109 protein-coding genes and 1 pseudogene (2 of these 110 running past the window's edge) are annotated in these 112,812 nt (G+C 73.0%); 73 read left to right on the forward strand and 37 right to left on the reverse strand.

All coding sequences use genetic code 11. The features are described 5' to 3' along the window. From I4I82_RS01090 to I4I82_RS01130, 9 genes are all read right to left on the reverse strand, one after another. Positions 1 to 419 carry the beginning of an LLM class flavin-dependent oxidoreductase gene (locus tag I4I82_RS01090; RefSeq protein WP_218589682.1) on the reverse strand. 979 nt of this gene lie to the left of the window's left edge, so only the first 419 of its 1,398 coding nucleotides appear in the window; its start codon is at positions 417 to 419; its stop codon lies beyond the left edge, outside the window. Between the two features lie 77 nt (positions 420 to 496). Further along, the gene (locus tag I4I82_RS01095) at positions 497 to 1,249 is read right to left on the reverse strand and encodes an SDR family NAD(P)-dependent oxidoreductase (protein WP_218589681.1); all 753 of its coding nucleotides are present in this window, start codon (positions 1,247 to 1,249) and stop codon (positions 497 to 499) included. Between the two features lie 41 nt (positions 1,250 to 1,290). Beyond that, positions 1,291 to 1,731 carry a hypothetical protein gene (locus I4I82_RS01100; RefSeq protein WP_218589680.1) on the reverse strand — a complete coding sequence of 147 codons (441 nt, stop codon included), beginning with the start codon at positions 1,729 to 1,731 and terminating at the stop codon, positions 1,291 to 1,293. Further along, a complete protein-coding gene (locus tag I4I82_RS01105; protein ID WP_218589699.1) occupies positions 1,728 to 3,374 on the reverse strand; it encodes a long-chain fatty acid--CoA ligase in 1,647 nt (548 codons plus the stop codon). The genes I4I82_RS01100 and I4I82_RS01105 overlap by 4 nt, the downstream gene beginning before the upstream one ends. Before the next feature lie 451 nt (positions 3,375 to 3,825). Beyond that, positions 3,826 to 5,079, reverse strand: a complete 1,254-nt coding sequence (locus tag I4I82_RS01110; RefSeq protein ID WP_218589679.1) for a bifunctional 3,4-dihydroxy-2-butanone-4-phosphate synthase/GTP cyclohydrolase II — start codon at positions 5,077 to 5,079, stop codon at positions 3,826 to 3,828. Positions 5,080 to 5,179: 100 nt separating this feature from the next. Then, entirely contained in the window at positions 5,180 to 6,007 is an 828-nt protein-coding gene (locus I4I82_RS01115) for a citrate/2-methylcitrate synthase (protein WP_218589678.1), read from the reverse strand. Between the two features lie 43 nt (positions 6,008 to 6,050). Then, positions 6,051 to 6,911 (reverse strand): alpha/beta fold hydrolase, encoded by an 861-nt coding sequence (locus I4I82_RS01120; RefSeq protein ID WP_226369815.1) that lies wholly within the window; start codon positions 6,909 to 6,911, stop codon positions 6,051 to 6,053. Positions 6,912 to 7,044: 133 nt separating this feature from the next. Then, the gene (locus tag I4I82_RS01125) at positions 7,045 to 7,848 is read right to left on the reverse strand and encodes an enoyl-CoA hydratase/isomerase family protein (RefSeq protein ID WP_218589677.1); all 804 of its coding nucleotides are present in this window, start codon (positions 7,846 to 7,848) and stop codon (positions 7,045 to 7,047) included. Further along, entirely contained in the window at positions 7,845 to 8,771 is a 927-nt protein-coding gene (locus I4I82_RS01130; protein ID WP_218589676.1) for an alpha/beta fold hydrolase, read from the reverse strand. The genes I4I82_RS01125 and I4I82_RS01130 overlap by 4 nt, the downstream gene beginning before the upstream one ends. A 108-nt stretch (positions 8,772 to 8,879) precedes the next feature. On the opposite strand from I4I82_RS01130, the gene I4I82_RS01135 reads away from it, so the two are divergent. The 11 genes from I4I82_RS01135 to I4I82_RS01185 all read left to right on the forward strand — a co-directional run bounded on the left by I4I82_RS01135 (position 8,880) and on the right by I4I82_RS01185 (position 21,063). Further along, a complete protein-coding gene (locus I4I82_RS01135; protein ID WP_218589675.1) occupies positions 8,880 to 10,022 on the forward strand; it encodes an acyl-CoA dehydrogenase family protein in 1,143 nt (380 codons plus the stop codon). A 28-nt stretch (positions 10,023 to 10,050) separates the two neighbouring features. Then, the gene (locus I4I82_RS01140; protein ID WP_218589674.1) at positions 10,051 to 11,718 is read left to right on the forward strand and encodes a class I adenylate-forming enzyme family protein; all 1,668 of its coding nucleotides are present in this window, start codon (positions 10,051 to 10,053) and stop codon (positions 11,716 to 11,718) included. Positions 11,719 to 11,941: 223 nt separating this feature from the next. Then, positions 11,942 to 12,286, forward strand: coding sequence for a hypothetical protein (locus I4I82_RS01145; protein ID WP_218594998.1), 345 nt, complete (start codon positions 11,942 to 11,944; stop codon positions 12,284 to 12,286). A gap of 75 nt (positions 12,287 to 12,361) precedes the next feature. Beyond that, positions 12,362 to 13,546 carry an acyl-CoA dehydrogenase family protein gene (locus I4I82_RS01150; RefSeq protein WP_218593598.1) on the forward strand — a complete coding sequence of 395 codons (1,185 nt, stop codon included), beginning with the start codon at positions 12,362 to 12,364 and terminating at the stop codon, positions 13,544 to 13,546. Beyond that, on the forward strand, positions 13,546 to 14,685 hold the full coding sequence (locus I4I82_RS01155) for an acyl-CoA dehydrogenase family protein (protein WP_218593599.1): 1,140 nt from the start codon (positions 13,546 to 13,548) through the stop codon (positions 14,683 to 14,685). Before I4I82_RS01150 ends, I4I82_RS01155 begins: the two co-directional genes overlap by 1 nt. A gap of 16 nt (positions 14,686 to 14,701) precedes the next feature. Further along, positions 14,702 to 15,886 (forward strand): acyl-CoA dehydrogenase family protein, encoded by a 1,185-nt coding sequence (locus I4I82_RS01160; RefSeq protein WP_218593600.1) that lies wholly within the window; start codon positions 14,702 to 14,704, stop codon positions 15,884 to 15,886. Next, positions 15,883 to 16,686, forward strand: coding sequence for an enoyl-CoA hydratase/isomerase family protein (locus I4I82_RS01165; protein ID WP_218593601.1), 804 nt, complete (start codon positions 15,883 to 15,885; stop codon positions 16,684 to 16,686). The genes I4I82_RS01160 and I4I82_RS01165 overlap by 4 nt, the downstream gene beginning before the upstream one ends. A gap of 49 nt (positions 16,687 to 16,735) precedes the next feature. Then, positions 16,736 to 17,902, forward strand: a complete 1,167-nt coding sequence (locus I4I82_RS01170) for an acyl-CoA dehydrogenase family protein (protein ID WP_218593602.1) — start codon at positions 16,736 to 16,738, stop codon at positions 17,900 to 17,902. Between the two features lie 64 nt (positions 17,903 to 17,966). Beyond that, on the forward strand, positions 17,967 to 19,148 hold the full coding sequence (locus I4I82_RS01175) for an acyl-CoA dehydrogenase family protein (RefSeq protein WP_218593603.1): 1,182 nt from the start codon (positions 17,967 to 17,969) through the stop codon (positions 19,146 to 19,148). Between the two features lie 8 nt (positions 19,149 to 19,156). Next, positions 19,157 to 20,293, forward strand: a complete 1,137-nt coding sequence (locus tag I4I82_RS01180; protein WP_218594999.1) for an acyl-CoA dehydrogenase family protein — start codon at positions 19,157 to 19,159, stop codon at positions 20,291 to 20,293. Next, the gene (locus tag I4I82_RS01185; protein WP_218595000.1) at positions 20,293 to 21,063 is read left to right on the forward strand and encodes an SDR family oxidoreductase; all 771 of its coding nucleotides are present in this window, start codon (positions 20,293 to 20,295) and stop codon (positions 21,061 to 21,063) included. Before I4I82_RS01180 ends, I4I82_RS01185 begins: the two co-directional genes overlap by 1 nt. 19 nt (positions 21,064 to 21,082) lie before the next feature. On the opposite strand, the gene I4I82_RS01190 is transcribed toward I4I82_RS01185, so the two are convergent. Together I4I82_RS01190 and I4I82_RS01195 are read right to left on the reverse strand one after the other, a co-directional pair. Beyond that, positions 21,083 to 22,546, reverse strand: a complete 1,464-nt coding sequence (locus I4I82_RS01190; protein ID WP_218589342.1) for an aldehyde dehydrogenase family protein — start codon at positions 22,544 to 22,546, stop codon at positions 21,083 to 21,085. Beyond that, positions 22,543 to 23,676 carry a zinc-binding dehydrogenase gene (locus tag I4I82_RS01195; protein ID WP_218589343.1) on the reverse strand — a complete coding sequence of 378 codons (1,134 nt, stop codon included), beginning with the start codon at positions 23,674 to 23,676 and terminating at the stop codon, positions 22,543 to 22,545. Before I4I82_RS01195 ends, I4I82_RS01190 begins: the two co-directional genes overlap by 4 nt. Positions 23,677 to 24,037: 361 nt before the next feature. Between I4I82_RS01195 and I4I82_RS01200 the strand changes: the two genes are divergently transcribed. The 8 genes from I4I82_RS01200 (at position 24,038) to I4I82_RS01235 (ending at position 30,396) form a co-directional block, all read left to right on the forward strand. Beyond that, the gene (locus tag I4I82_RS01200) at positions 24,038 to 24,838 is read left to right on the forward strand and encodes an SDR family NAD(P)-dependent oxidoreductase (RefSeq protein WP_218589344.1); all 801 of its coding nucleotides are present in this window, start codon (positions 24,038 to 24,040) and stop codon (positions 24,836 to 24,838) included. Further along, positions 24,835 to 25,869, forward strand: a complete 1,035-nt coding sequence (locus I4I82_RS01205) for an LLM class flavin-dependent oxidoreductase (RefSeq protein WP_218589345.1) — start codon at positions 24,835 to 24,837, stop codon at positions 25,867 to 25,869. Before I4I82_RS01200 ends, I4I82_RS01205 begins: the two co-directional genes overlap by 4 nt. Next, on the forward strand, positions 25,862 to 26,311 hold the full coding sequence (locus I4I82_RS01210) for a MaoC family dehydratase N-terminal domain-containing protein (RefSeq protein WP_218589346.1): 450 nt from the start codon (positions 25,862 to 25,864) through the stop codon (positions 26,309 to 26,311). The genes I4I82_RS01205 and I4I82_RS01210 overlap by 8 nt, the downstream gene beginning before the upstream one ends. Before the next feature lie 4 nt (positions 26,312 to 26,315). Next, positions 26,316 to 26,756, forward strand: coding sequence for a MaoC/PaaZ C-terminal domain-containing protein (locus I4I82_RS01215; RefSeq protein WP_218589347.1), 441 nt, complete (start codon positions 26,316 to 26,318; stop codon positions 26,754 to 26,756). 70 nt (positions 26,757 to 26,826) lie between these two features. Next, a complete protein-coding gene (locus I4I82_RS01220; protein WP_218589348.1) occupies positions 26,827 to 27,366 on the forward strand; it encodes an FAS1-like dehydratase domain-containing protein in 540 nt (179 codons plus the stop codon). Beyond that, positions 27,363 to 27,806 carry a MaoC/PaaZ C-terminal domain-containing protein gene (locus I4I82_RS01225; RefSeq protein ID WP_218589349.1) on the forward strand — a complete coding sequence of 148 codons (444 nt, stop codon included), beginning with the start codon at positions 27,363 to 27,365 and terminating at the stop codon, positions 27,804 to 27,806. The genes I4I82_RS01220 and I4I82_RS01225 overlap by 4 nt, the downstream gene beginning before the upstream one ends. A 2-nt stretch (positions 27,807 to 27,808) precedes the next feature. Then, positions 27,809 to 29,206 carry an OB-fold domain-containing protein gene (locus I4I82_RS01230; protein ID WP_225920810.1) on the forward strand — a complete coding sequence of 466 codons (1,398 nt, stop codon included), beginning with the start codon at positions 27,809 to 27,811 and terminating at the stop codon, positions 29,204 to 29,206. Positions 29,207 to 29,208: 2 nt separating this feature from the next. Next, positions 29,209 to 30,396, forward strand: coding sequence for an acetyl-CoA acetyltransferase (locus I4I82_RS01235; RefSeq protein ID WP_218589351.1), 1,188 nt, complete (start codon positions 29,209 to 29,211; stop codon positions 30,394 to 30,396). 82 nt (positions 30,397 to 30,478) lie between these two features. Here the strand turns inward: I4I82_RS01235 and I4I82_RS01240 are convergent, their stop codons facing one another. The 4 genes from I4I82_RS01240 to I4I82_RS01255 all read right to left on the reverse strand — a co-directional run bounded on the left by I4I82_RS01240 (position 30,479) and on the right by I4I82_RS01255 (position 34,837). Continuing rightward, positions 30,479 to 32,098 carry a flavin-containing monooxygenase gene (locus I4I82_RS01240; RefSeq protein WP_218589352.1) on the reverse strand — a complete coding sequence of 540 codons (1,620 nt, stop codon included), beginning with the start codon at positions 32,096 to 32,098 and terminating at the stop codon, positions 30,479 to 30,481. A 135-nt stretch (positions 32,099 to 32,233) separates the two neighbouring features. Beyond that, positions 32,234 to 33,379, reverse strand: a complete 1,146-nt coding sequence (locus I4I82_RS01245) for an acyl-CoA dehydrogenase family protein (RefSeq protein ID WP_218589353.1) — start codon at positions 33,377 to 33,379, stop codon at positions 32,234 to 32,236. A gap of 4 nt (positions 33,380 to 33,383) precedes the next feature. After that, the gene (locus I4I82_RS01250) at positions 33,384 to 34,199 is read right to left on the reverse strand and encodes an enoyl-CoA hydratase/isomerase family protein (protein ID WP_218589354.1); all 816 of its coding nucleotides are present in this window, start codon (positions 34,197 to 34,199) and stop codon (positions 33,384 to 33,386) included. Next, positions 34,196 to 34,837, reverse strand: coding sequence for an acyl-CoA dehydrogenase family protein (locus I4I82_RS01255; RefSeq protein WP_218589355.1), 642 nt, complete (start codon positions 34,835 to 34,837; stop codon positions 34,196 to 34,198). Before I4I82_RS01255 ends, I4I82_RS01250 begins: the two co-directional genes overlap by 4 nt. Before the next feature lie 87 nt (positions 34,838 to 34,924). On the opposite strand from I4I82_RS01255, the gene I4I82_RS01260 reads away from it, so the two are divergent. Both I4I82_RS01260 and I4I82_RS01265 read left to right on the forward strand, forming a co-directional pair. Further along, positions 34,925 to 36,556 carry an acetate--CoA ligase gene (locus I4I82_RS01260; protein ID WP_218589356.1) on the forward strand — a complete coding sequence of 544 codons (1,632 nt, stop codon included), beginning with the start codon at positions 34,925 to 34,927 and terminating at the stop codon, positions 36,554 to 36,556. Positions 36,557 to 36,564: 8 nt separating this feature from the next. Further along, complete coding sequence (locus I4I82_RS01265) at positions 36,565 to 37,476, forward strand: alpha/beta hydrolase (RefSeq protein WP_218589357.1); 912 nt, start codon at positions 36,565 to 36,567, stop codon at positions 37,474 to 37,476. 66 nt (positions 37,477 to 37,542) lie between these two features. Here I4I82_RS01265 and I4I82_RS01270 read toward each other — a convergent pair whose 3' ends face one another. Continuing rightward, positions 37,543 to 38,766 (reverse strand): cytochrome P450, encoded by a 1,224-nt coding sequence (locus tag I4I82_RS01270; RefSeq protein WP_218589358.1) that lies wholly within the window; start codon positions 38,764 to 38,766, stop codon positions 37,543 to 37,545. Positions 38,767 to 38,839: 73 nt separating this feature from the next. After that, positions 38,840 to 39,703, reverse strand: a complete 864-nt coding sequence (locus I4I82_RS01275; protein WP_218589359.1) for a PaaX family transcriptional regulator — start codon at positions 39,701 to 39,703, stop codon at positions 38,840 to 38,842. 125 nt (positions 39,704 to 39,828) lie between these two features. Here I4I82_RS01275 and I4I82_RS01280 point away from each other — a divergent pair, with 125 nt between their 5' ends. The 11 genes from I4I82_RS01280 to panC all read left to right on the forward strand — a co-directional run bounded on the left by I4I82_RS01280 (position 39,829) and on the right by panC (position 51,046). Further along, on the forward strand, positions 39,829 to 41,367 hold the full coding sequence (locus I4I82_RS01280) for a class I adenylate-forming enzyme family protein (RefSeq protein WP_218589360.1): 1,539 nt from the start codon (positions 39,829 to 39,831) through the stop codon (positions 41,365 to 41,367). A gap of 23 nt (positions 41,368 to 41,390) precedes the next feature. Then, positions 41,391 to 42,143, forward strand: coding sequence for an SDR family NAD(P)-dependent oxidoreductase (locus tag I4I82_RS01285; protein ID WP_218589361.1), 753 nt, complete (start codon positions 41,391 to 41,393; stop codon positions 42,141 to 42,143). A gap of 91 nt (positions 42,144 to 42,234) precedes the next feature. Continuing rightward, the gene (locus tag I4I82_RS01290; protein ID WP_218589362.1) at positions 42,235 to 43,314 is read left to right on the forward strand and encodes a hypothetical protein; all 1,080 of its coding nucleotides are present in this window, start codon (positions 42,235 to 42,237) and stop codon (positions 43,312 to 43,314) included. Between the two features lie 50 nt (positions 43,315 to 43,364). After that, complete coding sequence (locus I4I82_RS01295) at positions 43,365 to 43,766, forward strand: Clp protease/crotonase-like domain-containing protein (RefSeq protein WP_218589363.1); 402 nt, start codon at positions 43,365 to 43,367, stop codon at positions 43,764 to 43,766. Next, complete coding sequence (locus I4I82_RS01300; protein WP_226369816.1) at positions 43,763 to 45,694, forward strand: flavin-containing monooxygenase; 1,932 nt, start codon at positions 43,763 to 43,765, stop codon at positions 45,692 to 45,694. Before I4I82_RS01295 ends, I4I82_RS01300 begins: the two co-directional genes overlap by 4 nt. Beyond that, a complete protein-coding gene (locus tag I4I82_RS01305) occupies positions 45,691 to 46,701 on the forward strand; it encodes a Rieske 2Fe-2S domain-containing protein (protein ID WP_218589364.1) in 1,011 nt (336 codons plus the stop codon). The genes I4I82_RS01300 and I4I82_RS01305 overlap by 4 nt, the downstream gene beginning before the upstream one ends. After that, positions 46,698 to 46,871 carry a hypothetical protein gene (locus I4I82_RS01310; RefSeq protein WP_218589365.1) on the forward strand — a complete coding sequence of 58 codons (174 nt, stop codon included), beginning with the start codon at positions 46,698 to 46,700 and terminating at the stop codon, positions 46,869 to 46,871. Before I4I82_RS01305 ends, I4I82_RS01310 begins: the two co-directional genes overlap by 4 nt. Further along, the gene (locus I4I82_RS01315) at positions 46,868 to 47,752 is read left to right on the forward strand and encodes an SDR family NAD(P)-dependent oxidoreductase (RefSeq protein WP_218589366.1); all 885 of its coding nucleotides are present in this window, start codon (positions 46,868 to 46,870) and stop codon (positions 47,750 to 47,752) included. Before I4I82_RS01310 ends, I4I82_RS01315 begins: the two co-directional genes overlap by 4 nt. A 41-nt stretch (positions 47,753 to 47,793) precedes the next feature. Continuing rightward, positions 47,794 to 48,420, forward strand: coding sequence for a TetR/AcrR family transcriptional regulator (locus I4I82_RS01320; RefSeq protein ID WP_218589367.1), 627 nt, complete (start codon positions 47,794 to 47,796; stop codon positions 48,418 to 48,420). A gap of 5 nt (positions 48,421 to 48,425) precedes the next feature. Beyond that, positions 48,426 to 50,042 (forward strand): flavin-containing monooxygenase, encoded by a 1,617-nt coding sequence (locus tag I4I82_RS01325; protein WP_226369817.1) that lies wholly within the window; start codon positions 48,426 to 48,428, stop codon positions 50,040 to 50,042. Positions 50,043 to 50,110: 68 nt separating this feature from the next. Further along, complete coding sequence (panC, locus tag I4I82_RS01330) at positions 50,111 to 51,046, forward strand: pantoate--beta-alanine ligase (RefSeq protein ID WP_218589368.1); 936 nt, start codon at positions 50,111 to 50,113, stop codon at positions 51,044 to 51,046. Positions 51,047 to 51,132: 86 nt separating this feature from the next. Here panC and I4I82_RS01335 read toward each other — a convergent pair whose 3' ends face one another. Continuing rightward, on the reverse strand, positions 51,133 to 51,903 hold the full coding sequence (locus I4I82_RS01335; RefSeq protein WP_218589369.1) for an SDR family NAD(P)-dependent oxidoreductase: 771 nt from the start codon (positions 51,901 to 51,903) through the stop codon (positions 51,133 to 51,135). A gap of 107 nt (positions 51,904 to 52,010) precedes the next feature. Between I4I82_RS01335 and I4I82_RS01340 the strand changes: the two genes are divergently transcribed. The 6 genes from I4I82_RS01340 (at position 52,011) to I4I82_RS01365 (ending at position 58,266) form a co-directional block, all read left to right on the forward strand. Beyond that, positions 52,011 to 52,820 carry an enoyl-CoA hydratase-related protein gene (locus I4I82_RS01340; RefSeq protein WP_218589370.1) on the forward strand — a complete coding sequence of 270 codons (810 nt, stop codon included), beginning with the start codon at positions 52,011 to 52,013 and terminating at the stop codon, positions 52,818 to 52,820. Beyond that, complete coding sequence (locus I4I82_RS01345) at positions 52,811 to 53,998, forward strand: acyl-CoA dehydrogenase family protein (protein ID WP_225920466.1); 1,188 nt, start codon at positions 52,811 to 52,813, stop codon at positions 53,996 to 53,998. Before I4I82_RS01340 ends, I4I82_RS01345 begins: the two co-directional genes overlap by 10 nt. Further along, positions 53,995 to 55,080 (forward strand): acyl-CoA dehydrogenase family protein, encoded by a 1,086-nt coding sequence (locus I4I82_RS01350; protein ID WP_218589371.1) that lies wholly within the window; start codon positions 53,995 to 53,997, stop codon positions 55,078 to 55,080. The genes I4I82_RS01345 and I4I82_RS01350 overlap by 4 nt, the downstream gene beginning before the upstream one ends. Before the next feature lie 150 nt (positions 55,081 to 55,230). After that, the gene (locus I4I82_RS01355; RefSeq protein ID WP_218589372.1) at positions 55,231 to 56,406 is read left to right on the forward strand and encodes a CaiB/BaiF CoA transferase family protein; all 1,176 of its coding nucleotides are present in this window, start codon (positions 55,231 to 55,233) and stop codon (positions 56,404 to 56,406) included. Positions 56,407 to 56,428: 22 nt separating this feature from the next. After that, a complete protein-coding gene (locus I4I82_RS01360; protein ID WP_218589373.1) occupies positions 56,429 to 57,169 on the forward strand; it encodes an enoyl-CoA hydratase-related protein in 741 nt (246 codons plus the stop codon). Further along, on the forward strand, positions 57,169 to 58,266 hold the full coding sequence (locus tag I4I82_RS01365; RefSeq protein WP_218589374.1) for a zinc-binding dehydrogenase: 1,098 nt from the start codon (positions 57,169 to 57,171) through the stop codon (positions 58,264 to 58,266). The genes I4I82_RS01360 and I4I82_RS01365 overlap by 1 nt, the downstream gene beginning before the upstream one ends. 33 nt (positions 58,267 to 58,299) lie before the next feature. Here the strand turns inward: I4I82_RS01365 and I4I82_RS01370 are convergent, their stop codons facing one another. Continuing rightward, positions 58,300 to 59,181, reverse strand: coding sequence for an SDR family NAD(P)-dependent oxidoreductase (locus I4I82_RS01370; RefSeq protein ID WP_218595001.1), 882 nt, complete (start codon positions 59,179 to 59,181; stop codon positions 58,300 to 58,302). A 281-nt stretch (positions 59,182 to 59,462) separates the two neighbouring features. Here I4I82_RS01370 and I4I82_RS01375 point away from each other — a divergent pair, with 281 nt between their 5' ends. Next, positions 59,463 to 61,037, forward strand: coding sequence for a long-chain-fatty-acid--CoA ligase (locus I4I82_RS01375; protein WP_218588752.1), 1,575 nt, complete (start codon positions 59,463 to 59,465; stop codon positions 61,035 to 61,037). 14 nt (positions 61,038 to 61,051) lie between these two features. Here the strand turns inward: I4I82_RS01375 and I4I82_RS01380 are convergent, their stop codons facing one another. Then, complete coding sequence (locus I4I82_RS01380) at positions 61,052 to 61,582, reverse strand: PaaI family thioesterase (RefSeq protein ID WP_218588751.1); 531 nt, start codon at positions 61,580 to 61,582, stop codon at positions 61,052 to 61,054. Positions 61,583 to 61,661: 79 nt separating this feature from the next. Here I4I82_RS01380 and I4I82_RS01385 point away from each other — a divergent pair, with 79 nt between their 5' ends. From I4I82_RS01385 to I4I82_RS01395, 3 genes are read left to right on the forward strand one after another with little or no spacing between them, the layout of a single operon-like run. After that, the gene (locus I4I82_RS01385) at positions 61,662 to 62,828 is read left to right on the forward strand and encodes a thiolase family protein (protein ID WP_218588750.1); all 1,167 of its coding nucleotides are present in this window, start codon (positions 61,662 to 61,664) and stop codon (positions 62,826 to 62,828) included. Further along, a complete protein-coding gene (locus I4I82_RS01390; RefSeq protein ID WP_218588749.1) occupies positions 62,825 to 63,250 on the forward strand; it encodes a Zn-ribbon domain-containing OB-fold protein in 426 nt (141 codons plus the stop codon). The genes I4I82_RS01385 and I4I82_RS01390 overlap by 4 nt, the downstream gene beginning before the upstream one ends. A gap of 41 nt (positions 63,251 to 63,291) precedes the next feature. Beyond that, the gene (locus tag I4I82_RS01395; protein WP_267461566.1) at positions 63,292 to 64,893 is read left to right on the forward strand and encodes a long-chain-fatty-acid--CoA ligase; all 1,602 of its coding nucleotides are present in this window, start codon (positions 63,292 to 63,294) and stop codon (positions 64,891 to 64,893) included. 85 nt (positions 64,894 to 64,978) lie between these two features. Here I4I82_RS01395 and I4I82_RS01400 read toward each other — a convergent pair whose 3' ends face one another. After that, complete coding sequence (locus tag I4I82_RS01400; protein ID WP_218588748.1) at positions 64,979 to 65,782, reverse strand: enoyl-CoA hydratase/isomerase family protein; 804 nt, start codon at positions 65,780 to 65,782, stop codon at positions 64,979 to 64,981. A gap of 48 nt (positions 65,783 to 65,830) precedes the next feature. Then, positions 65,831 to 67,009, reverse strand: coding sequence for an acyl-CoA dehydrogenase family protein (locus I4I82_RS01405; RefSeq protein ID WP_218588747.1), 1,179 nt, complete (start codon positions 67,007 to 67,009; stop codon positions 65,831 to 65,833). Positions 67,010 to 67,124: 115 nt separating this feature from the next. On the opposite strand from I4I82_RS01405, the gene I4I82_RS01410 reads away from it, so the two are divergent. From I4I82_RS01410 to I4I82_RS01425, 4 genes are all read left to right on the forward strand, one after another. Continuing rightward, positions 67,125 to 68,738 (forward strand): acyl-CoA carboxylase subunit beta, encoded by a 1,614-nt coding sequence (locus I4I82_RS01410; protein WP_218588746.1) that lies wholly within the window; start codon positions 67,125 to 67,127, stop codon positions 68,736 to 68,738. Continuing rightward, positions 68,738 to 70,753 (forward strand): acetyl/propionyl/methylcrotonyl-CoA carboxylase subunit alpha, encoded by a 2,016-nt coding sequence (locus tag I4I82_RS01415; protein ID WP_225920467.1) that lies wholly within the window; start codon positions 68,738 to 68,740, stop codon positions 70,751 to 70,753. Before I4I82_RS01410 ends, I4I82_RS01415 begins: the two co-directional genes overlap by 1 nt. Before the next feature lie 58 nt (positions 70,754 to 70,811). Next, entirely contained in the window at positions 70,812 to 71,966 is a 1,155-nt protein-coding gene (locus tag I4I82_RS01420) for an acyl-CoA dehydrogenase family protein (RefSeq protein ID WP_218588745.1), read from the forward strand. 126 nt (positions 71,967 to 72,092) lie between these two features. Then, a complete protein-coding gene (locus I4I82_RS01425) occupies positions 72,093 to 73,649 on the forward strand; it encodes an acyl-CoA synthetase (RefSeq protein WP_218588744.1) in 1,557 nt (518 codons plus the stop codon). A 94-nt stretch (positions 73,650 to 73,743) separates the two neighbouring features. On the opposite strand, the gene I4I82_RS01430 is transcribed toward I4I82_RS01425, so the two are convergent. Continuing rightward, entirely contained in the window at positions 73,744 to 74,409 is a 666-nt protein-coding gene (locus tag I4I82_RS01430; RefSeq protein WP_218588743.1) for a transglutaminase domain-containing protein, read from the reverse strand. Positions 74,410 to 74,615: 206 nt separating this feature from the next. Here I4I82_RS01430 and I4I82_RS01435 point away from each other — a divergent pair, with 206 nt between their 5' ends. Beyond that, entirely contained in the window at positions 74,616 to 75,206 is a 591-nt protein-coding gene (locus tag I4I82_RS01435; RefSeq protein ID WP_218588742.1) for a TetR/AcrR family transcriptional regulator, read from the forward strand. 375 nt (positions 75,207 to 75,581) lie between these two features. After that, positions 75,582 to 76,727, forward strand: a complete 1,146-nt coding sequence (locus tag I4I82_RS01440) for an acyl-CoA dehydrogenase family protein (protein WP_218588741.1) — start codon at positions 75,582 to 75,584, stop codon at positions 76,725 to 76,727. A 12-nt stretch (positions 76,728 to 76,739) separates the two neighbouring features. On the opposite strand, the gene I4I82_RS01445 is transcribed toward I4I82_RS01440, so the two are convergent. Beyond that, positions 76,740 to 77,678, reverse strand: a complete 939-nt coding sequence (locus I4I82_RS01445) for an LLM class flavin-dependent oxidoreductase (protein WP_218588740.1) — start codon at positions 77,676 to 77,678, stop codon at positions 76,740 to 76,742. A 190-nt stretch (positions 77,679 to 77,868) separates the two neighbouring features. On the opposite strand from I4I82_RS01445, the gene I4I82_RS01450 reads away from it, so the two are divergent. Then, positions 77,869 to 79,023 (forward strand): thiolase family protein, encoded by a 1,155-nt coding sequence (locus I4I82_RS01450; RefSeq protein ID WP_218588739.1) that lies wholly within the window; start codon positions 77,869 to 77,871, stop codon positions 79,021 to 79,023. A 403-nt stretch (positions 79,024 to 79,426) separates the two neighbouring features. Here the strand turns inward: I4I82_RS01450 and I4I82_RS01455 are convergent, their stop codons facing one another. The 4 genes from I4I82_RS01455 to I4I82_RS01470 all read right to left on the reverse strand — a co-directional run bounded on the left by I4I82_RS01455 (position 79,427) and on the right by I4I82_RS01470 (position 83,634). Continuing rightward, positions 79,427 to 80,257, reverse strand: a complete 831-nt coding sequence (locus tag I4I82_RS01455; RefSeq protein ID WP_218588738.1) for an SDR family NAD(P)-dependent oxidoreductase — start codon at positions 80,255 to 80,257, stop codon at positions 79,427 to 79,429. A gap of 61 nt (positions 80,258 to 80,318) precedes the next feature. After that, positions 80,319 to 82,055, reverse strand: a complete 1,737-nt coding sequence (locus I4I82_RS01460; protein ID WP_218595002.1) for an acyclic terpene utilization AtuA family protein — start codon at positions 82,053 to 82,055, stop codon at positions 80,319 to 80,321. Further along, entirely contained in the window at positions 82,052 to 82,864 is an 813-nt protein-coding gene (locus I4I82_RS01465) for a TIGR03084 family metal-binding protein (RefSeq protein ID WP_226369818.1), read from the reverse strand. The genes I4I82_RS01460 and I4I82_RS01465 overlap by 4 nt, the downstream gene beginning before the upstream one ends. Before the next feature lie 2 nt (positions 82,865 to 82,866). Then, complete coding sequence (locus I4I82_RS01470) at positions 82,867 to 83,634, reverse strand: enoyl-CoA hydratase/isomerase family protein (protein ID WP_226369819.1); 768 nt, start codon at positions 83,632 to 83,634, stop codon at positions 82,867 to 82,869. A gap of 89 nt (positions 83,635 to 83,723) precedes the next feature. On the opposite strand from I4I82_RS01470, the gene I4I82_RS01475 reads away from it, so the two are divergent. The 18 genes from I4I82_RS01475 to I4I82_RS01560 all read left to right on the forward strand — a co-directional run bounded on the left by I4I82_RS01475 (position 83,724) and on the right by I4I82_RS01560 (position 100,472). Then, entirely contained in the window at positions 83,724 to 84,359 is a 636-nt protein-coding gene (locus I4I82_RS01475; protein WP_218588735.1) for a TetR/AcrR family transcriptional regulator, read from the forward strand. Between the two features lie 217 nt (positions 84,360 to 84,576). Further along, the gene (locus tag I4I82_RS01480; RefSeq protein WP_218588734.1) at positions 84,577 to 84,903 is read left to right on the forward strand and encodes a hypothetical protein; all 327 of its coding nucleotides are present in this window, start codon (positions 84,577 to 84,579) and stop codon (positions 84,901 to 84,903) included. Next, positions 84,900 to 87,056 carry an acetate--CoA ligase family protein gene (locus I4I82_RS01485; RefSeq protein WP_218588733.1) on the forward strand — a complete coding sequence of 719 codons (2,157 nt, stop codon included), beginning with the start codon at positions 84,900 to 84,902 and terminating at the stop codon, positions 87,054 to 87,056. Before I4I82_RS01480 ends, I4I82_RS01485 begins: the two co-directional genes overlap by 4 nt. A gap of 6 nt (positions 87,057 to 87,062) precedes the next feature. Continuing rightward, positions 87,063 to 88,067, forward strand: coding sequence for an NAD(P)H-dependent flavin oxidoreductase (locus I4I82_RS01490; RefSeq protein ID WP_218588732.1), 1,005 nt, complete (start codon positions 87,063 to 87,065; stop codon positions 88,065 to 88,067). Then, on the forward strand, positions 88,064 to 89,206 hold the full coding sequence (locus tag I4I82_RS01495; protein ID WP_218588731.1) for a thiolase C-terminal domain-containing protein: 1,143 nt from the start codon (positions 88,064 to 88,066) through the stop codon (positions 89,204 to 89,206). Before I4I82_RS01490 ends, I4I82_RS01495 begins: the two co-directional genes overlap by 4 nt. Further along, a complete protein-coding gene (locus tag I4I82_RS01500) occupies positions 89,203 to 89,637 on the forward strand; it encodes a Zn-ribbon domain-containing OB-fold protein (RefSeq protein ID WP_218588730.1) in 435 nt (144 codons plus the stop codon). Before I4I82_RS01495 ends, I4I82_RS01500 begins: the two co-directional genes overlap by 4 nt. Continuing rightward, positions 89,634 to 90,128, forward strand: coding sequence for an FAS1-like dehydratase domain-containing protein (locus tag I4I82_RS01505; RefSeq protein WP_218588729.1), 495 nt, complete (start codon positions 89,634 to 89,636; stop codon positions 90,126 to 90,128). The genes I4I82_RS01500 and I4I82_RS01505 overlap by 4 nt, the downstream gene beginning before the upstream one ends. Positions 90,129 to 90,151: 23 nt before the next feature. Further along, positions 90,152 to 90,559, forward strand: coding sequence for an HTD2 family dehydratase (locus tag I4I82_RS01510; protein ID WP_218588728.1), 408 nt, complete (start codon positions 90,152 to 90,154; stop codon positions 90,557 to 90,559). Next, a complete protein-coding gene (locus I4I82_RS01515; RefSeq protein ID WP_218588727.1) occupies positions 90,550 to 92,973 on the forward strand; it encodes an acyl-CoA dehydrogenase family protein in 2,424 nt (807 codons plus the stop codon). The genes I4I82_RS01510 and I4I82_RS01515 overlap by 10 nt, the downstream gene beginning before the upstream one ends. Continuing rightward, entirely contained in the window at positions 92,970 to 93,743 is a 774-nt protein-coding gene (locus tag I4I82_RS01520) for an enoyl-CoA hydratase/isomerase family protein (RefSeq protein ID WP_218588726.1), read from the forward strand. Before I4I82_RS01515 ends, I4I82_RS01520 begins: the two co-directional genes overlap by 4 nt. Positions 93,744 to 93,850: 107 nt before the next feature. Next, a complete protein-coding gene (locus I4I82_RS01525) occupies positions 93,851 to 94,201 on the forward strand; it encodes a 2Fe-2S iron-sulfur cluster-binding protein (RefSeq protein ID WP_218588725.1) in 351 nt (116 codons plus the stop codon). Between the two features lie 34 nt (positions 94,202 to 94,235). Further along, on the forward strand, positions 94,236 to 95,150 hold the full coding sequence (locus tag I4I82_RS01530; protein WP_218588724.1) for a catechol 2,3-dioxygenase: 915 nt from the start codon (positions 94,236 to 94,238) through the stop codon (positions 95,148 to 95,150). Then, positions 95,147 to 96,442 (forward strand): aromatic ring-hydroxylating oxygenase subunit alpha, encoded by a 1,296-nt coding sequence (locus tag I4I82_RS01535; protein ID WP_226369820.1) that lies wholly within the window; start codon positions 95,147 to 95,149, stop codon positions 96,440 to 96,442. Before I4I82_RS01530 ends, I4I82_RS01535 begins: the two co-directional genes overlap by 4 nt. After that, the gene (locus I4I82_RS01540) at positions 96,439 to 96,669 is read left to right on the forward strand and encodes a hypothetical protein (RefSeq protein WP_218588723.1); all 231 of its coding nucleotides are present in this window, start codon (positions 96,439 to 96,441) and stop codon (positions 96,667 to 96,669) included. The genes I4I82_RS01535 and I4I82_RS01540 overlap by 4 nt, the downstream gene beginning before the upstream one ends. 5 nt (positions 96,670 to 96,674) lie before the next feature. Next, the gene (locus tag I4I82_RS01545) at positions 96,675 to 98,348 is read left to right on the forward strand and encodes a class I adenylate-forming enzyme family protein (protein WP_218588722.1); all 1,674 of its coding nucleotides are present in this window, start codon (positions 96,675 to 96,677) and stop codon (positions 98,346 to 98,348) included. Next, a complete protein-coding gene (locus I4I82_RS01550; RefSeq protein ID WP_218588721.1) occupies positions 98,345 to 98,842 on the forward strand; it encodes an aromatic-ring-hydroxylating dioxygenase subunit beta in 498 nt (165 codons plus the stop codon). Before I4I82_RS01545 ends, I4I82_RS01550 begins: the two co-directional genes overlap by 4 nt. 41 nt (positions 98,843 to 98,883) lie before the next feature. Then, positions 98,884 to 100,062, forward strand: coding sequence for a thiolase family protein (locus tag I4I82_RS01555; protein ID WP_218588720.1), 1,179 nt, complete (start codon positions 98,884 to 98,886; stop codon positions 100,060 to 100,062). Further along, on the forward strand, positions 100,062 to 100,472 hold the full coding sequence (locus I4I82_RS01560) for a Zn-ribbon domain-containing OB-fold protein (RefSeq protein ID WP_218588719.1): 411 nt from the start codon (positions 100,062 to 100,064) through the stop codon (positions 100,470 to 100,472). The genes I4I82_RS01555 and I4I82_RS01560 overlap by 1 nt, the downstream gene beginning before the upstream one ends. Before the next feature lie 5 nt (positions 100,473 to 100,477). Here the strand turns inward: I4I82_RS01560 and I4I82_RS01565 are convergent, their stop codons facing one another. The 3 genes and pseudogenes from I4I82_RS01565 to mhpB form a co-directional block, all read right to left on the reverse strand. Beyond that, positions 100,478 to 101,173 (reverse strand): alpha/beta fold hydrolase, encoded by a 696-nt coding sequence (locus tag I4I82_RS01565; protein WP_226369821.1) that lies wholly within the window; start codon positions 101,171 to 101,173, stop codon positions 100,478 to 100,480. 170 nt (positions 101,174 to 101,343) lie between these two features. Further along, complete coding sequence (locus I4I82_RS01570) at positions 101,344 to 102,093, reverse strand: 3-carboxyethylcatechol 2,3-dioxygenase (RefSeq protein WP_372451341.1); 750 nt, start codon at positions 102,091 to 102,093, stop codon at positions 101,344 to 101,346. A 32-nt stretch (positions 102,094 to 102,125) separates the two neighbouring features. Further along, positions 102,126 to 102,287 (reverse strand): annotated as a pseudogene (gene mhpB / locus I4I82_RS34825) (3-carboxyethylcatechol 2,3-dioxygenase); the annotation flags it as partial. A 135-nt stretch (positions 102,288 to 102,422) separates the two neighbouring features. Here mhpB and I4I82_RS01575 point away from each other — a divergent pair. Next, positions 102,423 to 103,178, forward strand: a complete 756-nt coding sequence (locus I4I82_RS01575; RefSeq protein ID WP_218588717.1) for a GntR family transcriptional regulator — start codon at positions 102,423 to 102,425, stop codon at positions 103,176 to 103,178. A gap of 62 nt (positions 103,179 to 103,240) precedes the next feature. On the opposite strand, the gene I4I82_RS01580 is transcribed toward I4I82_RS01575, so the two are convergent. Then, a complete protein-coding gene (locus I4I82_RS01580; protein ID WP_218588716.1) occupies positions 103,241 to 104,509 on the reverse strand; it encodes an LLM class flavin-dependent oxidoreductase in 1,269 nt (422 codons plus the stop codon). 163 nt (positions 104,510 to 104,672) lie between these two features. Here I4I82_RS01580 and hpaB point away from each other — a divergent pair, with 163 nt between their 5' ends. The 5 genes from hpaB (at position 104,673) to I4I82_RS01605 (ending at position 109,361) form a co-directional block, all read left to right on the forward strand. After that, the gene (gene hpaB / locus I4I82_RS01585) at positions 104,673 to 106,139 is read left to right on the forward strand and encodes a 4-hydroxyphenylacetate 3-monooxygenase, oxygenase component (protein ID WP_218588715.1); all 1,467 of its coding nucleotides are present in this window, start codon (positions 104,673 to 104,675) and stop codon (positions 106,137 to 106,139) included. Then, entirely contained in the window at positions 106,136 to 106,678 is a 543-nt protein-coding gene (locus tag I4I82_RS01590) for a flavin reductase family protein (protein ID WP_218588714.1), read from the forward strand. The genes hpaB and I4I82_RS01590 overlap by 4 nt, the downstream gene beginning before the upstream one ends. 166 nt (positions 106,679 to 106,844) lie before the next feature. After that, a complete protein-coding gene (hsaD, locus tag I4I82_RS01595) occupies positions 106,845 to 107,735 on the forward strand; it encodes a 4,5:9,10-diseco-3-hydroxy-5,9,17-trioxoandrosta-1(10),2-diene-4-oate hydrolase (RefSeq protein ID WP_218588713.1) in 891 nt (296 codons plus the stop codon). 25 nt (positions 107,736 to 107,760) lie between these two features. Beyond that, positions 107,761 to 108,120 carry a bifunctional 3-phenylpropionate/cinnamic acid dioxygenase ferredoxin subunit gene (locus I4I82_RS01600; RefSeq protein WP_218588712.1) on the forward strand — a complete coding sequence of 120 codons (360 nt, stop codon included), beginning with the start codon at positions 107,761 to 107,763 and terminating at the stop codon, positions 108,118 to 108,120. After that, a complete protein-coding gene (locus I4I82_RS01605) occupies positions 108,117 to 109,361 on the forward strand; it encodes an NAD(P)/FAD-dependent oxidoreductase (protein WP_218588711.1) in 1,245 nt (414 codons plus the stop codon). The genes I4I82_RS01600 and I4I82_RS01605 overlap by 4 nt, the downstream gene beginning before the upstream one ends. A 30-nt stretch (positions 109,362 to 109,391) precedes the next feature. On the opposite strand, the gene I4I82_RS01610 is transcribed toward I4I82_RS01605, so the two are convergent. The 5 genes in view from I4I82_RS01610 to I4I82_RS01630 are tightly spaced (at most 12 nt apart) and all read right to left on the reverse strand, a layout consistent with a single transcriptional unit that may run on beyond the window. Continuing rightward, positions 109,392 to 110,498, reverse strand: a complete 1,107-nt coding sequence (locus I4I82_RS01610) for a zinc-dependent alcohol dehydrogenase (RefSeq protein ID WP_218588710.1) — start codon at positions 110,496 to 110,498, stop codon at positions 109,392 to 109,394. A 12-nt stretch (positions 110,499 to 110,510) separates the two neighbouring features. Further along, positions 110,511 to 110,750 (reverse strand): hypothetical protein, encoded by a 240-nt coding sequence (locus tag I4I82_RS01615; RefSeq protein ID WP_218588709.1) that lies wholly within the window; start codon positions 110,748 to 110,750, stop codon positions 110,511 to 110,513. Further along, positions 110,750 to 111,247 carry an aromatic-ring-hydroxylating dioxygenase subunit beta gene (locus I4I82_RS01620; protein WP_218588708.1) on the reverse strand — a complete coding sequence of 166 codons (498 nt, stop codon included), beginning with the start codon at positions 111,245 to 111,247 and terminating at the stop codon, positions 110,750 to 110,752. Before I4I82_RS01620 ends, I4I82_RS01615 begins: the two co-directional genes overlap by 1 nt. Further along, a complete protein-coding gene (locus tag I4I82_RS01625) occupies positions 111,244 to 112,518 on the reverse strand; it encodes an aromatic ring-hydroxylating oxygenase subunit alpha (protein ID WP_218588707.1) in 1,275 nt (424 codons plus the stop codon). Before I4I82_RS01625 ends, I4I82_RS01620 begins: the two co-directional genes overlap by 4 nt. 7 nt (positions 112,519 to 112,525) lie before the next feature. Beyond that, positions 112,526 to 112,812 carry the end of a VOC family protein gene (locus I4I82_RS01630; RefSeq protein ID WP_218588706.1) on the reverse strand. The gene runs 628 nt beyond the window's last position, so only the last 287 of its 915 coding nucleotides appear in the window; the start codon falls outside the window, past its right edge; it ends in the stop codon at positions 112,526 to 112,528.

Genomic DNA, 112,812 nt, shown 5'->3' on the forward strand with positions numbered 1-112,812 from the left:
TTCTCGCGCGGCTGGTAGCCGCGGCCGATCCCGAACTCCAGCCGGCCGCCGCTGATCACATCCAGCATCGCGGCCTGCTCGGCGATCCGGATCGGGTGGTGCCAGGTGACGATGTTGGCGGCCTGGCCGAGCCGGATGTTCTTCGTCCGAGACGCGATGGCCGCCTCGCCCAGCAGCGGGTTCGGGCTCAGCTCGGCACCCTCGGGCTGGAAGTGGTGCTCGGTCTGGAACCAGTAGTCGAAGCCGAGCTGGTCGGCGAGGATGCCCTGGCGCACCTGGTTGACGATGGTGCGCTGGGCCGAGGTGTGCGTCGCGGGCAGGTCACCGTCGTTGACGGCCAACGTGTCCCCGTTGTACTCCACGTGCTTGACAGGGAGGTCCGAGGCTCCGTTGTGGAACACCCCGATCTCGATCGCCATCGCTGTCCTCCGTTCTCCGGCCGAAGCCGATAGTGGGTCGTGCACTGGTGGACCGCGCGCCTGAGCGCCCGGTCGGGTCACTGCGTCGAGTAGCCGCCGTCGATCACCAGCTCCGAACCGGTGACGTAGGACGCCTCGTCCGAGGCCAGGAAGAGCACCCCGTAGGAGATCTCCTCGGGCCGCGCCATGCGCTGCAGCGGCGTCGCCCCGACGATGATCGGGATGACCTCGGCCGGTACGTCGTCGGACACCATCGGGGTGTCGACGATCCCGGGGTGGACCGAGTTGACGCGGATGCCCCCACCGGCGAACTCGATGGCCGCGGTCTTGGTGAGCAGCCGGACGGCACCCTTGGTGGCCTGGTACGCGGTGGCCCCGCCGCTGCCGATGAGGCCGTAGATCGAGGAGGTGTTGATGATGGAACCGCCGCCCGCCCGGCGCATCGCCTCGGCCGCGGCCTTCATCCCCAGCCAGACACCGGTCTGGTTGGTCGCGATGATCCGGTCCCAGCTCTCGCGGGTGGTCGCCTCGACGCCGGCCATGTCGAGGACCCCGGCGTTGTTGACCAGGATGTCGAGGCGGCCGAAGCGCTCCTCGGCCAGTGCCACCGCGGCGTCCCAGCCGTCCTCGTCGCGGACGTCGAACACGTGCGCGACGACGTCGTGACCCTTCCCGGTCAGCGTCTCCGCCACGGCCGCGAGCTCGTCGGCGAGGATGTCGCCGATCACGAGTCGCGCGCCCTCGGAGGCGAGCAGCGCCGCGTGCGCGGCACCCTGGCCCCGTGCCGCGCCGCTGATCAGCGCCACCTTGCCGGCAAGCCTGTCACCCATGTCGTTCCCCTTCGGTCGTCGGTCCGATCGGCCGGCCGGGCTCACGCGGTGCCGGCGGCGCCCGCCGCGGCGGGCGCCGCGTGGGTGTGTCCGTGCCCTGTCCCGTGGGCGTGTCCGTGGTCGTGGGACACCGGGTCGGCCACGGGCCCGGCGGTCTCCTTCAGGGAGCGCTCCTGACGTTCGAGCTCCCGGTCGAGGCTGCGGTTGTCCCCCCTGGCCCTGGCGACCCACGTGCGCGCGGCGTCGGGCGTCATGTGGCAGAGCCCGGGCACGTCGCGGTTGTCCAGGCACAGCGCACGGTCGGACGCGGCCGGCCTGCGCTCGCTCGGCGGTGCCGCCCGACCGGAGAGCCCCACGGCGGCGAACCGGCGTCTGGCGGGTGCGCGGCAGGCCGGGCACCGCATCGTCGGCGGCGCCGGGTTGGACACGAAGTGCTCGCTGACGCCGTCGCAGGCCTCGCACCGGTAGTCGACGATGATCATCTGGACGCCTCCGCTCGGTAGCGCCTGCGGGCGTCGGCGTCGCCGAACCTGGCCCGCAGGACCTTCTTGTCGAACTTGCCCACGCCGGTCTTCGGGATGGCGTCGACGAACAGGAACTCCTCGGGGATCCACCAGCGGGCGAAGTGCTCCGACAGGTGGGCCGTGAGCTCCTCGGAGGTGACCGGTGCGCGGGTCACGACGCAGGCGAGCGGGCGCTCCAGCCACTTGTCGTGGGGCACGGCGACGACCGAGGCCTCGGCCACCGCCGGGTGCGCCATCAGGGAGTTCTCCAGCTCCACCGAGGAGATCCACTCCCCACCGCTCTTGATCAGGTCCTTGGACCGGTCGGTGAGCTGCACGTAGCCGTCCGGGTCGATCACGCCGACGTCACCGGTCTTGAACCAGCCCTGCGCGTCGTAGCTGGCCGGGCCGCGCGGGTCGTCGTAGTAGGCGTTGGCCATCCACGGCGACCGGAGGTGGTACTCGCCGACGGCCTTGCCGTCCCACGGCAGGTCCTCGCCGCCCTCGTCGACGAGCCTGACCTCGCACAGCGGCAAGGGCAGACCCTGCTTGCCGCGGACGTCGTAGACCTCGTCCTCGGCGACGTGGTCGTGCTTGCTCTTCAACGCCGTGAACGTGACCAGCGGCGAGGCCTCGGTCATCCCCCAGCCCTGCGGCACCACGATGCCGTGGGTGTCGGCGAACCACTTCATCAGGCCGCGCGGCGGGGCCTGACCGCCCAGCCAGAGGACCTCGAGCGAGGAGACGTCGTAATGCGGGTCGTCGCGCTCGAGCAGGTCGCGCATCATCACGCCGATGGTCACCGCGCCGACGGCATGGGTGACCTCGTGCCGGTCGATCAGCTCGAGGTAGTGCTTCGGCTCGGGGTGCGGACCGGGCAGCACCAGCGTCGCACCCTGCAGTGCGGCGGCGAAGGGTATGCCCCAGCTGTTGGCGTGGAACATCGGGCTGATGGCGAGGAAGATCGCCTCCTCGCGCACCCCGATCGAGCCGTGCAGGCACAGGGCCAGGGTGTGCAGCACCACGCTCCGGTGGCTGTAGAGGACGCCCTTGGGGTCCCCGGTCGTGCCCGACGTGTAGCACATCGCGGACGCGGTGGTCTCGGGGAAGTCGGGGAACTCCAGCTTCCCGTCCTGGGCGGCGAGCAGCTCCTCGTAGGAGTGGACCGGACTCAGCGTGGTCTCGGGCACCTCGTCGGCGAGCACCACGTAGGCCTGCACAGCGGGCAGGTCCGGGGCGAGCCGCTCGACCAGCGGGATCTGGTCGGGGTCGATCAGCAGCACCCGGTCGCCACCGTGGTTGATGATGTAGGCGATCTGCTCGTCGAACAGCCGCAGGTTCACGGTGTGCAGCACGGCACCCATGCACGGCACGCCGAAGTAGGCCTCGTAGTGCCGGTGGGTGTTCCACGCCAGCGTCCCGACCCGGTCGCCGGGCCGCACACCCAGCGCCGTCAACGCCTGGGCGAGCTTGCGCACCCGCACCGCGTACTCCGCGTAGGTGTAGCCGAAGTCCTCGCCGTCACCGGTCCGGGAGATGATGCGCTTGTCGCCGAACACCCGTTCCGCGCGCCAGAGCAGCTGCTTCATCAACAGCGGCCGATCCATGATCAGGCCGTCCATATCCACCTCCGTGCTCGGTCCTTCCACCGGTCGACGCTAGCCACTGGAGGAGGAAGTGGCGTGTGTCACATCGTGACACTCCCGCGGCTCGACGCACCGACCCGAGACCCCCGGCGTGGACGGGGTCCCGATTCGGCCTGTGGTGGACGTCGGCATGACCCGTTCTGCACCACTCCCCCTGCGAGCAGCCCACGGCTGTCGACGACCAGGGCGGCCGGACGAGCGGCCGCCCGACAGGGAGGTACCGCGACGTCGGCCACCGCGCCCGCGTGGGCCCCGGCCGAGCCGGGGTGGGCGCCGCAGGTGTACCTCACGCGTCTCCGAACCCGTCCGGAGGTTCTGGACGCGACCGCGATCGGGTGCCCGCCAGCGGGGTGTCGGTAGTGGACGGACGGCCGTGTCGTGGCGCCCGGGAGGAACAGGAGGATCCTCGCCGGAGGATCCTCCGCACTCACCGCAGTGCGGTCGCGTCCGGGTCGGGCACGGCCCCTAGCTCGTGGTCCATGCGGACCCGCTTGGTCGTCAGGTACGCGATGTTGTCGGCATTCGGCTCGATGATCAGCGGTTCGCGGGCGGCGATCGTCACCCCGTGCCCGGCGAGCCCGTGGTACTTCGCGGGATTGTTGGTCATGACGCACACCTGTCGAACGCCGAGGTCACGCAGGATCTGTGCGCCGAGCCCGTACTCCCGGCTGTCGACGGGCAGCCCCTGGGCGAGGTTCGCCTCGACGGTGTCCATGCCCGCGTCCTGCAGGGTGTAGGCGCGGAGCTTGTGGCTGAGTCCGATCCCCCGGCCCTCGTGGCCGCGCAGATAGACGACCGCACCGCGCCCGACCGTTCCGATGCGCTGCATCGCCGCCTGGAGCTGCTCGCCGCAGTCGCAGCGGCGTGATCCGAACACGTCCCCGGTGAGGCACTCGGAGTGCACGCGCACCAGCACGTCGTCGCCGGGGGCCGGCTCCTCGGCCTGGCTCACGTCGCCCATCACGAGCGCGACGTGTTCGCTGCCGTCGAGCTCCGAGCGGTATGTCGTGACCGTGAACTCGCCGTGCGGGCTGGGGACCCGGCCGGAGGCCTGGCGCACCACGAGGGTGTCCGTGCGCAGGCGGTACCGCACCAGGTCGGCCACGGTGATCGAGACCAGCCCGTGCCGTCGGGCGAACCGGGCCAGCTCGGGACGCCGCGCCATGGTGCCGTCGGGGTTGGTGACCTCGGCGAGCAGACCGGCGGGTGCGAGCCCGGCGAGCCGGCACAGGTCCACGGCGCTCTCGGTGTGCCCGGCCCGCCGCAGCACGCCGCCCTCGCGGGCCCGCAACGGGAAGATGTGTCCGGGCCTGGACAGGTCACCCGGCCGGGTGCCCGGGTCGGCGAGTGCCCGGATCGTCGCCGCGCGGTCCGTGGCCGACACCCCGGTGCTGGTGACGTTCCTGAGGTCGACCGAGACGGTGAAGGCCGTCGCCCTCGGGTCGTCGTTCTCCGCGACCATCGGAGGCAGCTCGAGCCGGTCGACGAGCGCGGCATCCATGCCGACGCAGACCAGGCCGCTGGTGTGGCGGATGACGAAAGCGAGCATCTCCGGCGTCGCCAGCTCGGCGGCGGCGATCAGGTCGCCCTCGTTCTCGCGGTCCTCGTCGTCGACGACGAGGACCATCCGGCCGCGGCGCAGCTCCGCCAGCGCCGCATCGACCTGGTGGTCCTGATCCATGCAGGCCACGGTAGAAGGCATGGGCGACGGCGACGTGTACGACATCGCGACACCTCATACCCGGGCGCCGCGTGCTGTGTCGCCTCGCCGGACGTCCGGATCAGCCCGGTCCGGGGGCCGCCCGAGGTGGGAGCGGGCGCCGCGCCGGACCGACGTAGTCCTCACGGTCGGGCGCCAGCATCCGGAACCGGTCGCCGCTCTCGATCTCCTCGAGCATGTGCGCCCCGATCCCGGGCAGGAACGAGATCAGGCTGGTCACATACATCTGCGGCGGCCCGAACCCGAGCTCGGTGAGCACCCTGGCCATGGCGCCGTCGATGTTGAGCGGGAGCGGCCGCCGGCCGGGCCGCAACGCGTTGTACGCGGCGAGGATCGCGTCGTGCAGCCTGCTCACGGTGCCCTCGACGCCGTGCCGGCGCGCGACCGCCAGCACCGCCACGGCCCGCGGGTCCTGGTCGGTGAACTCCGGGTGCCCGGCCCCCGGGAGCGGCTCGCCCGCGTCGCGGCGTTCGCGGGCCACCGCGGCGGCGGCGGCGGACAGGCCGGCGTCGGTCCGGTCGTCCCCGAGACGCTCCAGCGCGGCGGCCAGCATCTCCCCCGTGTGCTCCGGGGAGACGGTCCGGTGCCCCGCGCAGGACAGCGCCGCGAGGATCCCGACGGCGGGGTCGGGATGCACCGAGATCGCGATGCGCCCGGCGAGGATGTTCGGCCCGCGCGCGGCCGGGTAGGACATCAGCCCGCAGAGCACGGCCTCGAACACCGCGGCCTGCGCGGCGGTGGGCAGCTCGCCGCGCAGGGTCAGCCAGGTGCACTCGGCGTAGCTGCGACCGCGGATCAGGTCCGAGAGCGGGTAGCCCCGGACGTAGATCTTCTCGTCGTCCATCTCGGTGATCGCGGTACGGAACCGCAGACCGTCGCCGCTCGTCATCGCTGGACGCCTCGCTCCCGCTCCCGGCCCGCGGGCCGCCGGTTCAGATGTCGCTGTCGGCCAGGAACCGCAGCACCGTGGAGGTGAAGGCGTCGTTGTCGTCGCCCGCGACCATGTGCCCGGTGGCGGACACGTCCACGTGCCGCGATCCGGGGATGAGCTCGAGGAACTCCGCGACGCCCTCGTCGCTGACGATGTCGGACTGTTCCCCGCGCACCAGCAGCGTCGGCACGCTGATCCGCCGCGCCGCGGCGGCGGCCCGTTCGTGGCTGGTGGACCGGCGCGGCTCGGAGTCGATCCGCAGGAACGCCGGGTCCCAGTGCCAGTACCACCGGCCGTTCTCCCGCAGTCGCACGTTCTTGCGCAGACCCTCGGGCGTCGGCGCGCGCTTGCGGTGCGGGTTGTAGGCCCGCACGGCCTCCGCGACCTCGTCCAGCGAACCGAACCCGTCGGGGTTGGCGCCCATGAACGCCACGATCCGGGCCACGCCCGCGGGTTCCGCCCGCGGCACGATGTCGACGAGCACGAGCGCGCGGGCCACGTCCCCCAGCTCGCCCTGCGCGACGAGCGAGGTCATCCCGCCCATCGACGCGCCGATCAGCAGCGGGCGCTCCTCCAGGGCGCCCACCACGGACGCCAGGTCGGCCACCAGCCCGTCGATGCCGTAGTCGCCGTCGGGTGCCCAGTCGCTGTCGCCGTGGCCGCGGGCATCCAGCGCGAGCGAGGTCCAGCCGTTGTCGGCCAGCGCGGCGGCCGTGCGGAACCAGGAGTGCCGGGTCTGGCCGCCGCCGTGCAGCAACAGCACGGCTCCACGGTGCTCGCCCACCCCGTCCCAGCGGTCGCCGACGATCTTGCCGGCGGCGCCGTCGAACACGACCCGTTCACCCGGACGGACGCCGTTCACGAGCGGGAGCTGATCGTCGCCGTCGGGACGGCACCGGGAGGATGGGTATCGACCATGCCCGGACCATAGACGTCGGGCCGGGCTCGGGCGAGGTGTGCGTGGACGCGGCCGCGGCGCACCACCTCCCGACCCCTCAGTCCCGGTCCGTCCCCTGCCCGAAACGCGGCGGCCGCTTCTCGACGAACGCCGCGATCCCCTCCCTGGCGTCGGCGGTGCCGAAGAGCCGGTCGATCCCGGACGCCTCGGCGCGCATCCCGGCTCGCCGGCCGCCGTCGAGGTGGGCCAGCACGCACGCCTTGAGCTCGCGCAGCGCCGGACGGGCCCCCGCCGCGAGGCCTGCTGCGTAGTCCACGGCCTCCGCCACCAGCCGGTCGACCGGGTGCACGCTGTTGACCAGGCCCAACGCCAACGCCTCGGCGGCTGCGAGCGGGCGTCCGGTGTAGAGCAGATCCAGCGCCCTGCCCTTGCCCACGACCTCCACGAGCCGCTGTGTGCCGCCCGCCCCGGGCAGCAGCCCGAGCTTCACCTCGGGCAACCCGATCCGCGCCTGCTCCGCGAGCATGCGGAGGTCGCACGCCAGTGCCAGCTCCATGCCGCCGCCCATCGCATGGCCGTTGACCGCCGCGATGGTCGGCAGCGGGATGGCCTCGATGTCGTCCATCGCCCGTTGGATGCCGCTGATGAACCGGGGCATCTCGTCCGCACCGAGCGCGTTCATCATCTTGATGTCGGCGCCCGCAACGAACCGTGGTCCGGCACCGGTGACGACGAGCGCGCCGACGTCGTCGCGGGCCGCCGTACGCGTCGCCGCCAGCGAGATCTCCTGCACGAGGGCGAGGTCCAGCGCGTTCGCGGGTGGCCGGTCGACGGTCAGCAGGCCGACCCCGCGGTCGACCTCGATCCGGACGTGCTGGAACTCGGTCTCGGTCTCGGTCATCCCGTCGCCTCCGTCGTGGTCGGGTCGGTCGCGGCTCGGTGGGCGACGAGCACCCGGTCCAACCAGGCCACCAGGTCGGCGACCACCTCGGCACGGTTGGTCTCGTTCAGGATCTCGTGCCGGCCGCCCTCGTAGGTGGCGACCGTGACCTCGGTGAGCCCGGCCGCGCGGTAGCGCTCGACGAGCAGGTCGAGCAGGACCAGCCCGGCGTTGATCGGGTCCTGGTCCCCGGCGACCACGTAGAGCGGCAGGTCCGAACGGATGCCGGCGAGCCGTTGCGGGTCGGCCAGCTGGGAGCCGGACCCGAACATGAGCTTGGACGAGGGGATGTCGGTGCCGAAGCCGCAGGCGGGGTCGGCGACGTAGGCGTCCACGACCGCCTCGTCGCGGCTGAGCCAGTCCGACTCGGTGCGGGCGGGCTCGAACGGGGCGTTGAACCCCGCGAGCTCGAGGGGCTGGTCCAGGTCGATGGCCGCGGCCAGCTGGTCCAGCGCGGTGCTGCCCGACAGCACGGCCGCGTCGACGCGGTCGCTGTGGTCGAGCAGGTACTGCTGGGAGGCCAGTGACCCCATGCTGTGCCCGAGCAGCACGACGGGCAGCCCCGGGTGGGCCTCGTGGATCGTCTCCACCAGCGCCCCGACGTCCCCGACCAGGCGGTTCCACCCGTCCTCCCCGAAGGCCCCGAACCGGGACGGGTCGCCCGCGGTGGCGCCGTGGCCGCGGTGGTCGTTGGCGTAGACCACGAAGCCGGCGGCGTTCAGGGCGGCCGCGGTCTCCGCGTACCGGCGCGCGTGCTCGCCCAGGCCGTGCGCGATCTGGACGACGCCACGCGGGGCGCCCACCGGATCCCACCGGTAGACCACCACCCGGGTGCCGTCCGGGGACACCAGCTCCGAGGTGTGGGCGGGCTCGACGGTGCTCATCCGGTTCCTCCTCAGCGACGTCGTGCAGGGCAGGCCGCGGCTAGTGACGTGGCCGCCAGGAGCCGCTAACGTACCGGGTGATCCTTATCAGGAACAGCGAGGTTTCTCATGGCAGCCCTGCGCGAGCGGCTCACCCCGGAACAGGCCGACTTCGTGAAGGCCGTCGATGCGTTCTGCGAGCGGGAGTGCCCGCCCCACAAGCTGCGTGCGATGACCGCGAACGGCACCGTCGCCCACGACGACGCCCTCTACCGGAAGCTGGCGGCCACCGGCTGGCTCGGGTTGACCATCCCCGAGGAGTACGGCGGCTCGGCCGGCGAGCTGTCCGACGTCGCCCTGCTCACCGAACGCCTGTCCTACCACCGGCTGCCGGTGACCGGGTACCTCACCACGGTCATCACCGCCCAGGCGCTGATCAGGTTCGGCACCGAGGAGCAGAAGCGGCGCGTGCTCCCCGCGGTGGCCCAGGGTGACGTGCTGTCCATCGCGATCACCGAGCCGGACACCGGGTCCGACGCCGCGGCGGTCCGCACCCACGCCCGCCGCGACGGCGACTGCTGGCGGATCAACGGCGAGAAGATCTACACCAGCAACGCCAACCACGCGCGCTGGGTCCTGGTGGTGACGCGGACCAACCCCGACGCGGCCAAGCACCGCGGCATCTCGCTGTTCCTGGTGCCGATGGACCGGGTGGAGGTGACCAAGCTGGACATGCTCGGGCACATCGACACCACCATCACCCGCTACGCGGACGTCCGGGCCACCGACGCCGACATCGTGGGCGGGCTCGACGCCGGTTGGCGGGCGCTGGTGCAGGGACTCAACAGCGAGCGGATGATCATCGGTGCGGAGGCGGTCGGGGTCGGCCAACGCGCGTTCGACGACGTGCTGCGCTATGCGAAGGAACGCCACCAGTTCGGGCAGCCCATCGGCCGGTTCCAGGCGCTGCAGCACGGGCTCGCCGAGACGGCCACCAAGCTGCTTGCCGCGCGGCTGCTGGTCCGGCACGTCGCCGAACTGCTCGACGGGGGCGACCCGGCCCCGGCCGAGGCCTCGATGGCGAAGCTGTTCGCCACCGAGACGGCCAAGGAAGCCGCCCTGCAGGGCATGCAGTTCATGGGCGGGATGGGCTACAGCATGGAGAGCGACATGCAGTCCTACGTCCGCGACAGCCTCGTCATGACCATCTTCGGGGGCACGTCGCAGATCCAGAAGAACATCATCGCCGGGCAGCTCGGCCTCAACGGCTGACCAGCCCGCACCACGACCGGGGAGCACCATGACCGACGAGCTCAGCGACCGACTCGACGAGCTGGCCGCCCGCGACGACACCTGGGTCACCCGCGAGGTGCTGCAGCGCTACGTCGACCAGGGCGCCTGGACCGAGCAGAGCTTCGTGCACGACCTCGAGCGGCACGCGGCCGAGCGGCCGGACTCCCTGGCGATCATCGACGAGGACGGCCGGCGCACCAGCTACGGCGAGTACGAGCAGCGGACCCGGCGGTTGGCGAGCTCGCTGCTGGATCTCGGCCTGCGGCCCGGCGACCGGCTCGCGATGCAGCTGCCGAACTCGAGCGAGTTCTGCCTGACGTTGATGGCCTGCGCCCGGGTCCGGATCATCCCGGTGTTCCTGCACGTCGTCTACGACGAGCACGACCTCGACTACGTGCTGAACCTGACGGGGGCCCGGGCGTTGGTCGTCCCCGCCTCGTTCAAGGGCCGCGACTTCCTCCCGCTGGCCCGCGCGATGCGCGAGCGGATCGCCGTGCTGGAGCACCTCGTGGTGGTCGGCGGTGACGGCGACGACCTGCTCTCCTTCGAGGACCTGACCGCGGCGGAGCCGGCGCACGACATCGAAGCGCTGCGGCCCACCGGCGCCGACCCGTTCTTCATCATGTTCACCTCCGGCACCACCGGGCGGCCGAAGGCGGAGCTGCACACCCACGCCAACAACCTGTCCTGGATCCAGAGCTTCGAGCAGGGCCAGCAGTTCCCCCGCGACGCGCAGTGGATCATCGTCACGCCCATCGCGCACCTGACCGGGCTGGGCCTGGGCGTGCTCTCGGCCCTGCGGCGCGGAGCGGCGTTCACGCTGCTGACCGGCTGGGACGTGAACAGGTGCGTCGAGCTGCTCGAACGCGACAAGCCGACCTACCTGCTCGGGGCGGCGCCGATGCTGATCGACCTCGCCCGCTTCCCCGACCTCGGCTCCCGCGACGTGCAGAGCCTGCGCGGCATCTGCTACGCGGGCGCCCCCTGCCCGGCCGAGACGCTCAACGCGCTCAACGCGCAGCTCGGTGCCGAGATCGCCGCGTTCTACGGCTACACCGAGGCCGGTGTGACGCACATGACGCGGCCGGGCGACCCGATCTCGGTGACCAGCCGGAGCATCGGCTCCGTACTGGACGGGATCGAGATGCGGCTGGTCGACGACGAGGGGAACGACGTCGAGCTGCCCGGGGAGGGCGAGCTCTGGTCGCGCGGGGCGAACTTCGTGGTCGGCTACTACGGCCAGCCGGAGACGACGACGAAGATGTTCACCCCCGACGGGTGGTTCCGCTCCGCCGACATCGTCCGCTTCGACGCCGACGGCTACGGCTACTTCGTGTCCCGCCGCGACGATCTGATCAACCGGGGCGGGTACAAGATCGATCCCCGGGAGATCGAGGAGCTGCTCTACGAGCACCCCCGCGTCGGCCAGGCCGCGGTCGTCGCCATGCCCGACGAGCGGCTCGGTCAGCGGGCTGCGGTCTTCGTCGTTCCCGCGACCCCCGGCGACGACGTCGCCCTGGCCGACCTCACGGCCTTCCTCGAGGAGAAGGGTCTGAGCCGGACCAAGTGGCCGGAGGCGGTCGAGCTGGTCGAGTCCTTCCCGATGACGAGCACCGGCAAGTTCATGCGGTACTCGCTGCGCGAACGGGCCGGGCAGCTGCGCCCACAGCGATGACGCCGGGCCCGCTGTGATCGACCTGCGGGAGTTCGTCCGGCTGGGGCGACACGATGGTGTGGGGGGAGGCGGGCGGCGAGCCGCGGGCGTCGATCGCTGCGCTGCTGCGCCAGGCAGCGGGGCTGGGCGGGGTCACGGCGTTCGTGGGCATGAATCTTTGACCGTCGGCTCGCCGCGGCACCAGGACTCACCGGCCGACGCGGACGGCCACCACGGTCTCGGGGTGAGCGTGGACTACCTCGTGGCGGCGGTCGGAACTGCGCGGGTGGTGCTGGCCGAGATCGAGGCCCGGATCGCCGCGCGCGTCGCAGCGCTGGTCTCGGACGGGGCGGTGCTGCATCTGGGCGCCGGCGGACCGGCCACCGCCGTCGCAAGCGCGTTGTGCGGCCACCGCGGGCTGCGCGTGCACAGCGGGCCGGTCGGCGACTGGCTGGTCGATCTGGACGAGAGCGGTGCACTGGTCACCGGCGACGGGCCGCCGCCCGTCGTGGCGGGCACGGCTATGGGTACCGATCGCTCCACCGCTACCTCGACCGGAATCCGTTGCCCCGCCACCGCCCTCACGTGATAATCCTTATGACGAAGGGGGCCCGTCGCCGCGATCTGCGCCGGTGCCGGTCCACCCAGCCACGGAGGGATCCGCATGACCACCCCGCTCGACCAGCTGACCGACGCCCAGGCCGACCTGGTCGCCCGCGCCCGCACGATCGCCGAGAACGAGCTGCGACCCCGAGCCGCGGAGTGGGACCGGCGCGCGGAGTTCCCGGAGGAGCAGTTCGACATCCTGCGCCGGGCGGGCCTGACCGGTCTCACCGTCCCGGTCGAGTACGGCGGCCAGGGCCTCGGGACGTTCGAGGCGTGCCTGGTGCTGGAGGAGCTGTCCGCGGGTTGCCTGGCCAGCGCGATGACGATCCAGATGCAGGTGAACGGGCCGCCCCGGGTGATCGCCCGGATCGGCACCGACGAGCAGCGGAAGGAGTACCTGCCGCGGGTCGCGGACGGTTCGGTGTGCTTCTCGATCGCCATGACCGAGCCCCAGGCCGGCTCCGACGGCACCGCCCTGCAGACCACGCTCAGCCCGCACGGCGACGGCTTCCTGCTCAACGGCGAGAAGTGCCACATCACCGGTGCGCTGCGGTCGGACTCCTTCCTCGTCTTCTGCCGGGCGCCGGACACCGCCGGGCCCGACGGCATCGGCGCGGTCCTGATCGACCGCGACGTGGAGGGCCTCGCCCCGATCGAGACCGAGCCGAAGATGGGCGGCCGCGCCGTCGCCGAGGGCATCATGCGCTTCACCGACGTGCCGGTGCGCGCCGACCAGGTCGTGCTCGAACCGAGGAAGGGCTCCCGGGACGGGGCCAGGTTCCTGATCCGCCAGTTCAACCCGGAACGCTGCGGCAACGCGGCGATGTCGCTGGGCCTCGCCCGCAGCGCGCTGGACGACGCGGTCGCCTACGTCAAGGAGCGCGAGCAGTTCGGCCGCCCCATCGTGGAGTTCCAGGGACTGCAGTGGAAGATCGCCGACATGGCCACCGCCATCGACGCGGCCCGGCTGCTGCTCTGGCGCGCGGCCCGCACCGACGTCGAGGGCTTCCCCGGCATCCGGGAGACCGCGATGGCGAAGCTCGCCGCGAACGAGGCGGCCCTCATGGTCACCACCGAGGCCCTGCAACTGCTCGGTCACAAGGGCTACCTCACCCGGTACCCGATGGAACGCTACGTGCGCGACGCGTTCGGCCTGGGCATCGGCGGCGGCACCACCGCGGTCCTGCGCAACATGATCGCGGGCGAGGTCACCGGCGTGCGCGTCAGCCAGCGGAAGTCCTGATGGACCTGGCTCTGTCCGCCGAGGCGGCTGCCTACCGCGACGAGCTGCGGTCGTGGGTCGAGGAGCACCTGCCGGCGCAGTGGCGTGACGTGCCCGTCGGCACCGGCGACGACGCGGCGTACGTCGCGATGCGCCGCGAGTGGGGGCGCATGCTGCACCGCGGCGGCTGGCTGGCGCCGCACTGGCCGGTCGCCCACGGTGGGCGCGGGCTCGGCGTCGACGCACAGCTGGCGTTCCTCGACGTGATGGTCGCGGCGGGTGCCCCCGAGCAGATGAACACCAACGGGATGGGCATCTTCGCGCCGGCTCTCATGGCGTTCGGCACCGAGGCTCAGCAGGACCGCTACCTCGGCCCGATGCTGGCGCACGACGACATCTGGTGCCAGGGCTTCTCCGAGCCCGGGGCCGGGTCCGACCTGGCCCGGTTGGCCACCCGGGCGGTTCCTGACGGCGACCGGTTCGTGGTGTCCGGGCAGAAGGTGTGGACCTCCTACGCCCTGTTCGCGCAGCGCTGCTACCTGATGGTCCGGGTCGCCGGGGTGCCGGACGGCGTCACGATGGTGGTGCTGCACATGGACCGGCCGGGAGTCACCGTCCGGCCGCTGCGGAACATCACCGGCACCAGCGAGTTCTGCGAGGTCTTCCTCGACGAGGTCGCCGTCGACGCCGACGACGTCGTGGGCGGGATCGGCGACGGGTGGCGGGTGGCCACGTACGCGCTCGCCCGGGAGCGTTCGACCGGGCTGGCCCAGCGGGCCCTGCAACTCTCCCGCGAGCTGGTCCTGATGAACGCGCAGCTGCACCGCGACGGCCACGCCGACGACGTCCTGGTCGAGGCGTTCGTGCGCAGCCGCGCGGTGGACAGCACCGTGCGCCGGGTGCTCGCGACGACCGCCGACGGGGGCGAGCCGGGGATGCTCGCACCGGTGGCCAAGGTGTTGTGGAGCGAGGGCCACCAGGCCCAGCTCGCCACCCTGGTCGAGGCGGCGGGGCGGGAGGTCACCGGGGCCGGCGGGCCCTGGTCGGACTGGCTGCGGGCGCTGCTGTTCAGCCGGGCGGAGACGATCTACGGCGGTACGTCGGAGATCCAGCGCAACCTGATCGCGAAGTCGCTCGGCATGCCGAGCGACCGCGGCTGAACCGACGAGGAGCGGGATGGACTACCGGATCGACGACGAGGCGGCCGCGCTGCGGTCGGCGCTGCTCGAGTTCCTGCGCGAGCGGATGCCCGACCCCGGCACGGAACCCGCCCCTGCGGCGCGGCGCGCCGCCTGGCGGGAACTCGTCGGGTCGGAATGGCTGGAGCACTTCGCCTCCGGGGCCGAGGACGGTGCCGGCCCGGCCGCGCGGGTCGCGGCGCTGCACGTGGCCGAGGCGTTCGGCACGGCGCCCGTCACCGGCCCGGTCGACACCGTCGCCGGCTACCTCCTGCCCCTGGCGCTGGCCACCGGCTGGACCGCCGGCCTCGAACGGCTGCGCGACGGTTCGCTGGTCACCGCGCTCGTGCCGGGGATCGAGGTTCCCGGCCCGGACGCCGTGCCGCGCCGCCGGGCGCAGCGGCTGGCCGCCGTGCGCGACGGGGACGAGGCGCGGGTGAGCGGCGTGCTGTCGCAGGTGGCCTGCGCCGCAGGCGCCGACGCGGTCGTCGTCGCGACGGAGCTCGACGGGCGTCCGGCGGTGGCTCTCGTCGGGCTGGACCGCGCCGGGGTGTCCGTCGGCGAACCGTCCGGCGTGGACCTGCGCCGGCCGGTGGCCGACGTGACCCTCGACGGCGTCGCGGTCGACGTCGCCTCGCTCCACACCCCTCCCGACCTGCTCGAGCACGAGGACGCCTGCGCGGCCGGCCACAGCCTGTTCCTCGACGCCGAAGCCGTCGGCGGCGGCACGGAGGTGATCGCCCGCACGGTGGCCTACTGCACCGACCGGGTCCAGTTCGGCCGCCCGATCGGCTCGTTCCAGGCCGTTCGGCACCGGTTGGCCGACGTGACGGCGAAGGTCGAAGGTGCCCGTTCCCTCGCCTACCGCGTGGCCTGGGACCTCGCCACAGCCGCCCCCGGCGCCCCCGCAGACGCGGTGGCCAGCCGAATGTGGTCCTCGGGCGCCTATCTCGCGGCGGGAGAGGCGGCGGTGCAGTGTCACGGCGGCGCGGGCTTCACGTGGGAGCAGGGCGTGCACGTGTTCTACCGCGCCGCCCTCGCCGGGCGCGGCGGCGCCGACCTCGCCGCGGCCCGCACCGCACTCGCGGCGCACCTGGGTGCGCTCACCGGCCCGGCCCCGGCCGGCCCGGGCACCGGGCGCGCGGCCGAGCCCGTAGGGGCGGCGGGAGGGGCGCACCGATGAGCGAACGGGTCGTGCTGGTCGACCGACCGGAGCCGGGTGTCACGGTGATCACCCTGAACCGGCCGGCCGCGCGGAACGCGGTCGGGTGGCAGACCTGGGAGGAGCTCGGGCCGGTGGTGTCCGAGGTGGCCGCCGACGACCGCTGCCGCTCGGTCGTGCTGACCGGTTCGGGCGGGTCGTTCTGCGCCGGTGGGGACGTCAAGTCCTCCCCGTCGCGCGGCACCGGGCTCGGGGCGCCTGCGGCTCGCCTGCTCGTCGGGCAGCGGGTGCTGGAGGACCTGCTCAGACTGCCCAAACCTGTGCTCGCCGCCGTCGAGGGCCCGGCGATGGGTATCGGCTGGAGCCTGGCGCTGGCCTGCGACGTCGTCGTCGCGGCCAGGGACGCGGTGTTCGGCGCGCCGTTCGTGCTGCGCGGGCTGGTGCCCGACGGCGGTGCGGCCTGGTTCCTGACCCGGGCGCTCGGCCGGCAACGGGCCGCGGCCCTGCTGCTCACCGGCGGCCGGATGACCGCGGCGGAGGCCGCCGCGGCGGGCCTGGTCGCGCATCAGGCGGAGCCGGGTGCCGCGCTCACCGACGCCGTCGCGATGGCCGCGGCCATGGCCCGCGGGCCGGCCGAGGCGCTGCGCCTGACGAAGGGGATGATCCGCGCCGCCGACGACCTGCCGCTGGAGCGCTTCCTCGAGGTCGAGTGGCTCTCGGCGACACTCGACATGACCGGTCCCGACGCCGTGGAGGGTCGTGCCTCCTTCGTCGAGAAGCGCGAACCCGACTTCTCCGCCGTCCGGGACAGCCCGCTGTAGCGCCTGCCGCGCCACGGCCGTGGCGGTGGCCGACCCGAAGGGGACACCGATGGACTTCGAGCAGGACGAGGATCACGACGCGCTGCGCAAGGGCGTGCGCGAGCTGATCGCCCGCTACGACGACGCGTACTGGTCGGCGTGCGACTCCGAGCACCGCTTCCCGACCGAGTTCTACCGGACACTCGCCGACGGCGGCTGGCTCGGCGTGGCGATCCCCGAGGAGTACGGCGGCGCCGGGCTGGGCATCACCGAGGCGGCGCTGCTGCTGCAGGAGGTCGCCTCCTCGGGTGCGGCGATGAACGGCTGCAGCGCCATCCACCTCACGCTGTTCGGGATGAACCCGCTGGTCAAGCACGGGTCCGCGGAGCTGCGTCGGGAGCTGCTCCCCCGGGTCGTCTCCGGCGACCTGCACGTGTCCTTCGCGGTCACCGAGCCCGACGCCGGCACCGACACCAGCCGCATCACCACCCGGGCCCGCCGCGACGGCGACGGCTACGTCGTGGACGGGCGCAAGGTCTGGATCACCAAGGCCCAGCAGGCGGAGTACCTGCTGCTGCTGACCCGCACCACCCCGTTGGAGGACTGCGCCAAGCGCACCGACGGGATGACGCTGTTCATGGCACCGATGGACCGCTCCGCCATCGACGTCCGCGAGATCCCCAAGATGGGCCGCAACGCGGTCAACTCCAACGAGCTGTTCATCGACGGCCTGCGGGTGCCCGAGGCGTGTCGCATCGGGGAGGAGGGCCAGGGCTTCCGCTACCTGCTCGACGGTCTCAACCCCGAACGCATCCTGCTCGCCCACGAGTCGGTCGGCATCGGGCGTTCGGCGGTGGACCGGGCCGTCACCTACGCCAGGCAGCGGGTGGTGTTCGACCGCCCGATCGGGCAGAACCAGGGCATCGCGTTCCCGCTCGCCGAGGCGACGATGCGGCTGGACGCGGCCGAGCTGGTGGCGCGCAAGGCGGCGTGGCTCTACGACCGCGGCCGGCCCTGCGCCCGCGAGGCCAACTCGGCGAAGTACCTGGCGGCCGACGCCGCGTTCTTCGCCGCCGACCGTGCCGTGCAGACCCACGGCGGTTTCGGCTACGCCGTCGAGTACCACGTGGAGCGCTACTTCCGGGAGGCGCGGCTGATGCGGATCGCGCCGATCTCCCAGGAGATGGTGCTCAACTACGTCAGCGAACACGTTCTCGGGCTGCCCCGGTCGTACTGACCACGTCCGCACCGGCCGCGGCGCCGACCGCGGCGAGCAGCTCGACGAGGAGAGGACCGAACCCGTGACGACGACCGAGACGCGGTTCCGCGAGGAGGTCCGCTCGTGGCTGGCGGACGCGCTGCCGGCGGACTGGGGACGCGGCCGGGCGCCGTCCGCGTCGCTCGCCGGGCGGATCGCGGAGGGCAAGGCATGGCAGCGGGCCGTGCACCGGGCCGGTTTCGGAGGGCTCGGGCTGCCGGTCGAGTTCGGGGGGCGGCCCGCATCGGCCACCGAACGGCTCCTGTTCGCCGAGGAGTGCGCCGCGGCGAGGGCACCGGAGCCGGCCGACATCTTCGGGCAGCTGATCCTCGCCCCGACGCTCATGCAGCTGGGCACCGCCGAGCAGAAGGCCCGGTTCCTGCCACCGGTCATCGCCGGCGACATGATGTGGTGCGAGACCTTCTCCGAACCGGACAACGGCTCGGACATGGCCAACATCCAGTGCCGCGCCGACGTGGAGGGCGACGAGCTGGTGGTCACCGGGCGGAAGCGCTGGAACTCGCTGGCGCAGTTCGCGACCTGGACCATGTTGCTGTGCCGCACCGGTGCCCCGGACAGCCGGGGGCGCGGGATCACCTTCGCACTCGTCGACCTGTCCTCCCCCGGCATCCGGATCGAGCCGATGCCGATGCTCACCGGCGACGCACGGGAGAACGAGGTCTTCTTCGACCGGGTCAGGGTGCCGCTGGAGAACGTGCTCGGCGAGGTCGACGACGGGTGGCGGGTCGCGATGGCCGCGATGACCACGCAACGCGCGATCGGGACCGCGGAGCTGGTGCCGCGGCTGGCCGTCGTCGTGGAGGACCTGGTCGCGCTCGCCGGTCGGACCGGCGTCGGCGGCCGCCCGGCGATCGAGGACCCGCTCGTCCGGGACGGGATCGCCCGGTGCGCCGTCGACGTCGCCGCCCTGCGCCGCAACGGCCAGCAGGCGATGGCGGCCTCCGCGCTGGGCCGCCCGCCCGGTCCGGAGGTGTCGATCGCGAAGCTGCACTGGTCGGAGTCCGAACAGCGGATGCACCGGCTCGCGGTGGAGATGCTCGGCCTGCGCGGGCTGCTCGTCCGCGACGACGAGACCGCCGTCGACGACGGCTACTGGGCCCACTACTGGCTCTGGACCCACGCCCTGACGATCCACTCCGGCACCTCGGAGATCCAGCGCAACATCATCGCCGAGCGTGTCCTCGGCCTACCCCGCAACCGCTAGGAGCGCCGGTGGAACCCGCAGTCGTGCTGGACGAGCTCGACATCCCGGCGGCGGCCCGCTGGGCCGCCGCCGACACCGGGCTCGACGGCCTGCGCAGGCGGCTGGGTGCCGCCATGGCCCGGCCCGAGGGCTTCGCGGCCGAGCTGTGGGAGACCGACTCCCGGTGGCGGTCGGACCTCGACACGTGGCGCGAGGTCTGCGCGATCGGTGGGGCGGCGCTGGGCAGGCGCGACCGCTTCGCCGACCTCGGGGCGATCGCGGAGGAGGCGGGGCGGGCCGCGGCGGGCGTTCCGGTGGTCGGCTCGGGGCTGGCGGGGTGGGCCCTGGAAGGTGCACCCGCCGAGGCGGAGCTCGCCCGGCTGCGGTCCGGCGTTCCCGGCGCGCTGCTCTGGGACGGGCCCGAGGAACCGGTCGCGCTGCGCATCGACCGGGCCGGCCGCGTCAGCGGGTCGGTCGCCTTCGTCCTCGACGGTGCGGCGGCGGAGATCATGGTCGCGGTCGCGCTGGGACCCGACGGCGGGCCGGTGGTCTGCCGCATCGACGAACCCGGCCGGGTCGTGCGGGAGCGGCGGGCCGTCGCGGACCCGACCCGCGACCTCGCCACGCTGACGCTGGACGCGGTTCCCGCGACCGGGCTGGCGACCGGCGATCCGGCCCGTGCGCTGCTGCGCGGCCTGGAGACCGCCGCCGCGGCGCTCCTGGCACTCGACGCCGTCGGGTCGGGCCAGGCCGTCCTGGACCTGGCGGTGTCCTATGCGGCGCAGCGCGAGCAGTTCGGCCGCGTCATCGGCTCCTACCAGGCCGTCGCCCACCACTGCGCCGACGTCTTCCTGCTGGTGGCGAACGCCCGATCGCTCGCCAGGGCCGCGGCCTGGGCCGTGTGCCGGGACGATTCGGGAGCCGCGCTGGCCGCCGCGGAGGCCAAGGCCGGCGCGACCGAGAACGCCGTCGAGGCCGGGCGCCGGGCCATCCAGGTGCACGGCGGCATCGGCATGACGTGGGCCCGCCCGACGCACGTGCACCACAAGCGGGCCTGGGTCGACCGGGCCGCGCTCGGCTCGGCCCGGCACCAGCGTGCGCGGATCGTCGATGCCCTGACCGCGGCCCCGGCCGGACGCGCCCCGATGTACCGGACGGCGTTCTGATGGCCGCGGGGGTCCGCCTCGACGGGCGGGTGGTGCTGGTCACCGGGGCCAGCCGCGGGTTGGGCCGCGGGTACGCGCTCGACCTGGCCCGCCGCGGCGCCGCGGTCGCGCTCAACGCCCGTGACGGGGACGCGCTGGCGGCGCTGCGCGCGGAGATCGAGGCGGCGGGCGGGCGGGCCGCCGTGGCCGCGGGCGACGTCGGCGCGCCCGGCGTGGCCGAGCAGGTCCTGGAGGCCGCGACCGCGCTCGGCCCGCTCGACGCCGTGGTGAACAACGCGGGGGTCAACCGGGACCGGACGGTGGCGAGGATGTCCGACGAGGAGTGGCACTCGGTGATCACCGCCAGCCTCGACGGCACGTTCTTCGTGTGCCGGGCTGCGGTACGGGCGTGGCGGGCCGCCGGGCGCGGCGGCCGGATCGTCAACACCGCCTCGGTCGCCGGCCTCGTCGGCAACGTGGGCCAGGCGAACTACGCCGCGGCGAAGGCCGGGATCATCGGCTTCTCGCTCAGCCTCGCCCGCGAGGTCGCACCGTCGGGCATCACCGTCAATGTCGTGTCCCCGCGGGCGGTCACCGAGATGAGCGAGTCGATCCCGCCGGAGCGCCGCCGGGCCTTCTACGAGATGCAGTCCCGCACGAACACCCTGGGTCGGCCGGGCACCCCGGAGGACGTCGCTCCGGTGATCGCGTTCCTGTGCAGCGCGGAGAGCGCCTACCTGACCGGCCAGAGCCTCGCGGTCACCGGCACCCCGGGGACGTCGGTGGGATGAGGGCCGCCATCGGCGGGCATCAGCCCGTGGCGAACCAGACCGACTTCTCCCGGGTGAAGTGGCTCATCCCCGAGAAGCCCCCCTCCCGGCCGAACCCGGAGTTCTTGTACCCGCCGAAGGGCACCGCGGGGTGCAGCAGGTTGTAGGCGTTGATCCAGACGTTGCCGGCCTCGATCCGGTCGGCGAAGCGCAGAGCACGGTCGATCCGGCCGGTGAAGATGCCCGAGCCCAGCCCGTAGGTCGCGTCGTTGGCGATGCGCAGCGCCTCGTCCTCGTCGGCGAAGGACATGACCGAGAGCACCGGGCCGAAGATCTCCTCGCGCGCGATCCGCGCGGTGGGCTCGACGTTGTCGAACACCGTCGGGGTGACGTAGAAGCCGGGCCGGTCCGGCCTCGACCCGCCGGTCACGAGATCGCCGCCCTCGTCCCGGCCGACCTGCACGTACCCCTCGATCCGGTCTCGGTGCGCGGCCGAGATCACCGGGCCGAGAACGGTCGACTCGTCGGCCGGGTCGCCGATCCTCAGCCCGTCGGCCGTGGCGACCACGGCGTCGAGCAGTTCGTCGTGCACGGCGCGGTGCACGAGCAGGCGCGAGCTGGCGGTGCACATCTCCCCGGCGTTGAGGAAGATCCCCAGGAAGGCCGCCTTGGCCGCACCCGCGATGTCGGCATCGTCGAACACGACCAGCGGCGACTTCCCGCCCAACTCCATCGTGCAGGTCTTGAGCTCCCCGCCCGCGGTGGCCGCCACCGTGCGCCCGACCGCGTCCGAGCCCGTGAACGACACGTGGCCGACACCGGGGTGGCGCACCAGCGCCTCGCCCGCCGCCGACGCGGCGTCGGTCACCACGTTCACCAGCCCCGGGGGGATGCCCGCCTCCAGCGCCACCTGGGCGAGCGCCAGCGCGGACAGGGACGCGAGCGGCGACGGCTTGATCACGATGGCGTTGCCGGCGGCCAGTGCGGACACCGCCTTCCCCGCCGCGCCGACGAGCGCGAAGTTCCACGGCGTGATGCCGGCGACGACACCGATCGGCTCGCGCAGCACCATCGTCACGAACCGGCCGGAGACCGGGATGGTGCGGCCCTCGAGCTTGTCGGGCATGCCGGCGTAGTAGCGCATGTTCTCCATCAGCATCGACCCGTCCACGGCGCGGGCCGTGGTGATCGGCTTGCCGACGTCGAGACTCTCGATCTTCGCGAGGTCCGCCACCCGTTCCTCGCAGAGGTCGGCCCACCGCCGCAGCAGCCCGGCCCGTGTGGCGACCGACCGCCTCGCCCAGGCGCGCTGCGCCTCGCGCGCGACCCCGACGGCGTGGTCGACGTCCGCCGCGCCGGCCGCGGGCAGCCGCGTGATCACCGACCCGTCCGCCGGGTTGTGCACCGCGAAGGTCTCGCCGCTGCGGGCGTCGAGCAGTTCCCCGCCCACGACCATCTTGTCGACCAGCAGCGCGGGCGTCGGGGCGTCGGTCACCTGGGTCATGCGGGGCCTCCCTGGGCCAGATCGAGCACGGGTCGTTCGGCACTGCGGTTCGACACGGCGTCGGCGAACGCCGCGTCGATGTCGTCGAGGGCGTAGCGGTGGCCGGAGTCGAGACGGGTGATGACGGGGTCGGTACGCAGGTCGCCGAGCATCCCGACGACGTCGCGGAGAATCTGCGGGTCGTAGAGCGCGACCCCGACGAGTGAGATGTTGCGCATCAGCAGTGCCAGCGCCGGCACGTGGAACACGTCGGAACCGCGGGTGATCTGCCCCATCTCGATGTAGCGGCCGCCGCGGGCGAGCATCCGGACCCCCTCGTCGACCACGCCCGGCACCCCGGCGACCTCCAGGACGACGTCGGCGCCCCCGCCGGTGAGCTCCCGCACCCGCTCGACCCGTGCGGCCGCGTCACCGATCTCGGTGACGTCGACGGTGGCGTCGGCACCCAGCGCCGTGGCGGCGGCGAGCCGGTCGGCCATCGCGTCGACGGCGACGACCTGGCCCGCCCCCATCCGCTTCGCCGCGGCGACCGCGTAGAGGCCCAGCCCACCGGCGCCCTGCACGACGACCCGCTCGCCCGGGCCGACCCCGCCGCGCACCAGCCCCATCCAGGACTGGGCGGCCGCACAGTTCGCGCTGATGCCGTGCTCGGGTGTCATCCCCTCGGGGAGCTTGAGCACGTACTGGCCGCGGCGCAGGTGGTAGTAGTCGGCGAAGCCGCCGACGAAGTGCGGCGGTCGCGACGGAGGGCGCAGCAGGCCGCCCATCACCTGCTCGCAGGCGTTCGCCCGGCGCTGCGTGCACGCGTGACAGCGCCCGCACGGCCGGAAGTAGGCGAAGACGATCGGGTCGCCCTCGGCCAGCGGCTGGCCGGCGGAGTCGGTGGTGACCCCGGAGCCGAGCCGCTCCACATGGCCGACGGTCTCGTGACCGAGCAGCAGGCCGTTCGCCGCGAGGCCCTCCACGACCGGGTCCTCACCGCGCCAGTAGTGCACGTCCGAGCCGCAGATGCTCGTGTAGTCCAGCCGGGCGAGCACCTCGCCCGGCCCGGGGTCCAGCACCGGGTACTCGGCCAGCTCGAAGGGCTTCCCGGCGCCGAAGAAGATCGCAGCGCGCCCCGTTGCTCCCATGCGGTCCCTCTCGACACGGCTCTCCCCGATCGGCCACGGTCGACGGTAGGTCGCGGTGGCGCCCGCCGGATGACGCGATTCGGGACACGCGGTGCCGTTCGCCCCGGGCCCACCGGAACGCCGCCGCCCCCCGGAGCAGATCCGGCCGTTAACCGTGGTTAAGTCGGACGCCGTGAAGGGTCCGTCCGTCCGCGCGACGCCGTGCCCGGGACCGGAGCACGGAACCGGATCGAGGCGTGACCCCGCCGCCCCATCGCTGTACGGTAACGATCGTTAACATGCTGTCCGTTCGACGAGGAGCGCATATGGCACACCATCATCGGTACCTGTCGCACCCGGTCATCGGGAAGGGCGCCACCTCATGACGGCGGCGATGCCGGCCCCGCTGGAGATCGCGGGTAGCGGCCGGCTCGCCGGCAAGGTGGCCATCGTCACCGGGGCGGCCGGCGCCGGCATCGGCCAGGCCGTCGCCCGACGCTACGCGGCCGAGGGCGCCAGGGTCGTCGTGACCGACGCCCACGCCTCACGGCCGGCACAGCTGGCCAAGGACATCGAGGACGCCCACGGCGTCGAGACGATCGGCATGACCGTCGACGTCCGCGATCCGGAGCACATCGCGGCGATGGTGCGCGCGGCCACCGACCGGTGGGGCCGCATCGACGTGCTGCACAACAACGTCGGGATCAACAAGCTGGCCCCGATCTGGGAGATGGACGACGAGACCTGGGACTTCGTCCAGGACATCTGCCTGAAGGCCGCCTTCCGGACGCTGCGCGCGGTGCTGCCGACGATGATGGAGCAGGGTTCGGGCTCGATCGTGAACATGGCCTCGGTGGCCGGGTACATCGGGTCGACGATGGGCGAGTCCGCCTACTGCGCGGCCAAGGCCGGCGTCATGGGCCTGACCCGTGCCGCGGCCGCCGAGCTCGGTCCCAAGGGCGTACGGGTCAACGCCATCGCGCCCGGCCTGATCTGGAACCCCTTCCTGGAGCGCATCTACCCGCCCGGCGAGCTGCAGAAGCTCGTGGAGCCCGCCGCGCTGGGCCGCGCCGGCCAGCCCGAGGAGGTCGCCGCGCTCTCGCTGTTCCTGGCGTCCGACGAGTCCAGGTACATCACCGGAGAGGTGCACACCATCTCCGGCGGCATGTACTACAAGGCATGAGCACCTACGGCGTGTCGGTCCTCGGTGCCGACCTGAGAACGCTCGTCGACACGGCGCAGGCCGCCGACCGCGCCGGCTTCGACGCGGCCTGGGCCTCGGAGTTCTACTCCCGCTCGGGGTCCATCTCGATGGCGGCGATGGCCGGTCGCACGGAGCGCTGCCGGCTGGGGTCCTCGATCATGTACGGCATCGGGCGCAGCCCGCTGGTGCTGGCCACCGAGGCCCGCGACCTCGACGAGCTCTCCGGCGGCCGGGTCGTGCTCGGCCTGGGCAACGGCACGAGGCGGATGATGAGCGACTGGCACAGCGTCGCCGACACCTCCGCTCCCGCCCTGCGCATGGAGGAGCTCGTCCCGCTGGTCCGCCGCATCTGGAACCTGCACGAGGGCCCGGTGCGCCACGAGGGCCGCTTCTACCACATGAACCTGGTGCCGACCGGCGAGCTCGAACCCCCGCAGCGGGCCGTCCCGATCGTCACGGCCGGGGTGCGCCCGCGGATGTGCGAGGTCGCCGGCCGGGTGGCCGACGGCCTCGCCGGCCACCCGCTGTTCACCACCACCTACGTGGAGGAGGTCGTCCGCCCGGCCATCGCGAAGGGGGCCGCGCACGCCGGGCGGGACCCGCGCGACGTCGAGCTGATCTCGATGGTGATCTGCGCGATCCACGACGACCCCGAGGTCGCGCGGCGCGAGGCCGCCCAGCAGATCGCCTTCTACTCCTCGGTCAAGTCCTACGACACGGTGCTCGACGTCAACGGCTTCACCCGCCAGGGCGAGGCCATCCGGGAGGCGTTCGGGCGCCGCGACCTGCCCGCGATGTTCGCCGCGGTCACCGACGACATGATCGACACGATGGCCGTGGCCGGCACCGCGGAGCAGGTGCGCGCCGGGCTGGAGCGCTACGAGGGCGTGCTCGACCACATCATGCTGTACTCACCGACCATCGGGCTCACCGCGCAACGCATCCAGGAGAACCTCGACAGCATGATCCGCGAATGCGCACCCGCCGCGGGAGGTGACGGCAGTGGCTGACGGCTCGCTCACCGGCCGGGGCCTGGGGACCGTGACGTTCCCCGTCGACCGGTCCAAGGTCCGCGAGTTCGCCCGTGCGCTGGGCGATCCCGACCCGGTCTACACCGACGTCGACGCGGCACGCGCCGCGGGTTTCGGCGACATCCCGGTGCCGCCGACGTTCGTCGTGTCCTCGGCGCACTGGCGGGAGGAGGACAACATGGTCGCCACCCTCGGGCTGGACCTGCGCCGCGTCCTGCACGGCGAGTGCGGCTGGGAGTACCACGGCCCGGTGGTGGTGGGCGACGAACTCACCGCGTCGCGTCGGGTGTCCGGGGTCAGCACGCGCGAGGGCCGGCGCGGCGGGACGATGACCATGGTTTCGATCGAGACCGACTTCACCAACCAGCGCGGTGAGCTCGTCGTCCGCCAGACCGACGTGCTCGTCGAGACCGGAGGCTGACCCGGTGAGCAGCACCACCACGGCGGCGACCCCCACCTCGCCGGTCGCCCTCGCCGTCGGCGACGAGATGCCGGCCTCGGAGTTCGGTCCGCTGACCCGTTCGCACATCGTCCGGTACGCCGGCGCGGGCGGGGACTTCAACCCGATCCACCACGACGAGGAGTTCGCGCGCTCGGCCGGCATGCCCGGGGTGTTCGGCATGGGCCTGCTGCACGGCGGCCTGCTCGGGCAGCGGCTGGCGGCCTGGGTGGGCCTGGCCGCCCTCCGGGCCTACCGGATCCGCTTCACCGGCCAGGTCTGGCCCGGCGACGTGCTGAGCTTCAGCGGCACCGTCACCGACGTCCGCGAGCAGGACGGCGAACGGCTCGCCGACCTCGCGCTGGTCGTGACCCGCCAGAACGGCGACCCGGCGATCAGGGCCACCGCCGTCGCCCGGGTCGCCTAGTGCGCGGCGCCCGACCAGCGGACCGGTCCGGCTCTCCGGCCGGACCACACCACCGACGGAAAGGACGACCGTGAGCACTGCGACCACCGACGTCACCGGTCTCGGGATGGCCTTCGGGACGCTCGAGGAGGGCCGGGCCTGGGCCGGTCGCACCTCGGAGCCCAAGCAGGCCTGGTTCCCGATCGACCGGTCGATGGTCCTGTACTACTGCTCGCTGGTGGAGGACGCGAACCCGCGGTACTGGGAGGGCGACGAGTGCCCGCCCGGCCTGCTGATGACCCTGGGTTTCAACCCGCAGTGGACCCCGGAGCACCTGCACCGCGACGACTCGCTGTTCGCGCTCAGCGTGCCGCTGCCCGGACACCACATCATCAACGCCTCCACCACCACCGAGCTCGAGCGCCGGCCCCGGGTCGGCGACCACGTGTCGATCGTCGAGGAGATCGTCTCGGTGTCGCCGGAGAAGACGACCCGGATCGGCACCGGGGTGTTCATCACCTCGCTGACCACCTACAGCGACCAGCACGGCGAGGTCATCGCGCGCAACACGAACGTGCTGTTCCGGTACGACATCGCCGACACCGCCGCCGGGACCGAGGAGCAGGCATGACCACCAGCACCGCCGCGGGACTGCGGTTCGACGACGTCGCGGTCGGCGACGAGATCACCCCGGTCTCGATCCCGGTCACCTACAAGCGGATCTGCATGAACGCCGCGTCCACGTGGGACTGGTTCCCCGGCCACCACGATCCCGAGTACGCACGCAGCCAGGGCCAGCAGACGATCTACCTGTCGACCCTGTTCTTCCACGGCTTCATCGACCGCGGGCTCGGCGACTGGGCCGGTCCCGACGCGCTGCTGCGCCGGCGCAAGATCTCGATGATCAGGTCGATCTACCCGGGACAGACCGCGACCCTCACCGGACGCGTCGTCGGCAAGCGCGAGGTGGAGGGCACCGGCCTGGTCGACCTGGAGCTGATGGTCTCCAGCGAGGAGGGTCCGTGCGTGCCCAGCGAGGCGACCCTGCAGCTCCCGACCGGGCCGGGGTGACCATGGATTCCGACGGGCGCCGCGGCATCGTCTCCTACGGCGCCTACCTCCCCTTCCACCGCCTCGACCGGGCGGCGATCCGGGCGACCCTCGGCCAGGGCGGCGGCAAGGGCACCCGCACGGTGGCCGCCTACGACGAGGACTCGACGTCGATGGGCGTCGAGGCCGCCCGACGGGCGCTGTGGGGCGCACCCCTGCCCGAGTCGCTCTACTTCGCCACCACCGCACCCGCCTACGCCGACAAGACCAACGCCACCGCGATCCACGCGGCGCTGGGCGGCAGCCGGGAGGGTTTCGCCACCGACCTCGGCGCGGCGGTCCGCGGCGCTTCCGGTGCCCTTCGGGCCGCCGCGGCCACCGGCGGCATGGCTGTGCTGTCCGACATCCGGACCGGGCGTCCCGGCTCGGCGGACGAGGCGGCCGGGGGCGACGGGGCCGTCGCGTTCGCGTTCGGCACCGGCGAGCGGGTCCTCGCCGAGATCGTCGCCCAGGCCTCGGTGTCCGCGGAGTTCCTGGACCGCTGGAGGGTGCCGGGCGAGCCCTACAGCCGGGTGTGGGAGGAGCGCTTCGGCGCCCAGGCCTACCTGCCGCTGATCACCGACGCCGTGACGCGGGCCCTCAAGTCCGCGCAGCTCGAGGCGCCGACCCACGTCATCGTGTCCTCGCCGCAGGCCCGGGCGGCCCGGGCGGCGCTCGGCGCGTTCCCGAAGGCCGCGCGCGCCGACGGGCTGGAGCAGGAGGTCGGGTTCGCCGGCGCCGCACACGCCGGTCTGGTGCTGGCCGACGTCCTGGACCGGGCCGCGCCGGGTGACACCGTCCTGCTCGTCGTGGCCGCCGACGGGGCCGACGCCACCGTCCTGCGGGTGACCGACGCGGTCACCCGCCGCCCTACCGGCGACGGGGTGCGCGAGCAGCTCGCGGTCTCCCGGGAGGTGTCCTACCCGGACTTCCTGACCTGGCGCGGGTTCCTAGACCGCGAACCCCCGCGCCGCCCAGACCCGGAGCGACCCGCCGGACCGCCCGCGGCGCGCTCGCAGCGCTGGAAGTACGCGTTCGAGGGTTCGCGCTGCCTGTCCTGCTCGACGGTCAACGTCCCCCCGCAGCGGGTGTGCGTGCACTGCGGCGCCGTCGACCGCGCCGAGCCGGTCCCGCTCGCGGCCACCCGGGCCACCGTGGCCACGTTCACCATCGACAAGCTGGCCTTCTCCCTCGCCCCGCCCGTCGTCGACGTCGTCATCGACTTCGACGGCGGCGGCCGCTACGGGTGCCAGCTCGCCGACGCCGACCCGGCCGCGGTCGCGATCGGCGACCGGGTGGAGATGACCTTCCGCCGCTTCCACACCGCCGGCGGCGTGCACAACTACTTCTGGAAGGCACGTCCCGTCAGGAAGGAGCACTAGTCATGGCCAGCAACGGTATCCGCGACAAGGTCGCCATCGTCGGCATGGGGTGCACCCCGTTCGGCGAGCACTGGGACCGCTCGGTCGACGACCTGCTCATCGACGCCGTCACCGAGTGCATCGGCTCCGTGCCCGGCGTCGAGAAGGACGACATCGACGCCTTCTGGCTCGGGACGATGGGGTCGGGGTCCTCCGGCCTCACCCTCTCCCGGCCGCTCAAGATCGGCTACCGGCCGGTCACCCGCGTGGAGAACTACTGCGCCACCGGTTCGGAGTCGTTCCGCAACGCCGCCTACGCGGTGGCGTCGGGCGCCTACGACTGCGTGATGGCCGTCGGGGTGGAGAAGCTCAAGGACTCCGGCTTCTCCGGTCTGGTCATCCCGACCCCGGCGAACGACGGCACCGAGTCCGAGCTCACCGCGCCGGCGATGTTCTCGCTGCTGGCCCCGTCGTACGCGAAGAAGTACGGCGTCGACGCGGACCTGATGAAGGAGGTGATGACCCACATCGCCTGGAAGAACCACCTCAACGGGGCGAAGAACCCCCGTGCCCAGTTCCGTTCCGAGGTCGCGAAGGAGACGATCTCCTGCTCGCCGCTGGTGGCCGGCCAGCTCGGCATCTTCGACTGCTCGGGGGTGTCCGACGGGGCGGCCGCGGCCCTGATCGTCCGGGCCGAGGACGCCCACCGCTACACCGACCGGCCGATCTACATCAAGGCGCTGTCGTTCGTGGCCGGCCCGGCCGAGGGACCGCTCGACCCCGCCTACGACTACACGACGTTCACCGAGGTCGTCCGTTGCGCCGAGGACGCCTACGCGCAGGCCGGGGTCAAGGACCCGCGCACCGAGATCTCGATGGCCGAGGTGCACGACTGCTTCACCCCCACCGAGCTGGTGCTGATGGAGGACCTCGGGTTCTCCGAGCGCGGCCAGGGCTGGAAGGACGTCCTGGAGGGCTTCTTCGACCTCGACGGCGGCCTGCCCGTCAACCCCGACGGCGGCCTGAAGTCCTTCGGCCACCCGATCGGTGCCAGCGGACTGCGGATGCTGTTCGAGATGTGGCTGCAGCTGCGCGGCGAGGCCGGCGAGCGGCAGCTCGCGAGCCCCCGGCTCGGGATGACGCACAACCTCGGGGGCGCGCCGGGCGCCTGCGTGTCGTTCGCCTCGATCGTCGGCGCCGAACGAGACTGACGCCCGCACCCGACCGTCATCGGCCGGGCACGGGCGGGTCCCCGCCGTCGGGTCGGCGTTGCCGCCGACCCGACGGCACCGATCACGTGATCGCGAACCCCGCGTAGTCCTTCGCGGCCGACTCCTCCCACTTGGTGAGGTAGGTGGGCAGGCCGCCCGGGTAGTTGAGCATCTGCCGGGTCTTGCCGGGGATGTTGGCCCCCATGTACCAGGAGTCGGCCCGGTCGAACAGCGAGGGCACCACCAGCTCGGCCACGTGCTCGCGCCACGCGTTCTCCGCCTCGACCTCGGCCTCGACCCGCCTGCGGCCGCTGCGCAGCAGGTCGTCGATCATCCGGACGATCAGCTCGCCCTGGATCTCGGCGCAGGTCGGCCCGTTGCAGAACCCCGACGGGCTCTGCGGCCCGTAGAGGAACAGCAGGTTCGGGAACCCCGCGGTGGCCACGCCCATGTAGGCGCTGACGCCGTCGGCCCACTTCTCCCGCATGGTGATGCCACCGGTGCCCCGGATGTCCATCGCCGTCAGTCCGCCCGTGACCGAGTCGAAGCCGGTGGCGAGGACCAGCACGTCGAGCTCCACCTCGCCGGCAGCGGTCCGCACGCCGGTGGCGGTGACCTCCTCGATCGGGCTCTCCCGCAGGTCGACGAGGGTGACGTTGTCCTGGTTGTAGGCCTCGTAGTAGTTCTGCTCCAGCGACGGGCGCTTGACCCCCAGCGGGTGGATCGGGACCACCGGTGCCAGCTTCTCGGCGACCGCCGGGTCGTCGATCCGCTCCCACACCTTCTTCCGCCAGAACTCGTAGGCGGTGTCGTTGGCCTTCGTGTCGAACAGCACGTCCTGGAAGGTGCCGAGCCAGAACGTGAACCCGCCCATGCCCCAGATGCGCTCGTAGGTGGCCTCGCGCTCCTCGGGCGTGACGTCCAGGGCCGACACGGGCAGGAAGTCGTAGTCGAAGCCGCCGAAGGTCGTGGTGCGGATGGCGTACCGGGCCGCCTGGCCGTCCTTGATCTCCTGCTGCTGCTCGGGGGTGAGCGTCTGCTGGCCCATGCGGAACGCCAGGTTGGGCGTGCGCTGGAAGACGGTGAGCTCGGCCGCGTCGCGGGCCGCCTCCTGGATGACCTGCACGCCACTGGCCCCGGTGCCGATCACCCCGACGCGCTTGCCGGTGAGATCGACACCGGACTGTGGCCACAGTCCGGTGTGGTGGCACTCACCGCGGAAGGACTCCAGCCCGGGGATCGGCGGGATGTAGGGCTTGGAGCCGAAACCGGTGCACGGCACCAGGAAGGTGGCCCGCACCGTCGATCCGTCGGCGGCCCGCACGACCCACTGCTTGCGCTCCTCGTCGAACTCGGCCGAGGTGACCCTGGCGTCGAACCGGATGTCCTTGCTCAGGTCGAGCTTCTCGTCGAGGTAGTCGAAGTACCTCCGGACCTCGCTCCAGTCCGGGAACCGCTCGGAGTACTCCCAGTCCTTCCAGAGGTCCTCCCGCGAGAACTGGTACATCGGCCCGTCGCTGTCGACGCGGGCCCCCGGATAGCAGTTCCAGTACCAGATGCCGCCGATCCGCGAGCCGGCCTCGTAGACCTTCACCGAGTACCCGAGCGAACGCAGCCGGTCGAGCTGGTAGATGCCGGCGAATCCGGCGCCGATCACGAGGACGTCGAGCTCCTCGACCGTGTCCGACTGGGTCTGACTCATGCATGCTCCCCTCGTGACCCCGGGCGGTCGTCCCCGCCCCGGGGTCGGTGTGGTGGGCCGCGTCACACGACCCGGCCCCATCGTGCGACAGGAACGGCCCGGAAAGGTGTCGCGCAACGGGACATGTGCCGACCCTCAGCGCGGACGCAGGCCCATGCCCCGGGCGATGTGGTTGCGCTGCATCTGCGACGTGCCGGCGGTGACCGTGGTGATGCGCGCGTCGCGGAAGTGGCGCTGCATCGGGACCTCCATCATGTAGGAGTAGCCGCCGAGCACCTGCATGCCCTTGTTCGCGACGTCGACGAAGGTCTCGGACCCGAACAGCTTGGCCATCGCCACCTCCTGCCGTGCGGGCCGTCCCTGCGCGACCAGCGTCGCCGCCCGGTAGGTCAGCAACCTGGCTGCGTCCACCGCGGTCTGCATGTCGGCCAGCATGTGCGCGATCGCCTGGAAGTCGCCGATCGGCCTGCCGAACTGCTCGCGCCCCCGCGCGTGCGCCAGCGCCTGGTCGACGACGGTCTGGGCGTTGCCGACGTAGGCCGCGCAGGTCATGGTGCGCTCCAGCTCCAGACCCGCGAGCAGGATGTCCCAGCCCCCGTGCAGATCCCCGACGAGGTTCGCCGCGGGGACCCGGACGTCGTCGAGGAACAGCTCGAAGGTGCCCATCGAGTGCCGGCCCAGGGTGTCGAGCCGGACCACCTCGAGTCCCGGTGCGTCGTTCGGCACCAGGAAGCACGAAATCGCCCTGCGGTCCTCGCGGCTCGTGCGCGCGAAGAGCAGGATCGTGTTGTCGGGCAGACCGGCCCCGGTGGAGAAGACCTTCTGGCCGTCGATGACGAAGTCGTCGCCGTCCGCGCGCGCGAAGGTGCGCATGGCCCCGGCGTCCGAGCCGGCCTCGGGTTCGGTGATCGAGATCGACAGCCTGCGCTCGCCCCGGACGATGCCGGGCACGATCTTGTCCGCCTGCTCCGGCGAGCCGTGGCGCACCAGCAGCAGCCCGAGGAAGACCGCCATCCCGTAGGCGCCGGAGAGGTCGTAGCCCTTGCGACCGATCTCCTCGGCGGTGATCACGAACTCGAGCACCCCCCCGTCCAGGCCTCCGTACCGGGCCGGGAACGGCATCGCGAGCAGGTCCATCTCGACCCAGCGCCGCCACAGCTCGTGCGGGAACAGGTGCTCCCGGTCCAGACGCCGCAGGTACTCCTCGGGCGCCTCCCGGTCCATCATCTCGCGCACGGCCGCGCGCAGCGCGTCCTGCTCGGGTGTGAAGTCGAAGTCCATCGTGCTACTCCCCGGTGAAGGTCGGTGGGCGCTTGCCGAAGAACGCCGCGACACCCTCGGCGTGGTCGCGGGAGATCTTGACGATGCCGTGCGCCATGGCCTCGAGGGCCAGCACCGTGTCGAGGTCGGAGTCGAGCGAGCGGTCCAGGATCGCCTTGGACAGCGCCAGTGCCTGGGCCGGCCCCGCGGCCAGGTCGGAGGCCAGCGCCAGCGCGGCCGCTCGCATTTCGGCCGCCGGTTCCAGCCTGTTGGCCAGCCCCAGCCGCAGCGCTTCGGGGGCGTCCACGACGCGCGAGGTGTAGATCAGGTCCTTGGCCACCGACAGGCTCGCCACCCGGCGCGGTAACAGGTAGGACGCCCCGAAGTCGGGCTTGTTGGCGATCTTCAGGTACGGCATGCAGAACCGGGCGTCGTCGGCGGCGACCACCAGGTCGGCGGTCAGCGCGAGGCACATCCCGGCGCCGTAGGCATGGCCCTGCACGGCGGCCACCACCGGCTTGGGCATCCCCAGGAGCTCGCGGACCAGCGCGTTGGCCTCGGCTGCGAGGTAGGCGTACCAGCCGTAGGCACCCCGCGGTGGCTGCGCCCCGCCACTCTGGTCCCCGCCGGCGCAGAACGACCGCCCGGCTCCCTCCAGGAGCACCGCGGCGATCCCGTCGTCGGCGGCGCAGCGGGCGACGGCCGCCCGCAGTGCGCTGATGGTGGGCCCGTCGAGGGCGTTGAGCTTGCCGGGCCGGTCGAGCCGCACGACCCCGACCCGGCCGACGGACTCGACGACGACCGGCGGACCCGCCCCCGCCGGGCCGGCCGCCGCCGTCACGGCCTGCCCACCAGGGCGCGTCCTATCGTGTTCTTCAGGATCTGGGTCGTCCCGCCGGTGATCTTGAACATGCGCACGTCGCGGAGCATCCGCTCCAGCGGCGCCTCGGCGAAGTAGCCGGCCCCGCCGAGCATCTGCAGGCAGTCGTCGACCACCCGGAACGCGCCCTCGGTGGCGGCGATCTTCGCGCAGGCGGAGTGGTAGGCCGAGGTGCGGCCCGCGTCGACCTCGGAGAGCGCCCGGTAGCACAGCGAGCCCGCCTGCGGCTCGGTCATCGCGATGGTCACCTCCGCCGTGCCGGCGGCGAGTCGCTCCAGGATCTCGCGGTGGCCGGGGCCGCCGTGGGCGGCGAGGATCCGTCCGGAGACGTTCTGGTCGTGCACCAGCAGCGCCGTGTTGGCGCACGCCTTGCTGATCTCCTCGACCAGCAGGTAGCACTCGACGAGGCTGGCCCCACCCCCGCCGAAGGCGGTGGCCAGCGCGGCGCCGAGCAGGCCGAGCTCACGGAGCCGCGCGTGGTTCTCCTCGGGGTAGGCCGCCTCGGTGTCCCAGCGGGCAGCCCGGGGGGCGAACTCGGCGGCGAGCCTGCGCCCGAGCTCGACCCATTCGCGCTCGCGCTCGGTCAGGGTGAAGTCCACGTGTCCTCCCCGTCGGTGCAGCCTTGCCTGACCGCACAATCAGGATGATAATCCCGATAAATCACAACACCCTGAACGGGAGCCTCCGTGACCGACGTCGACACCGACTACTACGCAGCTCTGCGCGACACCGGCAACGCCGAGATCGCCGAGGGCTTCCGGTGGCGGGTGCCGGACCGGATGAACCTCGCGGTGCAGGTGTGCGACCGCTACCGCCACTCCGGGGCACGGGCGATCCGCTGGCTGGGGGCCGACGGCTCGTCGCGCGACGTCGGCTTCGCCGAGCTGGCCGACACCTCCGACCGGGTCACCGGTGCGCTGCGCGAGCTCGGGGTGGCCCCGGGTGACCGCGTGTTCACGATGATGCCCCGGTTGCCCGTGCACTGGGCGCTGCTGCTCGGCACGCTCAAGGTCGGCGCCGTGTGGAGCTGCCTGTCGACCACGTTCGGCCCCGACGGGGTCGCCGTCCGGGTGGAGGACGCCCGGCCGAAGGTGATCGTCACCGCCCGGGCCTACGAGCCGACCGTGCGCGCGGCGGCCGCCGCCGTCGGGGCCACCGTGGTGCTGATCGACGACGACGGCCCCGACGGCCTCACCGCCCGGCTGGCCGCCGCGCCGGCGCATGTCGAGGTGGCGGACACCGCGGCCACGGACCCCGCTTTCCTGTTCTACACCAGCGGCACCACCGGCCGGCCGAAGGGCTCGGTGCACGGGCACCAGCTGCTGGTCGGGGCGCTCGCGCTGGTTGCGCTGACCCTGGAGCTGCGCCCCGAGGACGTCATGTGGCCGACCTCGGACCTGGCGTGGATCACCGGCGTCCTGCTTCCGCTGGGCACGCTGGGCTACGGTCAGGGCTTCGTGACCTACGAGGGCGAGTTCGACGCCGCCCGCTGGTGGTCGATCATCCGCGACGAGGGCGTCACCACCCTGTTCGCGGTGCCCACCGCCTACCGGATGCTGCGGTCGGGTGAGGCGGGACTGCCGGGGGCGGGCGACCCCGTCCCGATCCGTCGGCTCGGCACCGTCGGCGAGCCGCTCGACCCCGAGACCCTGGAGTGGTCCAGGAGCCGGTTCGGCACGCCGATCGTCGAGTGCTACGGGCAGACCGAGAACGGCGCGGCGCTGTGCAGCAACCGCCCCGGCACGACCATCAAACCCGGTAGCCTCGGCCCGGCGCTGCCGTGGCTCACCGTGGCCGTCGTCGACGACGAGGGCACCGAGCTGCCCGCCGGCGAGATCGGCGAGATCGTCTCCCGGCCGGACTACCCCGCGCTCACCCAGGGCTACTGGGAGCGTCCCGACGCCACCGCCGCCGTCCTGCGCGACGGATGGCAGTGGACCGGCGATCTGGCGAGGATCGACGAGGACGGCTACTTCTGGTACAGCAGCCGTCGTGACGACGTCATCTCCTCGGGCGGCTACCGGATCGGGCCGACCGAGATCGAGGCCGCCCTCCTGTCGCACCCCGCCGTCGCCGAGGCGGGAGTGGTCGGCAAGCCCGACCCGCAGCGCGGCCAGATCGTCAAGGCCTGGGTCGCACTGAACCCGGGTCACGAACCGGGCGACGAGCTGGTGGCCGAGCTCAAGGAGCACTGCAAGCGCACCGCGGGCGGCTGGAACCACCCGCGGGAGATCGGCTTCCTCGACGAGCTGCCCAAGACCATCACCGGCAAGATCCGACGCGTCGAGCTGCGGGCGCTCGACGCGGAGTCCCGGTGAACCCGGACGTGAGGACCCCCGTCCCCGCCCCGCTGCTGGAGTTCCAGCTCACGCTGCGGGCACCCGCCGGCATCTCCCCCGCCGCGCTGCTCGGGTCCTACGACGGCTATGTCAACGCGCCGGGACCGCCCGTCGCGGCGGTGCACCGGGCCGTGCCGATGCGCGAGGTGGCGGGTTGGCGGCTGGGAGCGGACATCACCGTCCCGCTCGGCGAGCCGCCCTTCCCGCTGCTCGTCTACCTGCACGGCGGCGGCTGGGTGATGGGCGCACCCCACACCCATCGCCGGCTGGCCACCGAGCTGGCGGCGCTCGGCCTGCTCGTCGTCTCCGTCGACTACCGCAGGGCACCCAAGCACCGGTTCCCCGCCGCGGTCGAGGACGCGGAGTTCGCCGTCGACTGGGCGGCCGGGCAGGCCGCGGAGTTCGGCGGCGACCCGTCCCGGATCCTCGTCGGCGGGGACTCCGCCGGGGCCAACCTCGCGGCGTGCGTGCTCACCGGTACGACGGCGGGCCGGTCGGTCTCCGCTGCCCTGCTGCTCTACGGCGTCTACGACTACCACCGCGCCCTGCCGGTACTGGCCCCGTCGCTGGCCGGGCACGAGGCGCACACCCAGCTCTACCTGCCGGCCGGGGACTTCGAGGCCGTCCGGGGGGATCCCCGGCTCAGCCCCGAGGGCCACGGCGCCGGGATGCCGCCGACGCTGGTGGCCGTCGGCGGGCGCGACCCGCTGCGCGAGGAGTCCACCGCGTTCGCCGCACACCTCGCCGAGGTCGGCGTCTCGCACGAGCTCGTGGTGCTCGACGGTGCGCCGCACGCGTTCCTGCAGCTCCCGACCCATCCCGCGCACGACGAGGGGCTCGCCGCGATCGAGGGCTTCCTGCGTCGGCACGGCCTTCTCCGCCCAACCGGGGACAGCTGAGGGCGGCGCAAGCCGACGCGCGACGGTGACCGCGCCCAAGCCGACCCGGCGACCGGCCGCCTGCGGTCAAGTCCCGACCGACACCGGGAGCTCACGGACGGCCCTGGTCAGGATCTGCGGCTCCCAGCTCAGGTCGTCGGTGGACAGCGTGAGATCGGGGAACCTGGCAAGCAGGGCCGGCACCGCGATCCGGGTCTCGAGCCGGGCCAGCGCCGCCCCGAGGCAGAAGTGCAGGCCCTGGCCGAAGCTGATACCCGGACGCCCCGGTACGCGGTCCAGGCGCAGGTCGTCCGGGTGGTCGTAGACGGCGGGGTCGCGGTTGGCGCCGGCCACCGACAGGTAGACCGTCTGCCCCTGCTCGAGCGTCACCCCCCCGCGCTCGTGGGTCCGGGCCGCGACCCGGACCATGGTCTTGACCGGCCCGTCGAAACGGATCAGCTCCTCGACGGCCGTGTCGACGGCCTCCGGCCTGCTGCGCAGGAGTGCCGACTGGTCGGCCCGGCGCATCAGGGCCAGGGCCGAGTTCGCCAGCAGGTTCGTCGTCGTCTCGTGGCCGGCGAACAGCAGCAGCGTGCACGCCCCCACGAGCTCCAGCTCGCTCAGCTCGCCGGCCCCCTCCTCGGCCTGCGCCGCGAGCAGGGCGCTGACCAGGTCCTCGCCCGGGTGCTCCCGGCGGCGGCGGACGAGCCAGCTGAAGAAGTCGACGAACTCGGCGCTGCCCTCCGCCGCCCGCGCGTCGCGCTGCGGGTTGTCGGACTCCCCGAACACGATCGCCGCCAGCTTGGCCGACCAGTCCTTGAAGCGGTGCCGCTCGGCGCCCTCCACCCCCATCAGGTCCGCGATGACCAGGGCGGGCAGCGGGAAGGCGAACTCGGCCTTGAGGTCGCAGGTGCCCCGTTCGGCGATCCCGTCGAGCAGCTCGGCGGCGATCCGCGCGATCCCGGGCGCGAGCCGCTGGACCTGCCGCGGGGTGAACGCCCGTCGCACCGGGTTGCGCAGCAGCGCGTGGCGTGGCGGGTCGTGGAACACCATCCAGCCGCGCAGGACGTCGAACGTGGTACCGAGGACGGCGGCGCGGTCGGGGGTGAGCCGGGCCCAGTACGGGGTCAGCCGGTCGGAGGAGAGACGCTCGGAGTCCAGGAACGCCTCGGCCACGCCGTCGTACCCGGTGATCACCCAGGCCCGGTGGGTGTCGCTCCAGACCACCGGGCCGCGGGCCCTCAGCGCCGCGAACGTCGCGTGCGGGTCGGCGACGGCGTCGGCGGTCAGGAGATCGATGGGGGCAGGCACCGGCACAACGTACGACAATCGTCCGGCGACATTCAACAGCATGTCGCACGTGAGGGACGGCGGCTGCGCAGCCCTAGCTGAGCGCGCCGAGCCATGCCGCGGCGACGTGGTGGTCGGCGTCGTGGCGGCGGAAGAACAGGTCCCGGGCGTCGTGGCCGGGCCAGCGGGCGGGCAGCAGGTCGGCCGGCAGCACGGGGTCGCGCAGCGCGAACTCCCGCCAGCGGTGCACCATCCGCGTCTGCTCGGCGAAGACGACAGCGGGCTCACGCCCGTCCCGCTCGCGCCGGTCGGAGAACTCGGCGGCGAAGGCGGCGTAGTCGCGGGCCAGGCCACCGAGGTCCCACGCCCGGCTCACGACCTCGAACTCCGAGCCGAGACCGCCGATCCGACCGACGACCGACACCGCGCTGGCGGTCAGGCCGAGCTCGTCGAGCACCTGCCGCGCGGCCTTCTCCGAACCCACCCGCGGGGAGATCCACACACCTTGCCCGAGCGGCCCGAAGCCGGCCCAGCGCAGCCGCGTGCGCAGCCGGTGCCGCAGTTCGCGCCGGGACTCGGGCACCGAGGTGACGAGCACCGTCCAGGTGCCGTCCCAGTCGGTCGGATGGCGCCTGGCCCGGTAGACCGACTCCGCGGACTCCCTGAAGTGGTCGGCGGCCCGGGAGGTCAGCCGCCACAGCGTGCGGCGGCCGTGCCGCTCGGCGGTGATCCACCCGTCCCGCGCGGTCCGCGTCAGGGCCTGACGGGCCGCTCGCTCCTCGACCCCCAGCCGGCCCAGCGCCGCGACCGCGCCCGCGGTCCACAGCGTCGCACCCGGATCCCGGAGGTACTCGCCGACGACGGTGAACAGCAGGGACCGGGCACTGCGCGACGCCCGCGGGGCGCCGTTCCCCTGCCACCCGCCGCCGGCCGGCGCCGACCCGCTGCGCGCCTCCATCGCCCTCCCCCGTGATCGCCCGACCTGCGCCCGCGATCGTAGCGGCGTCTTCCTGCGACATCCTGTTGACGGCCGTCTCGCGATCCAGCACACTCGACACCCACCGACGAGGAGGTCGATGACCGATGGACGTCCGGGGCCTGATGCGCCGCTCGGCGCAGCACTACGCCGAGCGCACAGCGGTGGTCTCGGGCGACCGGCGTCTCACCTTCGCCGAGGCGTGGACGCGCGGGCTGCGGCTCGCCAACGGCCTGCTCGCGCTCGGCCTGAACCCGGGCGACCGGGTGGCGGTGCTGGAGGACAACGGCATCGAGGCGCAGGACATGTACGCGGGGGCCGCCGCGGCCGGGCTCGTCCGTGTCCCGCTCTACGCCCGTGACGCCCGGCGTGCGCACGCCGACAACATGGCCGGGACGGGCTGCCGGGCCCTCGTGGTCTCGCCGCGCTACCTGCCCGACGTCGCCGGGCTGGTCGACGAGCTGCCCGACCTCGAGCACGTGATCGTGCGCGACGGCGGCTACGAGGACTGGCTGGCCGCACAGCCCGACAGCGACCCCGACCCGCGGATCGAGCCGGACGACCACTTCATCATCCGGCACACCGGTGGCACCACCGGGCGGGCGAAGGGCGTGGCGAACACGCACCGGACCTGGCTCGCCTCCGGTCGGGACTGGACCTACAACTTCCCCCCGGTGCAGGTCGGTGACGTGTGCCTGCACGTCGGCCCGATCTCGCACGGCTCGGGCTACCTCTACCTCCCGATGTGGCTGCAGGGCGCCGTCAACGTCCTGCTGCCGGCCGCCGACCCGGCCGGGTGCCTGGAGGCGATGGAACGCGAGCGGGTCGGGTACATGTTCTGCGTTCCGGCGCTGCTCGGCGCCCTCGCCCAGCACACCGACGCGCGCCGTCGCGACTTCTCGGCGCTCAAGGTCGTCCTGGTCGCCGGCGCGCCGATCTCCGACGCCACCGCACTGGCCGCGCGCGACCTCTTCGGGCCGGTGCTCCACCAGCTCTACGGCCAGACCGAGGCGTTGCCGGCGTGCGCGATGGGGCCGCAGGAGTGGTTCTCGACGGTTCAGGGCTCCACCCCGCTGCGCTCGGCGGGGCGCCCGCTGCCGTTCGCCGAGCTGGAGATCCGGGGGCCCGACAACGAGGCGCTGCCCGTCGGGCGGGAAGGGCAGATCGCGATCCGCTGCGAGGGCCAGATGACCGGGTTCTGGAACGACCCCGAGAAGACCGCCGCCCGCCTGGTGGACGGCTGGGTGCTCACGGGCGACGTCGGCACCATGGACGTCAACGGCTACCTCTACGTGCTCGACCGGATGGACGACATGATCATCTCGGGCGGGTTCAACATCTGGCCGGCCGAGCTGGAGAACGCCATCGCCTCCCACCCCGCGGTGCGCGAGGTGGCGGTCTTCGGCGTCCCGCACGAGCGGTGGGGCGAGACCCCGATGGCCGTCTGCGTGACCGACCCCGGGGCGGAGGTGACCGAGCAGGAGATCATCGACCTCGCCGCGGAGGCACTGGGCTCCTACAAGAAGCCGGGCCGGGTGGAGTTCCGCACCGAGGAGCTGCCCAAGAGCCCGGTGGGCAAGTTGCAGCGCAAGGCGCTGCGCGAGCCGCACTGGGCGGGGCGGGAACGCCGCGTCTCCGGCGTCTGAGCCGGCCTACCGACAGGAGCAGCATGGATCTCGGACTCGACGGACGTACGGCGCTGGTCACCGGGGGGGGCCGCGGGATCGGCTACGCGATCAGCGCCCTGCTCCTCGCCGAGGGGGCGAAGGTGGCCGTCGCCGACATCGACGCCGAGGGCGCGCAGGAGGCCGCGGCGAAGCTCGGGGCCGCGGGCGGCACCGTCGTCGCGATCACCGGCGACGTCAGTGACCACGCGTCCTCGGTCGCGATGGTCGCGGAGGCGGAGCGGACGATCGGCCCGCTGGACGTCCTGGTCAACAACGCCGGGATGTGGATCGTGAAGCCGTTCACCGAGACCGGGCCGCAGGACTGGGCCCGGGAGTTCGGGGTCAACACCCACGGCGTGCTCAACATGACGCACGCGGCGCTGCCCGGCATGATCGAACGCCGCCGGGGGTCGGTGGTCACCATCACCTCGGAGGCCGGCCGGGTCGGCGAGCCCCGCACCGCCGTGTACTCGGCCGCCAAGGCGGCCGTGATCGGCTTCAGCAAGGCGCTGGCCAAGGAGGTCGGCCGACACGGCGTGCGGGTCAACTGCGTGGCGCTGGGCACCACCCGCACCCCGCAGGCGGAGGCGAGCTTCGCCCCGGAACTGTGGGACCGCATCGCGAAGGCCTACCCGCTGGGCCGCACGGGCGAGCCCGAGGACGCTGCGGCCGCGGTCGCGTTCCTCGCCGGCGACTGCGCGTCCTGGGTGACCGGGCAGACCTACGGCGTCAACGGCGGATACGCGATGCCCTAGCAGCAGGGCGCGAGCAGCAGGGCCCGAGCAGCAACGCCCAGCAGGAACGCCCCAGCAGCGGCACCGCCGCGGCGGGTCGACAGGAGGCGACATGACGATCGAGACGGACCGCGAGTGGACCCCGCCCCCGGTGGTGGCCCCGAACATCTACCCCGTCGACTGGCGGGTCGAGGACCGCCGCGCGCTCAACGTCTACGAGCGCGCAAAGGACCTCACCTGGAACCCGACCCGGCTGGCCTGGGACACGATCGACGCCGATGCGCTGGATCCCGAGGAGCGGCTCGCCGTCGCCTACCACGGGGCGCTGGGCGCCATGTTCGAGTACGCCGCGGCACCCCAGTTCCTGCACCCGCTCTCCACGCTCTACGAGCGACACGAGGAGCACGGGCTGATCCTGCTGTGCATGGCCACCGGCCGCGACGAGTTCGTGCACGAGGAGTTCTTCCGCCGGGTCGCCACCACGATGATCCCGGGCTTCCCGTTCGAGTTCACCCCGCGCACCGAGCTGGAGCACCGGGCGGTGCAGAACCTGCGGTGGGTGGAGTGGAAGCAGTCGCGGACGTGGCCCACCTACACCGAGAAGGTCGTGCTCGGGGACAACCCGTGGCTGCTGCAGGTCAGCATCCTCGCCCCGGAGATCGTGGGGATGGTGCTGTTCGACCGCATCGTCGACGGCATCGCGTGGCCCGCGCTCCAGGAGGGATACCGCCACGTCGACGTCGACGAGCGCCGCCACGTCGCGTACGGCAGGCTGCTGTTCGAGAAGCGGATGCGCGACCGCGACCGGCCCGCGCTGGGCACCGACGAGCGCCGGTTCCTGGCCAAGCTCGCCAGCGACGGCATCCTCTACGCCATGGGCATGCTCGCTCTGCCCCAGCTGGTCACCAGCGATGAGTCCAACTTCTGGATGCGCCCGGCCGACCGGGCACCCGGGCACTTCGCCGAGACCCACGGCCGCCTGCTGGGCCGGGCGATGCAGGTGATGACGGGCGAGGACGCCGACGCGATGTGGGAGGCGGCACGACCGGCGGTGAAGAAGGTCAAGTGGGTGCTGGAGCAGAACGGCATCGACGACTTCGACGACCACCTGCCGGTGTTCGAGGCGTTCCACATCGGGGCCCGCGAGCGCAGCCTGGAGGAGGACTACACCGCCGACCTGCTGGCCCGGTAGACGATGCCGTGGGCACGGGCCGGCGCCGGGCCGGGGCACCGACCACGCCGATGACGTGCCGGCACGTCGACCGGGACGGCCCGGTGTGGACGATCCGGCTGGACCGCCCGCACGTCCGCAACTCCTCGATCCCCGCCACCGCAGCCGAGGACCTCCTGGCCGGTGCCCGCGTCACCGCCGCGGGGATCGCCGGGAACGCGCCGCTGACGGTCGCCGCGATCGAGCGCACCTACACCGCGGAGCACCGGCGGGCCTTCGCCGCCGAGCGCGCCGCGGCGCTCACGGTCCTGGCCACCGACGACGCCAGGGAGGGCACCCAGGCGTTCCTGCAACGGCGCCCGCCCCACTTCCTCGGTCGACGAGGGGACCCCGGGAACGGTTGCCCGCCATGCCGACCGGTCGGTATGGTCACCGGGACAGGCGCATCCCCGCGACCATCGGAGCCGCTGTGACCGAGGTACTCGCCCCCGCCGTGGACCGGACCCGCCTGCGGGCCGCCGTCGAGGCCGGCAACATCCCCACCCTGCTGATGGTGCTGCTCCACCTGACCGGCGACCGGCGCTGGCTCGAGCCGCCGTATGCGCCCGACCGCAACCGCGGGCTCGGCGCGAACGACTCCGGCGGGTTGCCCGACGAGCGTCGTCGTGAGGTTCTCGACGCGGTCACCGACGCCGTGGCGGCCTGGTACGGCGGTGCGCCGGCGGCCGTTCCCGACCCGTCGACCGCGCTGCTGACCGAGATGTTCGGGGTGGCGATGGGCGAGCCCGTCCCCGAGGAGTACGGCCGGCTCGCCGCGACGGAACTGGGCGCCCCGGTCCCCCGGCCGCGGCCGCGGCCGGAGGCCGGCAGCGGCCCGTCGGTGCTCATCGTCGGCGCCGGGGTGTCCGGGCTGACACTGGCCGTGGCGCTGCGCGAGGCGGGCGTGCAGCACGTCGTCGTGGAGCGCAACACCGACGTCGGTGGCACCTGGCTGACCAACTCCTACCCGGGCTGCGGCGTCGACACGCCCAGCCACCTGTACTCGCTGTCGTTCTTCCCGCGCGCCTGGTCCGGGCACTTCGGCAAGCGCGACGAGCTCGCCGGCTACCTTGCCGACCTCGCCGACCACTTCGGCCTGCGCGAGGACATCCGCTTCGGCACCGAGGCCCTCGACGCGCGCTACGACGAGGCCGCGCAGCGGTGGACTGTGCAGGTCCGCGACCGCGACGGGGTCGAGTGCGAGCTCGGCGCCGACGTACTGGTCACCGCGGCCGGACTGTTCGGCATCCCGGCGGTGCCCGACCTCCCGGGGCTGGACGGTTTCCGCGGCACCGTCGTGCACTCCACCCGCTGGCCGGCCGACCTGGACGTCACCGGCCGGCGGGTGGCGGTCGTCGGGACCGGGGCCAGCGCGATGCAGACGGTGCCGGCGATCGTCGACCGGACCGCCTCGCTGACGGTGTTCCAGCGCTCACCGCAGTGGGCCGCGCCCGCCGAGGGTTACTTCGACCCGATCGACGACGACGCGCGGTGGCTGTTCGAGAACGTGCCGCTCTACCGCACCTGGTACCGGCTGCGCCTCGCCTGGACCTGGAACGACCGCGTGCACCCCTCGTTGCAGGTCGACCCGGCCTGGGAGCACCCCGACCGCTCGCTCAACGCCGTCAACGACGGGCACCGGGAGTACTTCACCCGCTACATCCGCTCGGAGCTGGCCGGGCGGCCGGACCTGCAGGCCAAGGCCGTGCCGACCTACCCGCCCTACGGCAAGCGGATGCTGCTGGACAACGGCTGGTACCGGGCGCTGACCCGCCCGCACGTCGAGCTCGTCACCGAGCCGGTCACCGGCTTCACCGCCGACGCGGTGCGCGACGCCACCGGCATCCTGTACCGGGCGGACGTGGTCGTGCTGTGCACCGGGTTCCAGGTGAACCGGTTCGTGGCGCCGCTGCAGGTGCGCGGGCGCGGCGGGGCGGACCTGCACGAGGTGTGGGGCGACGACGACGCCACCGCCTACCTGGGCATGACGGTGCCCCGCTTCCCGAACCTGTTCCTGATGTACGGGCCCAACGTAAACCCGGGGGCGGGCGGCAGCTACATGTTCATCGCCGAGTGCCAGGCCCGCTACATCGGCGACGCACTGCGCCGGATGCGCGAGCACGGGCTCGGCGCGATCGAGTGCCGCCCCGAGGTGCACGACGACTACGTCGCGAAGGTGGATGCGGCCCACGACCGGATGGTCTGGTCGCACCCCGGGATGAGCACGTACTACCGCAACTCGGCGGGACGCGTGGTCACGAACACGCCGTGGCGCGTCATCGACTACTGGGACATGACCCGCACCGCCGATCTGGCCGACTTCCACGTCGAACCGGCCCGCGACACCGAGGAGAACCGATGAAGGGCTTCCCCTACCCCACTGCGCCCAGCGGCTGGTTCCAGGTCGGGTGGGCCGAGGACCTGCAGCCCGGCGGCGTCCGCCGGATGCGCTACTTCGGCCAGGACCTGGTCCTGTTCCGGGGCGCCGACGGCGCCTTCCGCACGGTCGAGGCCTACTGCGGGCACCTCGGCGCCGACCTCGGGGCCGGCGGCACCGTCCGCGGCGACGACATCGTGTGCCCGTTCCACGGCTGGGCGTGGGACGGCGAGGGCCGCAACGTCGACATCCCCTACAGCGCCCGCCCGGTCAGGACGTGCCTGCGCAGCTACCCGACCCGGACCGCCAACGGCGTGGTGCTGGTCTGGCACCATCCCGACGGCGCGCCGCCGACCTGGGAGCCCCCGACGCTGCCGGAGTTCGAGCACCCCGACTACCTGCCGGCCCAGCCGCACGCGGTCAAGCTGTGGGCGGGTGTGCCGTTCCAGCCGCAGGTCGTCGCCGAGAACACCGTCGATCCGATGCACTTCCACTACGTGCACCGGGCACCGAGGTCCACCGCGATCGAGAAGTTCGAGACCGAGGGCGCCTACGCCTACGTCCTGCACGAGTACCCCTACGGCCGCGAGGGCGCCGAGCTGACGCCCGGCGGCACCGTCGCGGGCCGCCTGGAGATCGAGGTGTGGGGGGTCGGGCTGATCTGCTTCCGGATGACGGACTACGTCGAGGCCGCCCAGTTCGTCTGCTCCACCCCGATCGACGCCGAGACCTCCGACGTCTTCTTCTCGATGTGGCAGAAGCGCGAACCGGATGCCGCGCCCGGCTCCCCGCCCAGCCACCGGGAGCAGCGCGTGTTCGAGGAACAGATCCGCCAGACCGAGATGGACTTCCCGATCTGGTCCAACATGCGCTACACGCTGCGGGCGCCGATCGTGCGCGAGGAGTCGCCCACCTACCAGAACTTCCGCAAGTGGTCGCGGCAGTTCTACGTGGCGGCCGAGGTCGAGGCGACCCAGGAGGCAGCCCTGTGAGCAGCACCTGTGCCGCGCCGACCGCCGACGAGATGCGCTTCGTGCTCGACGAGCTGCCCCGGTCGTCGTCGGGGAAGATCCAGAAGTTCCGGCTGCGGGTCGAGTACGCCCAGCTCTACGCGGGCGCCCCCGGTGTGGTCGCGCCGGCGTCGTCGGTGGCGACCCCGTGAGCCGGCTGGCTGGCAAGGTGGCTGTCGTGACCGGCGGGGCCAGCGGCCTCGGGCTGGCCACCGTCCTGCGCTTCTGCGCGGAGGGGGCGCGGGTGGTCGCGGTCGACCTCAACGCCGAGAGCGGCAAGGCCATGCTGTCCGGGGCCGCCGCCGCCGGGGTCGGCGACGCGGTCCGCTTCGTCGCGGCCGACGTCGCCGACGAGGACGACGTCGCCGCGGCGGTCGGCACCGCGGTGGCCGAGTTCGGCCGGCTCGACGTCATGTTCAACAACGCCGGCGTCGGCGGCGCCTTCGGGCCGGTCACCGACATCGAGGTGGAGGACTGGGACTACACCTTTGCGGTGCTGGTCCGCGGGGTGTTCCTGGGCACCAAGCACGCCGCTCGCGTGATGATCGACCAGGGTGCCGGTGGGTCGATCATCAACACCGCCTCGGTCGCCGGCCTGTCGGGCGGCGCCGGACCCCAGGCCTACTCCTCGGCGAAGGCCGCGGTGATCAACCTGAGCCGGTCGACCGCGGTCGAGCTGGCTGAACACCGCGTGCGGGTCAACGCGATCTGCCCGGGCGTGATCCTCACCCCGCTGCTGCACCAGGGCCGGGAGCAGCAGATGCGCGAGCTGCTGCCCACCGTCCAGCCGTGGCCCGACCACGGCCGCCCCGAGCACATCGCGGGCGCCGCGCTGTTCCTGGCCAGCGCGGACTCGGAGTTCGTGACCGGTCAGGCGATCTCCGTCGACGGCGGCCTGACGGCCGTCGGCCCGGACCTGGGCAACCGGCTGCAGACCCGGCCGGGCGACGCCGGACTGGTCGGGGTCAACCGCGGCCAGACCGGCGTCCGGTCGCAGATCCGGCGGCGCGTCGGCGACCCGGGCCCGCGATGAGCCCACAGGTCCCGCCCCCGGCGCTGGCTACCATCCCGCCCATGGCCACCGCATCCGCTCCCGGCTCCCGCCCGGCGTCGTCGCGGGGCGGGGCGTTCGACGCCATCGTCGCCGCGGCCGTGGACTGCTTCTACGAGAAGGGGTACGAGGCCACGTCGGTGCAGGAGGTCGTGGAGCGGGCCCGGGTGAGCAAGGGGTCGTTCTACCACCACTTCGCGGCGAAGGAGGACCTGCTTCTGCTGATCCACGACGCGTTCATCGACAGCCAGCTGGAGATGCTGCGAGCAGCCGCGTCGGCCGGCCGCTCACCGCGCGAGACCCTCGCCCAGTTGATCGAGGAGAACCTCGTCGGCGCCGAGCGGTTCCAGCGCTACCAGACGATCTTCTTCGAGCAGCGCCGATTCCTGTCCGAGGACCGGTTCGTCGAGGTCAAGAAGAAGCGCGACGAGTACGAGCAGCAGGTGGTCACGATCCTGGAGGCCGGCATCGCCGACGGTTCGTTCCGTCCGGTGCCCTCCGCCCGGGTTCTGGCCTTCGGCATCATCGGCATGTCGGCCTGGGCCTACCAGTGGTACCGCACCGGGCCGATGGCCGCCCGCGACATCGGCCGCATGTACGCCGAGATCGTCCTCGACGGGCTCACCCAGCCCCCACGGAACCGGAGGTGAGCGCCGTGGCCGGATCGGGCCGCACCGACGTCGACGTCGTGATCGTGGGAGCCGGGTTCGCCGGTCTCTACATGCTGCACCGGGCGCGCGACGTGCTCGGGCTGCGGGCCGTCGTCATCGAGGCGGCCGACGGGGTCGGCGGCACCTGGTACCTCAACCGGTACCCGGGGGCGCGCTGCGACTCCGAGAGCTACGTGTACTGCTACTCCTTCTCGGAGGAGCTGCTGCAGGAGTGGGAGTGGAGCGGCAAGTACCCGCGCCAGCCGGAGATCCTCACCTACCTGGAGCACGTCGCGGACCGCTTCGACCTGCTGCGCGACATCCGTCTCGGCACCCGCGTCGAGGCCGCGCGGTACCAGGACGCCGACGGCACCTGGCGGGTGCGGACCAGCGCCGGTGACGTCGTCAGCGCCCGGTTCCTCGTCACGGGGATGGGGCTGCTCGCCGCCGCCCCCTACACACCCGACATCCCGGGCCTCGACACGTTCTCCGGCGAGTGCCACCACACCGGACGCTGGCCGCACGAGCCCGTGGACCTCGCGGGCCGGCGGGTCGGGGTGATCGGCACCGGCTCCACCGGGGTGCAGGCCATCCCGGTGATCGCCGAGCAGGCCGCGCACCTGCACGTCTTCCAGCGCAGCCCGCAGTTCACGGTGCCCGCGCGCCACCACACCGTCGACCGTGCCGTGCTGGCGGAGATCAGGTCGGACTACGACGCGATCTGGGCGAAGGCCAAGTGGTCGCTCAGCGGCTTCCCGTGGCAGCACAACGGCCGCTCGGCACTGGACGCCACCCCCGAGGAGGTCCGGGAGACGTTCGAGGAGCTGTGGGAGCAGGGCGGGTTCCGGTTCGTGTTCGGCTCCTACCGCGACCTGCTCACCGACATCAGGGCCAACGACCTCGCCGCCGACTTCGTCCGGCAGAAGATCCGCGAGACCGTGTCCGACCCGGACACGGCCGCGAAGCTGATGCCGACCGACCATCCGTTCGGCGGCCGGCGGCCGATCATCGACACCCACTACTTCGAGACCTACAACCGCGACGACGTGACGCTCGTCGACCTGCGGGAGACACCGATCGAGGAGGTGACCCCGCGGGGCGTCCGCACCACGAGCGGGGAGGTCGAACTCGACGTGCTCGTCCTGGCCACCGGTTTCGACGCCGTGACGGGACCGTTCACGAGGATCGACATCACCGGCCGCGGCGGCCGGGCGCTGCGCGACGCGTGGGCCGAGGGGCCGAGCACCTACCTGGGACTGGCCGTCGCCGGGTTCCCCAACATGTTCACCATCACCGGTCCCGGCGCCACCTTCGGCAACCTGCCGGTGTCCATCGAGCACCACGTCGAGTGGATCGCCGCCTGCATCGAGGACACCTTGCGCCGCGATCTCGCCGTGGTCGAGGCCCGGTACGAGGCTCAGCAGCGGTGGGCGGACCACGTGCGGGCCCAGGCCGAGCGCATCGTGGCCGGGCCCTCGGGGAGCTGGTACGACGGGGCGAACATCCCCGGTAAGGCGCGCAGGCCGCTGTTCTTCTTCGGCAGCTTCGGTCTCTACCGCCGCACGTGCGAGGATGTCGCGGCGAACGGCTACGAGGGCTTCGACCGGCACCGGTCGGTGTGAGCCGACCCGGCGGGGTCCGCGCGGGCCCGAGACGCCGTCCGACCGCGCGACCTCGACGAGGAGGACCAGTGGACGGCACCCGGACATCCGAGCACCCCACCGTCAGCGGGCCCCGGGTCCACCGCACGCCCGAGGACATCGGCACGGCCGTGCGGGCCCTGCGCGCGAGCGGCCGCCGCATCGCGTTCGTGCCGACGATGGGTGCGCTGCACGCCGGGCACCGCGAGCTGATCCGACACGCCCACCGGGCCGACGGCGACGCGGCGACGGTCGTGTCGATCTTCGTCAACCCGCTGCAGTTCGGGGCCGGGGAGGACCTCGACCGCTACCCGCGACCGCTGGAGGCCGATCTCGCCGCGTGCCGGGACGAGGGCGTCGAGCTGGTGTTCCTGCCCGGGGTCGGGGACATGTACCCCGAGGGTGCGGACACCACGGTCGTGCCGGGCCCGCTGGGCGCGCAGCTGGAGGGTGCCGTCCGGCCCGGCCACTTCGCCGGGGTGCTCACCGTCGTCGCGAAGCTGTTCCACATCGTCGGCCCGGACCTCGCGTACTTCGGCGAGAAGGACTACCAGCAGCTCGCGCTGATCACCCGGATGGTCCGTGACTTGAACTTCCCCCTGTCCGTGGTGCCCGTCCCCACCGTCCGTGAGCCGGACGGGCTGGCCCTGTCCAGCCGCAACGTGTACCTCACCCCGGCCGAACGGTCCCGCGCCGCGACGCTGTACCGCGCGCTGACGGCGGGCGCCGCCGCGGCGGCGGACGGCCCGGCCGCCGTGGTCGACGCCGCGCGGGCGGTACTCGACGGCGGGCCCGACCGGGACGGTGGGCTCGGGGACGGTGGGCTCGGGGACGGTGGGCTCGGGGACGGTGGGCTCGCGGTGGACTACCTGGAGCTGCGCGGCGCCGCGCTGGACGTCGACCCGGGGCCCGGCCCGGCCCGGCTGCTGGTGGCCGCACGGCTGGGCACGACCCACCTCATCGACAACATCGGCCTGCACCTGTAGCGACCGCCGGAACCCGGTCGGTCGGGTGTCCGGCCCGACGTACCCGCGTGGCGGTCCACCGCGTCGTGGGCCCGTCGAGGGGCAGGTCAGCTCATCGTCAGCCCGCCGCTGGCCGACAGCGTCTGCCCGGTGATGTAGCCCGCCGCGTCCGAGGCGAGGAACACCACGGCCGGCGCGACGTCGTCGGGGGTGCCCATCCTCCGCATCGGCACCGCCTTGGTCATCGCGGCGATGATGTTCCCGGAGCGCTCGCCCGCGGTGATCTGGCGCAGCAGCGGGGTGTCGGTGGGCCCGGGGCAGACCGTGTTGGCCGAGATGCCGTGCTTCGCGAACTCCCGCGCGATGGTCTTGGTGAACCCGATGACGCCGCTCTTGGCCCCGGAGTACACCGACTCCATCGACGAGCCGACGCGGCCCGCGTCGGAGGCGATGTTGACCACGCGGCCGTACCGGGCCTCGACCATGGCCGGCAGGGTGGCCCGCAGCACCCTGATCGGGCCGTTGAGGTTGATCTCCAGCACCTTGTGGGTGAAGTCCTCGTCGGTTTCCAGGAACGGCTTGAGCTCGTCCCAGCCCGCCACGTTGATCACGATCGTCGGGGCGCCGAGCCGTTCGGTGGTCTCGGCGACCGCCGCCGCCACGGAGTCGGGATCGGTCACGTCGAGCGGGACACCGATGCCGTCGATGTCGGCGGCCACCTTCTCGGCCGCCTCCCGCGACAGGTCGGCGACGGCGACGGCGCGACCCGCCGCCGCGAGCTGCCGGCAGATGGCGGTGCCGATCCCGCCGGCGCCGCCGGTCACGAATGCGACCCGGCGGGCGTCCCCGTCGGCTGGCTGTCCGGCTGCACCGGTCATGTCGTCTCCTCAGCATCATCGGCGGGGCGGACGAGTGGTGGACTTGCCCCCACGACATCCCTACGATCCTCGTAATCATCATACCCGACACGGGGAGGCGCCGGATCATGACCGCAACGGTCGAGGAGTACTCCGACATCCTGTACGAGATCAAGGACGCGGTCGCACGGGTGACGATCAACCGGCCCGACAAGCTCAACGCGTTCACCCCGCACACGGTCAAGGAGCTCGCACACGCGATCTGGCGGGCGGGCGCGGACAGCCAGGTCGGCGTCATCGTGCTGACCGGCGCGGGCGGGCGCGCGTTCTCCGCGGGTGGCGACGTGAGCGTCGAGAACGAGGACACCTTCCGCGCCGGCGACGACTCGTTCGACAAGCTGATGAAGGAGCTCTACCGCGCCTTCCGCGAGTGCCTCAAGCCGGTGATCGCCCGCGTCGACGGCTACGCGATCGGCGGCGGCCACCACATGGCCTACGTCACCGACTTCACGATCGCCTCGGACCGGTCGGTGTTCGGTCAGAACGGCCCGCGCGTGGCCAGCCCGGCGGAGGGCTGGCTGGTCAGCCACCTGTGGACGGTTGTCGGGATGAAGCGGGCGAAGGAGATCTGGATGCTCTGCCGCCGCTACACCGCCCAGCAGGCGCTGGACTGGGGCCTGGTCAACGCCGTCGTACCGGCCGACGATCTCGACGCCGAGGTCGAGCGCTGGTGCGCGGAGCTGCTCGCGCTCAGCCCCACCGTGCTCAAGCTGATCAAGAAGTCGTTCGACGACTCGACCGCGCACATCCGCGAGGAGCAGGAGCGGTTCACCATTCTCAACCAGGTCAACCCCGGGTTCTTCGCCTCCGGTGAGCAGACCGAGGGCTCGCAGGCCTTCATGGAGAAGCGCAAGCCCGACTTCTCGGCATGGCGCTGAGCATGCCGCCGACGTCGACGACGACGACCGCGACGATCCGGCTGCCCGACGCCGGGCTGCCACCGGCGGCCGAGGCGCTGCGGGGCGAGGTCCGGGAGTTCCTCCGGGCCGAGCGCGAGCGCGGCACCGTCCAGGGCACCAGCGACGCCTGGCTGGCCGGGTTCGACGCCGGGTTCTCCGGCAGGCTCGGCGACCGCGGCTGGCTGGGGATGACCTGGCCGCGCCGCTACGGCGGCCACGAGCAGCCGTCGCTGCACCGCTTCGTGGTGATCGAGGAACTGCTCGCCGCCGGGGCGCCGGTGGTTGCGCACTGGGTCACCGACCGGCAGAGCGGGCCGGCGCTGCTGCGCTACGGCACCGAGGAGCAGCGCGAGCGGTTGCTGCCGGAGATGGCGCGCGGCCGGTCCTTCTTCGCGATCGGGATGAGCGAGCCCGACAGCGGGTCGGACCTGGCCTCGGTGCGGACCACGGCGCGCCGCGACGGTGCCGGGTGGCGGCTCAACGGGACCAAGGTCTGGACCAGCCAGGCCCACCACTGCGACTACATGATCACGTTGTGCCGCACCTCGCCGCGCGACGACTCCGCCCGGCACGACGGACTGAGCCAGTTCATCGTCGACCTGCGCTCGCCGGGGCTCACGGTCTCCCCGATCCGGCTGCTCGACGGCGAGCACCACTTCAACGAGGTCCTCCTCGAGGACGTGTTCGTGGGCGACGACATGGTCCTCGGCGAGATCGGCTCCGGATGGCGCCAGGTCACCTCCGAGCTGGCGTTCGAGCGCAGTGGTCCGGAACGGTTCCTGTCCACGCTGCCGCTGCTGGTCGCACTCCTCCGGGTGGCCGAGCCCGACGACCGGCGCCAGGCGGTGGCGATCGGGCAGCTGGTCGCCCAGCTGTGGACGCTGCGCAGGCTCTCCGTGCAGATCGCCGCCGCGCTGGATCGCGGTGAGGCTCCGGACGTGGCCGCCGCGCTGGTCAAGGACCTCGGCACGACGCTGGAGAACGAGATCATCGACGTGGCGCGCTCGGTGGCCCCGGTGGAGCCGAGCGGCACCGCCGCCGACCCTTTCGCCCGCGAGCTGGCCCGCGCCGTGCTGCACGCGCCGGGGTTCACCCTGCGCGGTGGCACCAACGAGGTGCTGCGCGGCATCGTGGCCCGCGGGTTGGGGCTGCGATGAGCGCGCAATCCCCGTCCGACGACCGGGCGCTGCTGGAGCGGACCGTCGCCGAGATCATGACCGACCACTGCCCACCCGAGGTCGTCGCCGCCGCCGAGGGCTCGTGGAGCGAGGCGCTGTGGGGCGCGCTGGCCGCGACCGGCCTGTCGGCGGTCGGGGTGCCCGAGCACCTCGGCGGGTCCGGCGGGGAGCCGGCCGACGCGGCGGCCGTGCTGCGCGTGGTCGCCGCACACGCCGGGCCGGTGCCGCTGGCCGAGGCGCTGTTCCCGGTCGCCGCCGGGTGCGCGGTGTCCGGGCTGGCGTTCCCGCAGGGGCCGAGCACGGTCGCGGTCGGGCCGGGGTTGACGATCCGGCGGACCGCGTCGGGGGTGGTGCTGGACGGGACCGCGCCGCGGGTGCCCTACGCCCGGTTCGCCACCCGAATCCTGGTCGCCGGGGACGGCGGAGGTCACCATCCCGAGCTGGTCGCGTTGCTCGACCCGGCGCGTCTCACCCTGGCCGCCGGTGACAACCTGGCAGGCGAACCACGCGACGACCTGGTCGCGGCCGGGTCGGAGATCCCCACCGACGAGGTCGCGGAGGTCCCGGCGGGCACCGCAGCACGGCTCCACCGGCTGGGGGCGCTGGCCAGGGCGGTGCAGATCGCCGGCGCGCTGGGCACGGTGCTGGAGCTGACCGTGCGCTACGCCGGCGAGCGCGAGCAGTTCGGTCGTCCGATCGGCCGGTTCCAGGCCGTCGCCCACCAGGTCGCGGTGCTCGCGGGCCTGGCCGCCGCGGCCGGTGCGGCCGCGGACGCCGCCGTCGCCTCGCTCGCGCGCGGCTCGGACCCGGTCGACCACGGGCTGGCGATCGCCGCCGCGAAGGCCCGCACCAGCGCGGCGGCCGGCCCCGCCGCGCGGATCGCCCACCAGGTGCACGGCGCGATCGGCTTCACCCAGGAGCACCGCCTGCACCACCTGACGCGGCGGCTGTGGTCGTGGCGCGAGGAGTTCGGGTCCGACGAGCACTGGGCCGCCGAGCTCGGACGCGCGGTGGTCACCGCCGGTCCGGACGAGCTCTGGCCGACGATCACGAGGATCTGAGGTGAGCCGCACCCACTCCCCCACGCCGACGTCCTCCGCGGGCGGGCGGTCGGCGGACGGGCACGCCCTGCGATCCCTCGGCGGCATCAGCCTCGCGGCCGCGCTGTTCGTCCGCCCGACCCACCCGGAACCGCACAGGAGGTCCACGACATGACCGCAGGCACGGGACCCCTGGCGGGGGTCCGGGTGCTCGACCTCTCGGCGCTCGCGCCGGGTCCGTTCGCGACGACCCTGCTCGGCGACCTCGGCGCCGACGTGATCACGCTGGAGGCCCCGCCCTCGGCCCGGCCCGGGAGCGGCGTGAGCAACCTGGGGGTGCACGGCGGACGGGAGGCGCGGCGCCTCGGGCTCAGCCCCCTGCACCGGTCGCGACGCTCGATCGTGGTGAACGTCAAGGACCCGGCCGGCCTGGACATCGCCCTGCGGCTCGCCGCGCGCAGCGACGTGTTCGTGGAGGGCTTCCGGCCGGGCGTCTGCGAGCGGCTCGGGCTCGGCTACCCGGCCCTGTCGGCCACCAGCCCCGGGTTGGTCTACTGCTCGCTCACCGGGTACGGACAGACCGGCGAGCTCGCCCAGCACGCGGGGCACGACCTCAACTACATCGCCGAGGCGGGGCTGCTCTCGGCCAGCACCCGGGCCGGCCAGCGTCCCGGGATCCCGCTGAACATGGCCGCCGACTACGCCGCGGGCGGGCTGCTGGCCGCGTTCGGCATCCTCGCCGGGCTGACCGGCCGGGCGAGCACAGGCCGCGGCACCCACGTCGACGTGTCCATGTACGAGGGCCTGCTGAGCCTGCTCCAGGTGGTCCCCGCCTGGATCGCCGCCGGCGCTCCCGACCCGTCGTGGGGTGGTGGGCTGCTCTCCGGCGCGGTGCCCTTCTACGACTGCTACCGCACCTCCGACGACCGGTGGATCTCGGTCGGCGCACTGGAGCCGAAGTTCTTCGCGAACCTGTGCACGGCGCTCGACCGGCCGGAGCTGATCGGGCTGCAGGACGACCCGGCCCGGTGGGACGAGCTGCGCTCGGTGTTCACCGAGACCTTCGCCGGCGCCCCGCTGGCCACCTGGCTCACCCGGCTCGGCGCGGTGGACACCGCGGCGGCACCGGTCCGGTCGCTCCCCGACGCCTTCGCCACCGCACACCGGCGAGGGGTACTGCCCGCACCCGGCCAGGTCGGGCCGGTCCCGCGGATGAGCGGCTGGGTCACCACCGCGGGTCCGGTCGTGACCCGGCCAGGGGCGCACACCAGGGAGGTGCTGGGTGGGCTGGAGATGACCGGCGAGCAGATCGACGAGCTGATCGCGGCCGGCGTGGTCGCGGAATGACCGACGGGACACAGGAGGAACGGTGGAGGTAGATCTCGAGGTCGGCGACGGTGTCGCGGTCCTGACACTGAACGCACCGGAGCGGCGCAACGCGCTGACGCCCCAGATGGCGGGCGAGATGGTGGCGGCCCTGGAGCGGGTCGACGCGGACGACAGCGTCGGGGCGCTGGTGATCCGCGGCGCCGGCGGCCGGTTCTGCGCCGGGGCGCACACCGGCACCCCGGCCGGTGCAGGCGCCGATCCGGCCGACGACGCCACCTACACCGGGCTGTCGGTCGTCTACGAGTCCTTCACCCGGGTGGGCCGGGTCCGGGCGTTCACCATCGCCGCGGTCCGGGGCGCCGCCGTCGGTGCGGGGATGAACCTGGCCCTGGCCACGGACATGCGCGTGGTCGCCGGGAACGCCCGGCTGATGTCGGGGTTCCTGCGGATCGGGCTGCACCCCGGTGGCGGGCACTTCGTGCTGCTGTCGCGGCTGGCCGGGCGCGAGGCCGCGGCCGCGATGGCGCTGGGCGGCGCGGAGATCGACGGTGACCGGGCCGTCGCGCTCGGCCTGGCGTGGGAGTCCGTGGACGACGACGCCGTCGAGGCCCGGGCCATGGAGTTCGCCGCCGGTGTGGCCAAGGACCCGGCGCTGGCCAGGGCCGCGGTGCGCAGCTTCCGGATGGAGACCGGCCCGCCGGCGGTCGCTTGGGACACGGCGGTACAGACCGAGCGGGCACCACAGATGTGGTCGATGCGCAGGCGAGGCGGAGGACGATGATGACCACCACGACGACCACCACGACCATGACGAGCACGACGGTCAACCGGACCTGGTCGAAGACCGGCATGGGCATGCTGCAGCTGCGCGAGGCCCCGGTGCCGGAACCCGGGCCGGACGAGGCCGTGCTGCGCACCCGTCTCGCCACCGTGTGCGGCTCTGACCTGCACTTCCTGCACGAGTTCCCGATGCCCCGCGGTGTCGAGCAGGTCGGGATGGGCCACGAGGCTGTCGGCACCGTCGCCGCGCTCGGCGAGAACGTCCGCGGGTTCGCCGTCGGCGACCGCGTGGTCGCGTCCTGCGTGGTCGGCTGCGGCGAGTGCGGCAACTGCCTGCGGGGGCAGCTGCAGGCCTGCCTGGTCCTGGGCAAGGTGCCGGGCATCTCCAACGCCCTGGCCGGTTGCCAGGGCGACCACTTCGTCGTGCCGCGCGCGACCATCAACATGGCCAAGGTGCCCGAGGGCCTGTCCGACGAGCGCGCCCTGCTGGCGGGCGACGTCATGTCCACCGGGTTCTCCGCGGTCGAGCGCGCGAACGTGGAGACCGGCGACACGGTCGCGATCTTCGCCCAGGGGCCCGTCGGGCTCTGCGCGACCGCGGGCGCCCGGATGCACGGTGCGGGACTCGTGATCGCGGTGGAGGGGGTCCCGGAGCGCGCCGAGCTGGCGATGCGGCTCGGGGCCAACGTGGTCGTCGAGCCCGAGGGCGCGGTGGCCCGCATCCGGGAGCTGACCGGCAAGCGCGGCGTGGACGTCGCGATCGAGGCGCTCGGCCGGCAGGAGACCTTCGCCGCGGCGCTGGAGTGCACCCGCCTGGACGGCACCGTGTCCAGCGTCGGGGTCTACGCGGCGCACCGCAGCCTCGACGTCCCGGTCGGACTCGGGTTCTACCAGCGCAGGATCGTCACCAGCCTCTGCCCGGCGGGGAGCGACCGACTGCGCCGGCTCTTCGCGCTCGCCGAGCACGGCCCGGCCGACCTGTCGCAGCTGTTCACCCACCGGATGCCGCTCTCGGCCACCGACGAGGCGTACGAGCTGTTCGGCTCCCGCCGCGACGGGGTGGTCAAGATCGCCCTGGTGCCTGATGGGGAGGCGTGACGGGGGGGCCGACGGCCTCGTGCCCGTGGGCCGTCAGGACGATGCGGAGCGGCGGGCGGCGGCCACGGCGGCCTCGCCCTGCTTCGCGCCGGCCATGTCGGCGATCTCCGCCCAGCGGTCGGCCAGTGCGTCGTCCGTCGGCGGCTCGGCGAAGTCCACCCCGAGCGACTCCACGAGCCGCACCCGGCTGAAGTGCGGCCCGTTGACCCGGACGATCTCGGCGGTGAGGTCGCACTCCTCGGTGCACAGCCAGCCCACCGCCGCCGACACCCAGGCCGGGTCGAGGTCGGTGGAGGCGTCGAGCAACCCGTCGGTCATCCGGGTCAGCGCGACCGGGGCGACCGAGTTGACGCGGATGCCGTAGCGCGCGCCCTCGAGCGCGAGGGTGTGCATGAGACCGACGACGCCGAGCTTCGCCGCGGCGTAGTTGGCCTGCCCGAAGTTGCCGAACAGGCCGGCGCCCGAGGTGGTCATCACCACCCGTCCGTAACGCTGCTCGCGCAGGTGCGGCCAAGCCGCCCTCGTGACGAACGCCGTGCCGTCGAGGTGCACCCGGATCACGGCCTGCCACTGCTCGGTGCTCATCTTGTGGAACGTCGTGTCCCGCAGGATGCCGGCGTTGTTGACCACGACGTGCACGCCGCCGAACGCCTCCACCGCGGCGGCGACCGCCGCCCCGGCCCCGTCGTCGGTGGAGATGTCGTGGTGGTCGGCCACCGCGACCCCGCCGGCCGCGGTGATCTCCGCGACCACGTCCTGGGCGGGGCTGCTGTCGCCGCCACCCCCCTCGCGACCCACCCCCGGATCGTTGACCAGCACCTGAGCACCGCCCGCGGCCAGCCGCAGGGCATGACTGCGGCCGAGGCCGCGGCCCGCCCCGGTCACGATGGCTACCCGTCCGTCCACACCTGGCATCGCCGTCTCCCTGCGCTCGTCGTCCGTCCGGTCGGCCGCCCGGCGTGTGCATTCGATGATGTCGCTCCACGGCACCGACCGGCTCGGTGGACCGGGCAGCTCCCAGCGGGCGTGCCGGTGGGCAGAACTCCGCCGTCCCCCTGACCGCAGGGCATCATCACCGCATAATCATTACACCGAGAAATCGGCCGGTCCCGACTCGTGCCACCCGATCGGACCTGTGCGCCGCGCCTTGCCTCGCCCATCGTGACACCGGTCACCCAACTGCCTGGAGGCCTTCCATGACCGAATCCCTGCGCTGGGCGCTGGAGCGGGCCGCACTCGTCGCAGGCGACCGCACCGCGGTCGTCGACGGCGACATCAGGTTCGACTACACGACCCTGGCCCAGCGGGTCGACGCGCTCGGCGGCGGGCTGCAGTCGCTCGGCATCGGCACCGGCGACGTGGTCGGCGTCCTGGCTCTCAACGGGCACCGGCACCTGGAGTACTGGCTGGGCGTGCCGGCCATCGGCGCCGTCCTCAACGACCTCAACTTCCGACTCAGCGAGGAGGAGCTCGCCTTCATCATCGACGACTGCGGCACCGTGGTGCTGGCCGTGGACGACATGCACCTGGAGGTGGGGCGCAGGCTGCTCGACCGGTGCCCGACGCTCACCACGCTCGTGCACATGGGCTCCGGGCCCGCGCCCCAGGGCATGGCCTCCCATGACGTGCTGGTCACCCACGCGCCCGCCACCCCGGCGAACCCGGGTCCCGACGACATCGCCGGCATCTTCTACACCGGCGGCACGACCGGGCGGCCCAAGGGCGTGCTGCTCAGCCACCGCAACCTGGTCGCGAACGCGAAGCACGCCCTGCTCGCCATCCGGCACACCCCGGACGAGCGCTACCTGCACGCCGGGCCGATGTTCCACCTCGCCGACGGGTCGCAGACCTACGCGGTGACGTGGATCGGCGGGATGCACGTCTTCGTCCCCGGCTTCGACGCCGACCTGGTCGGGCGGGTGATCGAGCGCGAGCGGGTCTCCCTGCTGCTCATCGTGCCATCGATGATCAACATGTTCGTGAACCACCCCGGCACGGCCGACCGCGACCTGTCCAGCCTGCGGCTGCTGCTCTACGGCGCATCGCCGATGCCCGACCAGCTCCAGCAGGCCGCGATGAAGCTGTTGCCGTGTGAGTTCAGCCAGCTCTACGGCATGACCGAGGCCGCCCCACTGCTCACCCAGTGCACCCCGGAGGACCACCGGCGCGGGGCGGCGGGCGAGCAGCCGTTCGCGGGCCGGTTGCGGTCGGCGGGGGCGCCGGTGATCGGGGTGCAGGTCGAGATCCGGCGCGAGGACGGGACCCGGGCCGCACCGGGGGAGGTCGGCGAGATCTGGGCCAGGGGCCCGAACATCATGGTGGGCTACCTCAACCGACCGGAGGAGACGGCTGCCGCGCTCGACGCCGAGGGCTGGTACCACAGTGGCGACGCGGCGTGGGCCGACGAGCAGGGATACGTCTTCATCGTCGACCGCGTCAAGGACATGATCATCTCAGGAGGGGAGAACGTGTACTCGGCGGAGGTCGAGAACGTGCTCTACACCCATCCGGACGTCCTGGAAGCCGCCGTCATCGGCGTTCCGGACGACTCCTGGGGCGAGCGCGTGCACGCCGTCGTCGTGCCGCGGCCCGGCGCGGAGCCCGCGGTCGAGGACCTGATCGCCCACTGCCGGACCAGGCTCGGCGGTTTCAAGGTGCCCCGCAGCGTGGACTTCCGGGCCGAGGCCCTGCCCAAGTCGGGCGCGGGGAAGATCCTCAAGCGCGAGCTGCGGGAACCGTACTGGGCCGGGAAGGACCGGGGGGTGAACTGAGCCGGCGACCGCGCTCAGCCCGCGGCGTTCTCCCGACCGTCGAGCCACTCCTTGAACCGGCCGTAGTGCTTCTCCGGGTCGCGCTCGACGAACCGAGCCCGGGCGTGGCAGAGCGGCCGGTCGTCACCGGGCAGGCACAGCTCGGCGTGGATGATCCAGTGCCCGCGCTCGTCACGGGACTCGGGCCAGGCCCGTACGTCCAGCTCGCGATCCAGCGGCACGGGACGCCGGAACGCCACGTTCATCTCGGCGGTCACCGACAGGACGGCCGCCGCGATCGGCACCGCGCCGCACGCCTCGTCCAGCGCGCCCATCACCGAGCCGCCGTGCACGACGCCACCCGCGCCCTCGTGCTCGGCGGAGAACCGGGCCGTGCCCTCGACCGCCCCGTTCTCGCCGCGGCGCAGCACCAGGCCGAAGCGGCACCGGCCGGCGGGCCGGCAGCCCATGCACAGCATCTTGCCGAACTCGATGCTGAACAGCGGCGCGGCGTCGTCGGGGGGCTCCACGGGGGCCGGGACGGCGCCCGGCCTGGCTGGGTTCATCGGCGGAACGGTATCCGAACCTGACCCGCACACCGCAGCCGGTGGTCAGCGATGTTAGTCACTGCTAACGTCTGGGACCATGTCTGACCCGCTCGCCACCCTGGCCGGCTTCGCCGAAGTCGCCCCGGGTCGGCTCGACCGCCCGTTCCTCGACCTGCACCTCGAGTCCGCCGTCGCGGCCCTGCACGACGCCGGCATGTCACCCGACGACGTCGACGGCCTGCTGTGCGTGGGCTCGATGATGGGTGAGTCCGTCGAGCACACCTTCCTGTCCGAGGAGATCCAGGACTCGCTCGGCCTGCACAACCTCGGCCTGCAGCTCGGCGTACAGCTCGGTGGCGGCAGCCACCTGGCGATGCTCGGCGTCGCCACCCGCGCCATCCAGAGCGGGCAGTGCTCGGCGGTGCTCTGCGTGTCCGCAGGCGTGTTCCCGCCGATCCGCGACGTCGGCCGCAACCTGATGACGATGACCTGCCACCCGGACTACGAGCTGCCCTACGCACCGTCGATCCCCACCCTGTACGGACTGATCGCACAGTCCTGGCTCGACGAGGTCGGGCAGGGCCGGGAGGTGTTCGCCGAGGCGGTGGCGGCCCAGCAGGAGTGGGCCGTCGCGCACCCGACGGCGATCGGGGCGGGGGCGGGACCGTTCACCGTGGACCAGGTGCTGGAGGCCCGGCACATCGCGGGGCCCTTCGGCTATCTCGACTGCTCGATCCCGTGCGAGGGCGGCGGCGCGTTCGTGCTGGTCTCCCCGGAGCGGGCGGCGGGCCTGCGGCACCGTCCGGTGCACGTGGTGGGCGTCGGCGAGGGCCACACCCACGGCTTCCTCACCTCGATGCCCGACCTGTCGCGCACCGGGGCGGTCCGCTCCGGGGCGAAGGCGTTCGCCGAGGCCGGCTTCGGGCCCGCGGACGTGCACCTCGCGCAGCTCTACGACGCGTTCAGCTCCAACCCGCTCATGCTGATCGAGGAGCTGGGACTGGCCGAGCGCGGCAAGGCGGTCGAGCTCTACCGCGAGGGCGCCACGCGGCCGGGCGGACGGCTGCCGGTGAACACCAACGGCGGCCTGCTGCGGTTCGGGCACTCCGGAACGGCCTCGGGGATCTGCGGGATCCTGGAGGCCTACCAGCAGATGACCGGCCGGGCCGCCGGTATCCAGGTCGAGCGTGCCGACCGGGCCGTCGTGCACGCCTACGGATCCATGTTGTGCAGCCACGTCACCGTCGTACTGGAGGGCTCGTGACCACCTACCTGGACGGCCTGGCCGACCCCGAGGTCCTGCCGCGCGTCGACGAGGTCAACCGCGGCCACTTCGAGGCCGCGGCGCAGGGCCGGCTCGCGGTGCGCCAGTGCACCGCGTGCGACCTGTTGTTCCACTACCCCCGCCCGTTCTGCCCGCGCTGCCACTGCGCACAGCTGCGCTGGACCGACGTCTCCGGCGAGGCCACCGTCGTGGTCTCCGCGGTCGTCAGCCGGCCCCCGTGGAACGACCTGCCGCGGTCCGCGCCCTACCCGGTGGTGATCGTGCGGCTGGCCGAGGGCCCGCAGATGCTGTCCACCGTCGAGCACTGCGATCCCGCCTCGGTCGTGCCCGGCATGGCGGTCCGCGCCGCGTTCGAGCGAGTGGGCGACATCGGGCTGGTCCGCTTCGTGCCCGCGTCCTGAGCCACCGACACCGGGCCCACCCCCACCCCACCGGAGGAACCGTGACCATCGACCACGACCTGCACGCCAACCTCGTCACCCGGGTCAACGTCGGCGACATGCTGACCCGCAGTGCGTGGCGCAACCCCGACCGCGAGGCGGTCGTCGACGGCGCCCGCCGGTTCACCTACGCCGAGCTCAACGCCGAGGTCAACCGGCTGGCCCACGCACTGCTGGCCGCCGGGTACCGGCGCGGCGACGTGCTCGCCCTGGCCAGCGGCAACAGCACGGAGTTCCTCACGACCTACTACGCCTGCGCCAAGACCGGTGTCGTCTGCGTGCCGGTGAACCTCGCGTGGGGACCGCCCGAGGTCTCCTACGTCCTGGAGCACTCCCGGGCCCGCGGCGTGGTGGTGGAGAGCCAGCTCGCCGGGCTCGTCGACGGCGCGCTGCAGCTCGCCGAGGGCAGCGCCGTCGTCGACGTGGTCGTCGCCCCCGGAACCGGGGCCGAGTGGGCCGCCGGGTCGACGGGCACCTGGCGGGACCTGGCGACGTTCCTCGGGGACGCCGGGACGAGCGAGCCGGAGTGCCTGGTCGGCGACCGCGATGCGATCAGCTACCTCTACACCAGTGGCACCACCTCCGCCCCCAAGGGCGTGGTCAGCAGCCACGTCGCGGTGTACATCGAGTCGCTGAACGCCCCGCTGGTGCTGGGCATCGACGACAAGGAGCGGTCGGTGGCGATGATGCCGCTGTTCCACACCGCGCAGCTCAACGGCTTCACCACGGGGCTGCTCTACATGGGCGGCACGCTCGTGCTGATGCGCGCGTTCGACCCGGCCGCTCTCCTGGCGACGATCGAGTCCGAGCGGATCACCCAGATCTTCGGGCTGCCGATGATGTACCGGATGATGATGGACCACCCCGACATCGACAAGCGCGACCTGTCCACGCTGCGGCTGGCCCTCTACGCGATGGCACCGATGCCCGACACGGACCTGCGCCGTGCGATGGAGGTGTTCGGCTGCGACTTCGCGCTCGGCTTCGGGCAGACCGAGATGAACCCGATCACCACGGTGTTCCCGCCCGAGTACCAGCTCAGCCACGCCGGCTCGGTGGGGCTGCCGGTGCCCAACGTCCAGGTCGGGATCATGGACGACGCCGGCAACCTGCTGCCCGACGGCGAGACCGGCGAGATCGTCTACCGCGGCCCGCACGCGATGGAGGGTTACCTGCGCAACCCCGACGCCACCGCCGAGGCGTTCGCTCACGGCTGGTTCCACTCCGGCGACGTCGGCCGCTTCGACGCCGACGGGCTGTTGTGGTTCGCCGACCGCAAGAAGGACGTGATCAAGACGGGCGGCGAGAACGTGGCGTCCATCGAGGTGGAGAAGGCGCTCTACGAGGCCGAGCCCCGGATCCAGGAGGTCGTCGTCGTCGGGCTGCCGCACGAGCGCTGGTCCGAGGCCATCGCCGCGATCGTCACGCTCAAGCCCGGTGTGGAGCTCACCGAGGAGGAGGTGCTCGCCGCGGCGCGGAGCAGGCTGTCGGGGTTCAAGGTGCCCAAGGCGGTGCTGTTCGCCGACGAGATGCCCCGGACCGCGACCGGCAAGATCCAGAAGAACGTGCTGCGCGAGCAGCACAAGGGGCACTTCGGGACCTGACGGCCCGCACCGCCGGAGGGGGGGCGGTGCACCGCCCGGTCGGGGTCCCGGCCGGCCCGCGCTCCGCGGGCCGGCCGGACCGGGGTCAGCCGCCGGTCACCGAGGGGAACTTCGGCGCCCGCTTCTCCTTGATGGCCGTGGCGCCCTCGAGGACGTCGTCGTCGAAGAAGTTGAGCATCTCGTAGGCGAGCGAGGCCTCGAAGATCGGGCTCGCGTCGCGGATCCAGAGGTTGAGCGAGCGCTTGGTCCAGCGCAGCGCGTGCTGCGGGCCGGCAGCCAGCTTCTCCGCGACGGACAGCGCGGTGGGCAGCACCTCCGCCTGCGGCCGGCACAGCGAGACCAGCCCGATCCGCTCGGCCTCCTTCCCGTCGATGAACTCGGCGGTGAGCAGGTAGTACTTGGCCTTCGCCATGCCGCACAGGATCGGCCAGATGATGGCCGCGTGGTCGCCCGCACCGACGCCCAGGCGAAGGTGCCCGTCGGTGAGCCGGGCGTCCTCGGCGATCACCGAGATGTCGGCCATCAGCGCCGCGGCCAGGCCGGCGCCGACCGCCACCCCGTTGATCGCCGAGATCACCACCTTCTGGCAGTTGGCGATGTTGTAGACCAGGTCGGCGGCCTCCTTGGCGATGGCCGCGATCTGCTTGAAGTCCTTGACCTGGTCGACCACCATGTCGAGGTCGCCGCCGGCGGAGAACGCCTTGCCCGCACCGGTGATCACCGCGATCCGCGTCGCGTCGTCGGCGTCGACGTCGAGCCAGACGTTGCCGAGCTCCCAGTGCAGCCGCTTGTTGGTGGCGTTGAGCCGGTCCGGACGGTTGATGGTGATCAGCAGGACGCCGTCGGAGGGCCGTTCGAAGGTCAGGTACTCGTACTGGTCGTAGTCCACGGGAGCTCCTCGCTCGTCGATGTGCGCAGGAATGGATGCAGGGGCAGGCTAGAGGCCGATGTGCTTGGCGATGATCTCCTTCATGATCTCCGTGGTGCCGCCGCCGATGCCGAGGATCCGGGAGTCGCGGTAGTGCATCTCCACCTCGGTCTCGCGCAGGTAGCCCATGCCGCCGTGCAGCTGCACCGCGGTGTCGACCGCCGACGCGCAGGCCTCGACGGCCTGGTTCTTGGCCATCGAGACCATCCGCACGTCGGTGTCACCGGCGATGATGCGGTCGACCGCGACCCGGGTGTAGGTCCGGGCCACGTCGACGGCCGTCGCCATGTCGACGATCTTGTGCCGCACCACCTGCCGGGTGGAGAGCGGCCTGCCGAAGGTCTCCCGCTGCCTGACCCAGTCCAGGGTGAGGTCGAGGCAGCGCTGTGCGGTGGCGTAGCACTGCACGGCGAGGAACGCCCGCTCCACCTGGAACTGCTGCATGATCTGCAGGAAACCGCTGTTCTCCGGGCCGACCAGGTTCGCCGCGGGCACCCGCACCTCGGAGTAGCCGAGCTCGGCGGTGTCCGAGCACAGCCAGCCCATCTTCTTCAGGGTGCGCGAGACGGTGAAACCCGGCGTGCCGCGCTCGACCACGAGCAGGGAGATGCCCGAGGCCCCGGGCCCGCCCGTACGCACGGCGGTGGTGACGAAGTCGGCCCGCACCGCGGAGGTGATGTACAGCTTCGCCCCGTTGACGACGTAGTGGTCGCCCTCCCGGCGCGCGGTGGTCCGGATCCCGGCCACGTCGGACCCGGTGTCGGGCTCGGTGATGCCGAGGCTGCCGATCATCTCTCCGGCGAGGGTGGGTGCGACGTAGCGGCGGATCTGGTCGGGGTCGCCCGCGGCGACCATGTGCGGGAGCGCGATGTTGTGGGTGAGCAGGCTGGCCAGCACCCCCGACGACCCTCCCGCCTCCAGCACGGCCTCGGTCAGCAGCACCAGGTCCCGCAGGTCGCCGCCGCTGCCCCCGACCTCCTCCGGGAACCCGATGCCGAGCAGCCCGACCTCGGCCGCGGCCCGGTGCAGCGACCGCGGCAGCTCGCCCTCCTCCTCCCACCGGGACAGGTGCGGGGCGATCTCCCGGCGGGTGAACGACAGGGCCAGGTCACGCAGGGCGAGCCGCTCCGGCGTCGTCCACGGGTCCGGCGGCGCGGCCGAGACGTCGCGCTGGTCCAGCTGGGTCATGAAGCTCCTCCGGTGTGCCGGCGGGGGTCCGCACCACCGAAAGTGCGCACCCCGTTGTCGCGGGACGTTAGTAGCCGCTAACGTAACCGGTCAGGAGATCGACGTCGATGCCGCCATGGAGGAGAAGTTGGTTGACGTGCTGCCCGACCGGGTCGACACGCAGGCCCCGGACTACATCGGCAACCGCGAAGGACTCACGGCCCAGCTGACCGCGATCTCCGAGCAGCTCGCGCTGGCCAACGGCGGGGGCGGGGAGAAGTACGTCGCGCGCCACCGCAAGCGGGGGAAGCTGCTAGTCCGCGAGCGGATCGAGCTGCTGCTCGACCCGGACACCGCGTTCCTGGAGCTCTGCCCGTTCGCCGCGTGGGGCACCAAGTTCCCGGTCGGTGGCAGCGTGGTCGTGGGGATCGGTGTCGTCGAGGGCGTCGAGTCGATGATCATCGGCCACGACCCGACGGTCCGGGGCGGGGCGTCGAACCCGTTCACCTTCCGCAAGGTCTTCCGCGGCATGGCGATCGCCCGCGAGAACCGGCTCCCGATCATCAACGTCGTCGAGTCCGGCGGGGCCGACCTGCCGACCCAGGCCGAGATCTTCGTCCCCGGCGGCCAGCTGTTCCACGACCTGACCCAGCACAGCGCCCTGGGCCTGCCCACCCTCGCGCTGGTGTTCGGCAACTCCACCGCGGGCGGCGCCTACATCCCGGGCATGTGCGACTACGTGGTGATGATCCGCAACCGCTCCAAGGTCTTCCTCGGCGGCCCGCCGCTGGTGAAGATGGCCACCGGCGAGGTGTCCGACGACGAGTCGCTCGGCGGCGGCGACATGCACGCCCGCACCTCGGGCCTGGCCGACTATCTCGCCGAGGACGAGCAGGACGCCATCCGCATCGGCCGCCGGATCATGGCCCGGCTGAACTGGCGCAAGCTCGGCCCCGGCCCCACGATGCCCGCCGACCCGCCGGTGCTCGACCCCGACCAGCTGCTCGGCATCGCCTCGGTCGACCCGAAGGTCCCCTTCGACCCGCGCGACGTCATCGCCCGGGTGGTCGACGGCTCGGCGTTCGACGAGTTCAAGCCGCTCTACGGCACCTCGCTGGTCACCGGTTGGGCCTCGATCCACGGCTACCCGGTCGGCATCCTGGCCAACGCCCGGGGCATCCTGTTCAGCGAGGAGGCGCAGAAGGCCTCCCAGTTCATCCAGCTGGCCAACCAGGTCGACACGCCGCTGATCTTCCTGCAGAACACCACCGGATACATGGTCGGCGCCGAGTACGAGCAGGGCGGGATCATCAAGGACGGCGCCAAGATGATCAACGCGGTGTCCAACAGCACCGTTCCGCACCTGACGATCGTCATGGGCTCCTCCTACGGCGCGGGCAACTACGGCATGTGCGGGCGGTCCTACTCCCCGCGCTTCCTGTTCGCCTGGCCGAACTCCAAGTCGGCCGTGATGGGTCCCGCCCAGCTGGCCGGGGTGCTCTCGATCGTGGCCAAGGAGTCGGCGGCCGACCGCGGCCTGCCCTTCGACGAGGACGCCGACGCCCGGATGCGCGCCGCCGTCGAGGACCAGATCGAACGCGAGTCGGTGGCGCTGGCCAACAGCGGGCGGCTCTACGACGACGGGATCATCGACCCGCGCGACACGCGGACCGTGCTCGGGCTCTGCCTGTCCGTGGTGCACAACGACGAGGTCCGTGGCCAGCGTGGCTACGGCGTGTTCCGGATGTGATGGCGATGCCCGTGATCAAGAAGTTGCTGGTCGCCAACCGTGGCGAGATCGCCCGGCGGGTCTTCCGGACCTGCCGCGACCTCGGCATCGCCACCGTCGCGGTGTACTCCGACGCCGATGTCGACGCCTGGCACGTCGAGGACGCCGACGAGGCGGTGCGCCTGCCCGGCTCCTCCCCCGCCGAGACCTACCTCCAGGTCGACCGCGTGATCGCGGCCGCGCTGCGCACCGGCGCGGACGCCGTGCACCCCGGCTACGGCTTCCTGTCCGAGAACGCCGGCTTCGCCCGCGCCTGCGCCGCCGCGGGGCTGGTGTTCGTCGGGCCGCCGCCGGACGCCATCGACGCGATGGGCTCCAAGCTCACCGCGAAGGCGATGATGGCCGAGGCCGGTGTCCCGGTCCTCCCCGGCGGTGACGCGACCGGGCTCGACGCCGACGCGCTGCGCAAGCTCGGCGCCGAGGTCGGCTACCCGCTGCTGGTCAAGGCGAGTGCCGGCGGCGGCGGGCGCGGGATGCGGATCGTGGAGTCGGCCGACACGCTCGAGGAGTCCGTCGCCTCGGCTGCACGGGAAGCCACCTCGGCGTTCGCCGACGGCACCGTGTTCCTGGAGCGCTACGTGCAGCGCCCCCGGCACGTCGAGATCCAGGTGATGGCCGACATGCACGGCGGCACCGTCGCGTTGTTCGAGCGCGAGTGCTCGGTGCAGCGACGCCACCAGAAGGTGATCGAGGAGGCTCCCTCGCCGGTCGTCGGCGAGGACCTGCGGGCCAGGATGGGCGCGGCGGCGGTCGCCGCGGCGCAGGCCGTGGGCTACGTGGGGGCGGGCACCGTCGAGTTCGTCCTGGACGCGAACGGCGGTGCCGACGACGGCACGTTCGCCTTCCTGGAGATGAACACGCGCCTGCAGGTCGAACACCCGGTCACCGAGCTGGTCACCGGGCTGGACCTGGTCCGCCTGCAGCTCCTGGTGGCGATGGGCGAGCCGTTGCCCCCCGAGGTCCTCGAGCCGACGATGACCGGCCATGCGGTGGAGGCCCGGCTCTACGCCGAGGACCCGACGGAGGGCTACCTCCCCCGCACCGGCACCCTGCGCACGCTGCGGTTCCCCGAGCTCGCCGGCGTCCGGGTCGACTCCGGGGTGCGTGACGGGTCGGTGGTCAGCCACCACTACGACCCGATGCTCGCCAAGGTCATCGTCTGGGCCCCCACCCGCGCCGAGGCAGTCGGCATGCTCTCCGCGGCGCTGGCCGGTGCCCGGATCCACGGCCTGACCACCAACCGCGACCTGCTGGTCCGGGTCCTGCGGCACCCGGAGTTCGCGGGCCGCGGTACCGACACCGGCTTCCTGGACCGCCACGACGCCACCGAGCTCGGCGGGCCGCTCGTCGACGCCGACAGCGAGCGGCTGCACGCGGTCGCCGCCACGCTCGCCGGTGTGGCCGCCCACCGGGCGGCCGCCCGGGTCCAGCCGACCCTGCCGGCGGGGTGGCGCAACAACCCGTCCCAGCTGCAGCGCGTCGGCTGGACCACGGCCGCCGGTGCCGAGCTGCACGTGGCGTACGCGCTGCACCGCGACGGCGTCGAGGTGGAGGTCGACGGCAAGCCGATCGAGGACGTCGTGGTGCTCAGCCACGGCCCCGACCGCGTGGTGCTGGAGGCGGCCGGGGTGCGGCGCTCCTACGAGGTCCTCCTCGACGGCGGGACCGCCCACGTCGACAGCAGTGCGGGATCCAGCACGTTCACCCGGATCCCCCGCTTCGTCGACCCCAGCACGCTCAAGCCGGCCGGTTCGCTGACCGCGCCGATGCCCGGTTCGGTGATCCGGGTGCACGTGGCGGCCGGGGACGTCGTCACCGCGGGCCAGCCCCTGGTCGTGCTGGAGGCGATGAAGATGGAGCACTCGGTGACCAGCCCGATCGACGGCGTGGTGGCGGAGCTGCCGGTCGAGGTCGGCCGGCAGGTCGCGACCGGCGACCCGCTGGCCGTGGTCGAGCCCGTCGACGACGAGACGTAGTACGGACCACACGATCCGCCGTCCGGCGGCGCGTCACCGTGAGGGTTAGGGAGCGGACATGGAACTGCACGAGACCGAGGAACGGCGCGACCTGCGCAAGGCCGTCACCGAGATCGCGAAGGACTTCGGCCACGACTACTACGTGGCCAAGTCCCTGGCCGGTGAGAAGAGCACCGAGCTGTGGAACGCCGTGGGCAAGCAAGGCTTCCTGGGCGTCAACATCACCGAGGAGTACGGCGGCGGCGGTGGTGGGATCTACGACATGCAGATCGTCGGTGAGGAGCTGGCCGCGGCCGGGTGCCCGCTGCTGATGACGGTCGTCTCCCCCACCATCTGCGGGACGATCATCCAGGCCTACGGCAGCGACGAGCTCAAGGCGCGCTGGCTGCCGGGCATCGCGAGCGGCGAGATCATCATGTCGTTCGCGATCACGGAGCCGGACGCCGGCTCCAACTCCCACAACATCTCCACCCACGCCAAGAAGGTCGGCGGCGAGTGGGTGCTCAACGGCACCAAGTACTACATCTCCGGCGTCGACGAGGCCGAGGCCATCCTGGTCGTCACCCGCACCTCCACCGACGACCGCGGCCGCGGCCGGCTCAGCCTGATCGTGGTGCCCACCGACGCGCCCGGGCTGACGAAGACCGACATCCCGGTCCAGGCCGTCACCCCGGAGAAGCAGTTCACCCTGTTCTTCGACGACGTGCGGGTGCCTGCGGAGAACCTGATCGGTGAGGAGAACGACGGCCTGCGTCAGGTGTTCATGGGCCTGAACCCGGAGCGCATCATGGGCGCCGCCCTGGGCAACGGCATCGGCCGCTACGCCCTGGACAAGGCCGCCAACTACGCCAGGGAGCGCAAGGTCTGGGACGTGCCGATCGGCTCGCACCAGGGCGTGTCGCACCCGCTGGCCCACGCCAAGATCCAGGTCGAGCTGGCCCGGCTGATGACCCAGCGGGCGGCGTCGCTGCACGACGCCGGTGACCCGGGCTCGGGCGAGGCGTCGAACATGGCCAAGTACGCCGCGGCCGAGGCCGGCATCCTGGCGCTGGACCAGGCCATCCAGACCCACGGCGGCAACGGCATGGCCACCGAGTACGGGCTGGCCACCCTGTGGGGCCCGGCCCGGCTGATGCGCACCGCGCCGATCAGCCGCGAGATGATCCTGAACTACGTGGCCCAGCACAGCCTCAAGCTGCCGCGTTCGTACTGACACACCGGTCGTCGGCAGGCTGCGCCTCGGCGGAGCCTGCCGACGACCGTCCGCGGCCGTCGGGGCTCGCGCCGCACACAACCCACTCATCGACGAGCAGCCGTCGAGCGACGGCGAGGAGCAGGTATGGATCGCGGTATCGGTCACTGGGTCACCCGGCGGGCCTTCCTCCACGGCGAGCGCACCGCGTTCGTGTCCGGGGACGACCACTACAGCTACGCCGACGTCGACCGGCGCACCGACCAGGTCGCGTCGGCCCTGCGTGACCTGGGCGTCCGCAAGGGGGACCGGGTGGCGGTCCTGCTGGTCAACTCCGTGGAGTTCATGGAGCTGCTGCTGGGCTGCGCGAAGATCGGCGCGATCACCGTGCCGATCAACGTGCGGCTGGCCGGGCCGGAGATCGGGTACATCCTGGCCGACTCCGGGGCGGACGTCTTCGCCTTCCACGAGCCGCTCGCGGAGGGGGCCCTGACCGCGCTCGCCGAGCCGGGGGTGCGGGTGCAGCACCGGATCCGCGTGTGGGGCGCGGCCCGCGAGGACGAGATCGGCTACGACGCGTTCCTCGCCGGCGGGGCTCCCGAGCCCTTCCACGGCGACGTCGACGGCGGCGACGTCGCGTTCATCATGTACACCTCGGGCACCACCGGCCGCCCCAAGGGCGCCATGCTCACCCACGACAACCTGCTGTGGAACGCGGTCAACGTCCTGGGCACCGCCCACGGCCTGCGCGGCAGCGACGTGACCGTGGCGGTCGCCCCGATGTTCCACATCGGCGGGCTCGGGGTGCACACCCTCCCGCTGCTCTACGTCGGCGGCACCAGCGTCATCCTGCCCTCGTTCGACCCGGTGGGGACGCTCAAGGCGATGGCGGAGAGCCGGGCGACCGTGCAGTTCATGGTCCCGGCGATGTGGTCGGCGCTCACCCGGGTGCCGGACTTCGACAGCTACGACCTGTCGGCGCTGAAGCTGGCCATGGGCGGCGGGTCGCCGGTGCCGCTGACGGTCATCGACTTCATGCAGCAGCGCGGCGTGCCCTTCAGCGAGGGTTTCGGGATGACCGAGACCGCGCCGCTGGTGTCGATCCTGGAGACCGAGCACGTCACCGCCAAGGCAGGGTCGATCGGGCGCGTGGCCGTGCACGTCGACGCACGGATCGTCGACCCCGACGACCGGGACCTGCCCCCCGACACCGTCGGGGAGCTGCTCGTGCGCGGGCGCAACGTGTTCACCGGGTACTGGATGAAGCCGGCGGCCACCGCCGAGGCCTTCCGGGGCGGCTGGTTCCACACCGGCGACCTGGGCCGGATCGACCCCGAGGGCTTCATCACGCTGGTGGACCGCAAGAAGGACATGATCATTTCGGGCGGCGAGAACGTCTACCCGATCGAGGTGGAGCAGGTGCTGTTCCAGCACCCGGGCGTGCTCGACGCCGCCGTCGTCGGCGGTCCGGACGAGAAGTGGGGCGAGCGGGTCGTCGCCGTCGTGGTGGCCGACCCCGCGGCCGGTGCGGAGCCCGCGGCCGAGGACCTGATCGCCTGGTGCCGTGACCGGCTGGCGCACTTCAAGTGCCCGCGCGAGGTGCACCTGGTGGCGGAGCTGCCCCGCAACGCCACCGGCAAGCTGCTCAAGACCGAACTGCGCAAGCGGTTCACCGGGGTCGAGGGAGGGGTCGTCCAGCGCTGACGGCGACGGCGCAGGCGGGCGCCGGCGCGGGCGGGTGCCGGGCCACGGGGCGGCGGGACCTCGGTCCGCGCCCGCCCCCCGATCCGGACGACGCTCAGCCGGTCGCCGCGGTGAACTCGTCGGCGCCCTGGGGCGCGTCGGTGTCGAGCAGGGCGTCGCCGTACACCTGCTGCAGCGTCGTGAGCATCTCCTCGAGCGGCAGGTCGGTGTAGACGCCGCGGTCGTGCACGTACTCCATGTACGCACCGCCGTCGGCGGTGTACTCGTGCAGCAGGGCGTCCGACCGGCCGTCGAACGCCATCGGCTGCACCCCGAACCGTGCGCACAGCTCCGCGTTGAAGGCCGGTGTGGCCTTCGACCACCGACCCTCCAGGAACAGGTCGGTGTAGCCGTGGAACACGAACAGGTCGATCCCGTTCATCTTCTTCTTGAGGCGCTCGGACTGCAGGTGGTTGCGGACGTCGGCGAACCCGAGGCGCGCGGGGATACCGGCCGCCCGCGCCGCCGCGGCGAGCAGGACCGCCTTCGGCACGCACCAGGAACGCCCTGACTCCAGGACCGAGCTGGCCCGGTAGCTCTCCGGGTCGGTGCTCGTGGCGAACGGGTCGTACCAGATCCGGTCGCGGACCACCTCGAACAGCAGGACCGCCCGCGCCACGGGGTCGGTCTCGCCGCCGACCACCTCGGCGGCGAAGGCGCGCACCGCGGCCGAGTCGGAGTCGACGAACCGTCCGGGGGCGAGGTACTCATCAGTGTTCACCTACTGAAGAGTAGTGACCGGGAGCGCGACGCGTGCCGCGCCGGGACACGGATCACGCCGGTCGACCGGGTGCGGTCCCCATCGCGCCCGCGTGGGCCACCGGGTCGATGGGCCCGCGGTCGTCGCTGCGGGATCCGACCGCGCCTATAGGATGGCCCCGTTCGCGCGCACGAGGACGACCGACGGTATGCCGGGGAGGTGACGAGGTGGCCGGGTTCCGCCGCACCGTCCTCCTCGAGGTCGCCACCGAGCTGTTCTCCCGACAGGGCTACCACGCGGTCGGCATCGACGACATCGGGGCCGCCGCGGGCGTCACCGGGCCGGCGGTGTACCGCCACTTCCAGAACAAGGACGCCATCCTCCGGGAGCTGTGCAACGCGGCGATGACGGAGCTGCTGACCGGTGCGCGGCTGGCCGCACAGGAGGGCGATGCGGAGCACGTCCTGAACGTGCTGATCACCGTGCACGCCGGATTCGGGGCACGCCACCGCCGGCTCGTGGCGGTGTACGTCCGTGAGCATCGTGCCCTGTCCCCGATCGCGCTGCGCTCGCTGCGGCGTCGCCAGCGCGACTACGAGGCGATCTGGACCGACGCACTCGTCCAGCTACGTCCCGACCTCGGCGCCGCGGAGGTGTGCGGTGTCGTCACCGCGGTGCTGTCGCTGATCAACGCCGCCGCCCACATGCCGGCCGAGCTCGACGACGCCGCGGTGGAGCGGCTGCTGAGCACCGCCGCCGCGGCGGTACTGCTTGCCCGGTCCCCCGACGACGTGGACGTCGACTCTGCCGCGGGCTGACCCGGCGCGCACCGTCCCGGCCGCTCGGCGGCGGGTACCGCGCGAGGTCACGAGCATCCGTACATCGGACTGGTTGAGCGCATGGTCCTCGCTCCAGCGCGCGGCGGGGCGGGGTCGGCCGTGACGAGGATGGCGCCGCACCCACCATGGCCGTGCGAGGTGCAGGCAGGATGTGAACGCTGGTTCAGCTGTCAGCCCACCCACCCGCCGTCCCCAACGGGGTGCGCACGCTCTCCGTCTGCGAGGGCGAGTCGGTCACCGAGGGCCATGTGGTGCTCGTCCTCGGGTAGTGCCCGACCAGTCGACCGGATACGGTCGGGGCGATCGTGATACTGATCATCCCGATGCCACGAAGCCAGCAGAGCGGAGCAGCGAGTGCACTACGCCTTCTACGCCGACCAGGAGACCTTCCGGCGCGAGCTCGCGACCTTCGCGCAGAAGGTTCTCGCCCCGCACTACCAGCCCGACGACCGGGCGGGCCGGATGCGCCCGGAGCTCCCCCGGGAGATGGCGTCCATGGGTCTCACCGGGCTGCGCGTCCCGGAGCGCTTCGGTGGCCAGGAGGCGGACGCCGTGACCACCGGTCTGGCGGCCGAGGAGGTGTCCCGGGCCGACATCAACGCCTGCTACATCCTGCTGGTCGCCGCGCTGAACGCCGACATCCTGGTCGGCAACGCCAGCGAGGAGCAGCTGGCCCGCTGGCTGCCGCCGATCGCCGACGGCTCCGTGCTCTCGGCACTGGTGCTGACCGAGCCCGAGCACGGGTCCGACGCCGCCAACCTCTCCCTGCGCGCGCAGCCCGACGGCGCGGGCTGGCGGCTCACCGGGGAGAAGACCTCGATCTCGATGGGCATGCTCGCCGACACCGGCATCGTCTTCGCCCGGACCGGCGGGCCGGGCGCCCGCGGCGTCAGCGCGTTCTACGTCGACCTGCACGACGACCGGATCGCCCGCACCGCGCTCGACGACCACGGTGGCCGGGCGATCGGGCGCGCGTCGCTGCACTTCGACGGCGTACCGGTGGGTCGCGACGAGCTGATCGGACAGGAGGGGGCGGGCTTCGTCTCGGTGATGCAGGGGTTCGACTACTCCCGCGCGGTGATCGGCCTGATGTGCGTCGGGATCGCCGAGGCGGCCCTGGACGACGCCCTGGACTACGCCCGGACGCGGGAGGCCTTCGGCGGCCCGATCGGGCGCAACCAGGGTGTGGCGTTCCCCCTGGTCGAGCAGGCGACGCGGCTGGCCGGCGCCCGGCACATCTGCTACGAGGCCCTGTGGCGCAAGGACCAGGGGCTGGACCACACGGTGGCCGCGAACATGGCCAAGTGGTTCGCACCCAAGACCGCAGGCGAGGTCGTGCACCAGGCGCTGCTGACCTTCGGACACGCGGGGTGGGGCAGCGACAGCCCCCAGGGCCAGCGGCTGCGCGACGTCATGGCCTTCGAGATCGCCGACGGCACCGCCCAGGTCGCGAAGCTGGTCGTCGCCCGGCACCTCCTGGGTCGCAAGTTCGCCCCGTAGCGAGACCGTCGATCAGATCGACGCGGCGAGCCGGTCCCGCACACCGGCGAGCCGCTCGTACTGGAGCAGGACGTCGACGGCGGTCGGCATCATCACGAACGCCTCGGCACCGGCGTCACGGTACCGGGCCAGCGCGTCGGCCACGCGGTCCTCGCCACCGATCACGCACCACCGCTCGATGGCCTCGACGGGCATGCCGTACTGGCCTGCGACGAACCGCTCCAGCTCCCGTCGCCCCGTCTCGGCGTCGTCGGTGACGTGCACGAACACCAGCATCACGGTGGTGCACACCGGGCGACGGAACTCCTCGGCGTGCGCCCGCAGGTTCTCGATCGCCCTGCGCACCCGCTCGGGCTCCAGCCACACCGCGAACCAGCCCTCGGCGAACCGTGCGGCGCGGCGCACCGCGTGGGCGGACCGGCCGCCGACGACCAGCGGGGGCCGCGAGGACGGCACCGGTTCCAGCATCGGCGAGCGCACCGGCAGCAGCGGGCCGGCATGGTCCACGGCCTCGCCGCGCAGCAGTGCATCGACAACGCCGATGGCCTCGTCGAGACGGCGGCCCCGCTGCGCCACGGGGTAGCCGGCCGCCTCGAACTCGGCCGGGTTCTCCCCGCCCGCGCCGACCCCGATGACGAGGCGGTCCGGCGCGAGCGCGGCGACCGTTCCGAGCTGCTTGGCGGTCCACACCGGGTTGCGCATCGGCAGCAGCAGCACCCCGGTGCCCAGCACCAGCCGCTGCGTGACCGCGGCGACCGCTGCCAGCGCTCCGCACGGTTCCAGGACCGGCGGGTGGAAGCTCAGGTGGTCGCCGACCCAGCCCGAGTCGAACCCGAGGTCCTCCGCCAGCCGGGCGGCGGCCAGCAGCGGCGGTGTCCCCAGCCGCAGCGGGTCGAAGTTCGGCAGCATCACGCCGAACCCGGACTCCCGCACCGTCAGGGGGACACTCACGCCGCACCGACCCGGCGACCCGCTGGACCCACCTCACGGTGTTCGCCGGCGATCACCACCTCGCGCAGGACGGTGGCCCGGGGAACGGCCGGGTAAACATCGTCGCATGCAGCGTCCACCAGCAGGACCTGGCGGGCTATCCTCATGATGATTACGCCAATCTATCAGGTCCGGTGACGAGGAGGTCGGCATGCCCGAAGCAGTGATCGTCGAGGCCGTCCGCACGCCCATCGGCAAGCGCGGCGGCTCGCTCGCGGGGGTGCACCCCGTCGACCTGTCGGCGAGGGTGCTCGAGGCCCTCGCCGCGCGGACCGGGCTCGACCCCGCGCTCGTCGACGACGTCGTGTGGGGCTGCGTCAGCCAGGTGGGCGACCAGTCCGCGAACCCCGCTCGATCCGCGGTGCTGGCGGCCGGCTGGCCCGAGACCGTGCCGGGGACGACGGTCAACCGGGCCTGCGGCTCGAGTCAGCAGGCACTCGACTTCGCGGCCGGCATGGTGATGGCGGGCCAGTACGACGTGGTGGTGGCGGGCGGGGTGGAGTCGATGAGCCGGGTTCCGCTCGGTGCCGGGCGGGACGTCGGCCTGCCCTACGGCCCTCGGGCGCTGGGCCGTTACGAGACCGAGCTCGGGGGCGGGACCTTCCACCAGGGTCGAGGCGCCGAGCTGATCGCCGCGAAGTGGGGCCTCACCCGCTCGGTGCTGGACGAGTTCTCCGCGCTCAGCCACGCCCGGGCCGCAGCCGCCATCGACTCCGGCGCTTTCGACGGCCAGCTCGTCACGATCCCGGAGGCGCCCGGGCACACCGTCGACGAGGGGTTGCGCCGTGGGACGACCGCGGAGAAGCTGGGGGCACTGAACCCGTCGTTCGACGCCGACGGAGTGATCCACGCCGGCAACGCCTCACAGATCTCCGACGGCGCCGCCGCCCTGCTGGTCACCACCCCGACCCGGGCGGGCGAGCTGGGGCTCACCCCGATCGCCCGCTACCACAGCGGGGCCGTGGGCGGAGCGGACCCCGTCATGATGCTCACCGCGCCGATCCCCGCCACGGCGAAGGTGCTCGGCCGGGCCGGACTGTCGATCGACGACATCGGCGCCTTCGAGGTCAACGAGGCGTTCGCCCCGATCCCGCTGGCCTGGCTGGCCGAGACCGGTGCCGATTCCGAGCGGGTCAACCCGCTGGGCGGGGCGATCGCCGTCGGTCACCCGCTCGGGGCTTCCGGAGCCATCCTGATGACCCGCCTGGTCCACCACATGCGCGATCGCGGCATCCGCTACGGGCTGCAGACCATGTGCGAGGGCGGCGGGATGGCCAACGCGACGGTCGTCGAGCTGGTCCGCTGACACCGGGTGCGGGTCGGCCGCCACGACTGGACGCGGCCAGGATCCCCTCCCGGCTGAGGTCGCCGCGCCACCGCCTCTTCCGGGACCGCCGTCATGGTTCCGCGGCTGCCTCCACGTAACAGGGAGGACGTGCTGCGTCCCGGGCACGACGTCGACGGTCACGTCGACGCCCGCCCGGCGGGCGCGCTCGACGAAGCGCACCGCGATGTTGGGCAGCGTCTCCGCCCCACTTTGATGAGCATCGGGGGGCCCGGCGGGATCAGCCAGCAGCGGAGTTGGCCCAGGGGGTCGACCGCCGAGCCGTCCGGCCCGAGGAACACGGCCGACAACGCCTCCAGGATGGGCCGCTGGACCAGCGTGTCGGACGCGGCGTCCGTGTCGTCTAGCGTCACGTCCGCACCGCTCAGGCGGTGAAGCCCCCACCGCAGATGACGACCTGGCCGCTCACGTAGTCGGACTCGGGGATGCAGAGCAGGTAGACCGCGCCCGCGGCGTCGGCCGGTGTTCCCGCCCGGCCCAGCGGGATGCCGCGTTCCATCGCGTCGAGCAGTTCCGGGTTCACCCCGACCGCCAGCTGGCGACCCGCGATGTCGATCTTCCCATCGCCCCCGGCGGGCACCTCGGTGAGCCGGGTGCGGATCAGGCCGAAGGCCACCGCGTTGACCGTCACGTTGTAGCGGCCCCACTCCTTGGACAGCGCCTTGGTCAGCCCGATCACCCCGGCCTTGCCCGCGGAGTAGTTGGCCTGACCGGCGTTGCCGCCGGTGCCCGCGATCGACGAGATGTTGACGACCTTGCGGCACGGCACCTCGGTACCGGCCGCCCTGGCCTGCTTGACCGCGGCGCTGATCACCGGCTGGGCGGCCCGCAGGATCCGGAACGGCGCCTTGAGGTGCACGTCGAGGATGGCGTCCCACTGGTCGTCGCTCATCTTCTGCACGACCGAGTCCCACGTGTAGCCGGCGTTGTTGACGATGATGTCGACCCCGCCGAACTCGTCGACCGCGGTGGCGACGAACCGCTCCGCGAAGCCGTCCTCGGTGACGCTCCCGGCACAGGCGACCGCGGTGCCACCGGCCGCCTCGATCGCCGCCACGGCCTCCTTCGCCGGGTCGGCGTCCAGGTCGTTCACCACGACCCTGGCGCCCTGCCCGGCCAGCTTCTCGGCGATCGCCCGCCCGATCCCGCGCCCGGACCCGGACACCAGGGCCACCTTGCCGTCCAACGTACCCACGTGTCTCCACCTCTCGATCGGGGCGCGGCGGCGCCGGGCCCGGTCTGCGCCGGTAGTGCGGTCAGCTTCCCGTCAGCAACGCGTCGGGCACGTCGACCAGGCGGGACCGCAGGTACTCCCCCAGTCCCTTCGCCTGCGCGTCGGGACGGGTCGAGGAGGCGACGCCCTCGCCGAGCAGCCCGTGCACGACCACGTTGAGCGCCCGGATGCTCGGCAGCTCGAACCGCTCGATCCGGAGGTCGGCGGCCTCCGGGCCGAGCAGCCCGCGCAGCCGGTCGACGGTCAGGTGCTCCCTTGCCCAGGCGTACCCGGCGTCGTCGCGCGCCCACAGGCCGATGTTCGCGTTGCCGCCCTTGTCACCGGACCGGGCACCGAGCACCGCGCCCAGCGGCGCGCGGCGGGTGGGCCCGACCGGCGCCGGGGCCTGTGCGGCGGGAGCGGCCGCGGCGGCCGGCACCGGTGCGGTGGGCGGATCCGCGATCACGCGCCGCTCGCCGTCGGGCAGGACGAGCACCTGGTGCACCGACGACCGGGGGACGGCCGCGGGCCGGTAGACCCCGTAGGCCGACTCCGACGTCGGTGGGGTGGTCGTGTGGAAGCCGGCGTAGCCGGCCAGCGCGACCTCCATGATCCCGCTGGAGAACGCCCGCCCGACCTTGCGCGGATCGGGGTCCTTCACGGTGACCCGCAGGTGCGCGGTGGCCTGCTCGTTGGTGGGCGCGTCGGGACCGTCGAAGCGCAGCAGCCGCACGTCGACCTCGGCGAACCGGTCGCGCCCGCCCAGCACGTCGAACAGCTGCTGCTCGGCGAACGCCGCCTTGGCCTCGACGTCGAGCCCGGTGAGCACCATCGTCATCGTGTTGCGGAATCCGCCGACGTCGTTGAGCGCCACCTTCAGCGTCTCCGGCGGCGGGCTCCCGGTGGCCCCGGTGATCTGCACCCGGTGCTCGGCCTGCTGGCGCAGCGTGATCGTGTCGAAGTGCGTCACCACGTCCGGGCCCAGGTAGGCCGGTTCGGCGATCTCGTAGAGCAGCTGCGCGGTGACGGTGCCCACCGACACCAGCCCACCGGTGCCCTCGTGCTTGGTGATCACCGAGGAGCCGTCGGCGGACACCTCGGCGATCGGGAAGCCCGGGTAGCGGCGGTCGGTCACCTCGTCGAGGAACGCGTAGTTGCCACCGGTCGCCTGTGGGCCGCACTCGATGACGTGGCCGGCCGCGACGGCGCCGGCGAGGGGGTCCCAGTCGGTGCGCTCCCACCCGTGCCACCAGGCGGCCGGCCCGACTACGAGGGAGGCGTCGGTGACCCGCCCGGTGACGACGACGTCCGCCCCGGCGCCCAGGGCCTCGGCGATGCCCCAGCCGCCCAGGTAGGCGTTGGCCGAGACGGGCTTGGCCTCCCCGACCGGCGGGGTGATCGCGGCGAGGTCGCCGCGCAGGTCGTCACCCTCGACGTGGGCCACCCGGACCGGCACACCGAGCCGCTGCGCCAGCTCGCGCAGTGCGGCGGCCAGCCCGGCCGGGTTGAGCCCACCGGCGTTGGCGACGACCTTGATGCCGCGGTCGGCACAGGTACCCAGCACCTGCTCCATTTGGGTGAGGAAGGTGCGGGCGTAGCCGCCCGCCGGGTCCTTCGCCTGGGCCTTGGCCAGGATCAGCATCGTCAGCTCGGCGAGGTAGTCCCCGCAGAGCACGTCGATGCCGTCCGCGCCCACCCCACCCTCGACCATCTCCCGCGCCGCGGAGATCCGGTCCCCGTAGAAGCCCGAGCAGTTGCCGATGCGGATCGGGCCCCTCATGCCGCACCTCCCGTGAACTGGCCCGGCTCGCGGCCCCCGCCGGGTGGCCCGGCGAACGCCTGCGCGATCGAGAGCCACTCGTCGGCCAGCGGGCCCTCGGCGAGCAGCGCGGTGTCGTCGCGGTGGCGACGCTGGGTGACCAGCAGGCAGAAGTCGAGCGCGGGACCGCTGACCCGGTCGGGCGCCCCCTCGGCCCCCCACGTCCACAGGCTCCCGTCGGGTGCGGTGAGCTCGACCCGGACCGGCTCGGTGGGCACCTCGCGGCCGTTGGCCAGGTAGCTGAACGCCCGCGCCCCCACGCCGATGTGGGCGACGTGGCGCAGCCGGGACGACGGCGGGCGCGTGCGGCCCAGGCCGTCGGCCACGTCCTGGCCGTGCGCCCAGGTCTCCATGATCCGCGCCGTCAACGACGACGCCGCGCTCATCGGCGGACCGAACCACGGCACCCGCACCGACGGCTCGATCCGGGCGAACGCGGTGACCAGCGCGGCGCGCGCACCGTCGAACCAGGCCAGCAGCTCCGTGCCCGGCATGGTCCGGTACCGCGCGGCGATGGTGTCCGGCGAGATCGTCCCGTCGGCCAGCTTCGGCACCACCTCGGCTGTGAAGCCCTCCGGGTCGGTGGCCGAGCGGACGGCGGCGTCGTCGAAGAACGCCAGGTGGCTGATCTGGTCCCGGACGGCCCAGCCCGCGGCGGGCGTCGGGGCGTCCCAGCCCTCGGGCCCCTCCGGCAGCCCGGTGAGCAGCTCTCGGAGATCGGCCGTCTCCGCCTCGATGTCGGCGATGACGGACTCCATGGACACGGCCACGGCTACAGCCCCTTCCAGACCGGTGTGCGCTTCTCGCGGAACGCGGCCGGGCCCTCCTGGGCGTCCGCGCTGTGGTAGACCGGCTCCCAGATGTCCTCGGCCAGCTCGTAGGCCCGGGCGAGCGGGTACTCGGCCGAGAGGTACGCGGTGCGCTTGGCCGCGAGCACCGACAGCGGGGCGTTCGAGGCGATCCGCACGGCGAGCTCCTGCGTCCGGGCCCGCAGCTCCGCCGCGGGTACCACCTCGTTGACCATGCCGACCTCGCGGGCGCGCTCCGCGGAGATCGGGTCCCCGGTCAACAGGATCTGCAGCGCCAGCCGTGGCGGCAGCAGCCACGACAGCGGCGCCGCCCAGGGGGACCCACGGCCCACCTTGACCTCGCTGACGGCGAACGTGGCGTGCTCGGCGGCCACGACGAGGTCGCACTGCTGGGCGAGCAGGAAGCCACCGGCGAACGCGACACCGTTCACCGCGGCGATCGTCGGCTTGACGACGTCGATGTTGCGGCCGAACTGCGGGGCGAAGTCGGGCGGCGGGACGGTGAGCGCCGTCTCGGACATCTCCTTGAGGTCGCCCCCGGCGCAGAACGCCCGGTCGCCCGCCCCGGTCAGCACCATGACCTTCGCCGCGTCGTCCCCGTTGAAGCGGTGGGTCGCGGCGAACAGTCCCTCGCGGGCCGCCGCGTTGAGCGCGTTGCGGGCCTCCGGACGGTTGATGGTCACCCAGGCCACCCCGTCGTCGACCTCGTACGTGATCGTTTCCTCGCTCACCGGTTCCCGTCCTGTCGTCCCGGGGCCCCACCGCCAAGTGAGGACCTGTTCACTCGCGACCGTACCGTCTCTCCTGTCATGATGACCAGATGGCGAGTGGTGCATCAGCCGACGGCGTGCGGCGACGCGACCCGGACCGGCGCCGCCGCATCCTCGCCGCCGCCGCCGACCTGGTGTCGCGCCGCGGCTTCCACGCCGTGGGGATGGACGAGATCGGCGCCGAGGCGGGCATCGTCGGCTCGGGCGTGTACCGGCACTTCGCCAGCAAGAACGACCTCCTCGTCGCCCTGCTCGACCAGGCGATGCAGCGGCTGCAGAACCGGGCCACCACGATCGTCGCCCAGACCGACGACGACCACGTCGCGCTGTCTCTACTGGTCCGCGACCACATCCGGGTCGCCCTGCACGACCGCGACATCCTCGCGGTCTACCACCGCGAGGCGCACAGCCTGCCCGACGCCGACCGCAGACGGCTGCGCCGCGAGCAGCGCCACTACATCGAGGAGTGGGTGGGCGTGCTCGGGCCGCTGCGGCCCGACCTCGGCGACGGCGAGCTGCGGCTGCTCGTGCACGCCGCCATCGGCGCGGTGCAGGCGACGCTGTTCTACCGCAGCGGGCTGACCGAGCAGCGGCTCGCCGAACTGCTGGACGTGACCGCCCACGCGTGTCTGGGGGTGCACCCGCGAAGCAGCGCCGAAAGTGAACGAGGCCTCACCAACTCGTGACCCGAAACCCGGTCGCCCCCACCCCGAGCAGGAGGTCGAGCGGCTCCCGCCGCCACCGTCCCGGCTGCGAGCGGTGGTTCACGTGACCGCGACCGTCGGCGGCGAGGTGCTCGGCCCAGCGCCGGCACGCCGAGCCGGCTGGGGGCGGAGTGTCGCGAAGTGGGGCACCCGCGGGACCGGCCGCCGTGCTGCACTGCGCGGGTAGGGAGGAACGCCGATGGGCACAACCGCCCGCCGGACGGGCATCGGTCGCGTTGGTGCGCGAGGTGATCTCGAGCAGGCCCTCGGGCACCCCGGCCGCGACCGGCCGGACCAGGGCTCGACCGTGGAGACGGTGCGGGTGAACGGGCCGCACGCGCGACGGGTGCACCACGATGTGGTCGACGTGCCGACCCGCAGGCCGGACGCCCTGGACGTGCCCGAGGTCGCCGCGCCCCGGGACGTCCGGCGGTCCGACGTCCTGCTGACCCGCCCGCAGGTGCAGCCGGGCCGCCGAACCGGGCCTGTGCGGTGGAAGGTGCCGATCGAGGAGGTGGCCCGGTGACCGCCGACGCGGCGGCTGCCGCACCCACCGGGCGAGAGCTGCTGCGCTGCCTGCTGCGACCGGAGTCGGTCGCGCTGTTCGGCGCGTCCCCGGACCCGGCCCGGCCGGCGACCCGGGCGCTGCGCAGCCTGTTGCGCGGTGCGCGGCCGCCGCGGCTCTACCCGGTCAACCCGCGGCACACCGCCGTCGCGGGCGTCGTCTGCCTGCCCGACGCCGCGGCGCTGCCCGAGGTGCCGGACCTGACGGTGGTCGCCGTGCGGGCCGAGTCGGTGCTGGACACCGTGGCCGCGGCGGCCGACCGCGGCGCGCGGACGTTCCTCGTCTTCAGCTCCGGGTTCGCCGAGCTCGACGACGCCGGGGCCGCGCGCGAGCGCGGGCTGGCCGCACTGGCGCGCGAGCGCGGGCTCGCCGTGGTCGGGCCCAACTCGCTGGGCGTGATCGACTTCGGGTCCCGCTCCTACTGCACGTTCGCCTCCCTGGTGGACGGCGAGGCCGAGCTCCCGGCCGGTGCGGTCGCCCTGGTCACCCAGAGCGGGGCCATCGGCAGCTACGTCGCCGCGATGGCCCACGCCGGCGGGTTCGGCCTCGCGCTCATGGTCAGCACCGGCAACGAGGCGGTCCTCGACGCCGCGCGGCTGGCCTGCGCCGTGCTCGACGACCCGGGGGTCCGGGCGGTCGCCCTCTACCTGGAGGGGGTGCGCGACGGCGCCGGCCTGACCGCCTTCTTCGCGGCGGCCCGCGACCGCGGGGTCCCGGTGGTGCTGCTGCGCGCGGGCGACTCCGAGCGCGGGCAGGCCGCGGCCCGGTCGCACACCGGTGCGCTCGCCGGGTCGGCCCGGGTCAGCGACGCCGTGCTGCGCCGCTACGGCGTCGTCGGCGTGACCACCCCCGAGGACCTGGTCACGGCCTGCCGGGCCGTGGTGGCCGAGCCGCCGTGGGGCGGGCGCCGGATCGGGGTGCTGACCGGCTCCGGCGGCGGCGGGGTGCTGGTGAGCGACGCGTGCGACCGGTGGGGGCTGACGGTCCCGCCGCTGCGGCCGGGCACCACGGCGCGGCTGCGGGAGCTGCTGCCGGCGTGGGCGAGCGCGGCCAACCCGGTCGACGTCACCGCGACGGTGCTGATCGACCCGCGCTCGCCGTTCGACCGGTGCCTGCGGGTCCTGGCCGGGGACGACGCCGTCGACGAGGTGGTCGTGTTCCTGGGCGGCGGCGGCTCGTTCGGGCCCGGGCTGGCCCGGCGGATCGTCGCCGCGGCGACGGTGCTCGGGAAGCGCTGCTCGGTGATCTGGCTGGGCGCCTCCGCCGAGGTGGCCGAGATCCTGCACGCGGGCGGGGTCGCCGTCTTCGGTGGCATCGAGGAGTGCATCCGGCCGCTGGCCGCGCTGGCCGCAGCCGCCGAGCCGCACCCGGCGACGGAGGTGGACCCGGCGACCGAGGGGGACCAGGCCGAGCCTTCCCCCGCCGCACTGATCCGGTTCCTCGACGCCCAACACCACCGCGTGCTCGACGAGGACGCCTCCAAGACCCTGCTCGAGCTGGCCGGCGTCACCGGCCTGCCGGCGCGGCGGGTGCTGGCCCCCGCCGAGGTCGCCGCGGGCGAGGACCCCGGGCTCGGGTTCCCGCTGGCGGTGAAGGTGCTGGCGCGCGACATCGCCCACAAGAGCGCGGTCGGTGGCGTGGTGGTGGGCGTCGCCGACGCGGCGGGTCTGCGGGCCGCCGCGCGGCAGGTGTTCGCCGCCGGCGTCGCCGCGGTCGGCGCCGCGGGGGTGCAGGGTGTGCTGGTCGAGCGGATGGCACCGCCGGGCGTCGAGGTGATCGTCGGGGTGGCCACCGACCCGGTGTACGGGCGGGTGCTGGCCGTCGGACCCGGCGGGGTGCTCGCCGAGCTCGTCGACGACGTCACGATCGTGCTGCCCCCGGCGAGCCCCGGGGCCGTCCGGCGGTCGCTCGAGGGCACCCGGCTGATCCGGTTGCTCGCCGGCGCCGACACCGGCGCGCTGTGCGCGCTGGTCGCCCGGCTCTCGCGGCTGGTGGCCGGCGGGCTGCCCGGCGTCGCGGAGATCGATCTCAATCCGGTACTGGTGCACCCGTACGGGCACGGGGTGTCCGTCGTCGACGGCCTGGTCGCTCTCGACCACGCACGGGAGAGGTAGGCGACGATGGCGTGGAGGACCCGGATCACCGAGCTGCTCGGGGTGCGCTACCCGATCATGCAGGCCGGGATGGGGGTGGTGGCGGGTGGGCGGCTCGCCGCCGCGGTGTCGGACGCCGGCGGCGTGGGGTGCATCGGGGCGTCGCGGATGAGCCCGGCCGAGCTGGACGAGGAGATCGCGCTGGTGCAGGCGGCGACCTCGGCCCCCTTCGGGGTCGACTTCCTGTTCCCCGATCTCGGCGAGCGCCCCGCCGGGCCCGACGGGGGCGCCTCGCACGCGGTCGACCCGGCGCTGCGCGCGGAGCTGCTCGAGATCGTCTACCGCAGGCGGGTGCCGCTGATCGTCTACGCGATGAAGCTGCCCGCCGGTGCGGCCGACGAGGCCCACGAGCACGGCATCAGGGTGATGACCCTGGTGGGCACCGCCCGGCACGCCGCACGCGCGCAGCAGCTCGGCGCGGACGCGGTCGTCGCCACCGGTACCGAGGCGGGCGGGCACACCGGTGCGGTCGCGCTGTCGGTGCTGGTCCCCGCCGTGGCCCGGGAGGTCGACATCCCGGTGGTCGCCGCGGGCGGGATCGCCACCGGGGCCGGTGTCGCCGCCGCACTGGCGCTCGGCGCCGACGGCGTCTGGGTCGGGACCCGGTTCCTGGCCACCCACGAGGCCGCCGTGCACGACGACGTCCGCAAGGAGGCGGTGGCCCGCACCGAGGACCAGACCGTGATCTCGCGGGCGCTGTCCGGGAAGACCTGCCGTTTGGCCACCAACGACTTCACCGCCCACTGGGCGACCCGCGAGATCAAGCCCTTCCCGGAGCAGGCCATCGAGATCAACCGGCAGGGCCTGGTCCTGAAGGGGCTGCGCGAGGGTGACGTCGTCGGCTCGCCGATCCCGCTCGGCCAGTCCACGGCCCTGGTGGACCGGGTGGACGGAGCCGCGGCGGTGCTGGCCGACCTGGTGGGCGGGGCCGAGCGGGCGCTGCGCGGGCTCGCCGAGCGGATGGCGCCGTGACCGGGACGTGCGTGGCCGGGATCGGGATGACCGAGTTCTCCCGGGCCAGCGGCCGCAGCGCCGAGCGGCTGGCCGTGGAGGCGGCGACCGCGGCGTGCGCGGACGCCGGCCTGCCCACCTCGGCGGTCGACGGCATCGTGCCGTTCCCGTTCGGGCCCTCGGCCGAGGACCTGATCGCGGGCCTCGGGCTGCCCGACGTGACGTTCACGGCGGTGCCGCACCTGGGCGGGGCCAGCACGGTCGCCGGCCTGCGGCTCGCCGCACTGGCCGTGGCGAGCGGCGCGGCCCGCTGCGTGCTCGTGTTCGTCGCCCGCAACGGCCGCTCGGGGTCGCGGGTCGAGCAGCGGATCGGGGTGCTGCTGCCCGGTCAACGCTACCGCCGCCAGCTGGAGCACCCGCACGGGTTCACCACGCCCGCGCAGTGGTACTCGATGTTCGCCCGTCGGCACATGCACGAGTTCGGCACCACCCGCGAGCACCTGGGTGCCGTCGCGCTGGCCATGCGCGCGCACGCCCAGCTGAACCCGCACGCGCAGATGCACGGGCGGCCGATGACGATGGAGCAGTACCGCGGCAGCCGGCCGATCGCCGAGCCCTACCTGCTGCTCGACTGCTGCCAGGAGACCGACGGCGCCGGAGCGGTGCTGGTGGTGGCCGCGGACCGGGCCCGCGACCTGCGCCGGCGCCCGGTGCACCTGGCCGGGCTGGCCGAGGGCCACCCGGACTCGCCCGACGACCTGGTCAACCGCCGCGACTTCTTCACCGTCGGGCTGACCAGGGCGGCACCACGCGCGTTCGCGATGGCCGGGGTGACCCCGGCGGACGTGGACGCGGCGATGATCTACGACTGCTTCACCTTCGAGGTGATCCAGCAGCTGGAGGAGGCCGGGTTCTGCGCCCGCGGCGACGGCGGCCCGTTCGTGGCCGACGGCGGCATCGCGCTCGGCGGGCGGCTCCCGGTCAACCCGCACGGCGGGCTGCTCTCCGACGGGCACATCGCCGGGATGAACCACGTGGTGGAGGCGGTCGTGCAGCTGCGCGGCGACGGCGGGGCGCGCCAGGTCCCCGGGGCGGAGGTGGTCGCGGTGACCGGATGGGGCGACATGGGCGACGGCGCGATCGCGGTGCTGACCCGGTGAGCGCGCCGCGGGCCACACCACCGCTGCCCGATCCGGACGACCCGGTGCTGGGCGGGTACTGGGCCGCGGCCGCCCGGGGCGAGCTCGTGGTGCAGCAGTGCGCCGCGTGCGAGCGGGTGCAGTGGCCGCCGCGCGACACCTGCGGGCGGTGCGGCCCGGCCGAGCTGCGCTGGCTGCCCGTCGCGGGCACCGGCTCGCTGTTCACCTGGACGGTCGTGCACCACACCACGGTCGCGGCCTACGCCGATGCGCTGCCGTTCGCCGTCGGTGCGGTCGAACTCGACGACGCGCCGGCCCGGATGCTCGGCCGGTTGCGCGGCGCGCCGCCGGAGGAGCTGGAGATCGACATGCCGCTGGAGGTGGCGTTCGAGCCGGTCGCCCCGGGCATCGCGCTGCCCGTCTGGCAGCCCGCCGGGGGCGGTCCCCGGTGACCGGCCCGCTCGTCACGGACGAGGCGCGGGCCTGGATCGGCCGCAGCGACCCGCCGGTGACCGTGGAGGTGAGCGCCACCGACATCGCGAAGTACTGCCACGCCGTCGGCGAGACCGCTGCCGAGCACTTCGACGAGGCCGCCGCCCGCGCCGCCGGGTACCGCGCGATCGTGGCCCCGCCGGGGTTCTACGTGGCCGTGCGGATCGGCGCGGCGCTGATCCGGCCGCGCGCCGCGCTCGCCGAGGACGGCACCCCCGACGCCGACCTCCCCCCGATCGCCGTGTCGCAGGTGATGGCCGGGGAGACCCGGGCCCGGTTCCCCGGCCGGATCCATGCCGGCGACCGGATCACCCTGGAGAGGACGATCACCGGGCTGACCGAGAAGGCCGGCTCGTCGGGCCCCTTCGTGCTGATGGGGCTGCGGCACCGGCTCACCAACCAGCTCGGCGAGGAGGTCGTGGTGGAGGACTACTCACGGATCCTGCGATGAGCGAGCGTCAGCGAGGGAGAGCGGTGAGCGGGCTCCCCCGGGCCGGCGACCCGCTCGGGCCGGTCGGCCACCGGCCCGGCGCCGTCGAGCTGTTCCAGTACTCGGCGGTGCTGTGGAACTCCCACCGCATCCACTACGACGCCGACTACTGCCGCGACGTCGCCGGCCATCCCGCGGTCGTGGTGCCGGGCCCGCTGCAGGGCACCTACCTCGAGCAGCTGCTCACCGGGTGGGCCCGGCCGGGCCGGTTGGTCGAGCTCCGCTACCGCAACCGGGCGTCGGCCTACGTCGGCGAGGAGCTGCTCGCCCGCGGGCGCGTGCTCGAGGTCGGCGCCGACGGCCGGACGGTCCGCTGCGAGGTCTGGCTGGCCACCGCCGACGGGCGCACCACCACCACCGGTGAGGGGACGGTCGAGCTCGGATGGACCTGACCCCCGCCAAGGACGCCTGGCAGCGCGAGGTGCGCGACGTCCTGCTGGAGCACCTGACCCCCGAGCTGCGTGCCGCGCTGCCCGGCTGGCGGGAGACCGCGCCCGTCGACCGTCACCCGGCCGTCCGCCGGCTCCTGGAGACGATGGCCGCGCGCGGCTGGTTCGGGATCGGGGTCCCGGCGGAGTACGGCGGCCAGGGCCGCTCCGCGGTCGAGCAGTTCCTGTTCTTCGAGGCGTGCGACTACCTCGGCACGCCGCACCCGGACCTGATGACCACCGTGTCGGTCGGGCCGACGATCGCCCGCGCCGGCACCGACGAGCAGCGCCGGCGCTGGCTGCCGGGCATCGTCTCCGGCGGGGTGGAGTTCGCGCTGGGCTACTCCGAGGACGCCGCGGGCACCGACCTCGCGAACCTGCGGTGCCGCGCGGTGCGCGACGGCGACCACTGGGTGGTCGACGGCCACAAGCTGTGGAACACCGGGGCACACCACGCCACCCACGAGTGGCTGGCCTGCCGCACCGACCCCGACGCACCGCGGCACCGCGGGATCAGCATCCTCGCCGTGCCGCTCGACTCGCCGGGCATCACCGTGCGGGCGCTGCCCACCTGGGGCGGGCTGCGCACCAACGAGGTGACCTTCACCGGGGTCCGGGTGCCGGCCGACCACCTGATCGGCGAGGCCGGGCAGGGCTGGGCCCACATCACCACCGCGCTCGCCCTGGAGCGCGTCGGCATCGCCGGCGTCGGCACGCTGCGCCGCCTGTTCGACGGCCTCGTCGCCGAGCTGGGCGCGGGCGCCGGGCCGGACGGCGCCGCCGCGGTCCGGCTCGCCGAGCTGGAGACCCGGGTCCGCGCCGTGCGCCTGCTCGCCCTGCGCACGCTGGGCGAGATCGACGCCGGCCGGCTGTCGGACGCCGACGCCGCGATGCTCAAGGTCGCCGCCACCGAGCTGGTGGCCGAGCTGTCCGACGCCGCGCTGGAGATGTGCGGGGAACGCTCCCGGCTGGCCACGGGCGAGCCGGGGTCGCCGCTGGGCGGGTTCGCCGAGCTGACTTACCGGCGGGCTCCCTACCTGCGCTTCGGCGGCGGCACCAACGAGGTGCAGCGCACGATGGTCGCGCAGCGCCGCTACGGCCTGCCCACCTCGGCGCGCTCCGCGCCCGCCCCCGTCGGGCGCGCCGGGCGCCGGGCGGGAGAGAGCTCCGAGCACCGCGCGCTGCGCGGGTCGACGGCGGCGTTCCTGCGCGACCACGTCGACCCGCGCCGCCTGGCCCGCGGCGACGCCGGTCACCGCGACGCGCTGTGGACGGCCGTCTGCGGGCAGGGCTGGCCGGTGCTGGCCGTGCCGCAGGTGTACGGCGGCGCCGGGGCCGCGCCGGCGGACCTCGCCGTCGTGCTCGCGGAGGCCGCGCGGGCCGCGCTGCCCAGCACCCTGCGCTCCACCGCCGCGGCGGCACTGGCCCTGGCCCTGGCCGGCTCGGCCGAGCAGCGGCGGCGGTGGCTGCCCCGGCTCGCGACCGGCGCCGCCACCGTCGCCGCACCGCCGGAGCTGCTGATGCTGCGCGCAGCGCGCGGTGCGGGCACGGACGGCGCGGGGTACCGGCTCGACGGCGACCTGCACCGCCTGGACGACGCCACGCCGGGTGCGGTCGTGGTGGCCGTCGCCGTCGACGACACGGGTGCGACCCGGCTGGTCGCCGTGGACACCGCGTCCGACGGGGTCACCGTAACGCCGCTGCGGTCGGTCTCCGGCGAGCCGCTCGGCGCCGTCGCGTGCACCGCGGTGGCAATCGGGACCGCGGACGTCTCCGCGCCCCTGCGCCCGCACCGGGTCGACGACGTCGCCGACGTGTGCGCGCTGCTGGCCGCCGTCGAGCTGGTCGGGCTCGGCGAGGAGCTGCTGGAGCGCACGGTCGCCCACGTCACCACGCGCGAGCAGTTCGGCCGCCCGATCGGCACGTTCCAGGCGGTGGCCCACCACGTCGCCGACATGGGCTCGGCGCTGGAGTGCGCGCGGATGCTGGTCGACGCCGCGCTCGCCGACCTCGGCGCCGGACGCCCGGCCCGGCGGTCGGCCGCGGCGGCGAAGGCCCGCGCCGGGCGCGCCGCGACCGCGATCAGCAGGCTCGCCCACCAGCTGCACGGCGCCATCGGCTACGTGACCGAGTCCGACCTGCACCTCTACTCGCGCCGCGCGACCGCCGTCGCGCTGTCGGCCGGTACGGCGTCCGAGCACCTGGCGTTCCTCGCCCGGCGCTACCGGGCCGACCGGCCGGGCACCCTGGGTCTCGACGCCCTCGACTCCCCCGACCGCTCGGTCGACCTGTCCCGACGCTCCGACGGAGGCACCATGTTCCCCGACCAGAAACCTCGTCGCGAAGCCTCGACCGAGCGCCGCGAGGCAGGGCAGTGAGCGTCACCCTCGACCGCGACGGCGCGGTCGCCGTCCTGACCCTGAACAAGCCCGAGAAGCTCAACGCGCTCGACCACGCGATGCGCAGCGAGCTCGCGGAGCGGGCCGCGCAGGTGCAGTCGGACCCCGCGGTGCGGGCGGTGGTGCTCACCGGCGCCGGACGTGCCTTCTGCGCGGGCGGCGACATCGCCGCGATGGGCGAGAGACCCGACGCCGGAGCCGCCCGCACCTGGATGCGCAGCGCGAACGCCGCCACCCTCGCCCTGCTGGCCATCGAGAAGCCGCTGATCGTCGCCGTGAACGGGGTGGCCGCCGGGGTCGGCTTCTCGATCACCCTCACCGGCGACGTGCGGCTCGCCGCGCAGGGTTCGCGCATGATCGCCAGCTTCGCCAACGTGGGGCTGGTGCCCGACGGGGGCGGACTGTGGCTGCTGTCGAGGATGGTCGGGCTGCACCGGGCCAAGGAGATGTTCCTGTTCGCCGAGACGCTCGACGCGACACGGGCGCAGCGGCTCGGCCTGGTGCGCGAGATCCACCCGCCGGAGGAGCTGTCGGCTGCGGCGATGGCCATGGCGCACCGCTTCGCCGAAGGCCCGACCCGCGCGTTCGGTCTGGGCAAGGCGCTGGCCCACCGGTCGGTCAGCGGCGACCTGGAGACCTACCTCGAGCTGGAGATCGCCCACCAGACCCTCGCGATGGGCTCCGCCGATCACCAGGAGGGGGTCACGGCGTTCCAGGAGAAGCGGGCCCCCCGGTTCCCCGGCCGTTGAGGGCCGGTGCCGGCGGACGGGACCGCCGCATGGCTCTTGACCCACCCCGCATCGGGTGTAATTCTCATGACTGATAGGTCGAACTAACTCGCCGGATCGGGGGGGACGTGGCGGACATCGAGGTTCGACCCGACGGCGTCCGGGTCACCGCCCGGGCCGGCGAGACGGTGCTCGCGGCGCTGTTCCGCTCCGGGTACGGCTACCGCGTCGGTTGCCGGCGCGGCGGCTGCGCGCTGTGCAAGGTCGACCTCGTCGAGGGCGAGGTCGACTACCCGGCCGTCGTCGCCGACACCGTCCTCACCGACGAGGAGCGCCGCGGCGGCACCTGCCTGACCTGCCGGGCCGTCCCGCGCGACGACGTGGTGGTCCGGCTGCGCGACGAGCGGCTGCGGGTCGTCCTGCCGTTCCTGCACGCCGCGGCGGCCCGGCGGACCCGCGGCGGGCCCCCCACCACCTGATCTCCACCACCACCACGCGACGAGGAGCACCGACATGGCCGTCATGCGACTGGGGTACGTGCATCTACGGGTCACCGACGTCGAGGAGGCCAAGTCCCACTACGGCGACACCCTCGGGATGCGGCTGACCGCCGAGCAGGACGGCAAGCTCTACTTCAAGGCCTGGGACGAGTGGGACCACCACTCCGTGGTCGTCGAGCCCGGTGGCGTCGGGCTGGCCAAGCTGGGCTACAAGGTCGCCCGCTCCGAGGACCTCGACGTCTACGAGAAGCGGGCCCAGGCCTTCGGCTGCATCACCGAGCGGATGAGCGCCGGCGACAACCTGGCCGTCGGCGACGGGGTCCGCATCGTGATGCCGAGCGAGCACGTCATGGAGCTCTACTCCGACACCGAGTGCGTGGGCACGGAGGTGGGCGCGCTGAACCCGGCCCCGTTCCCCCGGCACCTCGTCGGCGTGGGCGTTCCCCGGATCGATCACGCCGCCATCACGGCCGAGGACCCGGTGACGCTGGAACGCTATTTCGCGGAGGTGCTCGACTTCCGCGCGGTGGAGCGCCTGGTCACCGACCAGAGCGACGACGGCGCGCTGATCGGGTCCTGGATGTCGTGCTCCAACACACCGCACGACATCGCGTTCCTGCAGGGTCCCAACGGCAAGCTGCACCACTTCGCGTACCTGCTGGAGGACTGGAGCGCCATCCGGCACGCCGGCGACCTGTTCTCGATGGACGACGTGCCGGTGGACGCCGGCCCGACCAGGCACGGCATCACCCGCGGCCAGACGATCTACTTCTTCGACCCGGCCGGGAACCGCAACGAGGTGTTCTCCGGCGGCTACCTGGTCTACCCCGACTTCCCGACGATCACCTGGACGGCGGACAAGCTCGCGCAAGGGATCTTCTACATCGGCCGGGAGGTCAAGGACACCTTCGTATCGGCGCTGACGTGAGCGCCGGCACCGACGCCGCCACCGGCGTCCCGTACGCCGAGCTGGTCCAGGCCGACCGGGTGCACTCCCGGCTCTACACCGACCCGCAGGTCTTCGCCGACGAGATGGACCGGATCTTCCACTCCGGGTGGGTGTACGTCGCCCACACCAGCGAGGTCGGGCAGCCCGGCGACTACGTCCTCAAGACCATCGGGACCCAGCCGGTGATCGTGAGCCGCGACGCCGACGGCGACGTGCACGTGCTGTTCAACCGGTGCAGCCACCTGGCGAACCTGCTCTGCCACGACCCCAGGGGCAACTCCTCGTCGTTCCGCTGCCCGTACCACGGGTGGACCTTCCGCAACGACGGCGACCTCGTCGGGGTGCCGTTCCGTCCGGGCTACGGCCCCGACTTCGCCCGCGCCGACCACGGCCTGGCCCGGCCGGCGCACACGCAGGAGTACCGCGGCTTCCTGTTCGCCAGCGTCGCCGCCGACGTCCCTGCACTCGCGGAGTTCCTCGGGCCGGCCCGGGAGACCATCGACCGGCTCTGCGAGCTCTCCCCCGAAGGCGAGATCGAGCTGACCGCGGGATGGCTGCACCACCGCACCGAGACCAACTGGAAGATCGCCTTCGAGAACGAGATCGACGCCTACCACGGCAACTTCGTGCACCGGTCGCTGACGATGATGGGCAACTGGTCGCTCGTCGCCGACGCCGACGTCACCAGCGAGAAGGCCCTGTCCCAGACCCGCTACCTCGGCAACGGGCACACGGACATGGACTGGCGCCCGCAGTTCCGCAAGGTCGGGCGCAAGTACCTCTGGCTCGGCGCCACCGCCGAGGAGAAGCTGGCGGACTACGCCGGGGCGCTCGCCCGGCGGCACGGACGCGAGCACGCCGACGAGCTGCTCGTCGACGGCCCGCCGCACACGATGATCTTCCCCAACCTGTTCATCGCCGAGCTGTTCATCCTGGTCATCGAGCCGCTCGCGGCCGGCGGCACGATCCAGCACCAGGCCCCGATCCGCTGGAAGGGCGCCGACCAGCTCAACCGCCGCGCCTTCCAGCTGACCGGCGGGTCGATCGGCCCGGCCGGCATGGTCATCGCCGACGACAGCGCGATGTACGAGCGGAACTTCCGCGGGATGGCCGCGCAGCGACCGGAGTGGCTGCTGCGCAGCCGCGGGCTGCACCGGGAGCAGACCCTGCCCGACGGCGTCGAGGTCTCCCACGCCACCGACGACACCAGCCACCGCGCGTTCTGGCGGAACTACCTGCGTCTGATGACCGGTGGGGGGTCGGGCCGGTGATGCTGTCCAACGAGTTCGCCGCCGTCGAGGTGGAGCTCGACGAGACCGGCCACGGCGCCCGGCTGAGGGTCCGCGACCTGCTGCGCGGCGGCGCGGCGGTGTACCTCGACCCGATGCAGCTCGAGGCGCTGGTGTGGGCCGACCCGGCGGAGCTGGCCCGGTTGAGCGACCCGGACCGGATCATCGCCCGCACCGAGCGGGCCGCCGACGGGCCGGGCCGGCGGTGACCGGCGTGCCGAGCGCGGCGGACGCCGCGGGGCCGGTGCTGGCCGGGGAGCTGCTGGCCGGCTGGGCGCGCCGGGCCCCGCACAAGCCCGCCGTGCGCGAGGACGGCCGCACGCTGACCTGGGCCGAGCTCGACGCGCAGGTCACCGCGCTCGCGTCGGGGATGGCGGCGTCCGGTGTCGGGCCGGGAGACGCGGTCGGGATGCTGGCGCTCGACCGGCTCGAGGTGTTCGTGCACTACCTGGCCTGCCTGCGTCTCGGCGCGGTCCGGGTGGGGATCAACGCCCGCTTCGCCGCCCGGGAGGTGCTGCACGTCGTGCGCGACTGCGAGGCCCGGATGGTGGTGGTCGAAGCCGGGCTGGCGCACCTGCTCGGCGGCGAGGAGCGCGCCCTGCGCGCGGAGGGCAGGCTGCTGGTCTCGCTGACCCCCGGGGACCCGGCCGCACCGTGCCTCGCAGGCTACGACTCCTCCTTCGGCGAGCTGTGCGCCGGTCCGGCCGTGGACCTCCCCGCGCCGCGCCCCGGCGACGTGGCGCTGATCAGCTACACCTCGGGCACCACCGGCCTGCCCAAGGGCGTGCTCGTGAGCCAGGCCGCCGTCGGCACGGTCCTGGTGCACACGGTCCTGATGATCGGCCTGGGCCCGGACGACGTGTGGTTCCAGGCCACCTCGCTGGCCTGGATCGCGAGCCTGCTCGCGCTGCTCGGGCTGGTGAACGGGATGACGGTCGTGCTGCCCGGCGGGCCGGGCGGCTTCGACGCCGGGCACTTCCTGCGCGCCGTGGGACGGCACCGGGTCACCGGCACGGTGCTGGCCCCGGTGATGATCCGCCGCGTGCTCGACGAGCTCGACGCCGGTGCCGGTGCCGGGGACGGGGACGGGGACGGCCACGACCTGTCGAGTTTCCGCACGCTCGTCTACGGCTCCTCGCCCGCTCCCCCGGCACTGCTGCACCGGGTGCACGCGGCGCTCCCCGCGACGGCACTGGTACAGCTCTACGGCATCACGGAGTGCTCGGGCGGCTGGGTCAGCGTGCTCACCCACGCCGACCACCTGCGTGGGCTCGCGGGCGAGCCGGAGCTGCTGGCATCGTGCGGGCGGCCGGGACCGTGGGTCGACGTCGCGGTGACCGACGACGACGGCCGCGAGGTGGCCCGGGGCGAGCGCGGCGAGGTACGGCTGCGGTCCCCGATGAACTGCCTGGGCTACCACCGGCTCCCCGAGCTCACCGCCGGGCTGCTGGACGGTGCCTGGATCCGCACCCACGACATCGGCCGGATGGACGACGAGGGCTACCTCTACCTCACCGACCGCAAGGACTTCATGATCATTACCGGGGGGATGAACGTGTACCCGAGCGTGGTGGAGAACGTGCTGGCCCAGCACCCCGACGTGGCCGACGTCGCGGTGGTCGGCGCCGCCCACGAGGAGTGGGGCGAGGCCGTCGTCGCGATGGTCGAGCCCCGCCGGGGCGCCACCCCGGACCCGGCCGGCCTGGTGTCGTTCTGCCGGGAGCGCCTCGGCGCCTACCAGGTGCCCAAGCACGTCGCGGTCGTCGACGCGCTCCCCCGCGGCGTCACCGGCAAGGTGCTCAAGCCGACGATCATCGCCGAGCTGGCGGAGCATCCCGAGCGGCTCCCCTGGCACCGCACCGCCTCCGGCGCGGTGGGGACGCGATGACCGGCTCGGTGCTCGAGGTCTCGCAGGACGCGGTGCAGGCGTTCGTCTACCGGGAGGCCCGGCTGCTCGACGAGCGCCGCTACGACGACTGGCTGGGGCTGTGGGCGGGTGACCGCGACGTCCTGTACTGGGTCCCCGCCGGGGACGACCACGACGGGGCCGGCGTCATCTCCTACGTCCACGACAACGGCAGGCGGCTCAACACCAGGGTGCGGCAGCTGCTGACCGGTGAGCGCTACTCGCAGGTGCCGTTCTCGCGGACGGCGCGCATCGTCTCGGGTGTCGAGCGCGAACAGGCGGGGCCGGGCGCCGTCACCGTGCACGCCGCCTTCGCGCTGCACGAGTTCCGGATGGACCGCACGCACGTCTGGGCCGGGCGGCTCGAGTTCGACCTGGTGGACCCCGCCGGTGACGGCACGCTGCGGATGACGCGCAAGAAGGTGCTGCTCGTGGACCGCGCCGGAGCCGTCCCGTCGATGGCCTTCCTGCTCTGAGACCGCCCGGCGAGCAGCCGCCCCGACCCGAGAGGGAGCACGTGCGCAACGACCCGGCCCTGGCGGCCGTCACCGAGATCCGGCCCGGCCGCTACCCCGAGCTCGACGAGCTCGCCCTGCACTCAGCGGTGATCTCCGCGTTCCTCGACCAGTGGGACGTCCGCCCCGGTGACATCGACGGGGTGCTGGCCGCACCGACCGGGGTGCTCACCGAGGGCGGCGCGGACGTCGCGGTGCACGAGAAGGTCGCCGACGAGCTGGGCATCCGGCCGCGGTTCTCCCAGACGATGTACGCCGGCGGCGCGGGCTACGCGCTGATGGTCGCCCGCGCCGCGGAGGCCATCGCGGCCGGGCGCGCCGACGCCGTGCTGTGCATCTCCGCCGGCAAGTTCCCCAAGGTGGGTGCGGCCAGCGGCGAGAAGATCGCCAAGTTCGTCAGCCATCCCGAGTTCGAGTACCCCTACGGGACCTACATCCCGGTGCTCTACGCGCTGTTCGCGCAGCGCTGGATGGCCGAGACCGGCGCCACCGGGGAGGACCTGGCGGCGGTGGCGGTGGCCCAGCGGCAGTGGGCGCTGCTGCACCCGGACGCCTTCATGCGCGACAAGGGCCCGCTGACCATCGCCGACGTGCTGGGATCGCGGATGGTGGCGAGCCCGTTCCACCTCTACGACTGCTCGGTGCCGCTGGAGGGTGGTGCCGCCCTGCTGGTGACCAGCGGGGAGCGGGCGCGCGCGGTCAACGAGCGCCCCGCCTACCTGCTGGGCTACGGGGAGGTGCACATGGAGGGTGCGGTCAGCATGCGGTCCACCTTCGACACCGGTGGCGCGACGGACGCGGCCCGGCAGGCCTTCGCGATGTCCGGGCTGGCGCCCTCAGAGATCGACGTCGCCCAGCTCTACGACTCCTTCTCCTCGAACCCGGTGATGTACCTGGAGGAGTGCGGTCTCGCCGGGCGGGGCAAGGCTCCGGAGCTCTACCGCAGCGGTGCCACCGCGCCCGGTGGGACGCTGCCGGTCAACACCTACGGAGGGCTGATGTCGTTCGGGCACACCGGGGACGCGTCCGGGATGAGCATGGTCGTCGAGGGGGCGCTGCAGGTGATGGGGCGCGCCGGGGACCGCCAGGTCCCGAGGACGTCCACGGCGCTCGTGCACACCCACGGCGGGATGCTCTCCGAGCACGCCACGCTGATCCTCGGCGACCGGGCGGAGTCCTGATGGCCCCCGCGAAGCCCGCCCCCGAACCCACCGCGCTGTCGGCGCCCTACTGGGCCGCGGCGGCCCGCGGTGAGCTGTCCGCACCGTGGTGTGAGCCGTGCGCAGACTGGGTGTTCCCGCCACGGCCGCGCTGCCCGCGCTGCGGCGGCTCCGAGATGGGCTGGCGTCCCCCGGCCACCACCGGTGAGGTCGTCACGTTCTCGGTGGTGCACCAGGCCGCCTACGAGGCCTACCGCGACGACCAGCCCTACGTGGTGGCGATCGTCGCCCTCGACGGCGGGCCCCAGCTGATGACCAACGTGGTGGACCTGCCCGACCCCGGTGCCGTCACGGTCGGGCAGCGGGTGGAGCTCACCTTCGAGGCGCGGTGCGAGGGCGTGCAGGTACCGCAGTTCCGCCCGGTGGGCTGAGCTCCTCAGTCGCCCTTCCCGGTCAGGAAGTCCAGCGCGAGCGCGTTGAAGACCTCGTGCTGCTCCCACTGCGGCCAGTGGCCCGCGTCCTTGATCACCTCGAACCGGGCGTCCGGCATCTTCTCGGCCATCGCCATCCCGGCGGCGGCCGGGCCGGACGGGTCGTCGCTGGTCCACACGACCATCGCGGGCCCGGCGACGGCGGCCAGCTCGGAGTCGGTGACCAGGTTGCGGGCGCGGATCTCGGGGTCCTGCAGGCACAGCAGGTGCCGCATCGACTCGGCGAACCCGGGACGGGCGTAGATCGTCCGGCGGATGTCGATCAGCTCCTCGGTGACCGAGGACGGGTCGGCCATCAGCCACTCCAGGCGGGCCCTGATCCGCTCGTGGCTGGGGTCGTCGGCAGCGGCCTGCGACAGGCTGCGGATCCGCTCCATCACCTCGGGGGTGGCCATCGTGCCGCCCGGGGTGTTGAGCAGCACCCGGCCGACGCGCCCCGGATGGGCGGCCGCGTACTTGAGCGCCAGCCAGCCGCCGAGCGACTCCCCCGACAGGTGGGCGCGCCCGACGCCCAGCGCGTCGAGCAGCCCGTCCAGATGCGCGACGTAGTCGGGCAGCTCCAGGTCGCGGGTGGCGTGGGTGGTCCACCCGTGCCCGGGGTACTCGTAGGCGATCACGCGGAAGTGCTGCGCGAGGGGCACTCGCCGACCTGCACGTAGCCGACGGTGAACGCGAGGCCCGCGAGCGCCGACCAGATCGACGGGCGGCTCATGTCGCGTCCGCCGGCGTCCGCGGCGCGGCGTCGTCGCGGTGGCACAGTGCGCTGCGCCGGGGGTCGGGTTCCATGGCGGCCTCTTCTCCGGGTGGGTGGCTAGACGGGGAGCGTGCGGGCCGTGGTGAGCCCGAATCCGGCGATCCATTCCGGGATCGCCTCGTAGAAGGAGGTGTCGACCCGATAGCGGCCGGCGGCACCGAGCGCGGCGTAGGCGGCGATCCAGGTGCGCACCTCGTGCGCGGAGTGCCCGCCGTTCGCGGCGAACCAGTCGTTCGGCCGGGCGTCGATGCTCTCCAGGTCGCCACCGGCGAGCAGTGCCATCAGATCGGCGTCCCACCCGGGGTTGAGCGGCAGCAGATGCGAGTCGCCGGCGGCGAAGGCGGCGACGGCCCGCACCACCCCGGACTCTCTGGCCGCCCGCACCTCGGGCGCCGGGTCGCGCCCGGCTATCAGCCGCTCGGCGATCTCGGGCGGCGCGTCCTGGATGCGGGGAACCGGCGGATCGTGCGACAGACCACCGGAGCCCATGATCAGTACGCGTCTGCCGAGGGCCTGCGCGGCGCGCCCGACCGCGGCACCCAGCAGGCGCGCCCGCGTCACCGGGCCCAGCGGCTCGGCCACACAGTTGACGAACACCGGCACGACCGGGACGGCGTCGATCGCGCCGAAGAGCAGGTGCAGCGGCTGGGTGAACCCGTGGTCGACCTGCATGCGTTCGGACACCGCCACGTCGATGCCGTCGGCGAGGACGGCAGCGGCGATCCGGCGGGCGGCAGCGGCGTCGACGGGCAGCGGCCCGGCGGGCAGGCCGTAGTCACCGACGACTCGGCGGCGGCAGCGATGCAGAACGGCGGCATGACCTCGTAGAAGAAGCCGTTGTAGTGGTCCGGCGCGAACAGGATCACGAGCTCCGGATCGGCGTCGCGGATGGCGGCACGCGCCTGGTCGAAGGCGGCCTCGACCCGTTCCCGGACACCGGCGCCCGGGTCGGCCCGGCCCATCAGCGGGGTGTGCGACGTCGTGCACAGGGACAGCGTCATCGGTGACTCCCGGCTTGCATTCTAGCGTGTCAACAGATCGTAGGCCCCGCCGGCCGAGGAGGACAAGGATCTCGCGGGGGCGCGACGCCGCCGCGTCCCGGCGCACCGAACGGCGGCCCCGGATAGGCTGGGGCGATGACCAGGAGCGGTGACGAGGGCGGCCGGCCCCGCTCGGTCACCGGCCCCGGCCGGCGACCGAGCGCGCAGGGCCTCGGCTCGCTGGTGTACGCCCAGATCAAGGACCGACTGCTCGACGGCGTCTTCCACGCGGGCCAACGGCTTCAGGTCGAGGCCCTGCGGACCGAGTTCGGGGTGAGCAAGCAGCCGGTCATGGAGGCGCTGAGGCGGCTCTCCGGCGAGGGCCTCGTCGAGATCATCCCGCAGGTCGGATGCCAGGTGTGCAGCTACCCGCAGCGGGAGGTCGACGACTTCTTCCGGCTCTTCGGCGCGATGGAGGGCACCATCGCCGAGATCGCCGCGAGCCGCCGCACCGACGCCCAGCTCACCCGGCTCGCCCGGATCGAGAGCCGGATCGGCGACCTGCGCGCGGTCACCGACCCCACCGAACGCAGCCGCGGCTACCGCACCCACAACCGCACCTTCCACGGCGTGGTCCACGAGATGGCCGGATCCCCCGTCATGGCCGCCACCAGCCGGCGGATGTGGGACCTCAGCGACTTCCTGATCAACACCCACGGGGCGCTCGCCCCGCTGTCGTCGGCGCTCGACCTGCGCCATGCCGACCACGAGCAGATCCTCGCCGCGCTCGGCGAGCGCGACGGCGCCGCGGCCCGCAAGGAGACCGAGGCCCACATCGTCGGCACCCTGGAGATCATCTGGGCGACGGGCACGCGGTCCCCCGACGACGTCGGGGACGCGGCCGGAGCCTGACACGCGGCGATGTCCGCCCCGCGTCCCCGACACCTCGCCGCCCGCGGGCCCGCGGGCCCGTCTCAGACAGCGGCGGTCCACTTCGCGGTGTCGAACTCGGGACGCAGGGTCGGCTCGAAGCGGTCGAGCTTGATGCCGATCTTCGGCAGGACCTGCTCCACCAGCAGCTCGTTGCTGCGCAGCATCTTGTCCAGCGGCGCGGGACCGATCCCCATCCAGAGCACGAGCAGCTCGATGCCGAACGCCTCGATGGCCTTCTCGAGGTTGCGGGCCACGGTGTCGACCGAGCCGGTGATCGAGAACCCGCGGTCGACCATGGCGCGGTAGTCGTTGGGCACCGGCCCTTCCTCGCCCGGGCGGCGCAGGGCCTCGTTGAACCCGAAGTGGTCGTGCCAGGTCGGCCAGATGAACCCCAGCGCGTCCCGGCCGATGGCGAAGGCCTCCTCGTCGGTGTCGGCCACCACGACCTCGCGGAAGTGCCCGACGTTGCGCCCCCAGCCGATCGCCGGATCCCGCAGCTTCGCCTCCTCGTGGTAGGCGTCCAGGCACATCTTGACCGTCTCCTCGATCGGACTGAAGATGATCGGCCAGCCGCCCTCGCGTGCCGCCCACCGGAGGGTGTTGGGGCTGAGCGTGAACGGCACCACCAGCTCGATGGTCGACGGGTCCTGCAGCGTGTTGGGCGCGATCCCGATCTTCTGGACGGTGCCGTCGGCGCCCACCGTGGACGGTGCCATCTCCCGCGTCCCCGGGTGGTCCCACGTGATACCGCGCGGCGGCACCTGCCAGTGCGTGCCGTGGAAGGAGAACTCGCGGTTCTCCCACAGCCCGCGCACGACCTGGTAGGCCTCCTCGAAGAGCTCGCGGTTCTGGGCGTCGTGCTCGGCGTACTGCGGGTCGGTCGCATAGGTCGCGACGGCGCCGTTCTTCTGCCCGACGGTCGTGACGTGCCGGCTCTGGTAGCCGCGGGCGAAGCCGGCGATCATCCGGCCGCCGCTGAAGTGGTCGAGCATCGCGAGGTCCTCGGCGACCAGCACGGGATTGCGGGCCGGGAGCACGGTGGCCATCTGCGCGATGCGCAACCGCGTGGTCAACCCGGCCGCCCAGGCACCGAGCAGGATCGGGTTGTTCGACATCTCGAGGCCCTCGAGATGGAAGTGGTGTTCGGAGAACGCCGCGAAATCGAAGCCGAGGTCGTCGAGCTGGCGCAGCACGGCGCCGTTCTCGAACAGCGCCCGCTGGTAGAAGTTCGGGTTCGCCCCAACGTAGCCCTGCCTGAACTGCTCCGGGGTCGCCGCCGCACTGGGCAGCAGGAACGATGCCAACCGCATTCTCGGACACCTTTCGACGCCTGCGAGGCCCCCATTGGCCTCCTAGCATGCTTGCATGCAACTCGCCGGGGCAGGTCGTTGTCAAGGCCGCCTTGCCCCGCGACAGGGCGCCAGCTACGGTCGTCGGCACGCTAGCATTCCAGTTCCCGCGAGAGGGGCGACGATGCCCGTACGCACCGGTGCGCAGTACGTCGAGAACCTGCAGAAACACCCCCGGGAGGTGTGGCTCCGGGGCAAGCGCGTCGAGGACGTCACCACGCATCCCGCGCTGCGCCGGCCGATCGAGCAGATCGCCGGGCTCTACGACCTGCAGCACGATCCCGAGCTCGCCCCGGTGCTCACCGGGGAGGGTCCGGACGGCTCGCGGGTCGGCCGCGCGTTCCTCCCCTGCCGCACGCCCGCGGACCTGCGCGCGCGGCGCGAGGCGTTCCGCGCCTGGGCCGAACCCACCCTCGGCCTGATGGGACGCTCACCCGACTTCCTCAACACCACGCTGATGGCCTTCGCCGAGTCACCCGGCGTGTTCGCCGAGCTCGGGCCACGCTTCGCGGACAACATCCGGCGCTACCACGAGCACGTCCGGGACCACGACCTGTTCCTCACCCACGCGTTGATCACCCCGCAGGTCGACCGCTCGAAGGGGTCATCGGAGCAGCAGGAGCAGTTCCTGCACATGGGCGTGGTGTCGACGTCCGAGGAGGGCCTGGTCGTCCGGGGCGCCCGGATGCTCGCGACGCTCGCCCCGATGGCCGACGAGCTGCTCGTCTACAGCCTGCCCGGCCTGCGTCCCGGGGACGAGAAGCACGCCGCGTGCTTCGCCGTGCCGATCGACGCCCCCGGCCTGCGGCTGATCTCCCGCACCCCGTTCGACGACGGCACCCGGCACCCCTTCGACCACCCGCTGTCCTCGCACTTCGAGGAGGCCGACTGCCTCGTCGTGTTCGACGACGTGCTCGTGCCGTGGGACCGCGTCTTCCTGCACGGCGACGTGGGGCTGGCCAACGCGCTCTACTCCGCGACGAACCTGCGCCAGCACACCGCGCACCAGACCGGCGTCCGCGGCCTGGTCAAGCTGCAGTTCATCACCGGGCTGGCCATGAAGCTCAGCCAGTCGGTCAAGATCGACGGGTTCCTGCACGTGCAGCAGAAGCTCGGCGAGTGCATCGCCGCCGTCGAGCAGGCGCACGCCCTGATCGTCGCGTCCGAGGCCGAGTACGAGACCACCGACGCCGGCACCGTCCGGCCCCGGTTCGACGCGCTGCAGACGCTGCGCGTGCTGCTGGCCACGCAGTACCCCAAGCTGGTCGAGGTGCTGCAGACCCTCGGCGCGGGCGGCCTGCTGATGATGCCGTCGGCCGAGGACTTCACCTCCCCCGTCGCCGACGACATCGCCCGCTACTACCGCGGCGCGGACCTGTCCGCGGTCGACCGGATCCGGCTCTACAAGCTCGCCTGGGACCTGTGCGGCGACGCGTTCGGCCAGCGGGCCGCACAGTACGAGCGCTACTACGCGGGCGACCCGGTGCGGCTGCTGGCCACGAACTACCTGGCCTACGACAAGTCCGAGTGCTTCCGCCTCGTCGACCGCGCCCTCGCACTGGCGGGCGACCCGGACACCCCGGCGCCGTGACACCGGCGACCGGGGTGGTGGACCCCGATCGCTTCCGCCGCGCGCTCGGCCGGTTCGCCACCGGCGTCACCGTGATCACGACGACCACCGCCGACGGACCGGTCGGCGCCACGGTGAGCGCGTTCTGCTCGCTCTCGCTCGACCCGCCCCTGGTGCTCGCCTGCCTGGGCCGTGAACGGTCGATGCACCGGGCCCTGGCCGCGGCCCCCGGTTTCGGCGTCAGCATCCTGGCGTCGGACCAGGCTGCGGTGGCCCGCGGCTTCGCCCGGCCCGGGGACCGGTTCGCCGGCGTCGCGCACGCCCCCGGTCACCACGGCCCCCACCTGCGGGGCGCGATCGCCCACCTGGACTGCGCCGTGCACGACATCCGCGACGGCGGAGACCACGTGATCGTCATCGGCCGGGTCGACGCGCTGGCGGTGCACCCGGGCGACCCGTTGCTCTACGCCCGGGGCGCGTTCCTCGACCTCCCCGCACCCGGTGCAGAGCGCGCCTCCGCGACCGCCGTGCACGAGTGGCTGCTCTCCGCGCCCTGGTGAGCAGTCCCACGTCCACCCCGCGGACCAGCCCGGTCCCCGGCACCGCACCCACGGCCCCTGCCGCCGTGCGCCACCGACGCGTGATCGGGGCGAATCCGTAGTTCCCCCGGATGCCGGCCCGCCGCGACGCGGCCACACTGCCCGCAACGACACAGGAGGACGACCCATGACCGGCACACTGGCGGAGATCACCGCCGAGTCCACCTCACGCTTCGTGCAGGTCGACGAGCACCGCATCCACCTGCACGACACCGGCGCGCGCACCGCGGAGGCCGCCTCGCGCCCGCCGCTCGTCCTGCTGCACGGCGGCGGTCCCGGCGCGTCCGGGTGGAGCAACTTCTCCCAGAACGTCCCCGGTCTCGCCGAGCACTTCCGGGTCATCGTGCTCGACCAGCCCGGTTACGGACGTTCCGACAAGCCGATCGTCCAGGACGGCGTGTGGACCTTCAACGCCTACATCCTCAGCGGCGTGCTCGACGCCCTGGAGATCCCCAGCGTGCACCTCGTCGGCAACTCGCTCGGTGGTGGCACCTCGCTGCGCATGGCGCTGGACTACCCCGACCGGGTCGACCGGTTGATCCTCATGGGGCCGGCGGGCGGCACCCTCAACATCTTCTCCTCGGACCCGTCCGAGGGACTCAAGGTGCTGTTCGGCTTCTACGCACCCCCGGGGCCCAGCATCGAGAAGATGCAGCACCTCATCGATGTGATGACCTACGACTCGAGCAACGTTCCGCCGGGAGTGCTGGAGCAGCGCTACGCCGCCGCGACCGCACCGGACGCCGTGGAGTACGTGACCCGCCTGTTCGGGACGTTCGGGGCCAGGGGCGCGGGCGTGCCCGAGGAGCTCTGGCGCGATGTGCACCGCATCCCGCACAAGACCCTGCTCACCTGGGGCCGCGACGACCGGGTCCTGCCGCTCGACGGCGCGTTCTTCATGCTCAAGCGGATGCCCGATGCCCGGCTGCACGTCTTCCCCCGATGCGGGCACTGGGCCCAGCTCGAACACCAGGCCGAGTTCGACGCCCTGACGGTGTCGTTCCTCACCGGCCCCTGACGTGACCGCTACCGGGAGTCCTTCGATGAACGCCGCCGCACCGTCCCCGACGGTCACGCTGTGCCCCGCGGGCGACCTTCCCCCGGGCGCGGTCCGGGTCGCCGAGATCACCCCGCCGATCGCGGTGTTCAACGTCGACGGCGTGCTGTACGCGATCGACGACACGTGTTCGCACGCCCAGGCCTCCCTGGCCGACGGCGATGTCGACGGCTGTCACGTCGAGTGCCCGTTCCATGCCTCGGCGTTCGACCTGCGGACCGGGGAACCGGACGGTCTCCCGGCGAGCCTGCCGGTGCGGACGCACGCGGTGGAGGTCCGCGACGGCATGGTCGTCGTGCTGGTCGGCGTCTCGCCCGCGGGCCGGGCCGGCGAGCCGGGGACGTGAGGACCGGGGTCGCGTCCGTCGCGGTCGTCGGGGCCGGGCTGGCCGGGGCTACGGCCGTGCGCACCCTGCGCGAGCAGGGCTTCTCCGGCCGGGTCACGCTGATCGGCGGTGAGCCGCACCTTCCCTACGAACGCCCCCCGCTGTCGAAGGCGTACCTGACCGCCGGTGCGGCCCGCGAGACGCTGCAGGTCCACCCGCCCGAGTTCTACGCCGCGCACGACATCGAGGTCGTCCTGGGCCGGGCGGCCGCACGGCTGGTACCCGGCCGCGGCGTCGAGCTCGTCGACGGCACCGTTGCGGCCGCCGAGCGGGTGCTGCTGTGCACCGGCCTGCGACCACGGCGGCTGCCGGTCTCCGGTGCGGCGCTGACCGGGGTGCTCGGCGTACGCGACCTGGAGGACGCCGAACGGCTGCGGGACGCCGTCGCTCGTGGCGGCCGCACCGTCGTCGTCGGCGAGGGTTTCGTCGGCTCGGAGGTCGCCGCCACGCTCGCCGGGCTGGGCGCCGAGGTCACCCTGCTGATGGGTACCGGTCTGCCGGTGCAGCCCGCCCTCGGCCCGGAGGCCGGCGCATGGCTGCTGGCCCGACACCGGGCGAGCGGCATCGACGTGCGCGAGCGGTCGCCGATCCGGGCGATCCTGGGAGCCGGGCAGGTCGAGTCCGTCGAGCTTGCGGACGGGACCGTCCTGCCGGCCGACACCGTCGTGATCGCCGTCGGCTCCGCCCCGAACGCCGACCTCGCCGCCGACGCGGGGATCCGGGTCCAGGACGGGGTGCTCGTCGACGAGCGAGGGCGTACGTCGCATCCCGGCGTGTACGCCGCCGGTGACGTGGCCCGGTTCCCGAGCGCCACGTTCGGCGGCACGCTCCGGGTAGAGCACTGGCAGCACGCCCAACAGCACGCGGCCGGTGCCGCACGGGCCGTGCTCGGCGGCACGGAGGCCTACGACCGCGTCCCCTGGGCCTGGTCGGAGCAGCACGGACATCGCTTCGAGATCGCCGGGCTGCCGTGGTCCGGCGGCGTCGTGCGTCGACGCGGGGACCCGGACAGTGCCGAGGGCGCCCTCTGGATCACGGTTCGTGACGGGCGGGTCGTCGGCGCGGTGTCGGTGAACCGGCGGCGGGAGCTGCGGGCGGTGCTGCGGGCGCTCGGCCGCGGCCCGGTGACCGTCGACGAGCACGCGCTGCTCGACCCGGACGCCGACCTGCCGAGCCTGCTGACCCGGCCGGCGACCACCTGAACCGCGGCCGGCACGACCCGCTCGACGGGGTCAGCTGCTCTGTGGCACGACCGTGATGTGCACCGCGGTCGGGTCGCCCTCGCCACCGAGCGTGCGCAGCGCCTGATCGACCTCTCCGAGGCCGAAGGTGTGGGTGCAGAGCCCCGCCAGGGGCAGCGTCCCCGACTCGATGACCGCGATGGCGCGGCGCACCGAGGTGTAGTCGTGGCCGTACACGCCCTTGACCGTGAGCTCCTTGAAGAACAGCAGGTCCGGCCGGAAACCGGTGGCCGGCGCCATCTCCCGGGAACCGGCCACGATCACGGTGCCGCCCACCCGCGCCACCGAGACCGCCTCGGCGAGCGCCCCCGACGAGCCCGCGGTGACGTCCACGACCACGTCGGCCATCTGCCCACCGGTCAGGGCCGCGATCTGCTCGTCCAGCGGCCCGTCCTCGGCCCGCACGACGTGGTCGGCGCCCAGGGACGCGGCCAGCGCCAACCGGGCGTCGTCGCGGGCGGTGCCGACCACGATCGTCGTCCCGGCCCCGGCCAGCCCGGCGCCGATCACGCAGCCCAACCCGTGTTGCCCCGGGCCGAGGATGACCACGGTGTCCCCGATGCGGCAGCCGCCGTCGCGCTCGATCCAGCGGATGCCGTTGGAGATCGGGATGAACAGCGGCGCGACCTCGACCGGGACGTCCTTGGAGATCCGGTGCACCACCGAGCGCGGATGCAGGTAGACGTACTCCCCGAAACCACCCCACAGGTGCGGGGCCAGGGAGCTCGGCGTGAGGCCGTAGCGCAGGCCGTCGGGGGTGTGCATGGGGTCGCACATGTGGCTGCGACCGGTGCGGCACAGCCGGCAGTGCTGGCAGGGGATGGACTCCTCCAGCACGATCCGGTCGCCCTCGGCGACGCCCCACCGGTGCGCCGCCCGCGCGCCGATGGCCACCACCTCGCCGACCACCTCGTGGCCGAGCACCAGCGGCGGCAGCTCGGTCATCCAGGTGCCTGCGTAGGGCGCCCAGTCGCTGCCGCAGATCCCGGTGCCCAGCACCCGCAGCAGCCCGTCGTCGGGACCGGTCTCGGGCAGCGGGAAGGACTGCAGTTCGATGCGTCGCGGTTCCACCAGCACCGCCGAGCTCGTGCGGTCCATCTCGGACTCCTCTCAGAGCCGGTCGAGGTCGTCGAGCGGCTCGCTCATGGACGGGGACACGATCGGCGCAAGGTCCGAGGGCCGGGCCCGGGACAGCCGCTCCAGGCTGAGCGGGTCGAGGAAGCCGGCCCGACCCGTGCGCACGTCGGTGATCTTCAACCTGGGCGAGTTCGCCACCTCGTCGACCTCGACGAGCACGGCCGCGAACTCGTTGCGCAGCAGCCACTGCGTGGGCCCGGTCGCGTCGTCCATCAGAACAGGAACGCCAGGTTCGGCGAGTACTGGTCGTTGTCGAGGAAGGCGAGCTTGCGCAGCACGATCCGCCAGTGCCCGTCCTCCTGCCGCAGCAGGTAGCGGCAACGCGCGGCATGCTGGGTGTTGCGCGTCCCGTGCGACTCGAACAGGACCAGGTTGACCCGCACCTCGACAGTGCCCGGCGGTGCCTCGGGACCGGGTTCGGGCACAGTCACGTTGCCGACCAGGTGCATCGTGCGCGACGGGTTCTCCTGGACGGCCCGGCCCAGCGCCAGCCGCGCCACCCGGTCGGCCAGCCTGGCCCGGTCGTCATAGATGATCGAGACATGGGAGTCGGGGTCGTGATCGGCTTCGTTCGCCGGCACCCAGAAGACGCCGTCGGCGGCGAACAGCTCGAGCCACTCCTCGTGCCGGCCCTCGTCGAGCAGCATCGCCTCGTGGTGCACGAAGTCCTCGGCCTCGGCCCGGGTCAGGCCGGTGACGGTCGCGGTCACGGTCGGTCCCCCATCAGCTCCAGCCAGCGGCGGTAGAACCCCCGTTGTGGCTGCTCGTCGGTGACATGGCCCCACCGGGCCTCGCCGTCGACCTCCTCCCGCCGCAGGCCGCGCAGGAACGGCAGCCACTCCACCCCCTCGGCGGCGAGGCCGACACCGACCCGGTCGAACATCTCGACGTCGTCGGGGCCGCCGCCCCCGGACGGGCCGTAGAACGCCTCGTGCGTCCGCAACCGGGCGCTGTTCTCCTCCTCGGTCACCCCGTCCAGGAGGTAGGGGTACAGCTCCACCTCGGAGTAGCCGACCCGCCGCGGGTGGATGACCCGGATCTGGCAACCGATGATCTGCAGGTTGGGGAAGACCAGGAGGTTGAAGCCCTGCGTGCCGTTGGCCAGCAGGACCTCGGTGGCCCGCTCCTCCCCGAGCCGCTCCGCCAGCCGGGCCAAGGCCGCAGCCCCGGGCGGGGTCTCCAGCTTCGCCCGGATCATCGGGGCCATCACCGAACGGAAGTCCAGGATGCCGTGGCCCCGACCCAGCGCCCCGGCCCGGCCCGACGAACCCGGCCCGAAGATCGACCCGCCCAGACCGCTGGTCTCCAGGAACGCGCTGTGCACGAAGTTGGGGTGGTAGCCGTCCACCCCGTTCTCGCTCTGCAGCTTCCAGTTGCCGTCGTAGGCGTACTTGTGGCTGCCCGCACCCAGCCGGATCTCCCCGGCCGGGGCCAGGTCGACCGCCAGGTCGATGAACTCGGCAGCCCGCCCGAGGTGCTCGCGCAACGACTCGCCCTCGGCGGCCAGGCTGGCGAACACCAGCCCCCGGTGACTGTCCACCCGGGGCACCCGCCCCAGGGCGAAGTCGGTGGGGTCGAAGTCCGCCTTGTCGTAGCCACTGCTGAACGTCGGCGCGACCAGCCGGCCGTCGTTGCGGAAGGTCCATCCGTGGTACTCGCAGCGGAAGTAGCTGGAGTTGCCGGCGGCGGCCTGGCACACCGTCGCGGCCCGGTGCGTGCACCGGTTGAGCAGCACGTGCAGTGTGCCGTCCTCGTCCCGCGAGAGGATCACCGGCTGGGTGCCGATGAACGTGGACTTGTAGTCCCCCGCCCGGGCGACCTCGCTCTCGTGCCCGACGTAGATCCAGGTCCGCGCGAAGATCCGGCGTAGTTCCTGCTGGTAGACCTGCTCGTCCAGGTAGACCTCCCGGTGCACCCGATCGAGCTCAACCAGCGGATGCACCGGTACCGCGACCGCCTGGTCGCTCGACGTCCCGATCATCGCCGACTCACCCGGTTTCCGGACCGGCCACCGGCTCGAGGCACCCCGGGGGCGGTGCATCACCCGGCCGGTGGCCCCAGATGCTCGCGCTCTGCATGTGGGTGACCACCCAGCCGTCGTCGTCGACGGTCTCCGCGCCCCAGCCGTACTCGATCTCGAACCCGCTGGGCGAGCGGACGTAGAAACTGAACATCCGGTCGTTCGTGTGCCTGCCCAGCGTCATCGCCAGCGGGATCCCGCGGTCCGCGCACAGGTCGTGCGCGATCCCGACATCGTCGAGCGAGGCCGTCTGCA

Source organism: Pseudonocardia oceani (assembly GCF_019263585.2).
GTDB classification, from domain to species: Bacteria; Actinomycetota; Actinomycetes; order Mycobacteriales; family Pseudonocardiaceae; genus Pseudonocardia; species Pseudonocardia oceani.

Excerpts from the sequence above, each read along its gene's own strand:
- I4I82_RS01095 (WP_218589681.1), bottom strand. The coding sequence starts at position 1,249 with ATGGGTGACAGGCTTGCCGGCAAGGTGGCGCTGATCAGCGGCGCGGCA.
- I4I82_RS01100 (WP_218589680.1), bottom strand. The coding sequence starts at position 1,731 with ATGATCATCGTCGACTACCGGTGCGAGGCCTGCGACGGCGTCAGCGAG.
- I4I82_RS01105 (WP_218589699.1), bottom strand. The coding sequence starts at position 3,374 with ATGGACGGCCTGATCATGGATCGGCCGCTGTTGATGAAGCAGCTGCTC.
- I4I82_RS01110 (WP_218589679.1), bottom strand. The coding sequence starts at position 5,079 with ATGGATCAGGACCACCAGGTCGATGCGGCGCTGGCGGAGCTGCGCCGC.
- I4I82_RS01115 (WP_218589678.1), bottom strand. The coding sequence starts at position 6,007 with ATGACGAGCGGCGACGGTCTGCGGTTCCGTACCGCGATCACCGAGATG.
- I4I82_RS01125 (WP_218589677.1), bottom strand. The coding sequence starts at position 7,848 with ATGACCGAGACCGAGACCGAGTTCCAGCACGTCCGGATCGAGGTCGAC.
- I4I82_RS01130 (WP_218589676.1), bottom strand. The coding sequence starts at position 8,771 with ATGAGCACCGTCGAGCCCGCCCACACCTCGGAGCTGGTGTCCCCGGAC.
- I4I82_RS01135 (WP_218589675.1), top strand. The coding sequence starts at position 8,880 with ATGGCAGCCCTGCGCGAGCGGCTCACCCCGGAACAGGCCGACTTCGTG.
- I4I82_RS01140 (WP_218589674.1), top strand. The coding sequence starts at position 10,051 with ATGACCGACGAGCTCAGCGACCGACTCGACGAGCTGGCCGCCCGCGAC.
- I4I82_RS01150 (WP_218593598.1), top strand. The coding sequence starts at position 12,362 with ATGACCACCCCGCTCGACCAGCTGACCGACGCCCAGGCCGACCTGGTC.
- I4I82_RS01155 (WP_218593599.1), top strand. The coding sequence starts at position 13,546 with ATGGACCTGGCTCTGTCCGCCGAGGCGGCTGCCTACCGCGACGAGCTG.
- I4I82_RS01160 (WP_218593600.1), top strand. The coding sequence starts at position 14,702 with ATGGACTACCGGATCGACGACGAGGCGGCCGCGCTGCGGTCGGCGCTG.
- I4I82_RS01165 (WP_218593601.1), top strand. The coding sequence starts at position 15,883 with ATGAGCGAACGGGTCGTGCTGGTCGACCGACCGGAGCCGGGTGTCACG.
- I4I82_RS01170 (WP_218593602.1), top strand. The coding sequence starts at position 16,736 with ATGGACTTCGAGCAGGACGAGGATCACGACGCGCTGCGCAAGGGCGTG.
- I4I82_RS01185 (WP_218595000.1), top strand. The coding sequence starts at position 20,293 with ATGGCCGCGGGGGTCCGCCTCGACGGGCGGGTGGTGCTGGTCACCGGG.
- I4I82_RS01190 (WP_218589342.1), bottom strand. The coding sequence starts at position 22,546 with ATGACCCAGGTGACCGACGCCCCGACGCCCGCGCTGCTGGTCGACAAG.
- I4I82_RS01195 (WP_218589343.1), bottom strand. The coding sequence starts at position 23,676 with ATGGGAGCAACGGGGCGCGCTGCGATCTTCTTCGGCGCCGGGAAGCCC.
- I4I82_RS01200 (WP_218589344.1), top strand. The coding sequence starts at position 24,038 with ATGACGGCGGCGATGCCGGCCCCGCTGGAGATCGCGGGTAGCGGCCGG.
- I4I82_RS01205 (WP_218589345.1), top strand. The coding sequence starts at position 24,835 with ATGAGCACCTACGGCGTGTCGGTCCTCGGTGCCGACCTGAGAACGCTC.
- I4I82_RS01225 (WP_218589349.1), top strand. The coding sequence starts at position 27,363 with ATGACCACCAGCACCGCCGCGGGACTGCGGTTCGACGACGTCGCGGTC.
- I4I82_RS01230 (WP_225920810.1), top strand. The coding sequence starts at position 27,809 with ATGGATTCCGACGGGCGCCGCGGCATCGTCTCCTACGGCGCCTACCTC.
- I4I82_RS01235 (WP_218589351.1), top strand. The coding sequence starts at position 29,209 with ATGGCCAGCAACGGTATCCGCGACAAGGTCGCCATCGTCGGCATGGGG.
- I4I82_RS01240 (WP_218589352.1), bottom strand. The coding sequence starts at position 32,098 with ATGAGTCAGACCCAGTCGGACACGGTCGAGGAGCTCGACGTCCTCGTG.
- I4I82_RS01245 (WP_218589353.1), bottom strand. The coding sequence starts at position 33,379 with ATGGACTTCGACTTCACACCCGAGCAGGACGCGCTGCGCGCGGCCGTG.
- I4I82_RS01275 (WP_218589359.1), bottom strand. The coding sequence starts at position 39,703 with ATGGAGGCGCGCAGCGGGTCGGCGCCGGCCGGCGGCGGGTGGCAGGGG.
- I4I82_RS01280 (WP_218589360.1), top strand. The coding sequence starts at position 39,829 with ATGGACGTCCGGGGCCTGATGCGCCGCTCGGCGCAGCACTACGCCGAG.
- I4I82_RS01285 (WP_218589361.1), top strand. The coding sequence starts at position 41,391 with ATGGATCTCGGACTCGACGGACGTACGGCGCTGGTCACCGGGGGGGGC.
- I4I82_RS01290 (WP_218589362.1), top strand. The coding sequence starts at position 42,235 with ATGACGATCGAGACGGACCGCGAGTGGACCCCGCCCCCGGTGGTGGCC.
- I4I82_RS01295 (WP_218589363.1), top strand. The coding sequence starts at position 43,365 with ATGACGTGCCGGCACGTCGACCGGGACGGCCCGGTGTGGACGATCCGG.
- I4I82_RS01305 (WP_218589364.1), top strand. The coding sequence starts at position 45,691 with ATGAAGGGCTTCCCCTACCCCACTGCGCCCAGCGGCTGGTTCCAGGTC.
- I4I82_RS01320 (WP_218589367.1), top strand. The coding sequence starts at position 47,794 with ATGGCCACCGCATCCGCTCCCGGCTCCCGCCCGGCGTCGTCGCGGGGC.
- I4I82_RS01335 (WP_218589369.1), bottom strand. The coding sequence starts at position 51,903 with ATGACCGGTGCAGCCGGACAGCCAGCCGACGGGGACGCCCGCCGGGTC.
- I4I82_RS01340 (WP_218589370.1), top strand. The coding sequence starts at position 52,011 with ATGACCGCAACGGTCGAGGAGTACTCCGACATCCTGTACGAGATCAAG.
- I4I82_RS01345 (WP_225920466.1), top strand. The coding sequence starts at position 52,811 with ATGGCGCTGAGCATGCCGCCGACGTCGACGACGACGACCGCGACGATC.
- I4I82_RS01350 (WP_218589371.1), top strand. The coding sequence starts at position 53,995 with ATGAGCGCGCAATCCCCGTCCGACGACCGGGCGCTGCTGGAGCGGACC.
- I4I82_RS01355 (WP_218589372.1), top strand. The coding sequence starts at position 55,231 with ATGACCGCAGGCACGGGACCCCTGGCGGGGGTCCGGGTGCTCGACCTC.
- I4I82_RS01365 (WP_218589374.1), top strand. The coding sequence starts at position 57,169 with ATGACCACCACGACGACCACCACGACCATGACGAGCACGACGGTCAAC.
- I4I82_RS01370 (WP_218595001.1), bottom strand. The coding sequence starts at position 59,181 with ATGCCAGGTGTGGACGGACGGGTAGCCATCGTGACCGGGGCGGGCCGC.
- I4I82_RS01375 (WP_218588752.1), top strand. The coding sequence starts at position 59,463 with ATGACCGAATCCCTGCGCTGGGCGCTGGAGCGGGCCGCACTCGTCGCA.
- I4I82_RS01380 (WP_218588751.1), bottom strand. The coding sequence starts at position 61,582 with ATGAACCCAGCCAGGCCGGGCGCCGTCCCGGCCCCCGTGGAGCCCCCC.
- I4I82_RS01385 (WP_218588750.1), top strand. The coding sequence starts at position 61,662 with ATGTCTGACCCGCTCGCCACCCTGGCCGGCTTCGCCGAAGTCGCCCCG.
- I4I82_RS01405 (WP_218588747.1), bottom strand. The coding sequence starts at position 67,009 with ATGACCCAGCTGGACCAGCGCGACGTCTCGGCCGCGCCGCCGGACCCG.
- I4I82_RS01410 (WP_218588746.1), top strand. The coding sequence starts at position 67,125 with ATGGAGGAGAAGTTGGTTGACGTGCTGCCCGACCGGGTCGACACGCAG.
- I4I82_RS01415 (WP_225920467.1), top strand. The coding sequence starts at position 68,738 with ATGGCGATGCCCGTGATCAAGAAGTTGCTGGTCGCCAACCGTGGCGAG.
- I4I82_RS01420 (WP_218588745.1), top strand. The coding sequence starts at position 70,812 with ATGGAACTGCACGAGACCGAGGAACGGCGCGACCTGCGCAAGGCCGTC.
- I4I82_RS01425 (WP_218588744.1), top strand. The coding sequence starts at position 72,093 with ATGGATCGCGGTATCGGTCACTGGGTCACCCGGCGGGCCTTCCTCCAC.
- I4I82_RS01450 (WP_218588739.1), top strand. The coding sequence starts at position 77,869 with ATGCCCGAAGCAGTGATCGTCGAGGCCGTCCGCACGCCCATCGGCAAG.
- I4I82_RS01460 (WP_218595002.1), bottom strand. The coding sequence starts at position 82,055 with ATGAGGGGCCCGATCCGCATCGGCAACTGCTCGGGCTTCTACGGGGAC.
- I4I82_RS01475 (WP_218588735.1), top strand. The coding sequence starts at position 83,724 with ATGGCGAGTGGTGCATCAGCCGACGGCGTGCGGCGACGCGACCCGGAC.
- I4I82_RS01480 (WP_218588734.1), top strand. The coding sequence starts at position 84,577 with ATGGGCACAACCGCCCGCCGGACGGGCATCGGTCGCGTTGGTGCGCGA.
- I4I82_RS01490 (WP_218588732.1), top strand. The coding sequence starts at position 87,063 with ATGGCGTGGAGGACCCGGATCACCGAGCTGCTCGGGGTGCGCTACCCG.
- I4I82_RS01515 (WP_218588727.1), top strand. The coding sequence starts at position 90,550 with ATGGACCTGACCCCCGCCAAGGACGCCTGGCAGCGCGAGGTGCGCGAC.
- I4I82_RS01530 (WP_218588724.1), top strand. The coding sequence starts at position 94,236 with ATGGCCGTCATGCGACTGGGGTACGTGCATCTACGGGTCACCGACGTC.
- I4I82_RS01550 (WP_218588721.1), top strand. The coding sequence starts at position 98,345 with ATGACCGGCTCGGTGCTCGAGGTCTCGCAGGACGCGGTGCAGGCGTTC.
- I4I82_RS01560 (WP_218588719.1), top strand. The coding sequence starts at position 100,062 with ATGGCCCCCGCGAAGCCCGCCCCCGAACCCACCGCGCTGTCGGCGCCC.
- I4I82_RS01575 (WP_218588717.1), top strand. The coding sequence starts at position 102,423 with ATGACCAGGAGCGGTGACGAGGGCGGCCGGCCCCGCTCGGTCACCGGC.
- I4I82_RS01580 (WP_218588716.1), bottom strand. The coding sequence starts at position 104,509 with ATGCGGTTGGCATCGTTCCTGCTGCCCAGTGCGGCGGCGACCCCGGAG.
- hpaB (WP_218588715.1), top strand. The coding sequence starts at position 104,673 with ATGCCCGTACGCACCGGTGCGCAGTACGTCGAGAACCTGCAGAAACAC.
- hsaD (WP_218588713.1), top strand. The coding sequence starts at position 106,845 with ATGACCGGCACACTGGCGGAGATCACCGCCGAGTCCACCTCACGCTTC.
- I4I82_RS01600 (WP_218588712.1), top strand. The coding sequence starts at position 107,761 with ATGAACGCCGCCGCACCGTCCCCGACGGTCACGCTGTGCCCCGCGGGC.
- I4I82_RS01610 (WP_218588710.1), bottom strand. The coding sequence starts at position 110,498 with ATGGACCGCACGAGCTCGGCGGTGCTGGTGGAACCGCGACGCATCGAA.
- I4I82_RS01615 (WP_218588709.1), bottom strand. The coding sequence starts at position 110,750 with ATGGACGACGCGACCGGGCCCACGCAGTGGCTGCTGCGCAACGAGTTC.
- I4I82_RS01625 (WP_218588707.1), bottom strand. The coding sequence starts at position 112,518 with ATGATCGGGACGTCGAGCGACCAGGCGGTCGCGGTACCGGTGCATCCG.